The 115,343-nt window shown below is 51.1% G+C and carries 97 protein-coding genes, 2 pseudogenes and 1 riboswitch (1 of these 100 running past the window's edge); of the genes and pseudogenes, 7 read left to right on the top strand and 92 right to left on the bottom strand.

Annotated features, from left to right (window positions below; all coding sequences use genetic code 11):
* The 20 genes from ACTQ1N_RS02565 to ACTQ1N_RS02470 all read right to left on the bottom strand — a co-directional run.
* A protein-coding gene (locus ACTQ1N_RS02565; protein ID WP_441954315.1) for a carbohydrate kinase family protein crosses the window boundary here: on the bottom strand, nucleotides 1-961 show its 5' portion. The gene continues 167 nt to the left of window position 1, outside the view; the window shows 961 of its 1,128 coding nt (coding positions 1-961); the start codon lies at nucleotides 959-961; the stop codon falls past the left edge of the window.
* An 18-nt stretch (nucleotides 962-979) separates the two neighbouring features.
* A complete protein-coding gene (locus ACTQ1N_RS02560; protein ID WP_441954313.1) occupies nucleotides 980-1,936 on the bottom strand; it encodes an ABC transporter permease in 957 nt (318 codons plus the stop codon).
* A gap of 79 nt (nucleotides 1,937-2,015) precedes the next feature.
* A complete protein-coding gene (locus ACTQ1N_RS02555; RefSeq protein ID WP_441954489.1) occupies nucleotides 2,016-3,476 on the bottom strand; it encodes a sugar ABC transporter ATP-binding protein in 1,461 nt (486 codons plus the stop codon).
* Nucleotides 3,477-3,687: 211 nt separating this feature from the next.
* Complete coding sequence (locus ACTQ1N_RS02550) at nucleotides 3,688-4,713, bottom strand: sugar ABC transporter substrate-binding protein (protein WP_441954311.1); 1,026 nt, start codon at nucleotides 4,711-4,713, stop codon at nucleotides 3,688-3,690.
* A gap of 342 nt (nucleotides 4,714-5,055) precedes the next feature.
* The gene (locus ACTQ1N_RS02545; RefSeq protein ID WP_441954309.1) at nucleotides 5,056-5,634 is read right to left on the bottom strand and encodes a xanthine phosphoribosyltransferase; all 579 of its coding nucleotides are present in this window, start codon (nucleotides 5,632-5,634) and stop codon (nucleotides 5,056-5,058) included.
* Nucleotides 5,635-5,671: 37 nt separating this feature from the next.
* On the bottom strand, nucleotides 5,672-7,075 hold the full coding sequence (locus ACTQ1N_RS02540; RefSeq protein WP_441954307.1) for a hypothetical protein: 1,404 nt from the start codon (nucleotides 7,073-7,075) through the stop codon (nucleotides 5,672-5,674).
* A gap of 193 nt (nucleotides 7,076-7,268) precedes the next feature.
* On the bottom strand, nucleotides 7,269-10,823 hold the full coding sequence (gene mfd / locus ACTQ1N_RS02535; protein WP_441954305.1) for a transcription-repair coupling factor: 3,555 nt from the start codon (nucleotides 10,821-10,823) through the stop codon (nucleotides 7,269-7,271).
* A complete protein-coding gene (gene pth, locus ACTQ1N_RS02530; protein WP_441954303.1) occupies nucleotides 10,820-11,395 on the bottom strand; it encodes an aminoacyl-tRNA hydrolase in 576 nt (191 codons plus the stop codon). Before pth ends, mfd begins: the two co-directional genes overlap by 4 nt.
* 113 nt (nucleotides 11,396-11,508) lie before the next feature.
* Nucleotides 11,509-13,416 carry a UDP-N-acetylmuramoyl-tripeptide--D-alanyl-D-alanine ligase gene (locus ACTQ1N_RS02525; protein ID WP_441954301.1) on the bottom strand — a complete coding sequence of 636 codons (1,908 nt, stop codon included), beginning with the start codon at nucleotides 13,414-13,416 and terminating at the stop codon, nucleotides 11,509-11,511.
* Nucleotides 13,388-15,457: an alpha-glycosidase gene (locus ACTQ1N_RS02520; protein WP_441954487.1), complete on the bottom strand. Its 2,070-nt coding sequence runs from the start codon at nucleotides 15,455-15,457 to the stop codon at nucleotides 13,388-13,390. Before ACTQ1N_RS02520 ends, ACTQ1N_RS02525 begins: the two co-directional genes overlap by 29 nt.
* 219 nt (nucleotides 15,458-15,676) lie before the next feature.
* On the bottom strand, nucleotides 15,677-17,488 hold the full coding sequence (gene ftsH / locus ACTQ1N_RS02515; RefSeq protein WP_441954299.1) for an ATP-dependent zinc metalloprotease FtsH: 1,812 nt from the start codon (nucleotides 17,486-17,488) through the stop codon (nucleotides 15,677-15,679).
* Between the two features lie 102 nt (nucleotides 17,489-17,590).
* Nucleotides 17,591-18,121 (bottom strand): hypoxanthine phosphoribosyltransferase, encoded by a 531-nt coding sequence (gene hpt, locus ACTQ1N_RS02510; protein WP_441954297.1) that lies wholly within the window; start codon nucleotides 18,119-18,121, stop codon nucleotides 17,591-17,593.
* Nucleotides 18,090-19,631 (bottom strand): tRNA lysidine(34) synthetase TilS, encoded by a 1,542-nt coding sequence (gene tilS, locus ACTQ1N_RS02505; protein WP_441954295.1) that lies wholly within the window; start codon nucleotides 19,629-19,631, stop codon nucleotides 18,090-18,092. Before tilS ends, hpt begins: the two co-directional genes overlap by 32 nt.
* 126 nt (nucleotides 19,632-19,757) lie before the next feature.
* Entirely contained in the window at nucleotides 19,758-20,063 is a 306-nt protein-coding gene (locus tag ACTQ1N_RS02500) for an FtsB family cell division protein (RefSeq protein WP_441954293.1), read from the bottom strand.
* Between the two features lie 179 nt (nucleotides 20,064-20,242).
* Complete coding sequence (locus ACTQ1N_RS02495; RefSeq protein WP_154524428.1) at nucleotides 20,243-20,482, bottom strand: RNA-binding S4 domain-containing protein; 240 nt, start codon at nucleotides 20,480-20,482, stop codon at nucleotides 20,243-20,245.
* On the bottom strand, nucleotides 20,472-20,600 hold the full coding sequence (locus ACTQ1N_RS02490) for a hypothetical protein (RefSeq protein ID WP_441954291.1): 129 nt from the start codon (nucleotides 20,598-20,600) through the stop codon (nucleotides 20,472-20,474). Before ACTQ1N_RS02490 ends, ACTQ1N_RS02495 begins: the two co-directional genes overlap by 11 nt.
* Before the next feature lie 103 nt (nucleotides 20,601-20,703).
* On the bottom strand, nucleotides 20,704-21,024 hold the full coding sequence (locus tag ACTQ1N_RS02485; RefSeq protein ID WP_441954289.1) for an HU family DNA-binding protein: 321 nt from the start codon (nucleotides 21,022-21,024) through the stop codon (nucleotides 20,704-20,706).
* 177 nt (nucleotides 21,025-21,201) lie between these two features.
* Complete coding sequence (hisS, locus tag ACTQ1N_RS02480; RefSeq protein WP_441954287.1) at nucleotides 21,202-22,542, bottom strand: histidine--tRNA ligase; 1,341 nt, start codon at nucleotides 22,540-22,542, stop codon at nucleotides 21,202-21,204.
* A 200-nt stretch (nucleotides 22,543-22,742) separates the two neighbouring features.
* The gene (locus ACTQ1N_RS02475) at nucleotides 22,743-24,086 is read right to left on the bottom strand and encodes a CCA tRNA nucleotidyltransferase (protein WP_441954285.1); all 1,344 of its coding nucleotides are present in this window, start codon (nucleotides 24,084-24,086) and stop codon (nucleotides 22,743-22,745) included.
* A 38-nt stretch (nucleotides 24,087-24,124) separates the two neighbouring features.
* Entirely contained in the window at nucleotides 24,125-26,401 is a 2,277-nt protein-coding gene (locus ACTQ1N_RS02470; protein WP_441954283.1) for an alpha-galactosidase, read from the bottom strand.
* Nucleotides 26,402-26,799: 398 nt separating this feature from the next.
* Between ACTQ1N_RS02470 and ACTQ1N_RS02465 the strand changes: the two genes are divergently transcribed.
* Nucleotides 26,800-26,997, top strand: a complete 198-nt coding sequence (locus ACTQ1N_RS02465) for a cold-shock protein (protein ID WP_154524086.1) — start codon at nucleotides 26,800-26,802, stop codon at nucleotides 26,995-26,997.
* 153 nt (nucleotides 26,998-27,150) lie between these two features.
* Here ACTQ1N_RS02465 and hflX read toward each other — a convergent pair whose 3' ends face one another.
* From hflX to ACTQ1N_RS02410, 11 genes are all read right to left on the bottom strand, one after another.
* A complete protein-coding gene (gene hflX, locus ACTQ1N_RS02460) occupies nucleotides 27,151-28,401 on the bottom strand; it encodes a GTPase HflX (protein ID WP_441954281.1) in 1,251 nt (416 codons plus the stop codon).
* Nucleotides 28,382-28,525, bottom strand: a complete 144-nt coding sequence (locus ACTQ1N_RS02455) for a hypothetical protein (protein ID WP_441954279.1) — start codon at nucleotides 28,523-28,525, stop codon at nucleotides 28,382-28,384. The genes hflX and ACTQ1N_RS02455 overlap by 20 nt, the downstream gene beginning before the upstream one ends.
* Nucleotides 28,526-28,610: 85 nt before the next feature.
* Complete coding sequence (locus ACTQ1N_RS02450) at nucleotides 28,611-29,702, bottom strand: tetratricopeptide repeat protein (protein ID WP_441954277.1); 1,092 nt, start codon at nucleotides 29,700-29,702, stop codon at nucleotides 28,611-28,613.
* Between the two features lie 103 nt (nucleotides 29,703-29,805).
* Nucleotides 29,806-30,261 carry a YbaK/EbsC family protein gene (locus tag ACTQ1N_RS02445; RefSeq protein WP_441954275.1) on the bottom strand — a complete coding sequence of 152 codons (456 nt, stop codon included), beginning with the start codon at nucleotides 30,259-30,261 and terminating at the stop codon, nucleotides 29,806-29,808.
* 127 nt (nucleotides 30,262-30,388) lie between these two features.
* On the bottom strand, nucleotides 30,389-31,006 hold the full coding sequence (locus ACTQ1N_RS02440) for an ECF transporter S component (RefSeq protein ID WP_441954273.1): 618 nt from the start codon (nucleotides 31,004-31,006) through the stop codon (nucleotides 30,389-30,391).
* Nucleotides 31,007-31,116: 110 nt separating this feature from the next.
* Nucleotides 31,117-31,235: riboswitch (FMN riboswitch) on the bottom strand.
* A 112-nt stretch (nucleotides 31,236-31,347) separates the two neighbouring features.
* Nucleotides 31,348-32,577 (bottom strand): Ig-like domain-containing protein, encoded by a 1,230-nt coding sequence (locus ACTQ1N_RS02435; protein WP_441954271.1) that lies wholly within the window; start codon nucleotides 32,575-32,577, stop codon nucleotides 31,348-31,350.
* Nucleotides 32,578-32,698: 121 nt separating this feature from the next.
* The gene (locus ACTQ1N_RS02430; RefSeq protein WP_441954269.1) at nucleotides 32,699-33,592 is read right to left on the bottom strand and encodes an ABC transporter permease; all 894 of its coding nucleotides are present in this window, start codon (nucleotides 33,590-33,592) and stop codon (nucleotides 32,699-32,701) included.
* Nucleotides 33,593-33,772: 180 nt separating this feature from the next.
* On the bottom strand, nucleotides 33,773-35,302 hold the full coding sequence (locus ACTQ1N_RS02425; RefSeq protein ID WP_441954267.1) for a sugar ABC transporter ATP-binding protein: 1,530 nt from the start codon (nucleotides 35,300-35,302) through the stop codon (nucleotides 33,773-33,775).
* 87 nt (nucleotides 35,303-35,389) lie between these two features.
* Nucleotides 35,390-36,463, bottom strand: a complete 1,074-nt coding sequence (locus tag ACTQ1N_RS02420) for a substrate-binding domain-containing protein (RefSeq protein ID WP_441954265.1) — start codon at nucleotides 36,461-36,463, stop codon at nucleotides 35,390-35,392.
* Nucleotides 36,464-36,541: 78 nt separating this feature from the next.
* Nucleotides 36,542-37,456 (bottom strand): sugar phosphate isomerase/epimerase family protein, encoded by a 915-nt coding sequence (locus tag ACTQ1N_RS02415; RefSeq protein WP_441954263.1) that lies wholly within the window; start codon nucleotides 37,454-37,456, stop codon nucleotides 36,542-36,544.
* Between the two features lie 48 nt (nucleotides 37,457-37,504).
* Nucleotides 37,505-38,542, bottom strand: coding sequence for a Gfo/Idh/MocA family protein (locus ACTQ1N_RS02410; protein WP_441954261.1), 1,038 nt, complete (start codon nucleotides 38,540-38,542; stop codon nucleotides 37,505-37,507).
* 238 nt (nucleotides 38,543-38,780) lie between these two features.
* On the opposite strand from ACTQ1N_RS02410, the gene ACTQ1N_RS02405 reads away from it, so the two are divergent.
* Nucleotides 38,781-39,812 carry a LacI family DNA-binding transcriptional regulator gene (locus ACTQ1N_RS02405; RefSeq protein ID WP_441954259.1) on the top strand — a complete coding sequence of 344 codons (1,032 nt, stop codon included), beginning with the start codon at nucleotides 38,781-38,783 and terminating at the stop codon, nucleotides 39,810-39,812.
* A gap of 29 nt (nucleotides 39,813-39,841) precedes the next feature.
* Here the strand turns inward: ACTQ1N_RS02405 and ACTQ1N_RS02400 are convergent, their stop codons facing one another.
* The 18 genes from ACTQ1N_RS02400 to ACTQ1N_RS02315 all read right to left on the bottom strand — a co-directional run bounded on the left by ACTQ1N_RS02400 (nucleotide 39,842) and on the right by ACTQ1N_RS02315 (nucleotide 63,302).
* On the bottom strand, nucleotides 39,842-40,687 hold the full coding sequence (locus ACTQ1N_RS02400) for a TrmH family RNA methyltransferase (protein ID WP_441954485.1): 846 nt from the start codon (nucleotides 40,685-40,687) through the stop codon (nucleotides 39,842-39,844).
* A gap of 241 nt (nucleotides 40,688-40,928) precedes the next feature.
* A complete protein-coding gene (gene pfkA / locus ACTQ1N_RS02395) occupies nucleotides 40,929-41,903 on the bottom strand; it encodes a 6-phosphofructokinase (protein WP_441954257.1) in 975 nt (324 codons plus the stop codon).
* A gap of 137 nt (nucleotides 41,904-42,040) precedes the next feature.
* Entirely contained in the window at nucleotides 42,041-43,411 is a 1,371-nt protein-coding gene (locus tag ACTQ1N_RS02390) for a citrate/2-methylcitrate synthase (protein WP_321059622.1), read from the bottom strand.
* Between the two features lie 91 nt (nucleotides 43,412-43,502).
* On the bottom strand, nucleotides 43,503-44,144 hold the full coding sequence (locus ACTQ1N_RS02385) for an ArsR/SmtB family transcription factor (protein ID WP_441954254.1): 642 nt from the start codon (nucleotides 44,142-44,144) through the stop codon (nucleotides 43,503-43,505).
* Between the two features lie 178 nt (nucleotides 44,145-44,322).
* Nucleotides 44,323-44,982 carry an HAD family hydrolase gene (locus ACTQ1N_RS02380; RefSeq protein ID WP_441954252.1) on the bottom strand — a complete coding sequence of 220 codons (660 nt, stop codon included), beginning with the start codon at nucleotides 44,980-44,982 and terminating at the stop codon, nucleotides 44,323-44,325.
* Nucleotides 44,979-47,213, bottom strand: a complete 2,235-nt coding sequence (locus ACTQ1N_RS02375) for a L,D-transpeptidase family protein (protein WP_441954250.1) — start codon at nucleotides 47,211-47,213, stop codon at nucleotides 44,979-44,981. Before ACTQ1N_RS02375 ends, ACTQ1N_RS02380 begins: the two co-directional genes overlap by 4 nt.
* Nucleotides 47,214-47,482: 269 nt before the next feature.
* A complete protein-coding gene (locus ACTQ1N_RS02370) occupies nucleotides 47,483-48,916 on the bottom strand; it encodes a L,D-transpeptidase family protein (RefSeq protein WP_441954248.1) in 1,434 nt (477 codons plus the stop codon).
* 213 nt (nucleotides 48,917-49,129) lie between these two features.
* Complete coding sequence (locus ACTQ1N_RS02365) at nucleotides 49,130-50,767, bottom strand: hypothetical protein (RefSeq protein ID WP_441954246.1); 1,638 nt, start codon at nucleotides 50,765-50,767, stop codon at nucleotides 49,130-49,132.
* Between the two features lie 67 nt (nucleotides 50,768-50,834).
* Nucleotides 50,835-52,031 carry a toxic anion resistance protein gene (locus ACTQ1N_RS02360; protein ID WP_441954483.1) on the bottom strand — a complete coding sequence of 399 codons (1,197 nt, stop codon included), beginning with the start codon at nucleotides 52,029-52,031 and terminating at the stop codon, nucleotides 50,835-50,837.
* Nucleotides 52,032-52,285: 254 nt separating this feature from the next.
* Nucleotides 52,286-53,851 carry a 5-bromo-4-chloroindolyl phosphate hydrolysis family protein gene (locus tag ACTQ1N_RS02355; RefSeq protein WP_441954244.1) on the bottom strand — a complete coding sequence of 522 codons (1,566 nt, stop codon included), beginning with the start codon at nucleotides 53,849-53,851 and terminating at the stop codon, nucleotides 52,286-52,288.
* 231 nt (nucleotides 53,852-54,082) lie between these two features.
* Entirely contained in the window at nucleotides 54,083-54,808 is a 726-nt protein-coding gene (locus ACTQ1N_RS02350; protein ID WP_441954242.1) for an ABC transporter ATP-binding protein, read from the bottom strand.
* 145 nt (nucleotides 54,809-54,953) lie between these two features.
* Nucleotides 54,954-55,805 (bottom strand): ABC transporter ATP-binding protein, encoded by an 852-nt coding sequence (locus tag ACTQ1N_RS02345; protein ID WP_441954240.1) that lies wholly within the window; start codon nucleotides 55,803-55,805, stop codon nucleotides 54,954-54,956.
* A complete protein-coding gene (locus ACTQ1N_RS02340) occupies nucleotides 55,805-56,971 on the bottom strand; it encodes a branched-chain amino acid ABC transporter permease (RefSeq protein WP_441954238.1) in 1,167 nt (388 codons plus the stop codon). The genes ACTQ1N_RS02345 and ACTQ1N_RS02340 overlap by 1 nt, the downstream gene beginning before the upstream one ends.
* 13 nt (nucleotides 56,972-56,984) lie before the next feature.
* On the bottom strand, nucleotides 56,985-57,866 hold the full coding sequence (locus ACTQ1N_RS02335) for a branched-chain amino acid ABC transporter permease (protein WP_321049431.1): 882 nt from the start codon (nucleotides 57,864-57,866) through the stop codon (nucleotides 56,985-56,987).
* 113 nt (nucleotides 57,867-57,979) lie between these two features.
* Nucleotides 57,980-59,206: an ABC transporter substrate-binding protein gene (locus ACTQ1N_RS02330; protein WP_441954235.1), complete on the bottom strand. Its 1,227-nt coding sequence runs from the start codon at nucleotides 59,204-59,206 to the stop codon at nucleotides 57,980-57,982.
* 90 nt (nucleotides 59,207-59,296) lie between these two features.
* Nucleotides 59,297-59,455, bottom strand: coding sequence for a hypothetical protein (locus ACTQ1N_RS02325; protein ID WP_321049432.1), 159 nt, complete (start codon nucleotides 59,453-59,455; stop codon nucleotides 59,297-59,299).
* 156 nt (nucleotides 59,456-59,611) lie between these two features.
* The gene (locus ACTQ1N_RS02320) at nucleotides 59,612-61,657 is read right to left on the bottom strand and encodes an Ig-like domain-containing protein (protein WP_441954233.1); all 2,046 of its coding nucleotides are present in this window, start codon (nucleotides 61,655-61,657) and stop codon (nucleotides 59,612-59,614) included.
* A gap of 259 nt (nucleotides 61,658-61,916) precedes the next feature.
* Nucleotides 61,917-63,302 (bottom strand): CDP-glycerol glycerophosphotransferase family protein, encoded by a 1,386-nt coding sequence (locus ACTQ1N_RS02315; protein ID WP_441954231.1) that lies wholly within the window; start codon nucleotides 63,300-63,302, stop codon nucleotides 61,917-61,919.
* 265 nt (nucleotides 63,303-63,567) lie between these two features.
* Here ACTQ1N_RS02315 and ACTQ1N_RS02310 point away from each other — a divergent pair, with 265 nt between their 5' ends.
* A complete protein-coding gene (locus tag ACTQ1N_RS02310; protein ID WP_441954229.1) occupies nucleotides 63,568-64,875 on the top strand; it encodes a CDP-glycerol glycerophosphotransferase family protein in 1,308 nt (435 codons plus the stop codon).
* 55 nt (nucleotides 64,876-64,930) lie between these two features.
* On the top strand, nucleotides 64,931-66,226 hold the full coding sequence (locus ACTQ1N_RS02305) for a CDP-glycerol glycerophosphotransferase family protein (RefSeq protein ID WP_441954227.1): 1,296 nt from the start codon (nucleotides 64,931-64,933) through the stop codon (nucleotides 66,224-66,226).
* Between the two features lie 93 nt (nucleotides 66,227-66,319).
* Here ACTQ1N_RS02305 and glf (ACTQ1N_RS02300) read toward each other — a convergent pair whose 3' ends face one another.
* The 38 genes and pseudogenes from glf (ACTQ1N_RS02300) to ACTQ1N_RS02115 all read right to left on the bottom strand — a co-directional run bounded on the left by glf (ACTQ1N_RS02300) (nucleotide 66,320) and on the right by ACTQ1N_RS02115 (nucleotide 107,996).
* The gene (gene glf, locus ACTQ1N_RS02300) at nucleotides 66,320-67,522 is read right to left on the bottom strand and encodes a UDP-galactopyranose mutase (RefSeq protein ID WP_441954481.1); all 1,203 of its coding nucleotides are present in this window, start codon (nucleotides 67,520-67,522) and stop codon (nucleotides 66,320-66,322) included.
* A 264-nt stretch (nucleotides 67,523-67,786) separates the two neighbouring features.
* Nucleotides 67,787-68,302 (bottom strand): annotated as a pseudogene (locus ACTQ1N_RS02295) (ABC transporter ATP-binding protein); the annotation flags it as partial.
* Between the two features lie 94 nt (nucleotides 68,303-68,396).
* Entirely contained in the window at nucleotides 68,397-69,188 is a 792-nt protein-coding gene (locus ACTQ1N_RS02290; RefSeq protein WP_321049437.1) for an ABC transporter permease, read from the bottom strand.
* A 24-nt stretch (nucleotides 69,189-69,212) separates the two neighbouring features.
* Nucleotides 69,213-70,412, bottom strand: a complete 1,200-nt coding sequence (locus ACTQ1N_RS02285) for a hypothetical protein (protein WP_441954225.1) — start codon at nucleotides 70,410-70,412, stop codon at nucleotides 69,213-69,215.
* 62 nt (nucleotides 70,413-70,474) lie between these two features.
* Entirely contained in the window at nucleotides 70,475-71,557 is a 1,083-nt protein-coding gene (locus tag ACTQ1N_RS02280; protein ID WP_441954223.1) for an NAD-dependent epimerase/dehydratase family protein, read from the bottom strand.
* Nucleotides 71,558-71,566: 9 nt separating this feature from the next.
* Nucleotides 71,567-72,283 carry an IspD/TarI family cytidylyltransferase gene (locus tag ACTQ1N_RS02275; RefSeq protein WP_441954221.1) on the bottom strand — a complete coding sequence of 239 codons (717 nt, stop codon included), beginning with the start codon at nucleotides 72,281-72,283 and terminating at the stop codon, nucleotides 71,567-71,569.
* Nucleotides 72,284-72,379: 96 nt separating this feature from the next.
* A complete protein-coding gene (locus tag ACTQ1N_RS02270; RefSeq protein WP_441954219.1) occupies nucleotides 72,380-73,828 on the bottom strand; it encodes a CDP-glycerol glycerophosphotransferase family protein in 1,449 nt (482 codons plus the stop codon).
* A gap of 31 nt (nucleotides 73,829-73,859) precedes the next feature.
* Nucleotides 73,860-75,860, bottom strand: a complete 2,001-nt coding sequence (locus ACTQ1N_RS02265) for a hypothetical protein (protein WP_441954217.1) — start codon at nucleotides 75,858-75,860, stop codon at nucleotides 73,860-73,862.
* Nucleotides 75,850-76,734, bottom strand: a complete 885-nt coding sequence (gene rfbA, locus ACTQ1N_RS02260) for a glucose-1-phosphate thymidylyltransferase RfbA (RefSeq protein WP_441954215.1) — start codon at nucleotides 76,732-76,734, stop codon at nucleotides 75,850-75,852. Before rfbA ends, ACTQ1N_RS02265 begins: the two co-directional genes overlap by 11 nt.
* 49 nt (nucleotides 76,735-76,783) lie before the next feature.
* Nucleotides 76,784-77,236, bottom strand: a pseudogene (locus ACTQ1N_RS02255) (UDP-galactopyranose mutase); the annotation flags it as partial.
* Between the two features lie 22 nt (nucleotides 77,237-77,258).
* Nucleotides 77,259-78,221: an NAD-dependent epimerase/dehydratase family protein gene (locus ACTQ1N_RS02250; protein ID WP_441954213.1), complete on the bottom strand. Its 963-nt coding sequence runs from the start codon at nucleotides 78,219-78,221 to the stop codon at nucleotides 77,259-77,261.
* Between the two features lie 17 nt (nucleotides 78,222-78,238).
* A complete protein-coding gene (locus ACTQ1N_RS02245) occupies nucleotides 78,239-79,273 on the bottom strand; it encodes a PfkB family carbohydrate kinase (protein ID WP_441954479.1) in 1,035 nt (344 codons plus the stop codon).
* The gene (locus ACTQ1N_RS02240; protein WP_441954211.1) at nucleotides 79,267-80,055 is read right to left on the bottom strand and encodes an aldolase/citrate lyase family protein; all 789 of its coding nucleotides are present in this window, start codon (nucleotides 80,053-80,055) and stop codon (nucleotides 79,267-79,269) included. Before ACTQ1N_RS02240 ends, ACTQ1N_RS02245 begins: the two co-directional genes overlap by 7 nt.
* 14 nt (nucleotides 80,056-80,069) lie before the next feature.
* Nucleotides 80,070-81,929, bottom strand: coding sequence for a thiamine pyrophosphate-binding protein (locus ACTQ1N_RS02235; RefSeq protein WP_441954209.1), 1,860 nt, complete (start codon nucleotides 81,927-81,929; stop codon nucleotides 80,070-80,072).
* A gap of 48 nt (nucleotides 81,930-81,977) precedes the next feature.
* The gene (gene rfbH / locus ACTQ1N_RS02230; protein WP_441954207.1) at nucleotides 81,978-83,324 is read right to left on the bottom strand and encodes a lipopolysaccharide biosynthesis protein RfbH; all 1,347 of its coding nucleotides are present in this window, start codon (nucleotides 83,322-83,324) and stop codon (nucleotides 81,978-81,980) included.
* 17 nt (nucleotides 83,325-83,341) lie between these two features.
* A complete protein-coding gene (locus ACTQ1N_RS02225) occupies nucleotides 83,342-83,872 on the bottom strand; it encodes a GtrA family protein (RefSeq protein ID WP_441954205.1) in 531 nt (176 codons plus the stop codon).
* A 7-nt stretch (nucleotides 83,873-83,879) separates the two neighbouring features.
* Complete coding sequence (locus tag ACTQ1N_RS02220) at nucleotides 83,880-84,836, bottom strand: glycosyltransferase family 2 protein (RefSeq protein WP_441954203.1); 957 nt, start codon at nucleotides 84,834-84,836, stop codon at nucleotides 83,880-83,882.
* 6 nt (nucleotides 84,837-84,842) lie between these two features.
* On the bottom strand, nucleotides 84,843-85,928 hold the full coding sequence (gene rfbG / locus ACTQ1N_RS02215) for a CDP-glucose 4,6-dehydratase (RefSeq protein WP_441954201.1): 1,086 nt from the start codon (nucleotides 85,926-85,928) through the stop codon (nucleotides 84,843-84,845).
* A 4-nt stretch (nucleotides 85,929-85,932) separates the two neighbouring features.
* Nucleotides 85,933-86,709: a glucose-1-phosphate cytidylyltransferase gene (rfbF, locus tag ACTQ1N_RS02210; protein ID WP_441954199.1), complete on the bottom strand. Its 777-nt coding sequence runs from the start codon at nucleotides 86,707-86,709 to the stop codon at nucleotides 85,933-85,935.
* A gap of 30 nt (nucleotides 86,710-86,739) precedes the next feature.
* Nucleotides 86,740-88,317: a hypothetical protein gene (locus ACTQ1N_RS02205; RefSeq protein WP_441954198.1), complete on the bottom strand. Its 1,578-nt coding sequence runs from the start codon at nucleotides 88,315-88,317 to the stop codon at nucleotides 86,740-86,742.
* 19 nt (nucleotides 88,318-88,336) lie between these two features.
* Complete coding sequence (gene glf / locus ACTQ1N_RS02200) at nucleotides 88,337-89,491, bottom strand: UDP-galactopyranose mutase (RefSeq protein WP_441954477.1); 1,155 nt, start codon at nucleotides 89,489-89,491, stop codon at nucleotides 88,337-88,339.
* Nucleotides 89,492-89,772: 281 nt separating this feature from the next.
* Nucleotides 89,773-90,879 carry an acyltransferase family protein gene (locus ACTQ1N_RS02195; RefSeq protein ID WP_441954196.1) on the bottom strand — a complete coding sequence of 369 codons (1,107 nt, stop codon included), beginning with the start codon at nucleotides 90,877-90,879 and terminating at the stop codon, nucleotides 89,773-89,775.
* Between the two features lie 8 nt (nucleotides 90,880-90,887).
* Nucleotides 90,888-92,705 (bottom strand): hypothetical protein, encoded by a 1,818-nt coding sequence (locus ACTQ1N_RS02190; RefSeq protein ID WP_441954194.1) that lies wholly within the window; start codon nucleotides 92,703-92,705, stop codon nucleotides 90,888-90,890.
* Nucleotides 92,706-92,726: 21 nt separating this feature from the next.
* The gene (locus tag ACTQ1N_RS02185; protein ID WP_441954192.1) at nucleotides 92,727-94,043 is read right to left on the bottom strand and encodes an ABC transporter ATP-binding protein; all 1,317 of its coding nucleotides are present in this window, start codon (nucleotides 94,041-94,043) and stop codon (nucleotides 92,727-92,729) included.
* Entirely contained in the window at nucleotides 94,043-94,819 is a 777-nt protein-coding gene (locus ACTQ1N_RS02180) for an ABC transporter permease (RefSeq protein ID WP_441954190.1), read from the bottom strand. Before ACTQ1N_RS02180 ends, ACTQ1N_RS02185 begins: the two co-directional genes overlap by 1 nt.
* A 9-nt stretch (nucleotides 94,820-94,828) precedes the next feature.
* On the bottom strand, nucleotides 94,829-96,586 hold the full coding sequence (locus tag ACTQ1N_RS02175; RefSeq protein WP_441954188.1) for a glycosyltransferase: 1,758 nt from the start codon (nucleotides 96,584-96,586) through the stop codon (nucleotides 94,829-94,831).
* Nucleotides 96,583-97,503 (bottom strand): glycosyltransferase, encoded by a 921-nt coding sequence (locus ACTQ1N_RS02170; RefSeq protein ID WP_441954186.1) that lies wholly within the window; start codon nucleotides 97,501-97,503, stop codon nucleotides 96,583-96,585. The genes ACTQ1N_RS02175 and ACTQ1N_RS02170 overlap by 4 nt, the downstream gene beginning before the upstream one ends.
* 11 nt (nucleotides 97,504-97,514) lie before the next feature.
* Nucleotides 97,515-98,507: a glycosyltransferase family 8 protein gene (locus ACTQ1N_RS02165; protein WP_441954184.1), complete on the bottom strand. Its 993-nt coding sequence runs from the start codon at nucleotides 98,505-98,507 to the stop codon at nucleotides 97,515-97,517.
* 12 nt (nucleotides 98,508-98,519) lie between these two features.
* On the bottom strand, nucleotides 98,520-99,443 hold the full coding sequence (locus ACTQ1N_RS02160) for a glycosyltransferase (protein WP_441954182.1): 924 nt from the start codon (nucleotides 99,441-99,443) through the stop codon (nucleotides 98,520-98,522).
* Nucleotides 99,444-99,520: 77 nt separating this feature from the next.
* Nucleotides 99,521-100,318, bottom strand: a complete 798-nt coding sequence (locus ACTQ1N_RS02155) for a glycosyltransferase (protein ID WP_441954180.1) — start codon at nucleotides 100,316-100,318, stop codon at nucleotides 99,521-99,523.
* The gene (locus tag ACTQ1N_RS02150) at nucleotides 100,315-100,707 is read right to left on the bottom strand and encodes a DUF2304 domain-containing protein (protein WP_441954178.1); all 393 of its coding nucleotides are present in this window, start codon (nucleotides 100,705-100,707) and stop codon (nucleotides 100,315-100,317) included. Before ACTQ1N_RS02150 ends, ACTQ1N_RS02155 begins: the two co-directional genes overlap by 4 nt.
* An 84-nt stretch (nucleotides 100,708-100,791) precedes the next feature.
* Nucleotides 100,792-101,499 carry a glycosyltransferase family 2 protein gene (locus ACTQ1N_RS02145; RefSeq protein ID WP_441954176.1) on the bottom strand — a complete coding sequence of 236 codons (708 nt, stop codon included), beginning with the start codon at nucleotides 101,497-101,499 and terminating at the stop codon, nucleotides 100,792-100,794.
* Between the two features lie 73 nt (nucleotides 101,500-101,572).
* Nucleotides 101,573-102,724, bottom strand: coding sequence for a hypothetical protein (locus ACTQ1N_RS02140; protein WP_441954174.1), 1,152 nt, complete (start codon nucleotides 102,722-102,724; stop codon nucleotides 101,573-101,575).
* A gap of 308 nt (nucleotides 102,725-103,032) precedes the next feature.
* Nucleotides 103,033-103,854, bottom strand: a complete 822-nt coding sequence (locus ACTQ1N_RS02135; protein WP_441954172.1) for an AAA family ATPase — start codon at nucleotides 103,852-103,854, stop codon at nucleotides 103,033-103,035.
* Between the two features lie 179 nt (nucleotides 103,855-104,033).
* Nucleotides 104,034-104,378: a hypothetical protein gene (locus ACTQ1N_RS02130; protein ID WP_441954171.1), complete on the bottom strand. Its 345-nt coding sequence runs from the start codon at nucleotides 104,376-104,378 to the stop codon at nucleotides 104,034-104,036.
* Between the two features lie 139 nt (nucleotides 104,379-104,517).
* Nucleotides 104,518-104,961 (bottom strand): YhcH/YjgK/YiaL family protein, encoded by a 444-nt coding sequence (locus ACTQ1N_RS02125; protein WP_441954169.1) that lies wholly within the window; start codon nucleotides 104,959-104,961, stop codon nucleotides 104,518-104,520.
* Between the two features lie 827 nt (nucleotides 104,962-105,788).
* Nucleotides 105,789-106,820, bottom strand: a complete 1,032-nt coding sequence (gene iolG, locus ACTQ1N_RS02120; RefSeq protein ID WP_441954167.1) for an inositol 2-dehydrogenase — start codon at nucleotides 106,818-106,820, stop codon at nucleotides 105,789-105,791.
* A 267-nt stretch (nucleotides 106,821-107,087) separates the two neighbouring features.
* On the bottom strand, nucleotides 107,088-107,996 hold the full coding sequence (locus ACTQ1N_RS02115; RefSeq protein WP_441954165.1) for a D-2-hydroxyacid dehydrogenase: 909 nt from the start codon (nucleotides 107,994-107,996) through the stop codon (nucleotides 107,088-107,090).
* A 238-nt stretch (nucleotides 107,997-108,234) separates the two neighbouring features.
* On the opposite strand from ACTQ1N_RS02115, the gene ACTQ1N_RS02110 reads away from it, so the two are divergent.
* Both ACTQ1N_RS02110 and ACTQ1N_RS02105 read left to right on the top strand, forming a co-directional pair.
* Entirely contained in the window at nucleotides 108,235-108,864 is a 630-nt protein-coding gene (locus ACTQ1N_RS02110) for a DUF2200 family protein (RefSeq protein WP_441954163.1), read from the top strand.
* 97 nt (nucleotides 108,865-108,961) lie between these two features.
* Nucleotides 108,962-110,161 carry an MFS transporter gene (locus tag ACTQ1N_RS02105; RefSeq protein WP_441954161.1) on the top strand — a complete coding sequence of 400 codons (1,200 nt, stop codon included), beginning with the start codon at nucleotides 108,962-108,964 and terminating at the stop codon, nucleotides 110,159-110,161.
* Here ACTQ1N_RS02105 and ACTQ1N_RS02100 read toward each other — a convergent pair.
* From ACTQ1N_RS02100 to ACTQ1N_RS02085, 4 genes are all read right to left on the bottom strand, one after another.
* Nucleotides 110,145-111,542, bottom strand: a complete 1,398-nt coding sequence (locus ACTQ1N_RS02100; protein WP_441954159.1) for an alpha-amylase family glycosyl hydrolase — start codon at nucleotides 111,540-111,542, stop codon at nucleotides 110,145-110,147. The genes ACTQ1N_RS02105 and ACTQ1N_RS02100 overlap by 17 nt on opposite strands.
* Nucleotides 111,543-111,616: 74 nt before the next feature.
* Complete coding sequence (locus ACTQ1N_RS02095; RefSeq protein WP_441954157.1) at nucleotides 111,617-112,090, bottom strand: threonine/serine exporter family protein; 474 nt, start codon at nucleotides 112,088-112,090, stop codon at nucleotides 111,617-111,619.
* Nucleotides 112,091-112,153: 63 nt separating this feature from the next.
* Nucleotides 112,154-112,507 (bottom strand): hypothetical protein, encoded by a 354-nt coding sequence (locus tag ACTQ1N_RS02090; RefSeq protein WP_441954155.1) that lies wholly within the window; start codon nucleotides 112,505-112,507, stop codon nucleotides 112,154-112,156.
* Nucleotides 112,508-112,770: 263 nt separating this feature from the next.
* A complete protein-coding gene (locus ACTQ1N_RS02085; RefSeq protein ID WP_441954153.1) occupies nucleotides 112,771-113,559 on the bottom strand; it encodes a threonine/serine exporter family protein in 789 nt (262 codons plus the stop codon).
* Between the two features lie 320 nt (nucleotides 113,560-113,879).
* On the opposite strand from ACTQ1N_RS02085, the gene ACTQ1N_RS02080 reads away from it, so the two are divergent.
* Nucleotides 113,880-114,692 (top strand): tyrosine-protein phosphatase, encoded by an 813-nt coding sequence (locus ACTQ1N_RS02080; RefSeq protein WP_441954151.1) that lies wholly within the window; start codon nucleotides 113,880-113,882, stop codon nucleotides 114,690-114,692.
* A 29-nt stretch (nucleotides 114,693-114,721) separates the two neighbouring features.
* Here ACTQ1N_RS02080 and ACTQ1N_RS02075 read toward each other — a convergent pair whose 3' ends face one another.
* Nucleotides 114,722-115,228, bottom strand: coding sequence for a response regulator transcription factor (locus tag ACTQ1N_RS02075; RefSeq protein ID WP_441954149.1), 507 nt, complete (start codon nucleotides 115,226-115,228; stop codon nucleotides 114,722-114,724).
* Nucleotides 115,229-115,343: the final 115 nt, after the last annotated feature.

Raw genomic sequence — 115,343 nt, 5'->3', positions numbered from 1 at the left:
ACAAAAAGGCCGCAATCGCCGTATCTCCTGCACCCGTCCCGGATAAAATCTGATCCGGAACATAGCTGTCCTCGAAGATTGACAGTCCGCCCCAGCCTTCTCCCTGAAAATGAGGTGAGATCTGCTTCATCGCTTCTTCAGGTCCCGTCTTCAGGTACAACCCGGCTGCCCCGCATTTCAGAAGGACGGCTCTGCATCCCAGGTCGAGCGCCTTCTGTGCCAGCGGAATTACATCCCGGCCCAGTGAAAGATGCATACAGATATCATCCTGATACTGTTTTTGCCAGGAATTGTACTTATCCCGGTCGAGTATGAAGCAAAGCTCCTCGATGCTCGGGACAAAGAAGTCGACATATGGCAGAACATTCGCCAGGATCGTCTTCCAGTCCTGTGCACCGGCCTCGCTTGACGGATCGATGGCTGCCATATCAAGACTTGTAACCAGTCCGAGCGCCTTTACTTTCTTCAGCATCTCCACAGTCTGGCTGCCTTCGTTCAGATAGAACTGACGCATCAGGGTCGGATACCCGAAATGAAAATACTGCGCTTTTCCGATCTCATCATAGCTCAGCTCATCTGCCGTCAGTGTATCGTTCGCGCCGGCATCTGCCAGGAAGCACCGGTCACTGCCCGGGACCGCCAGAACAAGCGTATAGGAGGTCTCTGTATCCTTTGATACCAGAAAGTCCGGTCTTACGCCTTTTTGGTTGTATTCTTCGGTCAGAATCCGCCCGAACGCATCATCTCCGATCTTCGCAACAAGGCTGACGTCACTTCCAAGTTTGTGAAGCGCAAGGCCGGTATTGCTCACACAGCCTCCCGGGGCGGCTGTTGCCTTTCCGACCTGGATCAGCTTCCCCGGACGGATCATATCATGAAGTGTCATTCCGGAGGCAGCCCTGATCGACGGCGTGATGTCAAGTGACACATAGCCGGCTGTCACAATCTTCCTGTTCTCCATCTTTCCTGAGCCCCTCAATCACTTTTTGTTCTTGTTTCTGAGGAAGTCTACATAGACAGCGCCGAGGATGACAACACCCTTCACAACATACTGCCAGAACGAGTTGACATTCATCAGATTCAGACCATTGTTCAGAACACCGATGATCAGTGCACCAATGATTGTTCCGCCAATCTTTCCGGAACCACCGGCCATGGAGGTTCCGCCTACAACGGTTGCCGCGATCGCATCCATCTCCGCGCCGTCTCCTGCGGTCGGCTGACCAGAGTACATGCGGGATGCCAGGACAACGCCCGCGAGACCTGCCATCAGTCCGGAATAAGAATGTACAAGAAACTTCACCTTGCGGACGTTGATTCCGGAATACTCTGCTGCCTGCGCATTGCCGCCGACTGCATAGATATGACGTCCGAGCTTTGTCTTGTTCATGATGATTGCGGTGATGATCAGAATGGCAATCATGATGATGACGGGTGTCGGGAACGGACCGATATAACCGGCGCCGATGAACTTCCATGCGTCTGTCATGACACGGACCGGAGATCCGCCTGTATAAACATACGCAAGTCCACGGCAGATATTCATCGTTGCCAGGGTCACGATGAACGCCGGAATTGTTGTTGTAGAGACAACATAGCCGTTAAACATGCCGACACCAAGACCGATGGCAAGCGCGATAAGAATTGCCAGCGGAAGGGGCATGTTCAGGTGTACGACCATTCCCGCTTCCACGCAGCCTGCCAGGGCGATGATGGAACCGACTGACAGATCGATTCCGCCAAGGATGATGACCATCGTCATACCACAGGCAAGAAACATATTTGTGGATACCTGCCTCAACACGTTAAAGAAATTTCTTGTCGAGACAAATGATTTGCTTGTTGCAGGCAGAATTGCCAGCAGGATGCACAGGGCAACCAGAGCCGCCAGTATGCCCGCATTCTCATGGAAATAGGTTTTAATATTCTTGGACATGATTTAGGATCCTCCTTCATCACAGGTATTTGGGCTCCCCTGCAGGAAGCTGTAAGTTCGGCGCATCCAAAGACGCGTCTCACGAAGCTGCCAGTTTCATGATGGCTTCCTGACTGACCTCTGAATGATCCAGACAGCCTGTGACAACCCCTTCTGAAAATACGTATACACGATCACTCATATTGATAATCTCAGGAAGTTCTGATGAGATCATCAGAATGGTGAGTCCGTGTTTTGTCAGTTCGTTCATGATTGCATAGATTTCCGCCTTCGCACCTACATCGACTCCTCTGGTAGGCTCATCCAGAATCAGAATCTTCGGATTGGTCGCCAGCCATCTTGCAATCATAACCTTCTGTTGATTTCCGCCTGAAAGATTCCCGACCTTCTGCTCCTGCGAAGGCGTTTTGATAGAAAGCATATCAATATACTTCTGTGTAATCTCCTCTTCCTTCTTCTGATCGACATTCATTCCATGCATGAAAGTCTCCAGAACCTCAATCGTCGTATTGTAGGCGATATTCTGGACCATATACAGTCCATCGAGTTTCCGGTCCTCCGGCACAAGCGCAATCCCGTTCTTCATCGCATCGACCGGAGAACTGATCTTCACCTCTTTCCCATCGAGGTAAACCTTGCCGCTGCGGTGCTTTCCAAGTCCGAAAATCACCTTCATCGCCTCGCTTCTCCCGGCCCCGACAAGTCCGGCAAAGCCCAGGATTTCTCCCTTCCGCGCCTCAAACGTGACATCCTTCGCCATATCTCCGTCCGAGATATGCTCTGCTCTTAAAATCACATCTCCGCCCGTCTGGAAGTCTCTCGTATAATAGCTGGTCAGCGTACGTCCAACCATCATGGCAATCAGCTCGTCGTTTGAGGTTGTCTTTACTTCCTTTGTGCCAACCTTCGTGCCGTCCCGCATGACCGTGACTCTGTCACAGATCTGCTGCAGCTCACTCATCTTATGGGAAATGTAGATAATTCCAACCCCTCTTGATGTCAGGTCCCGGATGATGCCGAAGAGCTGCTCGACCTCATTGTCCGAGATGGAGGAAGTCGGTTCGTCCATGACAATGATCTTTGAATCTGTCGATACCGCTTTCACGATTTCAACCATCTGCTGCTGTGCGATGGTCAGATTCACCAGAAGATCGGAGGCGCTGACATGCATATGGTACTCGTCAAGAAGTGCCTGCGCCCTCTTCTCCATCTCCTTCCGGTTGACAAATTTCCCCTTCATGATCTCTCTTCCGAGGAATATGTTTTCCGCAACTGTCATGTAAGGAACAAGCACCAGTTCCTGATGGATGATGGCAATTCCGCTCTTCTCTGCATCCGGAACACTGTTGATTTCCTTCTTTTCTCCGTTAATGTAGATTTCTCCGCTGTCCGCATGATAGATGCCTCCAAGCACCTTAATCAAAGTGGACTTTCCGGCACCATTTTCACCGAGTAATGCATGTACCTCTCCAGCTTTTACCTCAAGGCTGACATCAGAGAGCGCCTTGACACCCGGGAATGTTTTTGTGATATGTTTCATCTGCAGCAGGATTTTCTCTTCAGCCAATTCCGCCACCTTCCTTTCTGTGTTCCCCGGACTGTCGCCGGAGAGCAGTCTTTACATTCTGACAGGATACCAGACCCAACAAGGCCCGCTGCCCAGCGGCAGCGGGTCTTGTCATCACCGCATGTTTACAGTACGATTCAGGATCCTGCCTTTCTGCAGCTGCCTGCTTTTCGGAATCCCGTCATTACTGCCATCCATCCGTGCCATAATCAGCAACGTTCTCAGGGCTGATCAGGAATGTATCAACCGGATATCTGAACTGAACTTCCTTGCCTGCCATGATGTCATACATGATCTCAACAGCCTTGTCAGCGATGGAAATCGGGGACTGAGCACCGGTAGCACGGAGCAGGGAACCTTTCTTGGACATCTCTGCCTTGAAATCAGGAGATCCGTCAACACCATAGATCAGAACCTTCTTGAGGCCTGCGCCCTCTGCAGATGCCAGTGCGCCAAGGGCCGTCGGGTCATTTCCGCCGAAGATTGCGACGACATCCGGATGAGCCTGAAGGAGGTCATCAGAGATCTTCTGTGATTCCTGCAGATTGCCCTTCGCATCCTGCTGTGCCACGATGTTGAATCCATGGCCGTCGATTGCATCGAGGAAGCCCTTCGTTCTGTCCGTGATGGAGTTCATCTCCGGGCAGTCAAGCACGATGATGTCGCCGCCATCCGGGCACTGCTTGACGAGATCATCGCCGCAGACCTTGCCGGCATTGTAGTTATCTGAGCCTGTGTAGGAAACAACATAATCCTTCATGTCGGCAACCTCGGTATCGAAGTTGACCATCGGGATCCCCGCTGCCTTCACTTCGTCCAGCGCCGGGACAATTCCTTCCGCCTCTGCCGGGTTGACGAAGTATCCGTCCGGCTTCTGGGAAATTGCGTCTTCCATCTGGGAAATCTGAAGCGTGACATCATTCGCCGGATCAGAAGTGATCAGGTTGTCACCGTTCTCCTTCAGCTTCTTCTCGATCTCCTTCTGGATCGTGACAAAGAACGGATTGGATCCATCCATGCAGGTATACGCAAATGTATAACCGCCATCCGGTCTGTCCTTCTTATACTGGGTTGTGTCGACCATGATCTTCGTCTGGTCTTCCTCAGTGTAAGCCTCCGTCGAAGCCTCTGTCTCTCCGGCCATCGCATATCCGCTCATCGAGAACAGCATGGTTGCGGCAAACACGCCTGCCCAGATCTTCTTGTTCATAGTAAATACCCTCCTTTATAAGATGTTGTGTTGAAGCGGCTTGTGTACATGTTCATACCACTCCTGTGTGCACAACTATACCACTCTCATATGAGCAAGTCAATGCATCTTTCAGTTTCTGTTGTACATTACGCCAACCATCATTCATATTCTTCCTGTATATTTGTTTATTTCGATTAATTCTATCAGGAAATAAATATTAATTTACTTTTATTGTACAAATATGTACAGATTCATCCAGTACAAATTCTGACGGTGACGACGGACGGTCGCCTTCACAAAAAAAGTCAGCCCCCAGGTTTTACCTGAAGGCTGACTCTTCACCGTTCAAATTCCTTATTCTCAATTCCGGAACGTGATCTCTCCGGTTTTATCGTCCATGCTCTCGATGATCGCCAGGGATTCCACGCGGATGCCCTGCTTCCGGATCAGCTCGCCGCCCTTCTGGAAGCCCTTCTCAATCGCGATTCCGACTCCCTCCACCGTCGCGCCGGCACTCCGGATGATATCGATCAGTCCAAGGCAGGCACACCCGTTGGCAAGGAAGTCATCGATGATCAGGATGTGGTCATCCGGACTGATGAACTTTTTTGCGACAATGACATCGTACGTCCTCTTGTGCGTGAAGGACTCAATCTTCGCTGTGTACATCTCACCGTCCAGATTCACGCTCTGAGACTTCTTGGCGAACACGACGGGTACGTGGAAGTGCTGCGCCGCGATGCAGGCGATTCCGATTCCCGATGCCTCAATTGTCAGAATCTTGGTGATCGGCGTATCCGCATAGAGACGCCTGAACTCCTCTCCCATCTTGTTGAACAGCTCCACGTCCATCTGGTGGTTCAGAAAGCTGTCCACCTTCAGGATATTCCCCGGTTTCACGACTCCGTCTTTTCTGATGCGTTCTTCCAGTAGTTTCATGCCTCGCCCCTCATGTCCATCGTCTGGTTTTGATTTCTCAGTTTCCCGCGGCTTCCGCTGCAGCTGTTTCCGTCTGGCCTGTCTCCGCTCCGGCTTCCTGAACCGCTCCGGCTTCCGTTCCGTAGCCTTCTGTTCCGGCTGACTCGGTACCCGCAGCAGCTGCCTCTGTTTCCGCCGAAGCCGGAGCCGTGTACGCGCGGTCGAAGGTCAGCTTTCCGAACGCATCACTGTCCGTCTCAAACTTCACGTCCTTCTCCCACTCCGTATACTGATCATCCACCGCTTTCTGCCTGCGCTCTTCGATGATCTGCTTCTTCTTTGCCTCGGTCGCGTCCTTGTCGAGCTTCTCGTTTACATAGAGGATGTAGTAGCTGTTGTTCGCCTCGACAAGATGATCGACCAGCGTATTGTCCTCCAGATCGTTCGTTGCCTTGATGATCTCGGACGCCGGATAGGAATCATCCTTTCCGAACGTCATCGAGGAAGCCGTGACACCTGCAGTCTTCTCCTTGGAGATCTCATCCACATACTCGGAGAACTCCCTGCCGGATTTTTTGATCTTCTCCAGCTCCTCCTCGGCCATCGCCTTGTACTTCCTGCGGGCTGCCTGCATCTCGGGGCTCTCGGTCTCCGTCTCGCTCTCTGTCAGCGCCTCGGTTGCTCCTGCTTCTGTCGAAGCCTCCGCAGCCTTCGCCTCCGTCTCAGATGCCGCTGACTTCGTCTTCTCGGACTTCTCCGTCTCGACTGCCGTCTCTGCCTCGGATGCGGTCGGCGTGACGGCGGAATCCGCCTCGGTTGTATTCTGGACATCCGCCTCTGTCCCGGCCTCGGAAAGTCCCTCCGATTCGCTCTCAGTCTCCGTCGTCGGTGTGTAACTGATGTAGGAAACCTTCCTCTGTGCGGCTTCCTCGTCGCTCACCTCCGTATCGGCTGTCTTGCCGACCTCGTCCTCGACCTTCTTCTGGATCGTCTTCATCTCAAGCGCCTTGATCACGACGTCCCTTGTCGCAGACATATCCTCCAGCGTCTTTTCGCTGTTTGCGGCGATGAACTTGTCCGCCGCGTCCGCGATGCTCTTCTCTTCCGCATCGCTCAGCGTGATCTTGTAATCCGCCGCGTGATCCTGCGCCACCAGAAGCCGTTCCATGGTCTTCTTGAACTCATCCTTGAAGGTTTCCCCGTAGGTCGAGCCCTGGCCGGTCAGATCCATGTCCCAGACATTCGCGCTTCCGTAATACTGGGCAAACATGTTGCCGTATGAGGTATCAAATGAAGCTTCCTGCAGTCTGAACAGGAAGGTGGCAACGTTGTTGTCGACCGCTTCCCCGTTATATGTGAACATCGCGGCTGCCTCTGCCTTCTTCCCGCAGCCGGTCAGCATCGATGCACCCAGACCGGCACAGAGCAGAAGCGCCAGTCCCTTTTTCCCCAATTTTTCCATGGCTCTGAATCCTCCAGATCTCTATCCCGCCGGCGGAAAACACATCCCATACACATGGAGGCTTCCCTTTCCCCGGGGTCCTCCACCCTCATCAGCCGGTGGTATTTAAACTTTGATAAGAACCTGTTAATTATACCGAATCCATATTCGGTCTGCAACCGTTTCGAAGGAGGAGGCGCGGCTGTCTCCCCGGTCACAGCGGCAGGTCGAGCATCCCGTCCTTCACTTCCGTCAGCATCCGGCCTGCAGCCTGAAGGACATCCTCCCGCTTCCCGTTTTTCTTTGCCAGCTGGCAGGCGAAATACGGTTTTTTGCCAACCACAAAGCGGAACCGTCCCCGGCTGTTTTTCAGAAAGCCGCCGACCTTGTCCGGACTGATCTTCGCCTTCTCATAGAAGACCAGATGGATCTCATCATCCTTCTGCGTCAGCTCCGTGATGCCCAGCGCGTGTGCCCGCGCCTTGAGCAGGGCAATTGCCAGAAGGCTCTGGACACTTTTCGGAGGCTCTCCGAACCGGTCCATCAGCTCGTCCAGCATGTCCTCATATTCATCCTGTGTGCTGATCGAGGCGATCCGCTTGTAGAGGTTCAGCTTCTGCACCTCGTTCGGCACATAGGCGGGCGGAATGAAGGCATCGACGTCGAGGTCAATGGATGTATCGAATTCTGTCGATTCGGTATTCTCTCCCTTCAGCGCCATGACCGACTCGTTCAGCAGCTTGCAGTAGAGGTCGTACCCGACCTCCGCCATGTGTCCGCTCTGCGCCTTGCCGAGCATGTTGCCGGCGCCCCGGATCTCCAGATCCCGCATCGCGATGCGGAAGCCGGATCCCAGCTCTGTGTACTCCCGGATAGCCGAGAGCCGCTTTTCAGCCGTTTCCTTCAGAAGCTTGTTCCTGCGGTACATCAGGAACGCATAGGCCGTCCGGTTCGACCGCCCGACTCTTCCGCGCAGCTGATAAAGCTGCGAAAGCCCCATGCGGTCCGCGTCGCAGATGATGATCGTGTTGACATTCGCGATGTCGAGTCCGGTCTCGATGATGGTCGTCGTGACCAGCACATCCACATCCCCGTTCACGAAGTCATACATGATGTCCTCGATCTGCTCCGCGTTCATGCGCCCGTGCGCGTAGGAGACACGCGCCGACGGCACCATATCCTGCACGCGTTTCGCCATATCGGATATTGTCGATACATGATTGTAAACCAGGTAAACCTGTCCCCCGCGCGCCATTTCCCTTGAGATTGCCTCGCGGATGGTCTCCTCGCTGTACTCCATGACAAATGTCTGAACCGGCAGTCTGTCCTGCGGCGCTTCCTCCAGCACGCTCATGTCGCGGATGCCGACCAGACTCATGTGCAGCGTACGCGGGATCGGCGTCGCCGTCAGCGTCAGGACATCGACATTCTTTTTCATTTCCTTGATCTTCTCTTTGTGCGTCACGCCGAAGCGCTGCTCCTCGTCGATGACGAGGAGACCAAGGCTGTGAAACTGCACATCCTTCGACAGAAGCCGGTGCGTCCCGATGACAATGTCGCACACGCCCTCCTTCAGATCCCGGATTGTCTGCGCCTGCTCAGACTTCGAGCGGAAGCGGCAGAGAAGCCCGACATTGACCGGATAATCCTTCATGCGCTGCGTGAAGGTATTGTAGTGCTGCTGCGCCAGGATGGTTGTCGGCACCAGGTAGGCAACCTGTTTTCCATCCTGCACGGCTTTGAATGCGGCACGGATCGCAATCTCCGTCTTGCCGTAACCGACGTCCCCGCAGACAAGCCGATCCATGATCTTGTCCGACTCCATGTCTTTCTTGGTGTCCGCAATCGCCTGCAGCTGATCCTGCGTCTCCTCATATGGAAACAGCTCCTCGAATTCATGCTGCCATTCGTTGTCCGGCGGAAATGAATGGCCCTTCTGATTCTGTCGGACCGCGTACAGGTCGACCAGCTCCTGCGCGACCTCCTCGACCGCTGCCTTCACACGTCCCTTGGTCCGGGTCCACTCCGTCCCGCCAAGCTTTGAGATCTTCGGCGCCTTGCTGTCCGCATCCGCATACTTCTGGATCATGTCGAGCTGCGTCGCCAGGACATAGAGGTTCGACCCGCCGGCGTACTCGATCTTCATGTAATCCTTCTGGACGCCGTCCACCGTAACCTTCTCGACACCCCGATAGACGCCGATGCCATGGTTCTCATGGACCACATAGTCGCCCGGATGAAGATCCGTGAACGACGCGATGGTCTTTCCCTGATACTTCTTTTTCCGCGCCGGCTTGCGGTTCTGAGTCCCGAAGATATCGCTCTCGGACAGGACGGCGAATTTCAGCATCGGGTACTCATATCCCCGGTGGGAGGCCCCCGCGGTGATCATGATCTCACCGCCCTTCAGCTCCCTGTCTGTGTCCTCCGAATAGAATGCCGGAATGTCCCGCCCGGTGATGTCCTGTGCCAGGCGCTTTCCCCTCGTTCTGGAAGCCGACAGCAGCACAACCCGCCAGCGGTTTTTGCGATAATGCTCCAGATCCTTGATCAGCATCGAAAAATCGCTGTTGTAGCTTCCGGTCCCGGCGGCGGAAATATCATATTTTTCACCATCCGGAAATCCATTTTTCCCACCTGTCGTGATGCTGAGTCCGCACAGATGGCGCTCAGAGAGGCGGCTGATGATCTGCTTGGGCGTAAACAGAATGTCTGCCTGCCCCGGCACCGCATACCCTTTTTCCATCCGGTGCGTGATGCTGTCCTGAAATTCCGCCTCCGTCTCCTTCGCGCTCTCCTCCGCCTTCGCCGGCTCATCGATGAAGACCGGCGTGTTTGCGGGGAAATAATCAAGCAGCGACACAGCATCCGGATAAAAGTAATCGCAGAACCCTTCCATGACCGTCGTGTCGCCGAAGTCCTCGAGGCGTTCCTTCGCCACGTTCAGGATTTCGGACACCCGGAAGGCCTCCTCGCTCATGTGCCGGTCACGGAACTTCTTTGAAACCTTTGCCGTCTCCTTTGAAAGCCGCAGAAGGCCCTCACGGGTAATCTCGTCCGTCGTCACGAACTCGGCCGCCGGATACACATAGACAGAGGCAATGTTGTCGATCGTCCGCTGCGACTGCGCGTCGAAGCTTCGGATTGAGTCGATCTCATCTCCCCACAGCTCGATCCGGACAGGATTCTCCTCCGTCAGCGGATAGATATCAAGAATGCCGCCCCTGACCGCATACTGTCCGGGCTGCTGCACCTCCTCGCATTTTTCATAGCCGATTCTTGACAGCTCCTGCTGCTCCTCTGTCAGGCTGATCTCGTCTCCCTCGCTGAAGGACCGGATCGCATCCACCCAGCGCTCCGCCGGCATGCAGTGGCTCATCAGCGCCGGAAGCGTGACGATCACCGTGAGTCCGTTTCCCCCGGAATCCTCAGACGACGAAGAAGCCAGGGCCTTCATGACCCTGACTCTCTCCGTTGTCAGCTGCATACTCTGAACATCCGCCTGGAAAAACAGGACATCCCTTGCCGGGTACAGCAGAACATGGCTGCTGAACAGCTGGTAATTCTCGTAGATCTCCCTCGCCCGCAGATCATTGGATGCGATGATCATCGAGACCGGATAGTCCTGCGACAGACATGCGATCAGATGGGTCTTCTGGGAATCAATGCAGCCGGAAACCAGATGCATGCCGGCTGTTTTTTTCAGATCGTCCCGAAGCCGCCGGAACTGCTCCAGCTCCAGCATCGGGGCGTAAAGTGCCTTCATCATATCGAAACCTTCCGGTTATACTCGCTCATCACCCTCTCCGCAGGCTCCGTCATCAGCGCCGCCGCCGCGCGCGATGCGCGCTCGAAGGCCTCTGTCATCGTCACCTGAACGGAGGAAGGAAAGCGTCCCAGCACATAGTCCGCCAGATCCCAGCCCTCCGGCTTGCCGCCTGTGCCGATCTTGATCCGCAGAAAATGATCATCTCCCAGCATCTGGATGATGTTCTTGATGCCGTTGTGCCCGCCGGCCGATCCCTTCTCCCGGATCCGGATGGTGCCCGGCTCAAGGCTGATGTCATCGTACAGCACAATCAGCTGGCTGGCCGGATCCGCCTTGTAAAAAGCCACCGCCTGCTGCACGGCCTCTCCAGAGAGGTTCATGAAGGTCTGCGGCTTCATCAGGAGCACCTTCTGACCCTCGATGAGCCCATTGCCGCAGAGCGCCTTGAATTTTCTGTCGCCGACCTCGATCCGGTACCGCTCCGCCAGGATGTCAATCACCTCGAACCCGCAGTTGTGACGGGTATGTTCATATTTTCCGCCCGGATTGCCGAGCCCTGCCACGATATACAAGTATGTCTCCTCTTCTTCCTTTCAAGCCCCAGACGATGTCCGCCGGCCTCTCCGATGGTCAGACGGCCCGTCAGGAGACGGCCCCTTTCAGAGATTCAGCCCCTTTCAGAGATTCAGCCCCTGGCGGACTTTGCCAGTGCCTCCACAATTCTGGAGAATCCCATAAAGTGGCTGGCCTTCACAAGCACCACATCGCCCTTCTTCACTTCCTCATCCTTCTTTTCAAGGAAACTGTCCACATCCGGGTACCAGACGGCCGAAAGCGCCGGCTTTTTCTTAAGCGCCTCCTCATAGAGCCCGCGTGAGAGCGCTCCGACCGCGATCAGGCGGTCACAGCAGCCGGCCGCATACGCGCCGACCTCTTCGTGGAGGGCGGCTTCATCCTCCCCCAGCTCCCCCATATCGCCAAGAATGGCGACGCGGCGGCCCTTCTCCGGCTTCCCGCCTGCGAGGACCGAAAGGGAGGATTTCATCGACACCGGATTGGCGTTGTAGCAGTCATCGATCACGGTGCTGTCTTCCGTCTTCAGGATGCGGAACCTGCCGGAGATCGTCTCCGCCGACTCGATTCCTTTCCGGATCTCCTCAAGGGACAGACCGCAGACCAGGCCGACCGCTGCGGCAGCAGCAGCATTCGAGACATTGTGAAGTCCCGGAACAGGGACCTTCACCTCGAAGCTGCCCTTCGGTGTCCGGATCGTGCAGTGTGTCCCCTCGAAGCCAAGCGGTCTGATATCGGCCGCGCAGACAAGGCCGGATGCCGGAAGATTTCCCGGATAGTCCATCTTCTCCCCGACACACAGGTCCCCGGCCCCTTCTGTGTCGGAAGAGACTCCAAACCAAAACGGCTTACTCCCGTTTACTTCCTGGATGGTGCGCAGCTTGTCATCATTTCCATTCAGGATGACATGTCCTGACGGCTTCATGTACCGGAACACTTCGGTCTTTGCCCGCATGATGCCGTCCCGGTCCCTCAGAAACTCCAGATGACAGGTTCCGATATTCGTGATCACCATCGTGTCCGGCCGGGCGATCTGAGCCAGCTGGTCCATGTCCCCGAAATGACTGACGCCCATCTCCAGCACGGCGATTTCATGCTCCTCCCGAAGATGGAAGACGGTGAGCGGAAGCCCCAGACCATTGTTGAAGTTGCCCTCCGTCTTCAATGTCCTGTAATGCGTCTGAAGCACAGAGGCAATCATTTCCTTGGTGCTTGTCTTGCCGACCGACCCGGTGATCCCCACGACCGGCGTGCCCAGGATTTTCAGATACTCTTCCGCAATCTTCCGGAGCGCTTCCTGCGTGTCCGTCACCTCGATCCAGAATCTCGGAATTGTCCCGTCCGGCGCGATGCCAAGGCCGCCTGCGGCGCTGTCCAGTCCTGCCGGCAGGCCCTCCCCGGACGCTGCAGCAGGATTTCCTGCTCCAGCAGGTGCCGCAGCTGTCTTTTCCACTCCCGCAATCGCTGCGGACGGATTCCCTGCTCCGGCAGACGCCGAAGCTGATGTCCCCGCTCCCGCTGGCGTGTTCCCCACTACGACATGCAGCAGACCGGTTTCCTCTTCCGGACTTCCCTGGATCGACTGCACAAACCGTTCCCGCCTGGCTTCCTTCGGATTCTCCTTCCATTCCGACATCTGCGAGACACCGGTTTCCGCAGTCTGGGCAGCCTGGACCGCCGCGTCGGAAATCAGCTCCTCCTTCGTCAGATCACGCTCGGAGAGCACACAGATCGCCCCCTGGTCAAAGACCTGCGCGATGAACCTGTGTCCATCCACCCGTTCGCCCTGGATGGCCCCGAAGAGCGAGCCCGGCCCTGCCTTCCGGCTGTCCGTCACGATATCCGACACCTCCCGCTGAAGCATCGCTCCGAACCCCCAGCGGGCACGCGGGCTTCCCTTCCACAGCGTTTCCCGCTCAAAGTTTGCAAAGATGCCCGCCTTTGTCAGGACAGACATATGGAGAACACCGCCCGTGACCTGTTCAATCCGTTCAATGGTAAGACCCTTCATGGTTCTCATAAACAAACACCTCCGCGCTCATCGGTGCCAGGGTCAGAGATAGTCTTCCTCTGCTGACCTCCAGCTCCTTCTCCTCGAGGCTGTAGCCCTCCTCGTCTGTCTGAAATACACGCCTGACGCTGCACTCCATCGCCGTCTCCGCCTGCCAGACGGGAAGCGACACAATCATATTCTCCGGGTGAATCGAGAAGATCACGATCACCGTCTCGCGGCTGTCAAACCGGGCGTAGGCGATGCAGTTCCGCTCCCCGTGCAGATAGCACAGCGACCCTGTCCGCAGTACCGGATGCGCCCTCCTCATCGCAATGACATCTCTTGTGTAGGCGATCATCTCCTGATTTTCATTTCCCCATGGATACGTTCTCCGGTTGTCCGGGTCTGTGAAGCCGCAGACGCCGGCCTCATCTCCATAGTAGATCGTCGGCGCCCCGGGCCAGGTCATCTGACAAAGGACCGCCTGCCGCATCACGCCGCAGCTGACGCCGTCAGAGGCGGCATCATAGTTGAAGCTGCCGACCCTCCCGACCTTGTGGTTCGTCCGGGTCAGAAAACGGGAATGGTCGTGGTTGGAGAGCTCGTTCATCGCCGTGAGCAGCGAAGGCTCCATCATATTGGAGGTGTGGTACCGCATCGCCCCGAAAAAGCTGTCGGCATTGCCGACCTGGTCGGGCAGGTATTCGTCCGAGTGCTTCTCCATCCCGGTGAAGAACCAGCTCACCGGTTCCATGAACGCGTCATAGTTCATGATGCTGTCCCACTGATCCCCGAGCAGCCAGTCCCACGCAGAGCCATAGTGCTCCGCCAGAATCAGCGCATCCGGATTGGCCTTCCGCACAGCCTGCCGGAACATCCTCCAGAAGTGGTGGTTGTACTCCACGGAATGTCCGAGATCCGCGGCCACATCAAGGCGCCATCCATCCGCGCAGTAAGGCGGGGAGACCCATTTCGCCGCAATCCTTAAAATCGCATCCACCAGCTCCGGCGACTCATCGTAGTTCAGCTTCGGAAGCGTGTCATGGTTCCACCAGCCCTCGTATGTGGCATTGTACGGCCAGGCATTCTCATTCTGAAAATGAAAGTACCGCCGGTACGGGCTGTCTGCGCTGATGTAAGCCCCCTTCTCCCATTCGCCGGAATGCTCATAGATCTGTTCCCGGTCAAGCCAGCGGTTGAAGGATCCGCAGTGGTTGAACACACCGTCCAGGATGACCTTCATGCCTCTGGCATGTACCTCGCGTACAAAATCCGCAAAGTACGCATCCGCCGCCTCCAGGTTTTCTTTCCTTGTCGTCCGGCAGATATAGCGCTCCGCATCCCGGTTCTCCGTGCGTCCGTCGGTCAGAAGCGCTCCTTCGTCCTTCACAAACCCGGTAAAATGCGGATCGATGTGCTCGTAATCCTGTGTATCATACTTGTGATTGGAGGGTGAGACAAACAGCGGGTTGAAATAGAGAACCTCTACCCCCAGACTCTGCAGATAATCCAGTTTCTGACGCACCCCTTCAAGATCGCCGCCATAGAAATTTCGGACATCCATGCTCTCCGGACGTCTGTTCCAGTCATCCACATGGCGGATATTCTGTCCGATGTACCGGTATTCGTCCGTAAGCGGGTCGTTTGCCGGACTTCCGTTGCAGAACCTGTCTGTGAAAATCTGGTACATCACCGCCCCCTTCGCCCAGGCAGGCGTATGAAAATTCGGACAGACCCTGAAGAAGAAATGCTCGTCCGGCGCTTCCGCCACGCCGGAGCGCAGCAGACAGCTCATCGTCCTTCCGCTCCAGATCTCAAAATAGTACAGAAGCATCTGGTCCGGCATTACAAAAGTGGTTTTATAATAATCAAATTCCCCCTTTGTTTTCTCCAGATGCATGCGCAATTTTTTTCCGCCGCTGACAAGCCAGACCTCGTCGACATTCGCCCTGGCCGTCCGGACTCTGACCGTCACCTCATCGCCGGCATCCGGCTCCATCGGAGTGACGTAATTCTCCGACAGGTCTGAAAACAATGCGTCTGTGTTCAGCACAGGCAGCATGTTCATCACATATTTCGCACACTTCAAAGACTCACTGTATGTTTTTCCCGTCACGCTGTTGTCTCTTCCCGGCAGCCTCAGGCAGCCGCCTAATCGTCGATCGCTGTCCGCTCTGGTAACGTTTCCGCTCCGTCACGCCCAAGAGAGGGCAGCGCACCCGGCACCGCCCTCTTCCCAGATCCTGTTTCTCCTCAATTCCGCCTTCCGCCCGCACACTGCACCAAGTCAGTCGAAGAGTGCTTCGAACTCTTCTCTGCTCAGCTTCTCCTTCTCCATCAGCAGCGCCGCGGAACGGTCCAGCACGTCCCTGTGCCCGGAGATGATTTCCTTTGCCTTTTCATAGGCAGCGTCAATCAGCTTCTGGACTTCCTCATCGATCAGAGAGGCGATCCGCTCGCTGTACTCTCTGGTATGTCCAAGATCTCTTCCGATAAAGATCTCATTGTCCTCCTGCTCGTAGTTGATCAGTCCCAGCTTCTCCGAGAAACCGTACTTTGTAACCATCGCACGGGCAGTCTGCGTTGCCTGACGGATATCCTCCGACGCACCTGTCGTCACGTCACCGATGACCAGTTCCTCCGCCGCGCGTCCTCCGAGACTGACCACGATCTCCTGGAACATCCGCCCCTTTGTCTCGTACATCTCGTCCTTCTCAGGAAGCGGCATCGTATATCCGGCGGCACCTCTCCCGGTCGGAATGATCGAAACCGTATGCACCGGTCCGACTCCCGGAAGCACATGGAACAGAATCGCGTGTCCGGATTCGTGATAGGCCGTGATCCGCCTGTCCTCCTCGGACATCACCCTGCTGTGCTTCTCCGCTCCGATGCCGATTCGGATAAAAGCCTGGTTGATATCCTTCTGGGAAATGTACATCCGGTCATCCTTCGCAGCCAGGATGGCGGACTCGTTCATCAGGTTCTCGAGATCCGCTCCCGTAAAGCCGACCGTTGTGCGGGCGACCGTCTTCAGATCCACATTGTCCGCCAGCGGCTTGTCCTTCGCATGAACCCGCAGAATCTCCTCCCTGCCGCGCACATCCGGTCTTCCGACCGTCACCTGGCGGTCAAAGCGGCCCGCGCGCAGCAGCGCCGGATCCAGGATATCCACCCGGTTTGTCGCTGCCATGACGATGATCCCCTCATTGGCAGAGAATCCGTCCATCTCCACAAGCAGCTGGTTGAGCGTCTGCTCCCGCTCATCATGCCCGCCGCCCATGCCGGTTCCCCTGCGGCGTCCGACTGCATCGATCTCGTCGATGAAGACGATGCAGGGCTGATTTTTCTTTGCTTCCGTAAACAGATCCCGGACGCGGGATGCGCCGACACCGACAAACATCTCCACAAAGTCCGACCCGGAAATGGAGAAGAAGGGAACCCCCGCCTCTCCTGCCACGGCTCTTGCCAGAAGCGTCTTGCCGGTCCCCGGAGGGCCGACAAGCAGGACGCCCTTGGGAATCCTCGCGCCGAGTTTCAGGAACTTCTGCGGTTCCCGGAGGAACTCCACGATCTCTCCCAGATCTTCCTTTTCCTCCTCCAGCCCGGCTACATCGGCAAATGTCGCCTTCTTTGCGTCCGGCATGAAGATCCTTGCACGGCTTTTCCCGAAGTTGGTCATCGTCGTGCCGGCGCCTCCGTTCTGGCGGCTGAGCATCATCAGGAAGAAGACCAGCATGATGGCCATCATCCCAATCGGATAGATATAGGAAAAGACAGTTCCCCGGCGGGACACATCGTCCGTCGTGATGGAGATATCATACTTCTCGAGCCTGGCCTTTGCGGCATTGACGTCCGTCACATTCACAGAGCGGACTTCATTCTTTGTCGTCGTCACAAGAAGCGAACCCGTCGGCACCTCCTCGTTCTGTACGATCTCCACATGGGAGACCTCCCCGTCCTCCAGCATCTGGGAGAGCTGCTGCTCCGTAATATCGCTCCGTCCATTGAAACGGTCACGGAAGGCAAAGATCAGAAAGATCAGCATCATTCCAACCAGTATGTAGATACCGATCCCGGCGTTTCTCGTATTCCTGTTCAAGTCCTGTAGCTCCTTTTTGTCTCCGATATCCGTCCTTTCAGACGGGTGCTCTCTTCAGATGCATCACTGCCCTCACGGCAGGCGGCAGATGCTTCCGGCCTTTCAGTCTTCCTCAAGGTGCATGACACCGATATACGGTAGATTGCGGTATCTCTGGTCATAGTCCAGCCCGTATCCGATGACGAACTCGTCCGGAATCTGGAAGCCCTGGTAGTCGACATAGACCTCGCATTCCCGTCTGTCCGGCTTGTCCAGCAGCGTGCAGAGCTTTATGGAAGCCGGCTTCCTGCTCTGAAGATTTTTCAGCAGATAGCTCAGCGTGTGCCCGGAATCAATGATGTCCTCCACAACGAGTACGTCTCTGTCCATGATCGAATCATCCAGATCCTTGATCAGTTTGACGACACCCGTTGACCTTGTCCCCGATCCGTAGCTGGAAACCGACATGAAATCCATCGTGACCGGAATTGTCAGTCTCTTCGCCAGCTCGCATACGAAGAAGACCGATCCCTTCAGGATGCCGATCAGATGAACCGTCTTTCCTGCATAATCGCGGCTGATTTCCTCCGCCAGCTGCGATATACGCTCCTCGACCTTGTCCTCAGGAATCAGTACACTGACATTCTCTTTCATCTTCTACCTCCTGGCCTTCCAAAATGCTGCATGACACCTTCACATATGCGCTGCCCGGCGTCACCTTCGCCCCTTCACTGATCCGCATCCCGGCCACCCACAGCACCTCACTCCCGATCGCAAGGAGCACAACCCGGTCCCGCAGCGATGCCGGAATCTTCTCATCTATCAGATAATCGGACAGCTTCTTTCTGCTTCCATCCTGCCGGACAACCAGCACATCCCCCGGCCTTCTCGTGCGGAAACAGAGCTTCTGCGACTCTTTTTGGGCTATTGTAGCATACGCAATCCATTTCGTGAACCGCTTCTTCGGGATACAGACCTCGCCTTTCCCCGCGCGGCCGCACTCAAGCAAAAAGCTGTACCCGCCGTAGCGGACCGTCTGCCTGCCCTGAAACGGGACCTCCACGCATCTTTCTCCCGGTGAGTCCTCCTGTGCGTACAGGGCGCCGGATGCCGGCAGCCCGGCCCCTGAAACTGCTTCCGTTCCTGACAGAAAATGGATCTGCCCATACGCCCGGACAGCCGTCAGTCCTCCGGGAAGGCTGACCGATTTTTCTCCTCCGCCGCTGGCAAGCCCCATCAATGCCTCCACATGGACGGCCCCGATGTCCTTCAGGCTTCCATGCTCTGATGCACGGCGGATACATTCCCTCAGCAGCCTGCGCCGGACGTAGGGCTCCTCCTTCTGCCAGGACGCCAGCAGGAGAACCGTCTGCCTGTCCGCCTGACGGAAAATACACCTTTCCGCCGCCCGTGCCGTCACCCGCTCCAGGTACGCCTCCGCCTCCGCCGCTTCCTCCGCCGCCTGCGCGATATGGAGCGGCGCCTGCGCATTCAACGTTATCATGTCCGGCAGGATGTCATGACGGATTTTGTTTCGCGTGACCGTTTTGTCCAGATTCGTCCGATCCGTCCGATATGACAGCCCGCGCGCCTTCAGATACTGCTCAATCTCCTCCCTGGATGTTTCCAGGAGCGGCCTCACCACCAGAGGCGACGCGGCCTTCCCGTCCCGGAGCGGGCGAACCGGCAGAATCCCCCGCAGCCCCCTCAGGCCGCTGCCCCGGATCAGATTCCAGAGCACCGTCTCCGCCTGGTCTCCCAGATGATGAGCAACCGCCACCCGCTGAGCCCCGCACTGCTCCGCTGTTTCCTCAAAAATCCTGTAGCGCTGAATCCGCGCCTCCTCTTCCTCTGTCCGTCCGCTTTGCTGTGCAAGCTCCGGCACTCGGATATGCCGCACGGTGAGCCTGACCCCCATATCCCCGCACAGCCGCTCCACATATGCGCAGTCCTGCAGGCTCTCCTCCCCGCGGATTCCGTGCTCGACATGAACCGCTTCAAGGCTGAAGGAAAACTCCGGCGCAAGTGCATGAAGAACCGCAAGCAGACAGACTGAGTCCGCACCGCCTGAAACCGCCGCAAGAATCCGCTGCCCCGGGCTGACCATGCTGCAGCGCTTCATCATCTTCCGGATTTTCTGTTCAAACCGAAATGCATCCGTCATGCTGTCCTTCCCCTCCGCCGTCATCTCATGCTCCGCACTCGATGGCACCGATGATGAACGGCCGCCTTCAAAAAAGGGCGCGCCGCCGGCTCCCGCCCGCAGTGCGCCCTTCAGACACAGGTTTCCTTACTTTTCCTCCCGGAAGATCGTCTCATCCGGGTAAACCAGTCCAAACTTTTCTCTGGCAGTCTTCTCCACGAACGAATCGGTCTTCGTATACTCCTTGTAAGACTCGATCTGTTTGCTCCTGCCCTCTTCCTCCGTGTACTGCTCCTCAAGAGATGCAATCTCATCCGCATAGGCGGCATTCCGCTGCTTCAGCACAACACAGCGGGACAGCAGCACGACCAGCAGAATTGAAACCACTACGATAATCAGTACCATGCCGCTCCGGTTCTTTTTCGCCCCGGCACGTGTCTTCCCTCTCGACATCTGTCCTCATCCCCTTATCAATCCGCCTCTCCCGCCTCCCCAGACAGGACCTGGCAAACCCGATTCTTCCCCTATGCGCATCAGGCGCATCAGCTAAATAATAGCTTTATCATAGCCTGAAATGGCCGATGTTTCAACACCAAATCTTCCCGATGACGGCCATGCTGCTCACAGGCTGCTCACAGATACCGGAACAGCTCCTGTGCATCCTCCTTCCGGACAGCATCCTGCACAGCCAGGACCTCCGCCTTCACGCTCCGGTTTCCGAAGCCAATCTCGATCACGTCCCCGACCTTCACCTCCGCGGATGCCTTCGCCGTTTTCCCGTTGATCATCACCCGGCCTGCGTCACAGGCCTCGTTGGCTACCGTCCTGCGCTTCACCAGCCTGCTCACCTTCAGATACTTGTCAAGCCTCATCGCTCATCCTCCTGACAGACTGGCGCCCGTCCAGCCTGATCCCCCTCTTTCCACCAGCCGGCTCCTGCCGGCCTCGTTCATCCTGTTTTCCTGTCAGCTCGTGAAAGGCCGCCGTCATCTTGTGCTCCACACTTGATGATGTGCGGCCTCCCTGACAAAAAGAGGACTCTGAGCAAGTCAGGGTCCTCTGTCTCGTCTATATTCTGTAAGACATCCCGCCGTCAGTTCAGGCTGTCCTTCAGTGCCTTTCCTGCCTTGAACTTCGGATTTCTGGAAGCCTTGATCTCCATCGTCTCGCCGGTCTGCGGATTGCGGCCCTCTCTTGCAGCTCTCTCGGACACCTCGAAGGTTCCGAAACCGATGATCTGAATCTTCTCGCCCTTCTTCAGCTCATCCCCGACAACCTCGATGAACGCATTCAGAGCCTTCTTGGCATCGTCCTTCTCCAGCTCAGCCTTCTCAGCGATTGCAGCGACCAATTCCTGCTTATTCATAATGTGGTACTCCTTTTTTCTAAATTGATGATCACATTGCTTCCCCACCCTTGTTCCGGCGGGAATCTCTAATACTTATATAACCCAGCCAGATGTTTGTCAAGGCTAGCGGTCTGCCGTCCCCCGCGGCGGCAGGCCTTCAGATTCCGCACGGGCATGCCGCAAACCCGCCCCGAGGCCGTCCTGCTTATGCACGGGCGGCTTCACGCATGGCTCACAGCTCCCTCAGAGCTCCGTGTCTGCGTAAACCTTCGTGACGGCCGTGTAGCCTGCCTTCTCAAGGGTGTCAATCTGAAACTTTGCGTTCTTCTTCAGCGGCTCGACCGTAACCGTCAGTCCCTTTCCGCGCTCCGCAGTCGCCTTCGCGAACACCTCCGGTACCCTCGACGCGGCGCTCTTCAAATCGACCAGGTAGGCCTTCTTTTCCGCCTCATCCGTGCTCTTCCAATTCAGATCCTTCAGAATCGTATAGATGCGCTCGAAGCCAATCGAGAATCCGCAGGCCGGCGCATCCTGTCCTGAAAACTTGCCGACCATCTTGTCGTAGCGGCCGCCCCCCGCGATGGAGAAGGAATAATTGTCGATTGTGATCTCGAAAATGGTTCCCGTGTAGTATCCCATCCCGCGGACCAGTGTCGGATCAAACTTCAGCGTGATGTCGCTGTCGATCATCCCGCCTGCCGCCTCCATGATGGACGAGAGGCTGCTTCCGACGCCCTCCTCGATCTTGTCGCCGCAGGTTTTCGCGATGAAATCCGCGATCAGAGCCGCCTGCTCCTTGCCGTCGGTCTGTCCGATCACCTTGTCCAGCTCATCGAAATACCCGATGTAACGGTCCGTCGCCGCCGCGTCGAAGCCCTCCTTCAGCAGCTCCTCCTTCACGCCATCCTTTCCGATCTTGTCCATCTTGTCAAGGATGATGAAGACCTCGTCACAAGAATCCGCCGGGAATCCGGCGTTCTCCGCCATCGCCTTCAGGATTCTGCGGTCGTTGATGTGGACGGTAAACCCGTGAACATTCACTTCCGAGAAAATGCGCGTCAGGGCCTTGCTTGTCGCGGCGATGAGTTCGATCTCCGCCATGCCGGAGCTGTCTCCAATGATGTCGATATCGCACTGAGTGAACTGGCGGAACCTGCCTTTCTGCGGCCGGTCTGCGCGGAACACGTTGCCGATCTGAAGCGCCTTGAAAGGAGTCGGCAGATCGTTCTTGTGGCAGGAATAGTAGCGGCTGAGCGGAACGGTCAGGTCATACCGCAGCGCAGAGTCCGCAAGCACTGTCCCATCCTCATTCGCATCTGTGCCGGCCTCTCCGCCCGCCCGGATTTTCCCAAGCGCACGCTGAAGCTCCGCCCCGCGCTTCAGAACCTTGAAGATCAGCTTCTCGTTCTCCCCGCCGTTTTTGCCCGTCAGGTTCTCGATGTGCTCCATCATGGGCGTCTCGATCTCATTGAATCCGAACTGCGCATATGTTCTGCGAATCGTTGACAGCACATGCTGACGAAGCTGCATATCAGAAGGAAGAAAATCCTGCATCCCCTTTACCGGGGTCTGAATAAATTTCATAAATAAATCCTTTCCTGTGATGGACCCGCCCCTACCGGCGGCAAGTCCCGGCCACTCTCTCAGACACTGGCCTAGTATAGTCAAAAACCACCCGTCCTGCAAGAATCCCGGCCGCCTTCAGGCAGCCCATGCCGCTTCCAGTCAGCAGGACGCCGGCAGCATACCAATGGGCACCGGGCAGTCCGTCTGCCCCGGCACACTCACAGCACCAGCAGCTTTGCACGTTCCATCAGATACGCCCGCGTGTTGAGCGACGGATCCTGCAGCACCTCATCGAACAGCTTCCCGAGGATCTCTCCGATCTGTGCGCCTCTCTGAAATCCCATCCCGATCAGGTCATTGCCGGTCAGCGCAAGCTCCCTCAGACTCAGGCAGTCGCCCCGGTCCACAACCCTGTGGTAGATCTCCTCCACCTTGTCCATATAGTCCAGCTTGTCCGCCTGCACCTCCGGGTTCTGCCCCCTGATATCGGACCGCTTCACCTGAAGGAAAACTGGAAACAGCCGCGGCGTCAGCTGAACAACAGCCCTCCTCACACCCTCCTCGGAGAGCGCCGGATAGAGGGAGTGGTTCCGGACCAGATGGACAATATCCCGCATGGACGCCTTGTCAAACTTCAGGCGGCGGAGCACCTTCTCCGCGATCTCCGCCCCCGGCGCCGCATGGCCATGGTAGTGGTAGACGCCCTTCTCATCGAGCCGCTGAACCGACGGCTTCCCGCAGTCGTGAAGGAGCATCGTCCAGCGCAGCGTCCGGTCCGGCGGTGCCGCCATCATCGTCCGGATCGTATGCTCGCCGACCGTCAGGCGATGATGGTGGTTATTCTGGACCGCCGCCATCTCCGCGTCGAACTCCGGCAGCACGACCGCCGTGATCCCGCACTCATAGGCCAGCCTCATTTCCTCCGGATGCGGGGAAGTGATCAGCTTCTCCAGCTCGGTCCGGATCCGCTCCGCGGATATGAACGAGAGCGAGGGGGCCATCTGTGTCGCAGCCTCCTTCGTCGCCGGATCGAGTCTGAATCCAAGCTTTGCGCAGAAGCGGACGGCTCTCAGCACCCGGAGCGCATCCTCATCGAACCGCTCCCTGGGGCTTCCGACACAGCGCACGACCTGATCCCGCAGATCCGCCAGGCCGCCGAACAGATCCACCAGCCCGTCCCGGTCATTGTAGGCCATCGCATTGACCGTGAAGTCCCTGCGCATGAGGTCTTCGCGCAGGTTCCGGGTGTAGGAAACGTTGTCCGGGTGGCGGTGATCCTCATATTTCCCGTCCAGCCTGTAGGTTGTGACCTCGAAGCTCTCCCCCTCATAGCGCACCGTCACCGTCCCGTGCTCGATCCCGGTATCGATGGTGCGCCGGAATACCTGCTTCACCTGCCCGGGGAGCGCATTTGTTGTGATATCCCAGTCATCCGGCGTCCTGCCGAGAATGCTGTCCCGCACGCAGCCGCCCACCGCATAAGCCTCAAACCCTGCCTGATGGAGGGCTGATAGAACCTTTTCTACCTTGTCCGGAATCCTGATCCTGATCTCTTCTGGCATTCCCGCTCCTGTCATTCTGCCTGTTTCTTCCTGCCGCGTCACTGTCTGGTGAAGTGCCACTGATATGCCAGGTACTCTCCGAAATGGAGTGGTACCGGCAGCCCTGCTTCCATGAGGGCTCCGCCTCCGTAGACGATTCCCCGCTTTCCGGCCGTATTCAGGCGCATCGAGCCGTTCTGCCCGCCTGGCGCACTGCCCGCTGCCTGATCTGCCGCCTCCGCAGCGTCCTCGCCGTTGTCATCCAGCAGGTAGAGCGCCTCCTCGTCCAGTCCCTGAAGCCTGACATAGTCCTGTGTCATATTGCCATGATTGTTCTGTGTGACGATGCTGACCAGAACCTCCGTTCCATCCTTTGACACAATCTCCCATGCCGCCGGGCCGCCCTTCAGCGGATCTGTCAGACGATAGTAATCTCCGCTGGAAATGAGCGGCGCATACCGTTTCTGCCTTGCCACATCTCTCCGGACCTCCGCCTTCTCCGCCTCGCTCATTTTCGCCGGATCCAGCTCATAGCCGAAGGTCCCGCTCATCGCGATCACCGTGCGGGTATAGAGCGGCGTGACACGGCCGTCCTGCTCATTCGGCGACACCGAGACATGGGCGCCCATCGAGCTGACCGGATACCCGAAGGAGGTTCCGTACTGAATGCGGAGCCTGTCGATCGGATCCGTGTTGTCAGAGCACCAGATCTGCGGCGTGTAGTACAGCATGCCGGCGTCAAACCTTCCGCCCCCGCCGCTGCAGCCCTCAATGAGCAGCTTCGGATACCGGGTGCAGAGCCGCTGCAGAAAATCATACAGACCGAGGATATAGTCATAGAGAACAGCGCCGGCCTCCCTGCCGGCCTGCGAGTAAACCTCCGCGATCGAACGGTTGTAATCCCACTTCACATAGTCGACCGGTCCCATGTCGATGATCCGGCAGACCTGGTCATAGATGGCATCCACCACTTCTCTGCGTGAGAAGTCCAGCACCAGCTGGTTGCGTGCCCGCACCGGCTTCCTTCCGGGAATCGCAAGCGCCCAGTCCGGGTGCGCCCGGAAAAGATCACTGTCCTCGCTGACCATCTCCGGCTCAAACCAGATCCCGAACAAAAGCCCCATGTCATGTATCTGTCCCACCAGCCGGTGGAGATCCCCGATCTTCCGCTCATTGACAAACCAGTCTCCAAGCCCGCTGTTGTCCGAATCGCGCTTCCCGAACCAGCCGTCATCCAGGACGAACAGGTCCAGATTCAGCTCCTTCGCCTCCCGGGCCAGATTCAGAATCTTCTCCGCGTCAAAGGTCAGGTAACAGCCCTCCCAGCTGTTGAGCAGCACCGGACGCACCCGGTCCCGCCAGTATCCGCGCACGACATGGCTGCGGATGCAGTCGTGAAGCTGCCTTGACAGGCCGGACAGACCTTCCCCGCTGAAGCTGAGAATGGCCTCCGGTACGGTAAATGATGCCCCGCTTTCAACCGGGTAGCGGAACATGTGGTCCGACAGGCCGATCTGCATCCGCGTCTGTCCGAACTGGTCAAGCCCTGCCATCCCCATGAAACCGCCGCTGTAGACCAGTTCCATCGCGTAGCAGGATCCTTCCGTCTCGGCGGCCTCGTGGTCAGCCAGGATCAGAAGCGGATTGTACTGGTGGGAGGAAGTTCCCCGCCGGCTGATGACAACCTGCTCTCCGTGGGACACCGGCACCCTCTGCGGGGTACGCTCCAAGGCATGTCTGCCATAGAAGGTCATGAGATCATAGTCCCCGCCGACAAAATCCAGGTTTGCCGAGAGCGCCCGGCTGAGATAAATCTTCTCATCCGAGTCATTGTATAGGACAGCCGCCCTCGTGATGATATTCAGCTCCGGCAGAACCCCATACAGAAGCTCGACCCTCAGCTTTGTCTCCGGGTCACGGAGCGTCACCACCAGTGTCTGGGCCCCGTCCGCCTCTGCGTCTGCATACACCGCCGGAAGCTTCGGAAGGCCATACTTTCCGTCCCTGATTTCATAGGAGTCGAAACGCAGATCGCATCCCGTCTTCCCGCTCTCCGTCTCAACCACCAGCGCGGGCGACCGGTAATCACCGGTTCCCTGCGACGGATACTCCTGCGGGAGTGTGTCCAGAGAATACGCGCGGTCATTGCCGACATCGTACGGATTGCCTGAGAATCCCCTGTCCGCATAGGTCAGCAGATAGTCCATCCTGCCAGCACTCTTTCTCCCGTAGTACAGGTGCAGAAGCCGGTCATGCCGGTCTGCCATCATCTGATAGGTACTGTCTTTTGTCTGAATCGTAAAGATCCTGTTTAATTCATCGTAGGAAATAGCCATCGTGGTGATTCCTCCCTGTTCTGAACGTCTGATGCCCTCATTATACACGAATATCCCGCCCGCGCGCGGCCCTGTCCACGGAAGAAACAGTTTCTTTCTCCGCCCGGCTGCCGGTGCATCCCCGGAAATGTGATATCTTTATGTCCTCCATTTTCTTGTGCATATTGCACAATCACTGCATACTAAATACATCATTTTCATGTCATATCGTATTAAGAAACCTGTCTTTTCAGCTTGACAGTGCCCATAGCCCGGGATATAATCAAGTTTGCAATTACGATTAACGGTATGAAAGATACAGCCCTCGTTGATAGATGAAGTTCATTGATTGTCAACCAAGCTAGTGTTTCTTAAATAACCGTTGTCAATCCTGTTCTTATTTTCAATGGAGGTTCATCATGAACGGAACTGTTAAGTGGTTCAACGCAGAAAAAGGCTATGGCTTCATCACTGGTGAGGATGGAAAGGACGTATTCGTTCACTTCTCCGCAATCCAGGGCGAAGGCTTCAAGACCCTCGATGAAGGCCAGAAGGTTACATATGATCTGGTTCAGGGCAACCGCGGCATGCAGGCTGCCAATGTTGTGAAGCAGTAATCAGAAGCTTTACAGGCGGTGAATCAGGGCGGCTCGCTTCGGCGCGCCGCCTTTTTTCTGCCTTTTCTGCCCGGCCTGACGTCCGCTTCCCGGCGGCAGCCGGCTGCGCCCGTCCCATCCCGCAGACATCCCCCGTCTGCGCCGGAAGCCATCTCAGATGCTGCCGTAGATTTTCTTCGGCACATAGGCCTTCACGTAGATTCCGTCCGGTTCGTATTTTGACTCCAGAATCTGCCCGTACGTCCGGATCAGCTGAACCTTCCCGCCGTCCTGATAGCCATACGTCCGCTCCACCAGGATGAGATCGCGCGTCAGGATATCCTGAAGGACGCGCTCGAATGTATCCAGGCCGGCGCCGGTCTTCGCTGAAATCCGGACAACCGCATCCGCGCGGCGGTCACCTGTCACATTTCCGGTCATTCCATCATCCAGGCAGTCTGTCTTGTTCAACAGCGTGATGACCGGTTTTCCCATCACGCCCAGCTGCCCCAGGGTGTCATAGACGGTCTCCATCTGGCTCTCCGCCTGCGGATTGGAGGCATCCACAACGTGAATGATCACGTCCGCATACTTTGCCTCCTCCAGTGTCGAGCCGAACGCCTCGACCAGATGATGAGGAAGCTTGCGGATAAACCCGACCGTGTCGGTCAGCAGGACTTTCTGCCCGCCGTCAAGCTCCAGCAGTCTGGTCACCGGGTCCAGCGTCGCGAACAGCTTGTTCTCCGCCAGAACCCCCGCGCCGGTCAGCGTATTCAGGAGGGTCGATTTCCCGGCATTCGTGTAGCCGACAATCGCCGCAACCGGTGCGGCTCCCTCTCCTCTGTGGCCGCGGAGCAGCTCCCTGTGCCGTCTGACATCCTCCAGTTCTCTTCTCAGCTGTGTGATCCGCCGCTGAATGAGCCGTCTGTCTGTCTCCAGCTTCTTTTCACCCGGTCCCCTGGTCCCGATGCCGCCTCCGAGTCTGGACAACTGCGTCCCGATCCCGGACAGCCTCGTCATGCGGTACTTCAGCTGCGCCATTTCCACCTGGATCTTTCCCTCGGAGCTGGTCGCCCGCTGCGCAAAAATATCCAGGATCAGAAGCGTCCGGTCCATCACTTTCAGGTCAAGCGCATCGCTCAGATTGCGCATCTGGGCTGGTGAAAGCTCATCATCCGCGATCACGCCGTTCGCGTCAAGCTCCTGCGCAAGCGCCTTCACTTCCTCCATCTTCCCCCGGCCGATATAGGTACCCGGCTCCGGATTCTCCAGGTTCTGGATCACCATGCCAAGCACTTCCGCACCAGCGGTGTCCGCAAGAGATGCCAGCTCCTCGAGGGAGTCCTGCTCGTCCACCTCGCTCTGCGAGGTGCGGACTCCGATCAGGATTACGCGGTCCCGCTGCTCACTGTCTTTCTCTGTCATCCGATCGTCCAAGCTGCTTCCTTTCCCGGCTGCCTGTGTCCTGTCCGTCTTTGGTCGTCTTCCCCGCCAGCCCGGACATGGCCACAGTCCTGCCTGCTTCATTCTCGATGTTTCGTCCTGCCATGAAGCGCCGCGTCAGTTCCTCGAGTTCAGGAAGGTCAGCTCCCGCTGCCCCTTCTCGATGTTTCGTCCTGCCATGAAGCGCCGCGTCAGTTCCTCGAGTTCAGGAAGGTCAGCTCCCGCTGCCCCTTCTCGTCTGTCGGATAGAGCTCCACATACTTCTGGCACTTATCCTTCGCTGTCAGAAAATCCAGACTCTTCTCGTAGGCCACAACCTCATTGAAATACAGATCCTGCTTCCCCTCATTTCCGGGAAGCGCAAGTCCCTGCGTAATGTACTGGAGCGCCGTCTGGACATCATCCTGTGCCAGGGCGCAGAGTGCCAGCCCGTTGTAGCTGTCCGTACTGGACGGATCAATCGACTGTATCTGCGTATAGATCGCCTTCGCGTTGTCATAGTCCTTCCGGGCAAGATAAATCTGTCCCATCAGAGACATCGCAGGGACATTCTTCTCCTTGATCGGCTCGGCCAGGACCTTGGCTGCCTCGTCATACTGTTCCAGATAGAAGTAGATCTGCCCAACCTGGTAGTACCCCTCGGCATCCGACGGCTCCGTTTCAAGCGCCGTCTGGAGATATTCGTCCCCCACTGCCGACAGATGATTGTCATTGTAGACTCTGTATATGTTCAGGTACAGACTGTAATTTGACGGGTCCAGGGAAACCGCATAGTCGAAGTTCGTCTTCGCCTTATCCTGCTCACCCTGGTAGAGATATGCCGCGCCTCTGTAGAAATAGGGCTCCTTCATCTTCTCATCCATGCCAATGAGCGATTCCGCCGTCTTGATAACCGCCGCATAATCCGCTCCGCGGTATTCGGCGGACTCCCGGTACAGAAGCAGATCCTTGACTGTGTCCGGCATCTTCTCATCCGTCGCGGCCAGCGCATTGTTGAATGCATCCACTGCTTCCTTATACTTTGCCTGCCCCATCAGCGCGATTCCGAGTCCGCGGTATGCCCGAACCGCGTCCTCCCCTTCCGTCACAGCCGTCTCGAAATCCTGCTGCGCCGACTGGAAATCCGCATCCTTCACGGCACGGTATCCCTTTTCCGTCTTCTGCGTAGAAATCCCGGCCGAACAGCCTGCCAGCAGTCCCCCTGCAAGCAGAATCATGCCTGCAGGCACCGCCACACGCCGTCTCACCGACTGCTTCCATCTGTGCATCTTTCCGTTCTCCATAACCCTCTTTCCCGATATGGTCCGGCACCCGCAGTCACCCGTCGCTTCCCAGATCCGGCTTTGCGCCAACCTCTTATCTCGGGTACCCGGTGCTTCCTCTCTCTCACTTCGTGACGTCGATCCACGCCTGGTACCCGGAGTACTGTTCAAGCTGACTGAGCGTGACCCGCACAGCACTGTTGCCGCTGCCGGCTGCCGGATAGACGACCTCATGGCGCCTGAGAGACGTATCCAGGTACACCGTGACGCCCTCCTTCACCGCAAACGGGCAGACCCCGCCCGGCGCATGCCCGATATATGCCTCCACCTGATCGTGTGGAATCATCATCGCTTTTTTATGAAAGTATTCCTTATATTTATGATTGTCAACGCGGGCCATCCCGGCCATCACAATCAGCACCGGTTTCCCGTCCACCAGAAATGACAGGGTCTTCGCGATTTGATCCGGTTCCGTCTGGAGCGCCTCCGCTGCCAGCTCAACCGTCGCCGAAGACTCCGGAAGTTCGATCACCTCGATGCCTGTTCCCCTGAAGTATTCCTTTACCTTCTCTACTGCCATAACGCTGAGCATCCTCTTTCTAACCGCCTGCCTTGTTAACAGGCGTCATTATCGCACATCTCCGGAAAGTTGGAAAGAGCCCCGGCTGGATACCGGGGCTCTATTCACATCCGCATGTGATGTCTTATTATCCTCTGTTTGTCCCGTGAATCAGCGGGGACAGCGGCTTATAAATCAGAAACGTCACCACAACGGACAGCATCGCCTTGACAAATGTGAACGGCATATTGAACGTGACAAGGCACTGAAGCAGGTCGCCATCCCGAATCGCCGGATTGATGACCTGATACATCTTGATGATGGCATCCATCGGCATGAAAGCCGTATAGAACGGATAGACGATGAAGTAGTTGATCGGAACGCTCAGCGCCGCCATGACGACTGCCCCTGTCAGCGCCCCTGCAATCGCACCTTTCTTGGACTTGCGGAAGCGATAGATCAGCCCCGCCGGAAGGACAAACGCCGCATTCAGCAGGAAGTTCGAAAGCTCCCCGACACCGCCCGATGAGGTGAAGAACAGATGCAGCAGATTCTTGACCGCAGCAATCGCGCCCCCGTAAACCGGTCCCATCGCAAACGATCCGATCAGTGACGGAAGGTCCGAAAGATCCAGCTTGATGAAGGATGGCATGAACGGCACGACAATCTCGATATACATCAGGACAGTCGCGATCGCGGACAGCATCGCCGTGACAGCGATGTACCTGGTACGTTTCTGCGTCTTTGTCATAGCACGTGGTTTCATTGTTGAACCTGCAGATGAGTCAGCCATAAAAAAAGCTCCTTTCCGTGTACTCTACACTCTGCAAGAGGTTCAGGTGTGAAAGAGATGGAAAGAAACTTCGATTCAGTTCGATATATCTTCTTCCATCCGGACTATACCGTCGGCCCCGGAATCGCACCGGGTCAACCGCTCTCGCGGGTAGCAGGCTTTCACTGCCGGTGGGGAATTGCACCCCGCCCTGAAGATCTCTTTACTTGATTGACAAGTTCAGTATAGGGCACAGGGGCCTGAGATGCAAGCCCCTTTCCATTTCCGATCAGAAACTTTTCAGCCGAAGGCACCGTACTCAGCCGTCTCTCCGATCACTTGTGATAGATGCAGATCCTTGCTCCGTCCGTCACCTGGCGCAGGATTTCGATCATATTCTGCTGGCTGACTGCCACGCAGCCTGCCGTATGGCCGGAATTGCCCTTGCAGTGCAGAAAAATCGCGGAACCCCTTCCCGGCGTATTCGTACTGTTATAGTCAAGGAACATGCCATACGCATAGCACTGTGTATAATCAATCAGATGCTCTCCTGCGCACTTGTGCGGATGTCTGCGGATATCAACCAGCCGATTGTACATATACCGGTCACCGCACCAGTACAGATACTGGTTCACCCGGACGTAAGGCATGGATGTCCCCGGATTCGCCTGGATTCCAAATCCAGAAGTCAGCCGGAACGTCCCGGTCGGCGTCCGCTTGTCTCCCTCTCTTACCTTATCGATCCCGTTCTTTCCGACCTCACCATCACAGGTCAGGATGCATTTCCATGTCCCCGACTCCTTCACATACAGCAGGACATCCGCTTTGCTTCCGCCGGTATACTGGACAAAAAGAAGCTGATTCACACCGCCGTCGTTCTGATACGTCTCCAGAAGCCGCACCCACCGGTCTTTCTGTTCCGATTGTGCAGCCTGTGTTTTTTGAGTGGTTTTTCCGGTCTGATATTCCACGCTCTGTGTCCCCTTTTTTCTCCTGACGCGAACCTTGCAGACAGCCCTGAGCTTTCCATAATAAGCCGTGACCTGTGCCGTCCCCGCTTTCTTTGCATGAATCCTGCCCGTGGATGAAACCGCTGCCACCTTCGGATTGCTGCTTTTCCACTTCAGTTTCCGGATGTTCGTCTCCACAGTCAGGCGCTGCTTCTGCCCGGCAGCCATGTCAATCCTGGATTCAGCCAGCTTCAATGTCTGTACTTTCACACGGCAGGACAGCACCTTTCCCCCGGGAAGCGCCGCCGTGATCCTTGCCCACCCGCCGGAAACACCCCGGACGACTCCCTTGCGGGAAACCCGCGCAATGTTCCCGTCGCTGCTCGCCCAGACAATCCTGCCGGCACGCACATTTCGCACCCGCAGCCGCAGCTTTTTTCCCTGCGGCACATATGCCGTCCGCTGACTGATCGAAGGCGCTGCAGCAGCAAGGACATTATTTTTCGTTCCCGTCCATGCAATCAGAAGAAGACACAGAAAAAACGCTCCCAGAAAGATTCCCTGAAAGCGTTTTTTCCCCTGATTCCGCCAGATTAAATTTCTTTTTCTCTCCATCCCTCCGAAGCTCCTTTTCATACCCAGACTTTCCAGCCCTGTTACAGCCCTGTCTCTGTAAAAAATTGTCTGTGTCGTATGAAATTGTATCACAGCAGAGGGTACATCCAAACAGTTTTCTTTACACACCCTTGTGCAGCTTTCTACGAAGCTGCGGACCGATAATCTGAATCAAAATGACAAGCAGAAGAATAATTCCCTTGATTGCGTCATTGATCAGAGAATCCATCTTCAGCGCAACAATAATCTTGTCGATGACTGTATAGCTCATCGCGCCGAAGAGAATTCCCAGGGTTCTGCCCTTTCCTCCGCTCATGCTGATACCTCCCAGCACAGCCGAAGCAATGGCATACATCTCGTAGCTCTTTCCCGTCGTAGCCGGATCAGACGATCCGTTCATTGCAATCCAGAGGAAGGAAGCGACTCCGACGAGAAGTCCACAGATGACGAATACCATGACCGTCATCAGATCCACATTGATGCCGGCCATCTCAGCCCCTTTGATATTGCTTCCAATGGCATAGATCTTCTTTCCGAATTTCGTACTCGTCGTGACATAAGTCAGCAGCACGACAATCAGAAGCATCACAATTCCTACAATCGGAACTGTCAGTGCTTTTCCATTTCCAAAATTATACAGTGTCTGATATGCCGGAAGTTTCGAATCCATCCGATAGACAGAGGAGCCTCCACCGATCAGATTCTTCGCCAGATGCTGGCAAAAATACTGGACAAAAGAGCGGTAGATCAGCATCGTTGCCAATGTAACGATGAAAGCCGGCATCCGGATGACACCCACCAAAAATCCATTCACCAGCCCGCAGAACGCACCGAATGCAAGAGAAAACAGCAGTGTCAGGAAGATATTCCCGGTAATGTTGAAAATAACAACCGAAAACCCGCTGACAAAGGCCAGCATAGAGCCGACCGAAAGGTCAATCTCGCCAATCAGACACACAAGCCCCATTCCGATTCCAATCGTTCCAATTACTGCAGAATGGCGGAATATATTCATAACCCCACTCCAGGTCAATCCGTGGGCCGTGATTGCATATACAGCAAATATTGCAAAAAACACCAGGACATAACTGTACTGTCCGAGTAATTTTGAAAAAGATTTTTTGCTCTTTGTCACCTTCAGCTCCTCCTCATTGATTCCGCATGACAATTTTCATCAATTTTCATTATGATCTGCTTATTGAGCATCTGTGTTTGCAAGTTCCGTTTCAATTACCGACGCTGCTTGTCCGGCATTTGTTGAATACATCATGACTTTATGCTCATCGATATCTTTATGGTCAAGTATACGGGCAATCCTGCCTTCGTAAAAAACCACGCATTGATCTGCAATTTTCTGCAGTTCCGGGATTTCAAGTGTATTGATCAGAATTGTCTTCCCCTCCCTGGCGAACTGCAGAATCAGCTTATAGATTTCAGCCTTTGCTCCGACATCGATTCCCTGAGTTGGGTTGTCAAACAAAAGGATATCTGAATTGGTGTTCAGCCATCGCGCAATAAAAATTTTCTGCTGATTTCCGCCCGATAGAGACAGGATTGAATCATCCGGGTCATTAGCACGAATATTCAAAAGTGTTCTATAATGCTCAAATTTCTTTTTCTCTAGTCTCTTGTGAATATGAAACTTCCTCGCCGATAATGTCTGCTCGGCAAGATACATATTCTCCAAAAGGGACATGCCGCCGATCACAGAATTTTCCTTACGGTTGGACGGCAGCATAGCTACCCCCGCCTGCATGGCCTTATGAATGGACGCCGGGGGAATCTTCCGTCCATCGACTTCCATGTACCCGCCTGTCGAAGCTGTCACTCCGAACATGCATTGCAAAAGCTCACTGCTTCCAGACCCCTGCAGCCCAGTCAGTCCCAGAATTTGACCTCTCCTTACACTTAGATTTACATGTTCAAACCCAGGGCCGGAAAAATCTCTCAGTTCCAGCACAGGCTCTCCAAGCGGCCGTTCCTCATACATATCGGCTGAAGACATTTTGGTTCCAACCATCATCTCTGTTACTCCAGCCGGCGTTACGGAGCTGATCGAACCGTCTTTTATAAAAGTGCCGTTTCGCATAACCGTATAACGATCCGCAATTTGAAAAATCTCCGGCATTTTATGAGAAATGAATATGAATGAAGTCCCATCCTTTTTCAGGTTCCGAATAATTGAAAACAGATGTGCAATCTCATCGTTATTCAAGGAGGTTGTCGGTTCATCAAGAATCAACAGCTTTGCCTTAAAAAACAATGCCTTTGAAATTTCCAGCAGCTGTTTTTCACTCGTCTTAAGGTGATCTACCATCTCTGTCGGATCGATTTCAACATCCAGCCGGTGGAACAGCTCCGCCGTTTTCCGGATCATCGCCCTTTTATCACAGCATCCTGCCTTGTTTACAATTTCCTTTCCGAGAAAGATATTTTCCCAGACAGTCATGTCATTGAAAAGGTTCAGTTCCTGGTGTACAAAGGCAATTCCCTTTTCCTCAGACTTCCGGACTGTCATATGCTCCAGTTTTTCGCCATCAAAATACACTTCACCGCTGTCAAGTGAATGCACTCCCGTCAGGACATTCATCAGCGTTGACTTTCCGGCACCATTCTCTCCAAGTAAGGCGTGGACCTCACCTTTTTCGACTGTTAACTGAACTTTTTTAAGGACCTGAATGCCATTGAAAGACTTACAAATATCCTTCATCGTCAGTAAATTCATGTTTCTCTCCTATCGAAACTTTCTTCCGCCAGAAGCCGGCCCGGAAGGGCTGTTCCTCCCGGGCCGGTCATATCCTATACTCGGTTATCAGAAAGATGGATAATCTGCTACATTATCCGCCGTGACATTTTCGCAGGCAATGACATGATCCTGTGTGACTTCCTTCCCATCCAGGTGATCAACCATATCCTGGATTGCTGTCTGGATCATTGCTGGGCTGTATGTGACAGAGCAAAGGCCGCTGAACTTCTTAGCGATATCCTGATAGCTGTTCCCTCTGAGAACTTCATAGTATTCATCAAGTCCGCCGCATCCTGTCATGGCTGGTCCATTGTCCAGGAATTTCTGTTTTGTTGCATCATCGATTCCACCACCATTCAGAGCTTCAAGAACTCCCATTGCAAGCTCATCATCCTCTGCATAAATCCACTTGATATCCGCATTCTTCGGATCCCCCATCAAAGACTCAAAGGAGGTCTTCGTATCAGAACGACTCCAGTTCATCGCACCGGAGTATGTGATGTTCTTCAAGTCATCATCAGTCCATTTCAGATCATCGTCTATTTTCTTTCCTTCGAATTCGGCATCCCCCTTCAGGTAATCTGTAAAGCCCTGATCACGGAGTGTCGTGACTGAGGATGTGTCTCCCTCATATACATAAACTGCATCACCCGGCTTCATTCCAAGTCCAGTGAAGTAAGATGCTGCTGCCACGCCAATTCCGGAATTATCACCCTTGACATTGGAAACCGCAGTGCTTGAAACAGCATCAATGATACGGTCAAATGCAACATATGGAATCCCTGCATCAACGATTTCCTGAATCGCCGACTGAACAGTATCATCCAACGGCTGAATGACAAAGGCAGCATTCTTCGTATCACCAGCAAGAATATCCTCAATCTGTGTGATCTGATCCGCTGCACTTGCTGCGGTAATCAGCTCCGCACTGTACGTTCCGGCATCATTGATTTCCTTAATCTTCTCCTTCGCAAATGTTGCCACGGAGCCAGTCCAGCCATGATCCTCTGTAGATGTCAGTACATAGATGTGAGCCCCTGCATTCGCGGAAGCCTCCGTCTCACCTGCAAACACCGCAGTGCCTGACGACAGAACCATTCCTGCTGAAAGAACACCCGCCAGAATTTTGTTTCCCTTCATGATACTTTCCTCCTTTTTGTGTGTATCCTGGTTTCTATTTTGATAAGATGCAGCGCACCTTATATTCTGAAACGTTTCTCAGATGACAAACTGATCCATATATCGCTTTGAAATTCTCAGGCTGTCCAGAATTCTTTCTCTGCTTCCTTCAAACGCCTTATCCTCAATCTCAATACATGCACACCCATCAAACCCCACATCGGTGAGTGCAGACACAAAACGTCCCCATTCAACATCCCCGTATCCAGGAAGCTTTGGAACCATAAAGTCCAACGGGTAGGCCATAATCCCGACTTCGTTCAACTTGTCTTTCCTGACTTTCAGGTCTTTAAAGTGTACCTGAAACAGCTTGTCATGGAATTCATAAATTGGCTTGATATAATCCATCATCTGCCAGACAAAATGGCTCGGGTCGTAATTTAGTCCAAAATTTTCATACGGAAGAATCTCAAATATTTTTCTCCACAAGCTTGGGGCTGTCATTAGATTCTGTCCGCCCGGCCACTGATCAGGTCCAAACAGCATCGGGCAGTTTTCTATTGCAATCCGTACACCTTTCTTTCTCGCATATTCAATAATCGGTGGCCAAATCTGCTTTACAAGCTCCAGGTTGTCCTCAACGTTTTTCGTTTGATCTCTGCCAATAAATGTTGTCACCATGTTTACGCCCATCTTTGCGCTGGCATCAATCACTTTATAGAGATGTGAAATATTTGCAGCCCGCTTTTCCTGATTCGGGTCCATGTTGTTCGGGTAAAACGCGAGTGCAGATATTTCGATTCCCCGCTCTGAAGCAACCTTCAGATAGTGAGATGCACTCTCATCACTCAGATTCTCCGCATCAATGTGAGACACCCCGGCATAACGGCGCTCCGCCTTACCTGCTGGCCACGCTGCCACTTCCACACACTGAAATCTCATTTCAGCGGCGGTATCCATCATTTCGTCGTATGTCCACCCGTCAAGAATGGAAGAAATAAAACCGATTTTCATCGCACAAAGTTCCCCTTTATTTCCCTGCTCATTACCCAGCAAAAGCGTTCAGTTAAGCGTTGCAATTTCTTTCCCTTCGTCAGCACTTTTCTGAGCCGCAAAGATTGCACGCATCGCGGATAATGCTTCCTCCGCTCCAACTTCAGGTTTCGTTCCATGTTCAATACAATCTACAAATGCATCCATCACACCTGTTTTCGTCTGATGGTCATTTGTCTGTATAGGCTCCATATCGAATGCTGCCTTTGTGCCATCCCTGTAATCGATCACTATGCTTGGCATGCCTTCGTAATAAATCTTCATCACACCTTTTGTACCGTATATTGTGGTAGAGTTATCCTCTTTTCCATAATATGTCCAACTTGCCGTCATTGTGCCTATCACACCATTTTCCATGGTATAGATGCAGATCACATTGTCATCGACGCCGATTTTGTTTCCCCCGGCATCGACTTTATCCAGCGTTGCCATCTTTGCGGAAACCTTCGCAACCTTTGATCCGACCAGATATCCGATAATATCTGTCTTGTGAATCCCAAGATCCGCCATTGCTCCAAAAACAGCCTTCTTCTTATCAAAGAACCATGTCGCTTTTCCCGGATCAATGCTCCATGTCTCCGGACCACTATGTCCGAAAATTGTCCGGAAAGTCAAAATTTTACCAATTTCGCCACTCTCCAGAAGATCCTTCGCTTTTCTGTGTGCCTTCGTGAATCTCTGGTTATGGTCGACCATCAGAATCTTCCCTGTTTCCTTCTGCGCTCTTGCCATCGATTCACAATCTTCTTCTGTCATCGCCATCGGTTTTTCACATAATACGTGTTTTCCCGCATGGAGGGCTGCAATTGAAATCTCAGCATGTGTACTATTCGCGGTACATACACTGACTGCATCAATTTCCGGATCCTGAAGCATCTCCTCATAAGAAGAATAAGCTTTTGCATGATATTGCTCCGCAAGCTTCTGTGCCCGCTGCTGATTCAGATCAAAAAAACCAGAAAGCTGCACATCCGGATTTTCGGAGTATTCTGGAATATGCCGTACCTGTGCAATTTTCCCGCATCCAATGATTCCGATCCTGACCATTCGTCTTCTCCCGATAATTACATGTATCTTCTTGACTTTTACATATATCTATGTAATTCTTACATCAGAACCATAATCGATTTTGTAAATTATTGCAATAACTTTTCACTAACTTAAACTATATTCGTCGTTTATACACAATAATGTCACTGTTAATCCAGTTAATTTAACAATATGCCTTACATTTATACATTAAATCTTACATTTTTTACATTGTAAAAGGGAGATGCTGGAAGCCATGAAACGAAAGAATGTCACAATTGAAGAAATTGCAAAAGCAGCAAACGTCTCAACAGCTACAATCTCAAGAATCATCAATAATAAAGGTAATGTCACAAAAGAAACGAGGAATCATGTGATCAACGTGATGAATCAGATGGAATATAAGCCGCACAACTTACATCCCCTGTCAGACCCCGAAAGCCGGATCATTCTGGTCTGTGTCCCAGATTTCCGGAATCCGTTTTATAACCAAGTCATCGATGGAATCCAGAAAGCCGCACACGAAGAAAAGTATAATGTTCTTCTATTGCAATCAAGTGATTATTATTCAAGAATTGAAGACTTTGCAGAAGTGTTCAAAGAACAGTCCATTGCAGGTATCATCATTCTGTCTTCTGTCCCCGAGTCTGACAGCGAGCTTTTGAATGACCTGAGCCTTCGCTGCCCCGTTGTGATGTGTTCAGAATACGCAGAAAATTACGGAGTATCATTCGTCAGCATCAATGATGTTTCGTCATCCGAGAAGGCTGTCAGTTATCTCATATCGACAGGGTGCAGAAAAATCGGGCTGCTGAACTCTCTTACCAAATTCAAGTATGCCCGCCATAGAGAAAAGGGATACCGTCAGGCACTCACCCAGTGCGGGCTGGACTGCAATGAAAACTGGATCGCCCATATCTCTTCTATCAGCTATGACGTTGCCTACTCCACTGCTATGCATATCCTACAGCTTCCAAACCGGCCGGATGCCCTCTTTTGCTGCTCCGATGTTTATGGAATCGCCGCCGTCAACGCAGCCAAAGTACTTGGCCTCCGCATTCCGGAAGATCTGTCCGTCATTGGATTTGATAATGTTGACATCGCCAGAATGAGCCATCCGGCGCTGACTACTATTGCCCAGCCCATGCTTCAGATGGGCTATCAGTCTTGCTCGCTCCTGATCGAAAAGATACAGTCTCCTGATACGCCTGACCGACAGATTATTCTCAACACCGAGCTAATAATCCGGAACTCCACAAAGCTCCCTGTTGAAAGAGTTGGACAATGATCCTATAATTTCAGGCCGTCCGGTTCTGTTCAGCCATCCCGCCTCCCTGCCCGTCTCTGCCTGCCTGCTTCATACATCAGAATCGCGGCCGCAACGGCCGCATTCAGAGATTCCACCTTCCCTGCCATGGGAATGCGAACCCGGACATCGGCCAGCTCTGAGATCCCGTCAGAAAGCCCCCGGCTTTCATTGCCGATCAGGAATGCAGTACCTCTCGTGTAGTCTTCCCCATCATATGTGTGTCTTCCCTGAAGATGAGCGGCACAGACTGTAACACCCGCCTGCTTCACCTTCCCGATCGTCCCTGAGAGGTCATCTGTGTAGAGAAATGGAACCCGGAAGATGCTCCCCATCGTCGATCTGGTGACCTTCGGGTTGTACAGATCCGCCGTCCCCCTGCTCATCAGAATTCCGGTTACACCGGCACCCTCCGCAGTGCGGATGATCGTCCCGAGATTGCCCGGGTCCTGAAGATTCTCCAGAACCAGAAGGAGCGGCTCTGTGCGCTGCCCGAACAGATCCGCGAGGCGGTAGTGCTGCTGGGAAACCACAGCCATCACTCCCTGGGGCGACTGCGTATCCGAAAGATTCCGGAAGATCTCATCTGATACTGTTTCGATAACCAATTCTTTCTTCCCGGAGATCACAGCCTTCAGCCTGTCTTGAGCCGCCATCGCGGCATCGACTGCCTTTCTGCCTGCTTCGCTTTTCAGAAAAGACTCCGATGCGTACACCTCCCGCAGCTGCGCGGCAGGAATCTCCCGGAACATCTTGATGCCTTCCACCAGAAAAACATCCTGAGCATTCCGCTCGGATGCCTTTTTCTTTAATGCGACCAGGTTTCTGACCTTCGCGTTGCTCTTGCTCGTAATCATCATTGATCTCCGCCGTTTTCTGCCCTTTCATTCCGGCTTTCTCTGCCGTTCCATCACCTGCCGCCTGCAGTCCGCACACCTGTCTGTCTTCGTAAAACGGCCCCGCTCCGGGATTGCCAGAGCGGGGCCGTCACAAAAACCTCCTCGTATCAAAAGTCAGCTGCCGTCAGCGCGGCATCCTCAGCCGCTCAGCACCTTCATGACACCTGCCATCTGCTCCGGCAGGCTCTTTTCTGCGTCTTCAGATGCTCAGCGCCTTCGCGACTCTGACCATGTAATCCGGCAGGCTCTTCTGCATCTTCAACGCTTCCGCAATATCGTAGTCGACCCAGTCTCCGCCCTTGAAGCCAACCACGCGGTTCGTCTTTCCCTCCGCAAGCAGATCGACCGCATACGAACCCATCATCGATGCATACACACGGTCGCGGCAGGTCGGGCTCCCGCCTCTCTGCATGTGCCCGAGAATCGTTGCCCTGGTCTCGACGCCGGTCGCCGCTTCAATTCGCCTTGCCATCGAGCTCGAATGTCCGATTCCCTCGGCATTGATGATGATATGGTGCTTCTTTCCACGCTTGCGCATCTCGATGATGTGGTTGATCAGCTTCTGCTCATCATAGTCGTAGGACTCCGGAAGCAGAATATCCTCCGCGCCATTCGCAATCCCGCACCACAGTGCGATATAACCCGCATTCCGGCCCATGACCTCGATGATCGAGCAGCGCTCATGCGAGGTTGAGGTATCACGAACCTTATCGATGGCCTCCATCGCCGTGTTAACGGCCGTATCGAAACCAATCGTATAGTCTGTGCAGGCAATATCGAGATCGATCGTTCCCGGAATTCCAACCGTGTTGATTCCGAGCTCCGCCAGCTTCCCGGCGCCCGCAAATGAACCGTCTCCGCCAATCACAACAAGGCCTTCAATGCCATGCTGCCTGCACACCTCCGCCGCCTTCTGCTGTCCCTCCGGCGTCCGGAATTCCTGCGAGCGTGCCGTATACAGAATCGTTCCGCCGCGGGAAATGATGTCCGACACATCACGTGCCGAAAGATCCACGATCTCTGCGTTCAGCAGTCCCTTATAGCCCTGATAGATGCCCTTTACATCCATTCCCTTGCCGATTGCCTCACGGACAACCGCACGGATCGCCGCATTCATGCCCGGCGCGTCCCCGCCGCTTGTCAGCACGCCGATTGTCTTGACCTTTGAAGCCATCTTCGCATCCTCCGTTCTCTCAACTGCCCGCCTTTATCTGCCGCACTCCCTCTGGTCTTTTCTTCTCTTCATCTTACCCGCATATGAGAAGCATGTAAAGCGTCCGCTCAACAGGAATTGATTCGGTCCGGCTGGTGTTAACTGCGGTCTTCCAGCTTGTGATAGGTTCTGTGATGCCCGACATACTTGTACGCCGGCCGGATAATCTTTCCGCCGGATGAAATCTCTTCCATTCTGTGCGCGCACCAGCCGGAGATTCTCGCCATCGCGAAGATCGGAGTGAAGAGCTGTCTCGGAATGCCAAGCATCGAATAAACAAAGCCGGAGTAAAAGTCCACATTGCAGCAGACCGGCTTTGACAGATGCCGTTTTTCTGTCAGCAGCTCCGCCGAGACCTTCTCGACCGTCTGGTAGAGATTGAACTCCTCCTCCAGCCCCTTTGCCTCAGACAGCTTTTTCGCCTTCTCCTTCAGAATCACCGCTCTCGGGTCAGAAAGCGTATAGATGGCATGTCCCATTCCATAGACAAGACCTGTGTGGTCGAATGCCTCCCCGTCGATGATCTGCTCCACGTATGCCCTGATTGCGCCTTCATCTTCCCAGTTGTTCACATGTTCCTTGATATCCTTGAACATGTTCTCGACCTTCAGGTTTGCGCCGCCGTGCTTGGGTCCCTTCAGAGAAGCCAGCGAAGCGGCCACCGCCGAATAGGTATCGGTCCCGGTCGATGAGACGACATGTGTGGTGAAGGTTGAGTTGTTTCCGCCGCCGTGCTCCGCGTGGATGACGAGGCACGCATCGAGAACTCTCGCTTCGAGTTCTGTATACTGGCCGTCATCGCGCAGCATTCTCAGGATGTTCTCAGCTGCGGAAAGCTCTTCATCCGGATACCGGATGATCAGGGACCGGTCGTTGTGGTAATGCTGGTACGCATGATAATTATAGACCGCAATCATCGGCATCACACCGATCAGCAGCATAGACTGCCTCAGGACGTTCGGAATAGTGATATCGTCCGGATCCGAATCGTAGGAATACAGCGTCAGAACGGAGCGCTGCATCCCGTTCATGATATTCGCACTCGGTGCTTTCATGATGACATCCCGGACAAACTTGCTCGGAAGTTCGCGGTACTGTCCCAGAAGATCGATGAAATCACGAAGCTGTTTCCGGTTCGGCAGCTCGCCGAACAGCAGCAGATAGGTGACCTCCTCAAAATTGAACCGGTGGTTCCGGAACCCCTCTACCAGATCCGTGATCTTGTAGCCCTGGTAGTACAGCTCGCCCTCGATCGGAACCGACTTCCCGTCAACATCCCGGTGTCCGTTCACGTCTGAGATCTCGGTCAGACCGGTCAACACACCCCGGCCATTCGCCTCGCGGAGTCCGCGTTTCACTCCGTACGTTGAATAAAGCGACGGATCAATCTGCCTGGACAGGCCGCCGCTCTGTCCTGCGAGCACCATCAGCCGGTCATCCCGGATTCTTCTCTCATCATCATTCAGCATGTCATACCGCCCTTCATTTTTAAGCTTTTCTAATACGGTACAGCATATTATTTTGAAGGTCAAGCCTCACAGCCCGAATATGTGCGGTGAATCACTTCTTTCCGGCCTTCTTTGACTTCTTCCCCTTCTTGCCTTTTTTCTTTCCCGACGGCTCATGTGAACCAGCCGCCTGTTCCCTCATCCCGGCGCCGGGTTCCACAGTTGATGCTGACCGCTCCTGTTCCCCGGCAGCCTGTTCCTCCGCCCCGGCACTGAACGCCGAAGCTGAAGCCGGCAGCTCTGCCCCACCGGCCTTTTCGATCCCGATCTCCGTCTTCCCGTGATCTGCCTCCCGAGCCTTATCAGCGGCCAGGCTTTTCTTTATTTCTTCCTGCACCTTCTCCTCTGCCAGCGTAATCCTTGCCCTCGCGGCGATATCAGACTTCTCCGCGTGCTCGGCTTCTTTCAGAAACACCTCCAGCCTCCCTGCAGCCTCCTGGAGGACCGGTCTGTTGACAGAATAGATTGTCCACTTTCCACTGCGTGTTGCTGTCACGACCCCATTGTCTGTCAGCACCTTCATATGATGGGATAAGGTCGACTGAACGATATCCATCGATTCAAGAATCTCTCCTGCGCTCAGTTCCTTCTTCGCCAGCAGCCTGAGAATCCTCAGTCTGTGTTCATCCCCAAGCGCCTTGAAAACCCCGTCATAGTCCTCTCTCTTCATGCTCCCACCAAAATCTCTCATCATCTGCTCCCCCGATTGATCAGATCTATATATGTCAACTTCTTCCGCCACTCCCATGGCAGAGAAGAATCCTGTCCCACTGTTTTCATGCCCTGTCAAAATTCAGACAACCGAAACCAATATTTTTAAAATTTCTCTTGACTTTTTCTTTCATATCTACTATTTTCGATATATAGATGATTCATATCCTTCTGAACAGATCAGCAAGATCCTGAACCGTCTCCGCAATATATGTTGCGCCTGCCTTCTCGAGCTCCCCCGGTTCGGCAAAGCCATAATAGACGCCGATGGAATCAAGGCCTGTTTCATTTGCCCCCTCGATATCAAATCGCCGGTCACCGATCATGACCACGGAGGCCTTGTCAGCCTGTGTCAGCTTCCCCCTTCTGAAAACCTCCCTGATGATGTCCGGCTTCGAACTGAGTTTCTCATCCATCGTTGCCCCGACGATCTCAGAAAAATACTGTCCTATCCCGAAGTGTTCGAGAATCTCCCGTACAAAGCGTTCAGGCTTCGAGGAGGCAACGGCAAGCTCTCGTCCTTCCTGCTGAAGCGCTTCCAGCAGTTTTCCGATGCCTTCATAGGGATGACATTCATACAGCCCCCTGCTGCTGTAACGCTCCCTGTACCAGTCAACCGCCTCCCGGGCCTTCTCCTCGCTCATTCCATAAAGATCCCGGAAAGAATCGAGCAGCGGCGGACCTACAAAGGCCCTCAGCCTGTGAAGATCCGGTTCCTCAATCCCCATCCTTGAGAGCGCGTACTGTGTACTCTTCGTAATCCCCTCTCCTGAATCGATGACTGTTCCATCCAAATCAAAAAGCGCATACCTGTATTTCATCTCTGCACCTCCGCTGACTGAGTGGACCTGCTCGTCTCGTCCTCACTATCTGCATCATCAGACACCGTTCCATATTGTGCCTCAATATAGGATGTGATCGTCCGGATATCCTGCATCCCGGTATTCTGGGAGACCGCCTCCTGTGAGTCATCCTTGTATACAACAACAGGCGTCCCGGCTCCGATTCCGTTGTAGATCAGTTTTACAGCGGCAAGAGGCGTATTAATGCAGCCATGTGAGCCTGCTCCATTGTAAACACTTCCGCCGAAGTAATAGCGCTTCTGCAGATCGTGGATCCCGACTCCACCATTGAAAGGCAGCCAGTAATCAACCGGTGTCGCGTACCCTTCCCCCTTCAGCGTCGCATTTCGGTACTTTCCCTTGAGCGACCAGACGCCTCCGGAAGGCGTCTCGTTATTCTTCTGAGGATTCCCCGTTACGACTGGTGTATCGACAACAAGTGATCCGTTCTTGTAGAACCACATATGCTGATTCGTGAGGTCAATCTCTACATAGGTCGTGCCGATATCATTCTTGTCCCGGCACAGCCCCGTTGTGAAATAGACAGGCTCCAGCGCCTCCTTTTTCTTTTCCTTCAGCGCCTCCTCCAGCTCCTGCGCGGTGGAATCCGCGTCCAGCGTCCATCCGTAATCCCCGCCCTCGAGCTCAACTGTCGTGCCAAGGCTTGTGCGGAAGGTCCGCTTTCTTCCAACCGTATCCGTGCGGTCGGCCAGCTTCACGACATAGGAGGCAACCTTGCTGTCATCGACGTAGTAGTTTCCATCCATATCCAGAGAAAGGAAGGTTTGCGCTGTCATCCTGGGATTGATCTGAACGCTCTGATCCCCCATCCCAAGTGTGACATTCGCACCCAGAACCTGATTCAGGGCTTTCACCTTCTCATTGAGGGCATCATCATCGGCATACACCTCCGGATTCTGGTACAGTCCCTCCTTTTCAAGATCGATGGATGTAGAACCATCGTTCAATGCGTGGATAATGGCTGCTTTCGTCTTGTCATAGTCCAGTCTGGTACCCATGACCTCCTTCGTGATGACAGCCCCATCCGCCGTATACTTCAGCTCTGCGTTCTTGGGCTCGATCACGCGGCTGCTGTCAAATAACGTCAGGTTTCTTATCGTCGAATCGACAAGTGATGAATTGTATTCTGTTCCAAGCTTTTCCTCATTCGGGACCAGGATTGTCTTCAGCAGCGCGACCGGCCAGACTACCGAGTACTGCTGCTTCATGGAACGGTCGATCATCCCATTGTCCCGGTACTTCATCCCGATCTCGTCAGCTGTAATCCGGTCGCCCGTTCCGCTGCTCGAGCTGCTGGAAGAACGTCCTTTGATCTGAAGCTGGTATCCCTCCACCTTCTTCTCAACCTGCCGCTTCACTTCCGCCACCGTAAGTCCCGAAGCCTTGATCCCGAAGAATTCCGTCGAAGGATAAAAGTGATCACTGAAATGAACGCCTGCCGCAATGTAACCGGCTGTCAGAAGGCCGACTCCGGACGCCACAAGAACCTTCCGAAGCGAAACAGGAGAAACCGTCTTCTGGCTTCTCTCCGCTTTCGCTGGCTGCCTTCTATCCGCAGCAGGCCCGGCCGGCCTGCTATTCCGGCTCTCTGCCGGTCTGATATTCCAGCTCTCTGCCGGTCTGACCTTCCGGCTCTCTGCCTGTCTGACCTTCCGGCTCTCTGCCCGCCTGATATTCCGGCTCTCAAGAAGCGGATTTGGCGCATTCAGATAAGGACGGGCCATCTTTACCGTACCAAATACAGAAGATGCCTCCTCCATGCGTCTCTCCAGATCACTGGCCGCTTTTCCGCCGGCAGCCGGTTCCGGCCGCCAGACCGGCCCGTTTGCTTTTCTCCTTTCTGACTCTGAGGCTGATGCAGCAGAATTTTCCTTAACGCCAAATAAGCGTCCGTGCATTCCGACTTCCAGCTTTGAAAAAGCTGCTGCCGGCGCACTGACGCCTTTGTCTCTTCCCTGTGTCTGTTCCGCTGCGTATACGTTCCTCTTCGCTGAATGGACGCTCTTCACACCAGCGGAAGACTTCTTCCGCGACTGCCTCGCTGAAGCTGCCTTCTCCTCTGCCAGAACCTTCTTCCACTCGCGATCGCTGACGTACAGAAGAGCATTGCCCTCTCTGCCGTAGCGGGAATAACGGCTTGATGACGGCCGATCTACCCTCGGATCTTCCGCCAGATTTCCCCTGTTCATCTGCTGCCCCTTATGACTGTTTCCACACGAAAACCGCCCTTACAGCCTCCGTGCGCTCCCCACATGCGCCTCTTGCCCAGGTCCCTCGATCAGGTAGACGGCGAAAATTTTCCCCACAGCCGCCTGCCGTACCATTCCCGATGGCTGCCTCAGACACCACCGTTCAGAAGTCCTGCGCAAACTACTTTTTATTATTATATCGAATTCACCTTCAAATTCAACGCCGTTTCCAAATTTTTATAAGGCTCCTGCCGCTCTTTCTGATACGATTACTTATACAGAATCACCGGCGTTCCGGTATCGATATTCTCATAGATCGTCGCTGCGACAGCCGGCGGCAGATTGACACAGCCATGCGATCCGTTGGTCTGGTAGATATTCCCGCCGAAGGCCGTTCTCCAGCTTGCATCGTGGAGTCCCTGCCCGTCATAGAACGGCATCCAGTACTGGACCGGTGTTCCATTGGTCTCATTGGACGGAATCAGTGTCGCCGGACTCTGCTTATAGGCGATCGGGAAGATTCCCGTCTGTGTCTCCTGCTTCTTCGACACATTGCCCGTCACGACACTGCTGTCCACAACCAGCTGCCCGTTCTTGTAGAACCACAGATGCTGCTGCGTGATATTGATCTCCACATACTCCAGAAGGTCGTTCGTTCCGTCTCTTCCGACGCCCTTGTACGAATAGACCGGCTCCCGCTCCACGGCTGTATTGCTCTGGATATCCGAGAGAAGCTGCTGGTATTCCCCATCCTCGTCGACCAGATAGCCATAATTATTCTCACTGTCCGTAAAGGTAATCTGCTGTCCGCCTGTCGTCGTGAAGGTCCGTGTGTAGTAGATCGTGTTGTACTTCGCAGCAAGGCTTGTTACATAAGCGCGGATCTTTTCCTCGCTCAGCATCCCCTGGCCGTTCTGGAAGAACACCCAGTCCTTGATGGTGTTCCAGTCCAGCACTTCCTTCTGCGTCCCGAAATCGTAGGTGATGACAGCCTGATCATAGGCATTGTATGTGTTCATCTGAAGGTTAAGCGTCTCGTCGGTCGACAGAACATCCGGCTTTTTGTATAGATCTGACGGAATCTCCACGCTCACATCGCCCGCCGGCTTCGCGGAAGTCACCAGCTTTTCGGCCTCCGTCTTCACCAGCTTCTGAATGTCACCGTCATCCAGCTGCGTTCCCTGAACCTCCGGCTTAATTGAGTACGTCTTTGTTCCCTCATCATAGACGAGCTCAGCATTCGCGTTTTCAACTCTGGGATCCTTCAGATTGGCTGCCGTAACCACAGAGCTGATCTTTCCCTCATCCGAAGAAAATGGAATATCCAGTGTGAACTCGTTGCCGTTCATGATACCGTCCAGCAGGATCGGGATGCTTGCCCGTTGCTTCTTCAGCGCATCCTGAAGCCCTGCGAGGAGCTTTGTCTGATCAACCGTATACCCAAGCTGGCTGAGTGTCCAGGTTCCCTCCTCTTTTCCGCCTTCCGTCAGCGTGATCTTCGGTGCCGAATAGGCATCCGTCAGTATGTGCAGGACATCCTCCGGTTTTCGTTCGGATACATCAAACCCGTTGATGGTTGTCTTGTCAAAATAGGTTGTCCGGTTCCACTCGCGGCTCAGATATGAGACCAGCACAGCGACGGCAACACCAAGCGCTCCAAGCAGCGCAAGCAATACGATTTTAACTGCCTTATTCCCCTTCAAAGTCCTTACCCCTTTATCATGTTCTTTTTCATGTACTGTACTTGTCTGATGGAACGATCATAGCATCATTGCGGGATGTCGTCACTTGATTTTCCTGTAAAATATTGTTTAAGAGTTTCTTAAGCCAGTAAAAGACAGAAAAAAGGCCCGCAGAGATCATCTCCCTGCAGGCCTTCAAACCATCTGTAAATTGACTGTCCGGCATCGCCGCACTCATGACGCCCTGAGAGCCGCTGCCCTCCTGACAACCCGGTGGTACTTCAGCAGCCAGATGCCCGAAACAAGGAAGTAGAGCGCTTTTGTTCCGCCTGCCGCAAGCCCCAGATAGTCATTGGGTGCCAGCGGAAGAAGCATCAGTGCGAAGAAAACAGCCAGGATAATCGAAAGGATCCCGACATAGGTCGGCACCCGCCCGATGTCGCTCCCGCTCCTGACGTTGACCTTCACGCACTTGAGTGTATACATCCACTGGATGTAGTACATGATCGTAAAGATTGCGATGAAGATCATGATAATCAGCATGATCAGCCCCTGAATGAAGCTGCTTGTGAACCGTGCGCTGGAAGCCCCGACCACCACGAAATACACCGATATGATCAGGCCGACTGCCAGAACCAGGCAGGCAACGACAAACTTCAGAACCATCATCACTCTGGCAAGCGTATACCCGCCAAGTCCGAACTTCGAACGATCCCGCTTCGTCTGAATAAACATGATCCACAGAGCAAGGGCAAACAGTACATTCGGAACTGCGAAGATCAGCAGAATCGACAGCTGGACACTCGTTCCAAGCTGCTGGATGATGCCGTTCACATTGACCGCCATCGACACAATCTGCTTTGCAAGCTCAGTGAGCAGCTGCGTCGCGAAGCCATTGCTGCTTCCAAGCACTCCCTCCAGGCTCGAATCCAGGTTGGAAAGATTGTAGTATGCGTTCGAAACCTTCGGATCCATCGAACCCGGGAGCGCGAGGTTGCAGAGATTCACAGCCACCATCACCGTGAAAAACAGCGTCATCAGGAAAAACAGAAAGCCTCTGACCATCTTTCTGGAACGGAACAGGATGGTTTTGCTCCCGACCGCCGTGTTCATCCTCGCCAGATCCGGGCGTCCCTGCGCCGCCTCCGGCCCCTGCCGGTAGCCGTATCCCGCACTGCCATACTGCTCTCTCGTGGGCGCCGCATACCGTCCCCCGCGTGCCTCGTACTGCTGGCGTGCGCCGTAGGTCTGCCCTCTTCCGACGCCGAAACCGTCCGCACCGCCCTCGGGCGCTCTCGGCGGAATTCGGCCTGCGGCTGTTCCCTCTGGCTGCTGCGCAAATGACGCTGCCGCCGCACCCACCGCTCCCTGGCGGTAGTCAACGGCTGCATTCTGGACAGGCTCTCCGGCCTGCGCGTCCAGACCGCTCTTTTCTTCCGCATCAGCGGACACAGCTTCCTCGTTCAGACCAGCCTCCGGCTGAACCCCATTCGATGATTCCTGTGTCTCACCGGATGGCTGCGAAGTCCCATCCGCTGTATTCTGCACGTTTTGACCGGACTGCGCCGCAAAACTCTGGAGCGCCTCCTCGTCCGACTGGTCTGTGCTGGACTGTTGCTTCTCCTCGGCCGCTTCTTCATTTTCAGGCTTTACGGAGTCCTGCTCCCGCGGGGCTGCCACGTCCTCAGGCATCCTCGATGCAGGTTCAAACCCGCTGGCATCCCTCCTGTCTCCGTCCACAGCCGGATCGCCGGAGAAGCCGGTCAGCCTCTGCTCCTCGCCGTCCGGACGGTCAGGAAGCTGATTGTGGCATCTGACGCACACTGTCGCGCTGTCGTCATTCTCCGTTCCGCAAAATACACATCTTTTCATGATGACTGATCTCCCCAAACCAACATAGTTCGATTTATTATAAGCCGCACAGGATGAAAGAGCAAGGTTATGATTGCCTGTTCACCTGTGTCTGGGAGACCTGAAGAAGCCTGTTTTTAAGCTCTGTCTCCATCTTCTGCATCTCCGCCTCGGCTGCCGCACGCTTCTGATGACCTTCCTCCTGGATCTTCACCACATCGTCCAACGTTGCAATCAGCTGCGCATTGGTCTGCCTGAGCGTCTCCATATCCACAACCCCCCGCTCGGAAGCCTTCGCCGTCTCAACGGACGCCGTATGGAGCTGCTGGGCATTCTTCTGCAGAAGCTGATTCGTCATATCCGTCACTTCCCGCTCGGCCTTCGCCGCCTGGTTCGAATGCTCTACACCCAGGGCGATCACCATCTGATTTTTCCAGAGCGGAATCGTGTTCACGATGGTCGACTGGATTTTTTCCGCCATCATCGTATCCGAATCCTGCACAAGCCGGATCTGAGGTCCTGTCTGAAGCGCGATCTGCCTGGTCAGCTCAAGATCGTACAGCTTCTTCTCAAAGCGGTTGCAGTAAGCTGCCAGATCCTTCGCCGCCTGCGCGTCCTGCGCATCCTGGCTCATTTTTGCCTTCTCCTCCAGTTTCAGGAGTTCTCCGCCCCGCACCTCGGCGAGCTTCTTCTTTCCGGCCGCGATGTACATCGTCAGCTCCTTGAAGTAGGAAAGGTTCAGCGCATACATCCGGTCGAGCGTCGCAACATCCTTCATCAGCTGAATCTGATGCTTCTCAAGTGCATCTGAGATGGCTTTTACGGAATCCTCCGTCTTATCGTACTTTGCCTGCAGCGCAGTCACCTTGTTCGCACTCTTCTTGAAGAAACGCAGGAAACCGTTCTCCTCCTTCGTCACATCGAAGCTCTGAAGCTCCGACACCAGTCCGGAGATCTGTTTTCCAACCTCCCCCATATCCTTGTTGCGGACATTTGCCAGGGCTGTATCCGAGAATTCGGACATCTTTTTCTGAGTACCCGCGCCGTACTGCATGATGGCTGCGCCATTCGTGATGTCGATTTTCTCCGCAAATGCATCGACCATCTTCTGTTCCTCCGGGCTGAGAATCACCTCTGTATCCCGGATGGCATCCGCCACATGTTCTCTGATGGCTGACCCTGCCGGCGCGCCCTCGGACGCCGCAGCCTTCGGTTCGGCCTGCGGCGCCTCCCGGACAGCTTCCGGCGCCTTTGACGCAGCCGCCATCAGCTCTTCCGCGGTCATCGCCGCGGGAACAGCTTCCGCAGGGCTTCCGTTCTGCCCGTCCGCTGCACTCTGCCCTGCCTCTGCCGAAGGGTCCGCCTCCGCCCCGCCGAACGTCAGCTCGATCTTCCGGGGCTGCTGCCCTTCCAGGCTGACCGCCCCGCTGCTTCTGTTTTCGTCCGTCATCCTTTGCTCCTCCCGATCCCGTTCTCTCGGATCACGTTCCCTGGTCCTGTCAGGTTTCCTCGGCCTCAGCCGCCGTTCGCACTTTGTCCTCAGACCTCTTTCTTCTTCCCGGATTCCAGCTGGTCCTGTGCCATTCCTGCCATTTCTCCGGCTGCGGCAGCCTGCAGCCCGGCCCCGGTCCCCCGGCTGCCGCTCTGGGCTGAAACCCGTCCTGCATCTCCGCCCGAAGGCGGCCTCTGACTCTGACGTTCCGCGGCCTGCGCCTGTCTCATCTGCTGGAATTCATCCTCGGTCAGGCCGTCCTGCCGGAGCATGGACTTCATGACCGACACATCTGTCCCGACGTCCCACGCCGTATGCTGGAAAAATGAATCAAACAGTTTCTCATACGCATCATTGATGGTGTCAAGCGAGGTTTCGATCTCGCGCTTCGCGCTCTCGATATTTTCCCCTTCCACATGCTGGGCGTCCAGTGCCGCATAGGTATCAATCAGCTTCTGTGTCGTCGGAAGATAGTAACTCATCAGCCTGTGGAGATCCGGAGCGCTCTCCGGGCTGTTCCCGACCTGTTCAAAGATTCCTGTCACGATCCGCTCAAGCCTGTCAAGCTTCGCTGAAATCTCCTCCCCCGGAATCTCCTCGTTCTTCTGGTGGATATGGCCGATGAACGCCTGCCCTTCATCCAGAATCTTCTGCGTCTCTGCATCGAGCTTTCTTCTGTGTTCCTGCTGCGCCTTCTTCTGCGCCTGCAGCTTCCCATATTCCGGCAGCGGCTCTCCGCCAAGCTCCGGTGCATCCGTCCGGTCTCCTGACATTTCTGCCGCCTTTTTCCCCGGTTCTTTCTTATCGCTCTTTGCTTTCCGCTTCTGCCTGTCTTCCTCGCGCCTCCTGTTCCTGTACGATTCCATGGTCTGACTGTACAGCCCATACGCCTCGCGGCTGAGAATCAACGTCGTCTCGCCCCGGTCCATATAAACCGGTCCGTTCAGAATCCCCTTCCGAAGGATTTCCTTCAACGACTTCCGGGTATCCTTTTTGCTCTTTCCAAGTGCCGACGCAATCTCCTCCACGGAAATCACATCCCGGCCCTTCCGGATCCGGAGGATCGTCTCAGCGTCATCGATGACATCCAGCTGTTTTACCGAAAGGTCTCTCAGCCAGTAGAACATACCGGTGATTGCGAGAAAAAAGAGACCGACACCGGCTGAGCGCGCGACAGTGAAGCACCCGATCGCAAGCAGCAGGTTGGGAATCATCCCGACTGTCCCGATGACTTTTCCCGCTGTCGCCCCGAAATTGTTCCGGATCCGGAGCCGGCTCTGGTCTGCCTCCGCTGCCGCCCTTCGGGAAGACTTTCGGGCCTGTTCTACCGCCTGCTCATAGGCCGTTCTATCAGACGCTCTCTTCCCTTGGGGCCTTGTCCCGGACTGCATGCCGCCTTCCAGAAGAGAGTCGTGCACAGCATCCACTGCCCGGTTCATCGCCCAGTTGATCTGCTCACTCAGTGACGAATAGTCCCCGCTTTTGATGGCACTGTCGACCAGCCCGCTGACATCCCTCCCTGCACGATAGGTCATATCCTTCCAGCCGGACCCATTCTGTCCGCTCCCGGCCTTCATCTGATCCTGCCCTGCCTGCTTTTCTTCCGTTCCCATTCAAGACGTTCCTCTATCTATGACTGATGTTGTAATCCAGCTTACAGATGAGCTTTATTATCGGTGATTTACAGGATAAAATCAACCATCCGCTGCCATCTCATGCTCCGCGCGAGATGATGTGCAGTCACCTTCACACAAAACGGCCGGCACAAAGTGCCAGCCGTTTCATCATGTTATGGCGATCCCGGGGCAGCTCCTGATGTGTTTCCCCGGCATCCTGCCCCACTGTTATTCCTTCGCCTTCCCGAGGTAAGCCTCGCGGACCTGCTCATTTTCCGCCAGCTCTCTGCCAGTGCCGGACAAAGTGATCCGCCCGGTCTCCATGACATAGCCATAGTCCGCCGTCTGAAGCGCCATATTCGCGTTCTGCTCGATCAGAAGGATCGTCGTCCCTTCCTTGTTGATCTCCCGGATAATCTCAAACACCTCCTGGACGATAATCGGCGCGAGCCCCAGTGACGGCTCATCCATCATGACCAGCTCCGGTTTGCTCATCAGGGCCCTCGCGATGGCAAGCATCTGCTGCTCGCCTCCCGAAAGCGTGCCGGCAGGCTGCCAGGAACGCTCTTTCAGCCTCGGAAACAGTGTATAGACGCGTTCCAGATCCTTGTCGATGCTGTCCTTGCGCATATAGGCACCCATCCGAAGATTCTCGGCGACTGTCAGATTCACAAAGACACGGCGTCCCTCCGGCACCATCGTGATTCCGCGCGTGACGATCGTCTCTGTCGGCAGTCTCAGAAGATCCTCTCCCTTGAAGGAAATGCTTCCCGCCGCCGGCTTCACAAGCCCGACAACGGAACGCAGCGTCGAGGACTTACCTGCACCGTTGGACCCAATCAGTGTGACAATCTTTCCCTTCGGAACACCGAAGCTGATTCCGCGCACAGCCTCGATTCCGCCATACCGGACGACCAGGTTGTTGATTTCCAGAAGATTCTCTGTCTTTTCCATGAAACCCCTGCTTTCCTTATTCTCAGGACGCTGCTGTCAGGCCTTTCCCCGGCTGCTGCATGCTACTTCCGGCTGTACCGGTCGGCTCTGACAGGTCAGCCCGCTCCGCACAGGCACCGGCTGCGCCTGCCGCGCAGACACCAGCTCAGTTGGTCTTCCCTGTCCCGAGGTATGCGTCGATGACGATCTGATTGTTCTGAATCTCCTCCGGCGTGCCCTGGGCAATCAGTTTCCCGAAGTTCAGCACATAGATCCGGTCCGATATGCTCATAATCAGATCCATATGATGCTCAATGACAAAGACACTCAGATGGAACGCCGCCTTGATCCGACAGATAAACTCTGCCAGGTCATCCGTCTCCTGCGGATTCATGCCGGCAGCCGGTTCATCCAGAAGAAGCAGACTTGGCTTTGTCGCCAGAGCCCGGGCAATCTCCAGGCGGCGCTGCTTGCCATACGGGAGCGAAGTCGCCAGGGCATCCGCCTCATCCTTCAGGCCGACCATTTCGATCAGCTCCATCGCAAGCTCACGGTTCGCCATCTCCTCCCTGCGGTTCAGTCCGAAAGTCGCCGAGAAGACATTCGCCTCCGACCGCATATGAGTCGCGATCAGAACATTCTCAAAAACCGTCATTGCCTTGAACAGACGTATGTTCTGGAAGGTTCTCGCAATCCCGAGCTTCGTGATGCGGTCAGGCGTCCTGACGATCGAGTTGGAGTAAAGCTCCGCATTTTCGCCGAGGTAATTCTTCCTCATCTTTCCCCGCGGGTGGTTTTCGATAATCGTGTCCCCCTGAAACTGCACCCGCCCATTCGTCGGCTGGTACACCCCGGTGATAACATTGAAAGCAGTCGTCTTGCCCGCCCCGTTCGGACCGATCAGCGCGACAATCTCTCCCTTGTCCACATCGAGCGACAGGTTGTTCACTGCTACGACACCGCCGAACTGCATCGTCACATTCTCCACATGGAGGACATTCTCTCTTGGCTCTGCCATCACTGTGCACCTCCTTGTGAAGCCTTCTTTTTACGCCTGAAGACAGAGAACAGATGATTCCATGAGAACTCTCTGTCTCCCATGATGCCGCGGCGCCAGAACAGCACAACCACCATCAGCACGATGCTGTAAATGACCATCCGGAAGCCCGGACGGAACAGCGGGATCGTGACACCGCCGACCGTGAGCGGCTCATCCAGGAAGCGCAGCCACTCCTGACCGCCGTTGATCAGGAACGCACCGATGATCGAACCTGTGATGGAGCCGATGCCGCCCAGAACGACGATCAGAAGAATGTTGTAGGTCATCGTGATCTGGAACGTCTTGGTGTCGATGGAACGCATGAATAGTGCCAGCATGCCGCCGGAAATTCCCATGAAGAACGAGGAAATCACGAAGGACAGCTCCTTGGTTCGAAACAGATTGATCCCCATCGCCTCCGCTGCCACCTCGTCATCCCGGACCGCCTTGAACGCACGCCCGTAGGAGGAATGGAGCAGCAGCATCATAATCGCAATGCAGACAGCTGCCAGAATCAGCGGCTGGAATATATTCGTAAATCCCGGGATGTTGTTCAGCCCGTAGGAACCGTTTGTAATCTGATCCATCATCGGCGCTGCCAGAACCGTGCGGATGATCTCCGCAAATCCCAGCGTGGCAATCGCCAGGTAATCGGACTTCAGACGCAGAACAGGGATTCCGATCAGCGCCGCGAACCCCGCGGAAATCAGCCCGCCGAGAATCATCGCGACCAGCACCGGCACATGCAGATTCTCAAGCCATGGAGCAATCCCATTCATATAATAGACGCTCGCCCTGGCCGAGAGCGGGATCGTCAGGACAGCCGTCGTGTAGGCCCCGATTGCCATGAAGCCTGCCGCTCCGAGCGAAAACAGGCCGGTAAAGCCCGTCACCAGGTTCATCGCAGCAGCCGCGACCGCATAGACAGCCGACCGTTCGATGATGGAAATCGCATAGGAATGGTCAGAAGCATTCTTCTGATAGAAGGCCATCAGCGCTGCCAGAAGCAAGCAGGCCGCAATCGTGAGCACAGCACTGCGTACATGGTGCGGATCTCTCCGCTTCTGATACACATGCCCACTGGAGCCGGGGACATACCCGCCGTTCATTTTCGAGGAAACAGCCTTTTCTTTCATCTTGCTCATCCCAGCCACCTCCTCAGACCTTGTCACTTGCTGCCTCACCGAACAGGCCGGTCGGGCGCACAAGCAGGATGATGATCAGAAGCACGAAGGTAAATGCATCTGAGAACGTCGAGTATCCGAATGCGACGATGAAGGTCTCGCTGATTCCGATGATGAAACCGCCGATGACAGCGCCCGGAATCGAGCCGATTCCTCCGAGAACCGCCGCGACGAAGCACTTCAGCCCCGGCAGCGCGCCGGAGTACGGATAGACCGTCATGCGGTCTGTGAAATACAAAAGTGCGCCGACTGCCGCAAGCAGAGAACCGATGAAGAAGGTAAAGGAGATCGTGGAATCCACCTTGATCCCCATCAGCCTTGATGCCTCCGTGTCCTTCGAGACCGCCCGCATCGCCATGCCGATCTTCGTATGGTTAATCAGCTGCAGAAGCGCGATCGTCAGCACCACCGTCAGAATCGGGGTCAGGATTGTGACCAGAGAGGTCGTAACCGGCCCGAACGTCAGAATCTTCTTCAGTCCCGGAATCTCCGGATAGGCCATTGGAATCGCCGTAAAGAGATAGGTTGCCAGGTTCTCCAGCAGATAGGACACACCGATGGCGGAGATCATGACCGACATGCGCGGCGCTTTTCTCAGCGGACGGTACGCCGCTTTCTCGATTCCCATGCCGAGCAGGATTGTGCCCGCGAATGCAACCGGGATCGCGATGAACCATGGCATCGAGGCAATCGCAAAGATCATAAAATAGCCCGACATCATGAACAGATCGCCATGCGCGAAGTTGATGAGGCGAAGGATTCCGTAAACCATCGTGTATCCGATCGCGATAAGTGCATACGCGCCGCCCAGCGAGACACCGGTCAGCAGCTGCTGCACGAATGTAGCAAGACTCATGGAAGTTGCCCCTTCCTGTGTATATGTTCTGACGCACAGCGCCGGTCCTGACAAGGTGGCCGGCGCTGTGATCTGAAACATTCGCTTCTGTAAATGGATGACCTTGACTCTGCTTACTCTGCTTCGGTTGCCGCCTCTGTGGAGGACTCTCCGCCGCCAACCGTGACAATCTTCAGGAACTGGAACTTTCCATCCTTCGCGATATCGATGTAAGCGGAATCCTTGTTCGCATCACCGGTCTCGTTGAAGGTGATGTGTCCGGTGACATAGTCGCCGTTGATCTTGGAGATCGCATCCTTCAGCGCTTCCCCGTCAATCGTATTCCCTGCTTCAATTGCGTCGCAGATAACGTTGTAGGTATCAAAGCACAGAGCGGAGTTTCCGACGATGGCATCATTGCCGCCGTTGTTCTCAATCCGCTTCTTGTCCGCGTTGAGCCATTCCTTGTAGCCCTTGACAAAATCGGTTGCAACCGGATTGGAGTCATCATTCTCATCGAAGAATGTCGATACAACCGTTCCCTCCGCATTCTCAGCGCCTGCGTTGTCGATGATTGTCTGGTTGTACCAGGTATCGCCTGCCATGATCGGTGCGTCGATGCCCATCTCACGTGCCTGCTTGATGATCAGCGGAGCCGTTGCGATGGAGGACGGTGCGAAGATGGCGTCTGCATTCGCTGCCTTGACCTGCGCCAGGATGGCCTTGAAATCAGACTGATTGGTCTGGAACTGCTGCTCGGTCGCGATGGTTCCGCCGAGCGTCTGGAACTGCTTTACAAAGAAGTTCGCAAGACCGGTCGAATAATCATCGCCGATCTGGTCGATGACCGCGACATTCTTGTATCCGCTGTCAAACGCGTACTGTGCCATGACCGAGCCCTGGAACGGATCGAGGAAGCACACACGGAAGTAATAATCGCAGCCTGAGGTGACCTGCGGATTCGTGCAGGAAGCACCGATTGCCGGAATCTTTGCGTCTGCAAATGTCGGTCCCGCTGCGATCGAGACGCCGGAGCCGTAGCTGCCGATCACGGCCACAACCTTGTCCGCCACCAGCTTCTGTGCCGCGGTCACGGCCTCTGTCTTATCGGACTTGTTGTCAACCTCGTCCAGCTCGACCTTGTACTCCTTTCCGTCGACCTTGACAGTCGGCCGGATCTCATTCGCGTAGCGCGCACCCTGAAGCTCCTGGAGGCCGCCGCCGCCATTCTCACCTGTCTGCGGCTCAAAGACACCGATCTTGATGGTGTCATCTGCTGCGAGCGCCGTCATGGACATGACCGGCATCGTCGCGGCTGCCATTGCCGCTGCACAGATTACGGAAATCATCTTCTTGTTCATAATCATCCCTCCTCTTTCCGAAGCCTTCGGTTTGTGCGTGTAGCGCGGACAATTGTCTTTATATCGGCTACATGTCACGAATTATATCACTCACAGCCCTTCAATGCAAGAAAGAAGGAAAACTTTTTCGGTCTTTCCCTGAAGTTCTGCAAATGTTTGTGCATCGAAAAAGGGGATGCAGACTTGATAAAGGTCTGCATCCCCTTTGATGTTGAGATAAGAATACGCCAACTGAACGGACTTGTCCATCCCTTTTTTCTGTTTTGGGTGTGATTTTTGCGATATTTTCCGGTTTCCCCTATATTTTTTATGCCTGTGTCCGCCATTATCCGGCTTCTCAAATTTTTCAGAAGCATGCAGCGGACCTCACACCGCCAGGACGGCAGGCAGCAAACCGCATGCGCCTCACCGCACGGTGACCGTCACCTGCCTGACGATGGAAGCGCTTTCCAGATTGATGGCACGAATCGTAATGGTTGCGGTTCCCTTCCGTTTCGCCATCAGTTTTCCGGTGGGGGATACGGTCACCACCTTCTTGTTGGAGCTCTTGTACCGAATCCGGCTTGTCGCATTCGCCGGTGTCAGCTTCGGATACAGCTGCCTGGTCCTGCCCTTCTTCAGCGTATATGCCGTGCGGACATGCCGGATCGCCGCCGCATCAACACCAGTGACCGTCACTGTCACCTTCACCGAAACCTTTCCGGATGTGACCGTGACCTTGCAGCGCCCCGGTGCTACGCCGCGGATCCTGCCGGTTCTGGAGACCGCTGCAATCTTCGTGCTGGAGCTCTTGTACGTCACCGGATTCTGGCTTGTCAGTGGAGAAAGCACCGGCGTCAGCCTGCTGCGCTCTCCCTTCTTGATCGTAACCGTCGACGGAAGGCCCATGATCGCCCTCGTCTTCACGATCCCCTTCTGAACCTTCACGAGCGCCGTGATCTGCAGCCCGCTGGCAGCCGTCGCCGTGATCGTGGCTCTTCCCTTCTTGCGTGCACGGATCGTGCAGGTTCCGTTGAACTTGCCGGAGACTGTGAAGATCTTCCGGTCCGAGGACTCCCACTTCTGGATAAAATCGCCGTTCGCCAGTGCCACACAGAACTTATCCGTGGCCTTCCCTGCCTGAACCGGCACGGACGTCATGTTCGCCGTGATCGTCGGTGTCAGCTTCGGGACCGACTCCGTCTCCTTGTACCCACAGACCGTGCAGACATGCTCCCGCTCGCCGGCATACCAGACCGTAGCTTCCTTCGTCACCTTCCAGTCGCCGTAGGTGTGGTTGACCGTGTCGATCGTAAAGGTCACAGTTCTCACGCCATAGACCGCATCCGGCGAGTACTTCGACCAAAGCCGGCAGGTCACTGTACAGGATGGATCGTCGATGCCCTTCAGAGTTGCTGTGGTCAGAACAGAATCCGCATTCGAGGAAATCTTCTTCGTGTCCCAGGAGTCATACTCATCGTCAGGATTCCAATCTGTTCCAAGCTCGTCGCCATACAGCTTCAGACTCCCCTTGATCTCCATCTTCGCCGTGCCGGAGTCTGCGACAGTTGCGACCTTCGGAGAGACATGAAGCGATGTGTCCTTCGTATCAATCTCAAGCGGGTCACGAACGATATAGACCAGTGTGTAATCCTTATTCCGATTTGCATCCGCCTCTCCGGCTACCGTGACTGTACAGAAGTAAGCATAGACACCTTCCTTCAGCGTCGTTTCTGCCGTGTCGGATACACTTCCTCCATCCTCCTTCGGCTGTGCTCCCGACAGCCGATCAATGATCTCCGTACTGGTATTGCTTGTCCAGGAAAAGGTTACTGAAGCATTCTTGCTCAGATTCGCGGCTTCCGCTCTCAGCGTCAGCTTCGTCCCATTCGCTGCTCCCCGATTTGCCCAGACAATCATTGCGTCTGACCGTCCGCCGTAGTTCGGGGTCTGTCCGTCAATCGACGCCGTCAGTTTGACTTCTCCCTGAACCTTTGCCGGCTCCTCTGCCAGCTTTTTCTCGTCCAGCTGCGCTGTCTCTGTCTGACCGGCCGCTGCCTGCTCAGCCTCGATCTGGTCCGAAGCTGGCTGCGCGGACTCTGTCTGACTCCCGGCTGCCTGCCCTGGTTCCATCTGACCTGAAACTGCCTGTCCGGACTCCGTCTGACCAGTCTCCGGCTGTCCGTTTCCCGATGCGGAAGATGCATCTGCGGCAGACTGTCCGTTTCCCGTGTCCGAACTGCTCTTCTCAGAATCTGAAGTCCCCTCTGTGGTCAGCGCCGGAGTCCCGGTTCCCGCCTTCTCAGCAGCCTCACCGCTTCCGTCAGCGGCACTCTCATTCCCGGAAACCGCCTGAGCCGCAACGCTTTCCTGTGCTGGCGCAGGTGCCTCGGCGGCTGTAGCCCATGTCCCCTGGCTGGCAGCCATCACAAGCGCCAGAAGAACCGCGGCGAACCTGTTTCTATTCCTCATACCCATTCCATCTCCTCTGAAAACCACCTGTACGATCCGGCTCATGGCTGCTGAAGCCCGTTTCATAGCAGCATATGCAATCCCTGTCTCCTATCCAGCTTCGGCTCCTCTGCCTGACCGTTTTTAACGCCCATACAGCTTATCATTGCAGGAAAGCAGATTCAAGGCCGGCTGTCTGCAATCTGGTTCCATCTTTTGTTCTTCTTTCATACAAACCGGCTGCTCCGGCCCTCATGCTCCTGTCTATTGGCCACATCCCCTATGCGCGTTTCTTCTTCTTTCTGACCGCATCCATCAGCCGGAGAATCCGATCGGTTGCATGTCCGTCGCAGCCGCCCATGAACCGGTACTTGAATTCCCTGACGCGCAGCCAGTCGAAGCCCGTCTCCATCCGGCGGATCTCCCGCGCCACATCATGTGTCGATTGGCAGACCGGCCCGGGCATCATCTCACGGACCGGATAGTAGAATCCCCTCTGCTTCTCATAGTCCTCAAGATCGAACGCAAAGAAAACCATCGGCTTCTCAAAAAGTGAATACTCAAACACAATCGACGAATAGTCTGTGATCAGCATGTCGGAGGCGATAATCAGGTCGTCAATCCTCAGATCCGAAACATCCATCGCAAACCCTTCGGCACCTTTTGGAATCACGGCCTTCTTCCTGACAAATGGATGCTGCCTGATCAGCAGCAGATAGCCATCTCCAAGCTCTTCCTTCAGACGAAGAATGTTCAGCTGGTCCGGCGAAACCGCATCCCGTACAGATCCTCTGTAGGTCGGCGCGTACAGAAGCAGTTTCTTTTTCTCAAACACACGCTCGCAGTCCCTCGGCATCGCGCCGCCCCTTTTTCCAAAGGATGCATTTGCACCGATCAGGCACGCAGGCGCCGGCTCATCCCGCAGCGATGGGTTTCTGTCCTCCAGCACTTGTCGGACACGCAGCGCTGCATTTCTCCGGACCTTGCTGTGGAAGTATAGGTCTGTCCGGCTCACCCCGATCGGCAGAATGTCCTGCACGCGGTCCTCCATATGGAAAGCCTCCGCATACGCCCAGACCACCTCTTCCGACGAAACGGTCACATAGGAAAAATTCTTGTGCACCGGGTACTTTTCCAGATCCGCCTCCGTCGTCCCGAATCCCTTCCCGACCGCACTGTAGCCGAACTTCTTGAAAGCCCCGCAGGCATGCCAGGTCTGGATAACCGTCGTCTCCGGACGAAGCGGAAGGCTGCTCAGAAAATAGGACGATTCATTGACAAAAACATACTCCGCCCGTGCGATCTTTGGGATCGCGGCAAGGCAGCGGAGCGTCACCGACGCCGGATTTTCCATCCCCTCGCGGATGCAGACCGTATCGAAGCTGTAAGATCCCTGCGTGCCTTCAGCCTTCTCCCCAGCCTTCGCTTCAGCCTTCCCTTCATTCTCACCGCTCTCACGGTTTCGTCTCTCCAGGGCGGCCCGGATCAGGCGGAAATTGTCGGTCAGCTCCTTCTCCCGAACCTCCAGAAACACGACATAGCCTGGCCTGACCGGGCTCTTTGCTGCCGCCAGATAGCGGGACGGATAGAGCTTCTTCAGGCTTGTATCCTTGTACGCCGACCGCACTGCGCTGTATGCTGATTGAATGGTGTTCTTTGTGCCCATACCGGCCAATTCCTTTCTGCTGCTATCCCCAGGCTCCCGGAATTCCTTCCTGTTTTCCGCCGCGGCTCCTGATCTTTTATTTTTATAAATCATAGCACACATCCCGCACAAAACGCATCGTCATACCGCAATTCATCTATTTGTGATATGATTGTATAAATTTGTTCAGGATTCTGTAAAGAATCGGTTCAGCAAACACCAGATCCGCCCGTCACAGGCGGACGATCCTATCATCTCTAAAAGGAATCGCCGAGGTACACACACCATGTCAGCATCAAACCGTTTCCACGACGCAGCCAGGAACATCTGGCACAAGTCAAGGGTCATCCGCCCGGTCTACTGGTTCTGTTATAAACATATCCGGTATGCCCTTCATCATAACCCGCTCGGAAAAATCTATTTCCAGCATCGAAAGGATGTCACATATGATCAATATTTCCCTTCCTTCTACAATGCGCACCGCGACGAACCGGTTGATGAAAGGAAAGTCATCTTCCTGGAACCCGTGCAGCCCAGGATTACAAACAACATGCGCCTGATCCGCGACCGGCTTGAGCGATCCGGGAAATACACCATCCATGAACACTATCTCCGGGCGAATTATGCCTACAGACGGCAGTGGAAGAAGAACTGCGCCGCATTTCTCTCGGATCTTGCAACCGCAAAGTATGTCTTCCTGCCGGAAGCCTCGCAGGTTCTTTCCTGCGTGGACATGCGGCCGGAAACGATCGTCGTACAGACCTGGCACGCCTGCGGCGCCTTCAAGCGGTTCGGCTTCAGCACAGCCGACCAACTGTTCGGAGCAGACCGGGAGGGGCAGCTCCGCCATCCATATAACCGAAACTATACATACGTCACTGTATCAAGCCCGGATGTCGTCTGGGCCTATGTGGAAGCCATGCAGCTCCAGGAGCATGAGGACATCGTCCGTCCGATCGGCGTCAGCCGGACCGATGTATTCTTCGACCAGGATCGTATCCGGAAGGCTTACCAGAAGGTCTATCAGAAATTCCCTGCTGCCAGAGGCAGGAAAATCATTCTCTACGCGCCAACCTTCCGCGGCCACACCAATGAGGCTGAAGCGCCTGACAAGCTGGATGTGCGTGCATTTCATAAAGCGCTTGGCGAAGACTACGTCATGATCATCAAGCACCATCAGCTCGTTCGGGAGCTCCCGAAACTGCCGGAAGACCTGACAGGCTCCTTTGTCTACGATGGCTCGCGGAGTCTGGACATCAACGACCTCCTGATGGTCAGCGATCTCTGTATCTCCGACTACTCTTCCCTGATCTTCGAATACTCTCTGATGGAACGTCCGATGCTCTTTTTCGCCTACGATCTGGAAGACTATTTTGACTGGAGAGGCTTTTACTATAATTACGATGAGATGACACCTGGCCCTGTCTGCAGAACCAACGAGGATATGATAGACTATATCCAGCATATCGACGAACGTTTTGACAGGCAGGCTGTCAAGGATTTCCGCTACCGTTTCATGCGCTCCTGCGATGGTCATTCGACAGACCGCATCATGAAACTCGTATTCGGCGATACCATGGCCGGGGAACGCTGAGGTCGGGCTCGTCAGAAATCCTATGAACCCCCATATATAGAAAGGGAATCTGACTATGATCAACCAGTACAACCGGGGAAGCAACCGTCTTTCACGCCTTTTCTTCCGCACCTGCCATGGCATCTACTGGCGCGTGACACAGATCCCGCCCCTGAAACAGATCAAAAGGTACTTCGGACTGAAGAGAAGCGACAGGCTGTACGGAGAGACCATTCCCGCCTGGTACCGTTCAGAGGCAGGAAAACCCGTCGATGATCAGAAGGTTCTGTTTGTCGAGAACCGAGCCGTCTCGCTGTCTGATAACTTCCGGCTGATCTATGAAGACGCAAAGCAGGCAGGATACACCGTCCACATCCATTATCTGCATGAATTCGATCCGGGCACAGACTCAATGAAGCCACTGGAGGCGTACACAAAGGACGCTGCCACGGCGAAGTACATCTTTCTGAACGATGCAGCCCTTGCCACCAGCAGCTTTCCGCTGCGGAAGGAGACGATGGTCATCCAGCTCTGGCACGGCTGCGGCGCTTTTAAGAAATGGGGTGCCAGTACGGCGAATAAAAAATTCGGGGCAAGTCAGAAGGAACGTAAAAAGCACTTTTTGAATTACTATAATAACCTCAGCCTTGTCACCGTCAGCAGCCCGGATGTCGCGTGGGCATACATCGAGGCCATGGATCTGCAAGAGCAGAAGGAGATCGTGATGCCAACCGGCGTCAGCCGGACAGATGTTTACTTTGACCCGGAATTCATTCAGAAAAATACAGAAAAGATCCACGCCGTCTTTCCGGCATCCATCGGGAAGAAGATTCTCCTTTTCGCCCCGACCTTCCGCGGAAGGGTTGCAGGGGCCTCCACTCCGGATTTTCAGACCTTTGACCTGCGCAGGCTGAAAAAGGAATTCGGGGATGAGTACGTCGTTGTCATCAAAAACCATCCCTATGTCGGTCCTATGACCACACCGAAGATTCCGGCAGATCTGGACGGAACCTTCGCGATGGACCTGACACACACCTGCACAATTGAGACGCTGCTGTGCGCGGCCGACCTGTGCATCACGGATTACTCTTCGCTGGTCTTCGAGTACTCCCTGCTTGACCGTCCTGTTCTGTTCTACGCCTACGATCTCGACGACTACAACGACTGGCGCGGCTTCTACTACAACTATAGCGAGCTGGCTCCGGGGCCAGTCTGCAAAACGATGGATGAACTGATGGACGCGATCCGTCAGTCAGAAACTGCCTTTGACAAAAAGAAACTGGCAGCTTTCCGCCACAAGTTCATGCGCGCCTGCGACGGTCACTCAACAGAGCGAATCGAGCAGCTTGTTTTCGGAAGATCCCTGCGCTGACTGCTCCTTCTACTCAGGTCGTTCAACCGCACATCAGGCGGCTTTTCCCACGCCGAAGATCATGCCGCCAGCCGCCCCGGGAGAGAAGGCATCCTACTTCTTCCCGACACTTCCGACCAGGATTCTGGTCTTCAGCTCCTTCTCCGCCGTCTCCCAGGCCTGGAGGATGATCTGGTCCATGTTGTAATATCTGTACGTCCCGAGGCGCCCGCCGAAGATGACATTCGGTTCCTTTTCGGCGAGCTTTCTGTACTGCTCATACAGCTTCGTATTGGCTTCGTCGTTGACCGGATAATAAGGCTCCATCCCCGGCTTCCACTCTGTCGAATATTCCCTGGAGATAATCGTCTTCGGGATGTCGTTTCCCTCCAGATCCTTGCCGAATTCAAACCACTTGTGCTCGATGATTCTCGTCCACGGAGCCTCGCTGCCCGTGTAATTCACGACCGCATTCCCCTGGTAATTCGGTATGTCCAGCTCCTCCGTCTCAAACCGGACGGTCCGGTACTGCAGATGCCCGAGGCTGTAATCAAAATACTCATCGATCGGCCCCGTATAGACGACCTTCCGGAACTTTCCCGCATACTTTTCTGCAAATGTCCGGTAATCGATTCCTGTCATTACTGGCACACCGGCCAGGAGCTTTTCGACCATCTGCGTATATCCGCCGACCGGGATGCCCTGGTAGCGGTCATTGAAGTAGTTGTTATCGTAGGTAAACCGAAGCGGCAGCCTCCGGATGATGAAGGCCGGAAGCTCCGTACACGGACGTCCCCACTGCTTCTGTGTGTATTCTCTGATCAGTTTTTCGTAGATATCCGTCCCGGCGAGAGAAATCGCCTGCTCTTCCAGATTCTGCGGGACAAATGCTTCTTCCGGCGCAAGTCCGCGCTCTTTCTTTTTCTGCGCGATATATCCCGCCTTCTGCTCTTCAATCCTGGCCTGCACCTGTTCCGGTGTATAAAGCCCCCACATCTTCGAGAAGGTGTTCATATTGAATGGCAGATTGTAAAGTTCATCCCTGTACCGGGCTACCGGAGAATTGATGTAGTGATTGAACTCCGCATACTGGTTCACATACTCCCAGACCTTCTTGTCAGACGTGTGGAAGATATGGGCTCCATATTCATGAACATCGATATTATCCCGGCGAGAGGTATAAATATTGCCGCCGATGTGGTTGCGCTTGTCAATCACAACCGCAGACTTGCCGGCCTTGCGGGCTTCATTTGCAAAGACAGAGCCATACAGGCCAGCGCCGACCACCAGATAATCGAAAACCTCTCCGGACTCGATCTCCTGCCGATCCTCGCGCTGTTTCTGCGCGTAAGAATAGACCTTCTCCTGATGTTCCAGATACGCATTGCAAACCGTCTCCGGATCCCCCTGCATCACGACATCGCCTTTATCCAGCCACAGGACATGATCACAGAGCCGTACAACCGACGGGATGTCATGGGACACATACAGCAGCGTCGTTCCGCCTGAAAGCATCTCCTGCATCCGGGCATTGCAGCGCCTTCTGAAATTCGCGTCCCCGACAGACAGCACCTCGTCGCAGATCAGGATCTCCGGGTTGACCATCGTGGCAACCGCGAAGCCCAGCCGCGCCTTCATGCCGGAGGAATAATTCTTGATCGGCGAGTCGAGGAAGCGCTGAAGCTCCGCAAACTCGACAATTTCATCGAAATGCTCCTCCATGAACTTTCTCGAGTGACCGAGAACCGCCCCGTTCAGAAAGATATTCTCCCGGGCTGTCAGCTCCTGGTCAAAACCGGCGCCGAGCTCGATCATCGGCGCAATCTTGCCCCGCACCTGGACAGAGCCCTTGTACGGCTTCAGGATTCCGGTAATCATCTTCAGCAGCGTACTCTTGCCGGATCCATTTGTCCCGATCAGCCCCCAGGACTCGCCCCTCTTCACATGAAGATCCACATCCTTCAGTGCCAGGAACTCCTGGAACGTCAGCTCATGCCGGATCTTCCGGATCGTGAATTCCTTCAGATTGTCGACCTTGACATTCCCCAGATTAAAGCGGATCGACGCATGATTCACATCGATGATATTTTCAGCCATAGAATCTCTCCATTTCTGCCAGTGTCCCCCCCGTTTCCGGCGGTTGACGACCGGCCCCGGCGGTTCTGCGCCCGATCTCCCGATTCGGTGTGATTCAGATATGAAGGATAAACTCATCCTTCTTTTTCTGGAAAACGTACAATCCCAGCGCCAGCGCCGCAAATGCCCACAGCCAGCCTCCGACGACCAGCCTCGGTCCCGGCATCCTTCCGGCAAGCGTAATATCCCTGAATGCAGCGATGTAATAGTACATCGGGTTGAAGCCCTTGATGATGACCTGAAGCAGATGCGGCAGATTTTCGATCGGGTAGAACAGCGGCGTCAGGTACATCCAGGCTGTGATAAACGCATGGTAGATATACTCTATGTCACGGAAAAATACCTCGAGCGCGGCAAGCAGGAATGTCAGCCCCAGACTGAAGATGTACACCTGTATGATAATGATGACCAGATACAGCATGGTCCAGTGGAAGGCTGACCGTGTTGCAAGCATCACGATGAAAAAGGCGCCCAGCGAGAAGACTGAATCAATCATCGTACTCGTCACCTTCGACAAGGTGAAGATATACTTCGGAATATAGGTCTTCTTCAGCAGCGACGCGTTGTTGGTCACAGACTTGAGTCCGTTCTGGGTTGCCATCCGCATGAATTCAAACAGAACACGCCCTGTCAGCAGATAGATCGGATAATTCTCGATGTTCTTCTTGAACATCGCCGAGAACACAACCGTCATGACAACCATAATCAGGAGCGGGTTCAGTACACTCCAGATATACCCAAGGACGCTGCGGCGGTACTTCAGCTTGATGTCACGCTTGACCAGCTCCACCAGCAGATCCCAGTACTTCCGGAACGTCCGGATCCGATTCTTCCACTTGCTGCCCATCTGCAGTTCTCCTCCGCTTCTGGCTTACTGTTTCTTGTCCTGGCTTTCCAGCACCTTGAGATCCACTTTGATCACCGGGCAGGCAGACAGATTCATATCCGTCACATCGTCGCCGTACATCATCACCGTCCCTGATTTGGACTGGTAGACGGCTGAAGACAGATCATGTCCGGGCGCTGCCAGCCACATGTCTACCGCCGGCTTCTCGAACACATCGGAATAGGTCTTCATGTCTTCCAGATCAAAGATCCGCACCTTATCGGTGAGTGGTTCGGAAGGCGCAGAGACCCCGTAAAAATCATTGCCGGACGGTGTATAGGTCATATCCACAAGCGCCGACTGCTCCAGCTCTGTAAACTCCCCCTGGAGCGCCCCGCCATTCAAAAACTCTCTGAGCGAGCTGTCCGCCCAGGAGACATCCTTCCGTACATTGTGGAACTGGACCGTTCTGAAGACACTGTCGGAGGACGGTGCCCTGCAGATCATCAGGAGCTTCTTATGACTTCTCCGGAGAACCAGCCAGTCCTGACCTGCATATGAAACGGTGTCACCCTTTTTCGCTGTCGGAAGGGTCTTGCGTTCCGCCGCCTCTCTCTTCCGCAGATACAGCTGCTTGTACTTCTCCGCCTGCTCCCTGCTGTCCAGCAGACTCCCCAGCTTTGAAAAACGGCTGTACGCCGACTGGTACTGGCCGCCAAGTCCCTCCAGCCTCGCCGCCATATAGTTCATGTAGCCGCCCTTGTAGCTTCTGGCAATCAGCACCACCAGTGCCACAATCACCAGAAGAACCGCAGCCCGCGTGATCTGGAACCTCCGGTTCAGCGCCTTCGCACGCTTCCGGGCATAAGCCTGCTTCTCATCGGCATCGCGATATCCCTGAAGGTTTGCGAACTCTCCCGCCACCTTGCCAAACTCATGTTCCTCTCTGGCTTCCGTCAGATGACGGCAGGCTCTCTGATAATCCGCCTCTTTCTTCTGTACCTTGGCCTCAGACAGCTGCTTTTTGCATGAATCATAGAGTGCTTCCGCCCCCGGATATCCCTTCACATCCGAAAGCAGTTCCTCCGCCGCCTCCAGGTTCTTCACCCGGTAAGCCGGGGACACAACCATCGGATCTACGCTCAGCTTCAGCCTTGCCCGCTGAACCAGTGCTTCATCCGACTCATATGTCCTGGCCTTGCGCTGTTTCGATTTCAGATAATCCCCGAAATTGATTTTCGCCATATACGTCCTGTTTCCCCGTATGATTTACCAGACAGAAGCCCGGTCTGTCTGCCCATGAGTCTTTACTGCACTTCCCTGAGGATCTCCACCGTATGCCGCAGCCCAGTCTCCATGTCAAACTGTGCGTTCCATCCCAGGCTTTCCAGCTTCCTGCTGTCAAGAAGCGCCTTCGTTGCCTTCGAATATCCGGCCGCTTCCAACTGATCCGGAATCTCAAAGACCACCTTCGTGCCTGCTTCCTTCGCAATGAGCGCTGCCAGATCCTTCAGGGTGATATCACAGCTGCGCGCCGCGATGTTGTAGGCTTCCCCGCAGTCTCCCAGAAGCAGAACGGTCAGAAGGCCGGAAACCGCATCACAGACATAGGTGTAGGAATAATTCTGGGTTCCCGCACTCTTGAGCACGATGTCTTCCCGCTCCACACCCTTCCGGATGAACTGGGAGATAGCCTTCGTGTCGCTCATCAGCATGGACGGTCCGAACGATCTGGTGAACCTCGGAACCACAACATCCAGCCCCTTCTGCCGGATATAAGCCTGGCAGAGCGCCTCGCCCGCCCGCTTGCTCTCCGGATAGCCAGCACGCATCGTATTGCAGTCGATGTAGCCGCAGTACTTCTCGTCAAACAGTTCTACGTCGCCCCGGTTTTCCCCATAGATTTCATTGGAGGAGGCAAAAGCAAACCGCCTTGCTCCTGCCTTCGCCGCAAAATCCAGAAGATTGTTCAAGCCGATGATATTCGTCACGACCGTCCCGATCGGATCCGTCGCGTATGCCACCGGATGCGTATTCGAAGCCGCGTGAAAGATATAGTCCACATGACTCAGCCCCGCTGCCCGAAGTGATTCCCTCAGATTCTCCACGTCATCAATATCACACTGGATAAACGTAAACAGCGGATCGCTCCAGTACTCCTCGAATCTGGACTTTCCTTTTTGTACATTTCTCCCCAGAGCGAAGAGATGGCAGCCCAGGCCATCCTCCCGGTTCTTCTTCATCAGCACATGGATCAGCGTACTCCCGATCATCCCGGTTGCACCCGAGATCATGAAGGATGCACCCCGGAGCTTCTCCCACGGGAGAGCCAGCGCCGCCACGCCGCTCAGATCCTGCTGAAACAGTTCACTCTCCAGAAGTCTCATCATCAAATACCCTTACTTCAGCCAGTTGTCCTTATCCATCTTCAGATACGCCTTGAACATCTCCAGATCGTCCTTCGTGGTCAGCTTGATGTTCTTGTCGGAACCCGCCGCAAAGTACAGCCGCTCTCCCAGTTCCACCATCATGGTGTTCGTATATGAGGACCCTTTGATCCCGATTCCCTCCGCGAATGCCTTGTGATATGCCCAGTCCAGCTTCCCGAACTTGTACGCCTGCGGTGTCTGTACCCGTCTCAGCGTCTCACGCGGGATATACTTAACCGTTGAGATCTCGTCATCCTTGACAAAAATCTGCTCGTTGTAGGGCATGGAGGTAACGCCATTTCCATACTTCCGGCACGTCTCAATCACATCCGAGAGCACGGAAGCATCCACCAGCGGACGGATGCCATCGTGGATGATGACAATATCATCCTCTCCGCACTTGTCTTCCAGCCCGTAGACACCGTTCCGGATCGATTCCTGCCCGGAATTCCCGCCCGGCACAATCCACTTCAGCTTGTCGATACCGAACTGCTTTGCATACGCCCAGACCACATCGTGCCATCCGTCGATGCAGACCAGCTCGATCGCATCGATCAGCGGATGCCGCTGGAATCCCTCCAGCGTATAGATCAGCACCGGCTTGTCATACACATTGATAAACTGCTTCGGAATATCCTGCCCCATGCGATGGCCGGAGCCACCCGCGATAATCAGCGCAACGTTCATATATTTCCTCATTTCATGAAAAACCGACACACTATCCATCACGAAAGTGTATACCACAGATGTCCACCATACCACAAAGTGAAAAATCGGGCAATGTTACACATCTGTGGCTCCGGAAGTCCCTCCGTCTCCCCCGAAGCAGTGCACCCTGATCTTCTCTGCAATACGTGCGGTCGCCTGTCCGTCGCAGGCAGCCAGGTACCGCTTCAGGAATGCATTCCTCTTCTTTGCCTGGTCCGCTATCCAGCCTGCTGCCTGTCCCCCGTCATCCGCTTTGCTCTCGCCGGTGCGCAATCCCGGACTGTCCTCTCCTGCGGCCCGCCTGACCGCATCGGCCAGCCTGTCGGCATCCTTCACAATCTCTCCCGGAATTTCATGGATATCCATGTAGGTTCCGCGCTGCGCCATGTAGGTATCCAGATCCGGAGTATACAGCACCAGACCGCCATGCAGCCCCACACTGCCATGCAGGCCCAGACTTCCATGCGGATCCTGCTGATTTTGAATCTGCGCCGCCAGCAGGTATTCATAGATCAGAGACGAGTAATCCGCGATCAGCACATCCACAACCGGATAAAGCTGCTCCGTTGGGATCGGGCAGTGATTCTTCACCGCCTTCCGCGCCTCCTTCATATGCGGATGCACCCGCGTCAGGACAAGATACTCCTTCCCGAGCTGCCTCTGAAGCTTCTCCGTGTCCAGATCCAGAAGCCCCGGCTGCCCCGCGTTCCCGCGAAATGTCGGCGCCCAGAGCACAACTTTCCGGCGTTTTCTCAGGCTGCCTGACCCCTTGGCACTTCCGGTACCTGTCTCCCTGACACTTCCGGCGCCTGCCTGCCTGCCGCTTCCGGCACCTGCATCACTGCCATCTCCGGCTCCTTCCTCTCTGCCGTCTCCGGCGCCTGTCTCCTCGTAGACATCCGGGTACAGTTCCCGGAACGCTTCCATACACCTGTATCTCCACTTCCTCGAAAAGTACAGATCCGTCCGGCTGACACCAAGCGCCTGCACCTCCCCATGTGTCCGGTGCATCGCGGATGAAAATGGCTCCACCGCCGCCTCCGCGCTGACGGTAACCAGGCTCAGGTTCCGGTATACATCTCCATGATACCCCTCCGGAATATCATCCTTCGCGTCATACCCGAATTTCTTATAGCATCCGCAGGCATGCCACAGCTGAACAACCATCGTTTCCCGCTTCTTCCGGCAGGACGCGACCGGCAGGAAATTGTCGCAGACAACGACCACCGAAGCTCTGACGTACAGCTTCATGAACCGCGTCGAATATTCCATGACCTCCGCCTTCGATGCCCGGCCAAAATCCAGGTACATCTCTGCGATATGATAAGCCGGCTGAACACGGCTCTGCTTCAGTCTCCGGTAAAGCAGCTCCATCGCCTCCGGCCTGCCGTCATGGTGGGCATCCGCAAAGACAATCAGATTCTGCTCCACCCTGCAGCAGCGGTGAAGGTCATACACCGCCGGCAGATACACATTCTGAGAAAACATCTTGGCCTGCTGCTTCAGTTGAAATTCTACTCCCACAGAAATTTCCCCTCTTTTTTTATTATAATTGTTATGAATCTTCCTGTAAGGAATCAATCCATTTCAAGCCTGTTACATTCCCACGTTCGTCACGAATACACAGGTATAAGCCCTCTGTCACTTCATTTTTTCTGTCTTCGCCCTCGACATCCAAAACATGAGGCAGTTCTTCCTCCAAATAATCATCTACACCATAAATCCAGACATAACGGTAATCACCCTGTGTCAGTATTCCCGGAAACGCTTCAATCCGTATATCTGTCTGAGACAGTAGTCTCAGACTGCCATTCTCATTGAACTTCCACGGCTCCTTGATATAATTGCTGAGCATATTTTCCCGGTAATACAACGGCACACACATTGGGAATTCATTCATTTTCTCAAGAGAATAATTTTGAACGAGCTGATATACCTTCTCATCGTCCGGCACGATCTTTTCGATCTCAGCCAGCTCCATCTTAACTGTTTTTATGGTGCGGTAACCACTTGTCTCCCAGAAATGATAGTGTGAAACATCACTGATGAATTTGCCATTCACACTGCACACCAGCACTGCACATATCCCCATTCGGACGATGATTGGACTTTCCGTCATCTTTTCATAAAAAAGTCCATACACCGCAGCCATCAAGATAAAAAACTCATACAGTATAATAACAGAGAAATACCGATGCACCGCTGCGTTCTTCACACTCTCTTCGTAAGAAAATGTCGAAACATACACTATGTATAGCGCACCTATATATAAAATAAATGTAATCAGTACAAAAAGGCCCAGTCCTCTGTACTGCCTGCGTTCTTTATCTTTCCTTGTATATGAAAGTGCAAACAGGATTCCTGCAAATATTAGAACAGTCGGGAGCGCTCTCACATGCAGCCTTGCACGAGAGTTCAGTGTCTTGCTGAAAAGATTCATGAAAAGCATACGAAGCGTCAGCTTCGCCTTTTCCCCCTGTACCCAGAGAGCCTCCTGTATACCTCCTCCTGACAACGGGATAAAGGTCTTCCCGGCACTTAATAAAACAACGATAGCGACTGCCAGTACGGACAATCCGCCAGCCAGAATCCATTTTCTGTTTCGCCGAATCCAGTTTCTGGTCTCCTGTCTGCCATAGTAAAATACAAGGTCAGCAACCACATACATAAGGTCAAATCCCGCGAGAAGTACGCCAATCCCCTGCTTGATTACAATCGTCATAAAGAACCCCGAAAGCAACAGCAGCAGCGAATTTCTTCTTCTGTGCGGATACCGTTCTCGAATCGTCTGCGACACCCAGATACAAATCGCCGCTGCCCACGCCGCAACCGGAAGATCCACGTATAAGCTTTTATACGCATGCAAGTAGAATGTATATAATCCAATATAGACCGTAAAAGCATAGACAAATGCTGGCTTCAATTTCCGCCATCCTACCCTGCAGAGCGGCAGCAGCAAGGCAACCGCATTCAGAAAAAAGGAGGATACATACATGTGCCCTTCATTATACCCGGCAAGCATCTGAAAGTATAAATGGAAGACACTGGTAAACATCGGCATCGATGTTGTCCCGATGAAGTCCTGTGCCTGCGGAAGATGTCCCCTCTCCAGCATATACTTCACTGCCGCTGCCCACTGATGAAAGTCATCTATTTTTTGCACAAAATCATTGTGGAAAAGGAACATCGACCCAGTAAACAAAAGCGTCAGAAAAAGCAGCTCAACCGAAAGAAAAGGGAGCTGTACCGATCTGACTCGCGCTGGCTCATGACAATCCAAGTCACTTCGATTTACCTTGCTGTTATAACATGGCATTCTAAGCTGCTTCCATTGCTGCAGGAAGAATATCAGCCATCCCGTACACCCGACTGCTATGCACACAAAAACAGCTGCCGGGAAGTTTTTCAGCAGCCCGCCAGCATACATGATCAGCGTCACAAGAACGGTTCCGAGGAGCATTCCCTCCCCGGAACTGACCGTTAATAAAGAATAAAAGCCGGCAGCCATACCGACAATCATCAGATACTGCGTCAGAATTATCAGCTCACTCTGCATCTTCCTGCTCCGCGGCAATCCCGAACAGGTATTGTCCGTACTGTGTCTTTTCAAGAGCCCTGGCCTGTTCCAAAAGATTGTCGATCGTAATCCAGCGCTTCTTCAGCGCCACTTCCTCAATACAGCCAATCATCTTCCCGCTTCTCTGTGCCTTCCGGATCTCTCCGGCCGCATCGTAAAGACTGTCTGCCGTCCCGGCATCAAACCAGGAGTACTCGTCACCAAGCGTCACAACGTTCAGCTCGCCCTGCTTAAGATAAGCATTATTAACAGAAGTGATCTCCAGTTCTCCTCTGGCAGACGGCTTCACCTGTCTGGCAATCTCTACAACCCTGTTATCGTAAAAGTACAGTCCTGGAACGATATAGTTGGACTTCGGATGCTTCGGTTTCTCCTCAATCGACATCGCCTTCCCATCCTGGTCAAACTCTACAACACCAAATGCCCTCGGATCCGGCACATAGTACCCAAAGATGGATGCTCCTTTCCCATTGTCCAGCCGTGCTGCCGCCTTCAGCTTCCGGTTGAACACTGGTCCGTAAAAAATATTGTCTCCCAGTGCCAGACATACGGAATCATCCCCGATAAAGTCCGCTCCGATCAGAAATGCATCCGCAATGCCGCGCTGAACCTTCTGCTCCTTATATTCAATACGGAGTCCCAGATGAGAACCATCCCCAAGAAGATCTATAAAAGGCTGGCTGTCATCCGGAGGAACAATCACCAGAATATCCCGGATTCCTGCCTGCATTAAAACCGATAGCGGGTAATAAATCATCGGCTTATCATATACCGGCAGCAGCGGCTTGCAGATCGGAAGTGTAATCGGATACAGCCGGGTTCCCTTGCCGGCAGCCAGAATAATACCTTTCATGCTTCATCCTCCATTCCTGATTCCCCAGTCAGATCATCCCGCCGAATACTCACTCAGCAAGCACTTTCCTGCTGAACTGCAGTGACGATGCAATAACTTTATCCATATCATAATACCGGTACTCGCCAAGCCTTCCGCCAAACAACACCTTGCTTTCCCCGTCAGCTAATTCCCGGTACCGTTTATAAAGTGCTTCATTCTTCTTATCATTGACCGGATAGTACGGCTCGTCGCCCGGCTTCCACTCAGAAGAGTACTCGCGAGAGATTACTGTCTTCGGAAGGTCATTCCCCTCCGAATCCTTTCCAAACTCAAACCACTTATGTTCAATGATTCTTGTCCAAGGGGTCTCCCTGTCCGTGTAATTAACCGCTGCATTTCCCTGGAAATTCGGAGTATGAAGAAGTTCCGTCTCAAAGCGAACGCTTCGGTATTCCAACGTTCCAAGACGATAGTCATAATATGCATCAATCGGTCCTGTGAAGACCACTTTACTCAAAAGACCTCACTTTTATGGAATGAGTTTAATATGCATTATCACTCTTTGTTAAATCTTCAAGAATCTTTTCTATCCCGTTTTTAAATCGGACTTTCGGTGTCCATCCGGTATCATTGCTTAAGCTCTTGGTATCCGCCACCAGATACTTTACTTGTTTATCTGAATAGGGAATTTCGCCAAATCCAAATATGCCATTCGCATGAAATATCTCTCCAATCGTATTGATATATTTCTTTAATGGCATTCCATTTCCACTCCCGAGGGGGTATATTGCACCACTTCTCCCATGTTCAGCTGCCAATCGAAATGCTCGAGCTGCGTCACCTGAATATAGATAATCCCAGATCTGTTCTCCCGCTGTAAGTGATACATGCTCTTTTCTTCTCAGCTTTTGTATTACAGTACTGACAAGTGTCTTTTCGCTGTCCCCGGGTCCATATATACTCAGAATTCTCATCCAGATGTGATCAATCCCATACTTCTGGCATTCAACTCTGCTCATCTCCCCGGCACAGAGCTTTGCCATTCCATATCCATTGTCTGGAAAACAAGGAGTTTCTGGCTTCAATGGTGTATCATGCCTTCCGTACTCCGCTTGGCTCCCTGCTCCAAGGAACACCTTGCACCCGAGATCATTCGCTATGCGTACTGCCTCGATTGTCTTCCCAATATTGGCTATCTGAGCGTCCATATCATTTCTGCCTGAACCTATGGTATTCGTCCATGCGAAATGGAAAAATGCATCAACTTGGTTAATATGTGCATCCTCAGCATGTAAAATAGATGGCAATCTATTCAATTCTGATATATCCAACTCTATCAGATGTACGCGCTTATCAGTTTTAATGTTTTTTATCCGACTACTACCTGGTCTGCATACTGCATATACTTCGACATTGTTATTTGCTAATTCTGCGCACAGTGCACTTCCTAGCGCTCCAGTCGGACCGGTGATAACTGCACTAAGAATTTCCCTATCCACTTCCATCCACATTCCTTTATTACTTACCTCTGAACTCGACCTGTCCCATCTCCGTTCATCAGATTCTCAACATCGGCCACCTCAACACGGTTAAAATCTCCCATAATACTGTGTTTCAAACAGGAAGCTGCAGTTGCAAATTCCAAAGCCTCCTGCTTGTCCCTATAATGGTTTAATCCATAAAGAAGTCCGCCTGCAAAGCTATCCCCGCCACCTACACGATCGTATATATTCCGAATCTCATATTTTTTTGAGGTATAAAAATGGTCTCTGTCATTCAAGCATGCAGACCAATCGTTCCAATCTGCACTGTGGCTCTCACGTAAAGTTATTGCAACCAGCTTCATTCCAGGATAACGTGCCAAAACCTTGTCCCCTAGAACTTTATAGATGTTGTTATCAAGCCTTTCCGTAATCTCATCAATATCTGATGATGTAATCCCTAATGATTTTTGAATATCCTCTTCATTCGCTATTGCAACATCTACGTATTCTGCAAGCTCGCTCATAACATCAGAAGCACTCTTCCCATAATTCCAGAGCTTCTTTCTAAAATTCAGATCACAAGAAACAGTAATTCCCCTCTGTTTTGCTTGTTTGACACTCTGCATGGAAAGTTGCCGTGCGTTTTCTGAAATAGCCGGAGTAATCCCACTAATATGAAACCAGCTGATACCGTCAAATACTAAATCCCAGTTCACACTTTCCGGGTTTACTTCAGCTATCGAAGAATGAGTTCTGTCATAAATCACTTTTGAGGGAAGCTGATTCCTCCCTGAAGCCAGATAATATATCCCCATCCTTCCTCTACCGCGTATGATCCTACTAGTATCAACCCCGAAACCCTTCAGCTGTCTTAAGCATGCATCTGCAATTGGATTTTCTGGAAGAACAGTGAAAAACCGCACATCTTCTCCATAGTTTGCAAGTGACACTGCAACATTGGCCTCGCCTCCGCCAAAAGTTGCTTCAAAGCATGGCGACTGAAGAAACCTCTCAAACCCCGGCGTCTTTAGTCTCAGCATGACTTCCCCGATCGTTAAGAATCTCATTACAATAACCTCTGTTTAAGGCTATCTATTCTTGCAAGATCTTCGGTAGCCATTGTGTTGTAATATTCTCTCTTAAACTGAAGATAAGCGAGCTCGAATCTTAAAGCCGCCTCGATGGAAGATTTGATTTCTCCCGCATCATTCTTTACAGAAATGACAACTTTTCTTGTTTCAAAACGGTCAATTTGATCACTCAATTTTTGAATAAATGGAATTGAATCTACACTGATGTTACCACCAAAATTCGTTACAAGGCGATGAGTTTTTGATTCTTCCACCAACTTTTTTGTTGCATTAAAAACAGGTTCTGACTCAATATCTTTTCGTTCAATCCCTAACGACGCGGAAAGATCACTTCGCCCGACTGTTACTCCTGTAAGGAACCCATCTCCCTCATTCATGATCTCCTTATAATTTGCTAGGCAGGTTTTGGTTTCAGCATTTATAATCCACTCCACACGTTTAAGCTGATCTCCATAAACCTTTTTTGCTGCATTTTTGAACTTTGACATGGCAAATGGAGTTTCAATCATAGGCGCCATGATACCAGTAGCATCGAGAAGCTTACACTGATCCAAATCATGAACCGCCTCGCAGCCACCAATTTTGATGATAAATCCAAGATCCGCCTGATAAACAAACTCACGCAGCATGATCAACTCGTCTTTTCTTGATCCTTCTGCTTCAAATTCCGCCTTAATGGCTACCACGCCATGATTCTCTTTTAAGTCCCTCAGTGATTTTAGAATCTCATCATGATAAAAACCCCTTGCAGTCTGTGCTGCCATACTCAAATACCTCCTCACTCTTTCCTTTCATCAACCATTGGTACGATCATTATCTTCTCCAACTCTTCTCTAGGGAGAAACGGAGCCAAATCTTCAAGTGGCGGTGAGACAAGAGTTCCATCGGAAAGCCTCTTCGTACTACTCTTCGGCTCCCATCGTTGCTCTGTATCTGTAAAGATTTGACAGAACAATGGGCTTTCTGCCGCAAGACACTCGTCTACAACTTTCTCCATCTGTGCGTTGCTGTGTGCCTCATAATACGGGTATCCAAATGCTCTTGCAATCTTCTCAAAATCTGGGAACGAAAGATCTCCGGATTCTGGGCCTATACCTACCTTAGTATGTCCCGAAAACAAATTACTTTGCGTGATACGAATTGAATGATATCCACTATTGTTAATTAGGAATATCTTGATCGGAAGGTTATTGGTGATGATTGTTTGAAGTTCCTGAAGATTCATCATTATACTCCCATCACCCTCAAGACATATCGTCATTCTCCTATGCCCACCAATACATGTACCAATTGCAGCAGGAAGCCCATATCCCATAGAGGCAATCGCACTATTGTTATCAAAACGACTGCCCTTCTTTATTACATATTCCTGACTGCCAACAACACAACATGCTCCATTCGATACAGCAGTCAGGCTGTTCTCCGGTAACATAGATGATAAATATTTGATGAATGCATATACATTGGCAGTCTTACCATTTTCCTTCCACTGCCTTTCCTGAATCACAGGAAAATTTTTCTTCCAACTCTGACAGGTCCGAATCCACTCTTCATCATGACTTACTGGCGCGTGCTCTCCTATGGTTTGATCAAGCTTGCTAAGGAAATCTTTCGCATCCGCCCAGATAGGCATCTCAACATGGAGGGTTGGTTTCTTCAGCTCGGCTCTGTCGATGTCAACCATAATAACTTCAGCCTCTCTTGCCCAAGTTTTATAGTTGTATCCGACTTGACGGATTGAAATACGCGTTCCAACCGCAAGAATAAGATCTGCGTTCTGTATAGCCCAGTTGCCAGGCCGATCACCCATATTGCCCGCACGTCCAGTGTAAAGCGGATCATCATCCTCTACAAGGTCAATTGCGTTCCAATATGTAACAATTGGAATGTTCAGTTTTTTCGCTACTTCTCTGAATACTTTGTAGGCACCCGAAAGACGTATCCCATAGCCAGCGTGAAAAACAGGCCGCTTTGCGTTTCTTACTTTTTCAATGACTGCATCAATTGTCTCCTGACTGACCGGAAGAGGAAGAAGTGCATCATCCTTTTTCTGATCTGCTGTACCAACATATCCTCTCAACCCATCAGTCTCAATATATGTACCCTGAAAATTCACCGGTATATCGATCCATACTGGCCCTGGGCGCCCAGTCGTCGCAAGATGCCATGCACGCTCCAAATGATAACGGATAGTCAACGGATCCTCGATCATAACCGCATACTTTGTCATTGGCGCTACAGACTTCGTAATATCATATTCCTGGTCTCCCACCGCTCGTAGCGGTAAACCGCCTGTAAACTGTTCACAGTAGCGCGCAGTAGTCGAGTACTTTACTTGGCCTGAAATAACAAACATCGGAATGGAATCAAGCCATCCACATACAACACCAGTTATCGCATTCGTCCCACCAGGTCCTGTTGTTACACAAACTGCTGCTATTTTATTTTCAAGCCTTGCATATGCCTCCGCTGCCATAGCACAAGCCTGCTCATGATGATTATATGTGACGTGAAGTCCCTGCTTATGTCCCAGAGCGTCATTTAGATACATCGCCCCGCCCCCAACAACGGAAAAAGCATCTACTACACCGTGATCAACCAGGAAGTCTGCCACATAATCAGCTAATCTAATTTTCACGATTTCACCCCTTGCTATTTATCGATCTATTTCATAAAAATACAATTCTTAACCGCCCTGAACTGCATCGCGTATTACTTTTGCCATATAGTCGATCATATCGTCCGTCATTCCCGGATATACCCCAACCCAAAACGTCTCGTTCATAATCTGATTTGTTACATTCAGCCCTCCTGAGACCCTATAAGCATTTGTCCCTCTGATCTGATCAAAACACGGATGCTTGATCAAATTTCCTGAGAAAAGAAGCCTTGTCTGTATATTATGCGCCTCTACATATTTTGTTATATCATTCCTCGAAAACTTCTTATTCGGTCTGATAGTAATCAAAAACCCAAACCACGATGGATTTGAATGCAGCGCTGCCTCTGGCAGAATAACCTGATCAGAGATCGGCTCTAATGCTTTATGTAAACGTTCCCAGTTATGTCTTCTTCTTTCAATGAACGAAGGGAACTTCTTCAACTGTTCAACACCAATTGATGCCTGCAGGTCTGTTACCTTCAGATTGTATCCAAAATGACTATATGTGTACTTATGATCGTAACCTTTGGGGAGTTCGCCATATTGGCCATCGAACCTGTGCCCACAAAAATTATCCTGACCAGATGGGCAGATGCAATCACGTCCCCAATCTCGATATGATAAAATAAGACGGTGCAGCAATGGGTTGTTCGTATAAACTGCACCGCCCTCTCCCATCGTCATATGATGTGGCGGGTAGAATGAGCTGGTTCCAATGTCCCCCCAGGTTCCAGTGTATCTTGTCTCACCATTTATCGTATACTGTGAGCCTAATGCATCACAATTGTCTTCAACGAGCCAAAGGTTATGCTTATCACAAAATTCCTTTACCGTCTTGAGATCAAACGGATTCCCAAGTGTATGAGCAATCATGACAGCCTTGGTCTTATCGCTCAAGGCCCCTTCAAGTTTTGTGGTATCAATATTATACTGAGGAATTGTAACATCTACAAAAACAGGAACTGCTCCATACTGAAGGATCGGCGTTACTGTTGTAGGGAACCCGCAGGCAACGGTAATGACTTCATCACCACGCTTGATCTGACGATCACCAAGTTCCGGAGCCGTCAGAACGCTGAATGCAATCAGATTCGCTGAAGATCCAGAGTTTACAAGGTGCACATACTTGACCCCGATCCACTTTGCAAAGTTCTTTTCAAACTGCTCTGCAAATCTGCCAGTTGTTAGCCAAAAATCCAGGGTTGCATCAGTAAGACTCTGCATTTCATGTTCATCAAACACACGTGATGCATAGGATATCCGATCTCCTGGTTTAAATGGTTCCTTTTTTTCCTTAAAGTCATGATAGTATGCGGCAACCATTTCCTTGATCTGCTCTCGAGCCTCTTGCTCGTTCTTCCATGTCGACATATCTTTACCATCCTTCCTTAGCTTCGAAATGCCCAATATTTGTTGATCAGAAAATTAACAGGGACGCTGATCACCAGGTTGATGATCGGTCCAAAAAACTCTGAGATATGAAGTACACTTACCCACATATACAGCAAAACACTGCTCAGAAACAGCCCTGTAAATGAATAAGAAATATATGTCTTAATCAGAGCCTTCCATATCGACCTTTTTTTACCATCCTCTACTGTAAAAACCACGCGATTATTCCAGTAAAAAGACCACGCAACGCTGATAACAAATGCGATAATCTGCGCGACCAGGTAATCGTATTTTTTCAGCCATCCTGATTTACGAAACAACAGCAAGCTAACCACGTATAGAACATAAGAAAGAATAGTGTTCGTTACTCCGACTAGACCAAACTTTACAAATTGCATGAAAGCATCAAACTGCTCTTTCTTTAATTCTCTGTGAACAATCCGAAACAGCCCATTCAGAATCACATAAATAATATAAGAGAATATGCCCCATATTCTTTGTTTTAGCTCCTGCTTTTTTTCTGTCATATTTTACTCACTTTATCGTATTCTGATGGTCAAAATTAAGACGTTCTTCTTCTATCACAAGAGGACGACCCAGAATTCTTTGATTGATACTCAGAATATATTCCCCCATAATTCCCAGGAAAAAGAGCATCACGGAACCAATAAAAAACATGCCGATCAACAACGGAGCCATTCCGGCATTAAAACGATTCCAGAAAACAAGCTTTAATACAAGGAACACAATCGCCAACACAATGCACACGACAGAAGATCCAAACCCCAGAAAAGTAGCCAGTCTGAGCCCACCCTTTGTATATGTCGTAAAACTTAACATCGCTGCGTCATATAGTGACGCGAAATTGTTATGCGTCTTTCCCGCTCTTCTCTTCTCCTGTGTATACGGGATAAATTTGATCTTATATCCAAGTTCCGCAACAATCCCCCTAAGGAAAGGTGTTGAATCCTTCAATTCTCGCATGATCTGAATAAATGATTTATCGTATAGGCCAAACCCCGTAAACTGTTCAATCTGATTTACTTGAGACATTTTTTTGATCAGCTTATAGTAGCAGGACCGTAAAAAGTATAGCATTTTACTTTCTTTGCTCTGCTTTTTCTGCATTACCACAAGCTTATAGCCTTTTTCCCATTCCCGAACCATCTCTGGAATCAAATCAATCGGATCCTGAAAATCACAACATAAAAGGATGGTACAGTCTCCGCTTGTCTGCATCATCCCATAATATGGGGAATTGAACTGCCCAAAATTTTTTGCATTAAATATTGCCTTGATTCGTTTATCTCTTCCACAAATCTCACGCAATAACGTTCTGGTCTTGTCCTGCGAATCATTATCTATGAAAACGATTTCATACTGGTATTCCGGCAACTTCTCTCTAAACAGATTTGTCAACGCCTCACTTATAGGAATAACGTTTTCCTGTTCATTGAAGCAGGGAATCAGAATACTGATCGTCTTTTTCATGATGCTTTAACTCCTATACAGACATGCCTGGTGGAGAAAGTCCTCAATCTGCTGATCCATGCACTCGCATACATCACCATGATTGACCCAGCACTTGCTCCATTCAACTGTTCGCTTTACTGCTTCTTCCAAGTTCCAGCACGGTTTCCAGCCAAATGTTGCTTTCAGCTTTGAACAATCCAATTTCAGAAAGTTTGCTTCATGTGGGCCGCCATCATATTGGTTGACCCATTTCAATCCCTCTCCCCATTGCTTTACAAATATATCAACCAGACCACCTGTCTGATAGCAATCACTTTCATCCGGTCCAACATTGTACCATCCTGAGAACCTAGTATCTTCGTATTGTTTTGCTGCAATCATCAGGTAGACAAAAAGTGGTTCCAGTACATGTTGATAAGGTCTGGTAGAATATGGATTCCGAACGACTATATCCCTGCCCGCTATCGCCGCCCTCACGCAGTCAGGGATAATCCTGTCTTTTGCAAAATCACCGCCACCAATCACATTACCGGCTCTTGCTGTTGATATTGCAACATTCATCCCACCATCTGAGCGTGTAAAAAATGATTTCGTGTAGGAATGCGTCACAAGTTCTGAACAGGACTTGGAATTTGAATAGGGGTCAAATCCATCCAGCTCTTCATTCTCTCGATATCCCCACGGCCACTCTTTATTCAGATAAACCTTATCAGTCGTCACATTCAGGAAGGATCTAACACATGATGACTGACGAATACACTCCAGAATGTTTACCGTTCCCATAACATTGGTCTCATAGGTTCGCGCCGGCTCCTGATAGCTTAGTCTCACCAAAGGCTGCGCCGCAAGATGAAGGACGATCTCTGGCTGCGCCTCATCAAACGCCTTCTTCAATGACCGATAATCCCTAATGTCTCCAATGATTGAGTGTATACAATCTGAAATATGTGCAATCTCAAATAGGGAAGGCTCTGTTGGCGGTTCCAGGGCGAATCCGGTTACGGTCGCTCCAGCATTACTCAGTATTTTACAAAGCCAAGATCCCTTAAAGCCTGTGTGACCAGTGATAAATACTTTCTTGCCTTTAAAAAAGCTCAAATCATATACCATCCTATCAACCCCAGACTTTCCATGGTGCCTTCCCGGACTCCCATAAACTTTCGAGATAGTCCATCTCCCTTTTCGTATCCATACATTGCCAGAACCCCTTATGATAATAGCTCATCAACTCGCCATCCTTGGCAAGCTGGTTCATTGGCTGTTTCTCTAGCACGGTATCATCACCACTTAAATACTTGAAAATTGTACGATTACATACCATATACCCCCCATTGATCAGCGCTGAATCCTGTCCCTCCTTTTCTCTAAATGAGAGCACCTGGTTGTTGGCACCAATTTCCAGTATACCCTTCTGCTGGGCTAGGCTTACCGCTGTCAATGTAACCCCCTTCCCATGATGACGGTGAAAATCGTAAAGCTTTCTGATATCTACGTCAGAAACCGCATCTCCATATGTCAGAAAAAAGGTATCTCCATCTATATATTTTTCGATTCGCTTTACACGTCCACCAGTCATCGTATTCAGACCAGTGTCCACGATGGTCACTTTCCATGGTTCAGAAACATTGTTATGAACGATCATCTTATTCCCAGCTGAAAAGTCGAATGTTACATCACTTGTATGGAGGTAATAATCTGCGAACCACTCCTTTATCATATGTTGTTTATATCCTGCACAGATGATAAACTCGTTGAAACCATAATGAGAATACTCTTTCATTATATGCCAAAGTATCGGCTTCTCTCCGATTTCAATCATTGGCTTAGGTTTCAGATGGCTTTCTTCACTGATGCGCGTTCCCAACCCGCCTGCGAGAATAACCACTTTCATATACGCCCCTCCTCTCCCTAAGATAATTTATTATTTCGCAAGATACTTGTAAAAGAAAGTCCCTGATGGTTCCTTTACCAAAAAATTCTCGTACCCATCCTCTGGTTGCTTATCTTCCAAAGTATAGATATGGTCATCATTAATAGGGAATTGTCTCTTTTCAATAATAGAATCTACCTTTCCCATAATATCTTTTACAGGTCCCAACACCATTAAAACTAATAACACACCTAAAATCACATTACGGGCATTCGGTAGGGAAACGCTCACGATATTTTTTATATATTCTATCGTCATTATCATAAGAATAAATAAGGCTGGTAAGGGAAAATTCATGCAAAAATCGCGCCCACCTCTTTTCCCAAATTCTACCAATGGCGCCATCGTCATACAAAGCAAGCACAAATAATACAATGGCTTTTTTTTGTATTGAGGAAATATAAGAATGCAGAGCATCCCAAACTCTAGTAACCAAAACTCTATTGTTGCTAAAACACGAGGAAGATCGAATTGCGATAATGGCATCAGCATCAATCCCCCACCAGTTCCTGCTTGGGTTGTTTGATTAGTCAAAAAATAAAGAGCAAATATTGGCAATATTGTCACACAGGAAATAATATTGGGAACAGAGAATAGTCGTTTTAACTGTGCCCCCACACTTCTATTATTCTTCCGCAAAAACACATAACTTACTTTTATCACATACAGCCCTATCATCAATGTCACCAAGCCCAAAAATGGAAGCGGTGCATACGGTAATAAGCACAACCCAATAAGACCATAATACTGCTCATTATCCTTATTATCCAAAAACAGTAGAGTGCTGATCCAGACCGGAGTCCCCTGGTTATAAACATTAGCTAAGATATCGTTATTGTTACGAAAATGATAATTAAAAGAATATCCATTCCACAAAAAATCTAAAAATCCCTCTCCTGAAGACAATCCATAATTGGACCATCCTCTAACCATCATCTGTGAAATTGCAGCGCCGACAGTACACAAGCCCGCCCATCCAAATAGCAATATAGCCGCTATCCATAGTGTTCCTCTTTTATTAATCTTACATAGTTTAACAATAAATAGAAAAGCTAACTCTACTCCAAAATAGGTCCATAAAAGAAGAGCGATTCTGGCCGACAGCCAGCCAAATATTTTTCCGACAACCGAAGGCACTATCCAATACATCAAGTAATATACTAATGAATTTCCTGTTTTTTTATAGATAACCGGCCAAGGATTCTGAACTATATCCCGAAATATTGCCGTCCGCCATGGACTATCATATTCCCCCACAAAAAAATTTCCTACCCCTGTCGTCCAAACCCATATAAGCAAGCATACTGAAATCAAAGCAAAACTTCGTATAGGTACACAAACATAGCCATTATCTTTTGCGTATCTGTCACGAATAAAATAAAACACTCCAATTAAAAGTATTAAAGATGATGGTATACCAATATATGCTTTCAACCAAGAGATCAAAAAGATAATAATTGGCAGAACCATATATGCAATTCCCATTACAGCCAAAGTAGCATATTTAATTCTGATGCACTTTTTCTCTGTTTCAATAGCCGTGTTAATTTTGTTATCCATATTCTTCACAAGTAATCTCCCAACATCCTTAGCATAATTTATTCTTACAAAACTCTAATGCCGATCCGATCACTTTATCCATGTCATAGTACTTATACTCACCTAAGCGCCCCCCAAACAACACTTGTTGCTCTTCTTTAGCCAATGTTCGGTACGCTTCATAAAGTTTCCCATTTTTCTCATCATTTACCGGGTAATATGGCTCGTCCCCCGGTTTCCACTCAGAGCTAAATTCTCGGCTGATTACTGTCTTTGACAGATCATTTCCGTTTTCATCTTTTCCAAACTCAAACCACTTATGTTCAATGATTCTTGTCCAGGGGGTCTCCCTGTCCGTGTAATTAACCGCTGCATTTCCCTGGAAATTCGGAGTATCAAGAAGCTCCGTCTCAAAGCGAACGCTTCGGTATTCCAACGTTCCAAGACGATAATCATAATATGCATCAATCGGCCCCGTGAAGACTACTTTCTCCGCAATCTGATTCCAGTGTTCTCTGTCCTTCAGATAGTCCTCATTCACCCGGACCTCAATGCCCTCCAGCATCCTTTCGACCATCCGGGTGTATCCGCCCACCGGGATTCCCTGGTACAGTGCGTTGAAATAATTGTTATCAAACGTCAGACGCACCGGCAGCCGGCGGATGATGAATGCAGGAAGCTCCGTACATGGTCTCCCCCACTGCTTTTCCGTATAGCCCTTGATCAGCTTCTCATAGATATCTGTCCCGATCAGAGAAATCGCCTGTTCCTCGAGGTTTTGAGGCTCGAATGGTGCATCTGCAGACAATCCCCTTTCCTGCTGTTTCCTGGCTATATAATCCTTCTTCTGCTCTTCAATCTTTGCGGTTGCTTCCTGTGGTGTCACAACGCCCCACATCTTGTTGAACGTATACATGTTAAAAGGAAGCGAATACAGTTCCCCATGATAATTTGCTACAGGCGAGTTCGTAAATCGGTTGAAAACAGCAAACCGATTCACATAGTCCCATACTTCCTTGTCATTCGTATGAAAAATATGTGCACCATAACGATGAACATGGATTCCCTCCACATCTTCCGTGTAGACATTTCCCGCAATATTCGGCCGCTTGTCAATCACAATCACTGACTTTCCCGCTGCTTTCGCCTCGTGCGCAAAAGTAGCACCGAACAGACCTGAACCTACTATTAGATAATCATACATAACCATTTTCTTCCCTCTCTATACCCATGCCTATACATTGTCTGATTTTCCTTGATAATGAACAACCTCCCCTTTATCGTAAAAGAGATTATTAATTATCGTTACTGATCGAAAATAGAACATTGCCACTCTATTATTATAAATCTCGTATTTTTCGTTTCTTATCTAAGAAGAATTAGAATCCTGTTAAAGTTACCAGATAATGAAATATCCATCTCAAATCATTAAGGTCTCGCATAGATACGACTATTGAATAATACTTATTCAAATTGAGACAGTCATCATACTTCTTTCTCGCATTCTAACTTTTTACACGCTATACAAGGAAATATTTTTGCACTGATAATTGATACTACAAGGGTCGCTCCATAGTAACATATCAGCTTATAGACAGTTGGAAGCAAATTAAAAGAAGGAATTGTTGATAGAGCTGTTCCTACGACCCAGTGCCACATATAAATTGGTAAACTTAATGCCGATATTTTAGAAATACCTTTTCCTTCCTTTATACAAAATGAAACACCACTAAACACGATTACTAAATGAATAACAATAATAATCAATGTATCCTCAAGCATATCATAATTTTTGTACGTAACTATTACAGGAAGCAAGAATGTAACAATCTCTATTATCGAGAATATTATCCTTTCCTTTGCTCTCCCCCTCTCCCTTTTTCTTAACTCTTCACTAGTATAATATACAAAAGTTCCTATCATGAGGTCCACAAACCCTCGAAGCAAATCATTTGGATACGTTCTGTCTGCATTGACTCCATATTTTCCATAATAAATAATGGGGATTATTATAGAAAGTATCCGAAGGAACGATTCGGATTTCATCTGTATCAGCAGACAGAAAACAGGAAATACAATGATCATTGCCGACAAATACCATAGTGGCGCTACATCCGGAAACACATCATATGCTCTGGCAGAGTTTAGTAGCAAAATATCTACCGGAAGTTTTTTATACAAACTAACAATTTCATGCAGACCAAACTGTCCTGGATTGGTAATAGCATTGTGGATCGCATATACTGTCAACTGAACAAATGTCACACAGCAAACATAAGGAAATAGGCGAAAATACTTTTTTCTTGTGTATGATACTGCACAAATTGATGCCCTTTCCAGAGTAGTATCAGATCTATCTTTTTGAGAAAAATGCTGTGTTGTAAAGTAACCACTAATTATGAAAAATACCTCCACATAAATCCATGCTGTAGCAAACGGATAATCTTTTTGGCCGATATGCCCAATCCCTATAATAAACAAATGGGTTGCCATTATTAAAAAGCAAGCAAATAGTTTTATTAAATCAACCTTATAATTGTGATTCATATGTCTGCTACTCCAAGTACAGCACTCAATATTGGCATTTTCCATATCCATCTTCATTCCAATTTCAAATATTTCTTCCAAAACTCTTCACTGATCATGTATTGGTACGCTTCTATATACAATTTTTCCAAAGCCGGATGCTGCTTTTCGTATAATTTCATATCTTTCTTCTGACGCTTAATAAGTTCTTTAAACTTACGTCGATCCATCTCCCTCATATGGCCAGTTCTATTAATGTGATCAACTACTAGCAATTTCTTATGAAAACCATTTTTATCTGGCTTATGATCCCAATCCTGGCGAAGTACACTGGGCTCTTCATCGAGCTTCTTATCACTCATCCACCTCTGGCCATTCCAAGTTAAATAATACTTTACTTTCTTGAAAAAGCTCATCTGTCTTTCTGGCTCAAATAGTTCATCAAGATACATACTGATTCCCTTAATAGAAGAAAGGGGTTCCATTTTCTCAGAATACTTTTTATTTCTTTGGAGTATTTCTGTTCCATGATCTTCCTCAATGAATGAGGGGCCTTTCATATAATCTTCTAGTGCCAGAAGAAGAACCTCCCATCCACCATAATCGAACGTCAATGCCGTTCGCATACATTCTTGTTTCCATCTGCCATAAACATCCACATCTGGAATCTTCTGTCCTGCATCCTTCACAATCAGCATGTTACGGAATTCCTGATAATAATTAGTATGAACACTAAATTTCCCAGCAAAACCCATGTGCCATACGCAGATGCCTGACATCGTAATAATGTGCGGATTACACCTTAATCCATATTCAACATCATCTCCACGAATAAACAACGGAAGAGATAAGCCTCTCTCTTTTATCGTTTTTGCCGGAATACAACAATACCACCATCCACAATACATATGTTTGTGATAAGGGAACTCTCTATTTGACTGAAGTACGTCTGACAACCAGGTCGCCGTATAGATCGGCTTTGCATGGAAGAAATCTTTATTGGGCTTTACCAGTCCTATGTCCTCATGCATAACCCACATTGCATCCAATTCAAGCATCGTTCCGCTGATAAACGATTGCCTGTATTCTTCTTTCAAGACTGTGAGCAATGTATATGTTCTTCGAATACTCTCTGGCAACACCATGACATCGTCATCCATCAGCAGTACATTTGTTATCTCAGGAACCATATGGATAGATTCCAACATACCTCTTGAAAAGCCGCCTGAGCCTCCGACATTGTCATTGTAGAAAAGTCTGATATGTGGGGATTCAATTTCATCCTTTTTCAAAGTCCTGCCATTATCTACTACATTTACAAAAAGGTGATTACGAATGTCATCATCTCCCTCTAGCAACTCAGATCGGATTTTATCAATATTACGTTTGATAAAATCCTCCTTTTTAAAAGTTGTGGTTGCAATAGCAAGATTCACAGACCGGGTTTGTTCGCTCTCAAAATCACAGAAATAATACCCGCCAAAGAACTCACACTCTCCCTCTGATATGAATTCAAATGTGATAAATTCATCCTGAATTTCCGGAAAGCTCAGCACGACTTCTCCTGGCTCCTGCAAATCAAAAGTCTGGCTATGATATTCTGTTCTGACTGCCTGAATGGGTTCAAGAGAATATCCTGTCAGTTTTACTGTAAACTTTCCCCTTGCTTTTAGACACAGAGAAACCTGATTCAGCCCAGTATACAGATGCCACTTTCTGTACGATAGTCCATTCAGATACGATGCAAAATCCACAACCATCTTATCGGGAATCAGTAACCTTTTATTCTCCTTGACGAGTCGTGGTCCCCTGTAGAAAAGCTGCCAATTAGCAACCGCATTGTCTTCTTCCGGAAACACGATTTTTTGCAGTACAATTCTTTTCGTTGACATTTGTTTCTCCAATCCATAAATTTACTTTTCACCGGCAAACATCCAGGTATTCTCCATAGCTGCTATCTGAGTGCCCAAACTAACTGGAGTGCCCACTGTAAACTCAATCATGTGTGATAAGCAGTCATATGCTTCTTCATCTCCATGAGCAATAACTGCATCCAGGATGTACTTTCCTTCTGAGAGCCTGATCTCCTTTATCTCAAACCTTCCCTTCCTTAAGTCCCCCTTTTTCAAAATGATCGACGATTGCTTTGTCGTAAAATGGCTACAGAATCTTCCATCACTATGAAAAATATTAAAGACAATATTCAGATCCGGGTCGACTAAATTTTCACTCCATTCAGAGAAACTAAAGTCCACAATCAGACTTTCCCCATAATGAAAACGCTGGCACTTTTCTCCATTCCCATTCAACATAGCTATATGTTGAAAGCGAAACTTCATATTGCCACTTCTTCTTGAATAAATGCCATATTGAGTACTGATTTGTGATATCGGGAACTGAATATTGGGATCTTCCTGCACATCAAGGCCTTGCTCACGCAGTTCTTCTCTATGCCTTTCTCTCGCTATATCATCCATGGCTGCCAGGTACTTTGCACATACATCTTCGGCATCTCCCTGAGCGCATATTCTTCCTTTATCGAGCCAAATCACACTATCACATATGCTTTTTATTTGATCCATGGAATGTGATACAATGACGATAGTCACCCCATGTTTTTTGATATCTTCTAGTTTTTCAAAGCATTTTTTTTGGAAATTAGCATCGCCTACAGCAAGTATCTCATCAACCAGAAGTATATCTGCATCCACATTTATAGCAATTGAGAATGCAAGTCTCATATACATGCCCGATGAATACGTCCGTACAGGGTTATCAATAAACGATTCAAGCTCTGAGAACCGTATTATATCATCTAGTCTATTATCGATTTCTCTCTTGTGTAGACCAAATATTGATGCATTAATATAGATATTTTCTCTCCCCGTCATATCAGGATGAAAACCAGCACCTAATTCTATGAGGCTGGATATCCTTCCATGCATCACGATTTCACCACTATCCGGATATAAAATCTTATTGAGGAGTTTTAATGTTGTACTTTTTCCGCACCCGTTATGCCCGATCAGGCCTAGTGCCTGCCCTCGTTTTACAGTAAAACTGATTCGATCCAGAACCCTGTGCTTCTTGAAGGCATTTCTCTTCCGAAAGAGAACCCGATCCTTAAAAGTATGACTTTTATCTCTGTAAACTCTAAAGTCCTTGGTCACATCTCGAACTTCAATTGAGATGTTATCATCCGTTATTCCATGTCCTGCTTCTTGTACCATTACAGTTCCTCAACAAATCTTCTGTTCAGCTTTTTAAAGATAAAATAACCCGCTACTAACACACACATTGCTTCTGCAAATGGTATCAAAATGTCTCGTAACGATGGGAACACGTGATAATAAAATATATAATGATAACAGCTAATTACCGATGTCATCGGATTGATAAAAAGGAGACGGCGCATTAACGGGTCCTGTATCCCATCAATTGCATACATAATGGGGGTTCCCCAGATCCAGGCCATCAATATTACATTTACCACATATTCCAAATCCCTCAAATACACTGTAACTGAGGATACGATTAAACTAAATCCCAGACACATTATATACTCAATAATAATAACGACAGGAAGGACGATCAACTGAACGCTAAATCCGACTCCTGATATAACAAGAAAAACGGCCATTACGATAAACGACAACAACATATTAACCAGTTTTGCTGTCACTTCCGATATTACAAGAACTTCTCTTGGAAAGTATATTTTTTTGACCATCTCGGCATTATACACAATGGCACCCGTTCCCTGCGCAAGTGAGTCTGAGAAAAAAGTCCATGTCAAAATTCCACTCATAAGGTAAATATAATAATTAGGCATGTTATTCTGAAATATATGAGTGAATACGAGATTGTAAATTAAAATCTGAAACATTGGACTTAGGAATGACCATAAAAAGCCTAACACAGATTTCTCGTACTTTCCTCGGAGTTCTCTTTTTACCAGGCTTCCAACCATGTCTCTGTATTCGTATATTTCTTTCAGGTGCCTCATCTGTTTCCCTTACTCCCCTTCTTCAATGTGCAGATACTTTCTCCAGTATTCCGTACTTTCAAGTCTTTTCTCCTCTTTACGATATGCGGCACATGTTTTCTGATAATACTTGTGAAGCAATTTTCTGATTTTAAAATAGCACGCAATGTTATGAAACATTCCGCAATAGCTTTTCCTTGTCAGTATGAATGTCTTCGCATATGGATCTACAAAGTATGCATATTTTTCCCTATAAATTTCACTCATGTCCGGCTGTGTAAATGAATAACATGCTACGTCCTTCTTGCATCTTCGCGCAGGAAAAATCCACCCGTTCAGCGTCAGTAAATATTTTTTTCGGCTGATTCGACGCTCTACAGGTATCTTATTCCGTCGCTCCTCAGCATATTTTAAAATCACATCTCTTAATCCATTCCTATTGTCTATTGTATCAATTGGTTTCATTTTGATACAATTTTCTCTTACCCAGCTATTTTTCTCGACAGGGTCGATCCCCATGAATCCGTCTGGACAAAGAAGGAAATCCTTTACCGCTTGCAGAACCAGATCCCCCGTATTATACAGATAACGAAATACTCCAACCAAAATGGTATTAAAACAAAGCTTCCTTGCATCTTTTGCTGACCAATCGCTCAAACGAAGAACGTTCGTCACTAACATATTTCTTGTCTCATAGTATAACATCGCCTGAGAATAACGCTCATTGAAACCACCATGCCAGATACAAATCCCATTCATCAGTATAACTTCTAACTCATTACGAATACCATATTCCACATCGTCAACATGGATAAAGAATGGAAGTGGAAGATTATCTGGTCGCGCTACAGAAAGTGGGTAACAAGCATACCACCACCCTGCATAGTCAGAGCAATGGATATTCTCATTTTTCAGGACTTCCTCCCTGCTTCTGAGATCTATCCCATGTCCCAAACCGCTCCAGCAAACCTTGTTGTACAAAGCCCCTGATTCATTCTGCAGGTACCCTGTCTCAATATCAAGCATTGCCCCACCGACCACAGATTTTTGATACCCATCTTTAAGAAAGGAGAGCAAAGCATATGTACGTATAAAAGCATCCGGCTCAATCACTGCATCATCATCCAAAAAAATGACGTGCGTATACCCTCTCTCTTTGGCATCCTTCTGAATTTCCATAAGGCCTCTTGTAAAACCGCCACTTCCACCTGCATTGATATTAGGAAAAAGATGTACCCCTTTTCCACAGAACTCACATGATTGCAATGTTTGTCCATTGTCAATCAAGTACAAATCCAACTTACTATATAGCGGTGAAGCCTCATTCTCCAGGATAGTACGTTTTAGGACCTCGATGTTTTTCTTGACATAAGCCTCTCTTCTATAGGTGCAAATATTGGCAGCCAGATGAACATCCTTTTTCGGTGACCGATCCGTAGTATATATTCCCGCTATAAAAGCAGCATCGTCAGTCAACGGCTCCCATCCAAACCAGAAGGCGAAGTGTTCTGACAACGCAGGAAGGCGGAGCACCACAGATTCAACCCCGGCAGCGATTTCAATCTGATTTTCTATACCCTTCTCTGAATAGAGCGTAACCTTTCCCGCACCACGGACAGATATCGCCAGGCTGACTTCATCAATCTCTGTATACTGCCGCCACTTCAAAGCTGAAAATATATTGAAATAGCCATCAAATATCACCTGCTTTTCGGTCTGGTGGCAATACAGTTCTTCACAATTGCAGATGGATTCAGATGGATGAAGAATATTCTGTAATATCATCATATCTTTTTCTTATTTTCTGAGCTGTACTTTTCGTTAATCCCGAGCCTGCATTTTAAAGCATCCTTAATCGAATCCGAAAACAGTTCTGCCTCATAGAGATTCTTCTTCCGCTCATGGCAATTCACTAAGGCTTTGATTCTCCGCAATAGAACGATCAGACTGACTTCTATCAAAAAGGATAAAAATTCTCCATATCTGCGATGTCTCATTAAACAATCCAGGTGGTTTCTCGTCCCATAATAGTATTTCCAGTCAACCGGCGCAACGGAAAGAGGTTCTCTGGGATCCCCATGCTGCAGGTATGCATCTGTTATTACAACAATTGGTGTTTTTGCCGCAACACGCATACTGTACTCTGTATCATCAAACCAAATAAAATACTCTTTTAATGGATATCCGACCTCCTGAATTAACTTTCTTGAAAACAACGCCCCACAGAAACTCACGTAGCTGCAAAGGAATTCTTTTTCCTGATATCGCTTTACTGGAATATTTTTATTTCTTTTATCCCTACGATGATCCGTGTCTATCTGCTGTCCATGTCTGACCGTACAAGCATAGGCAACCGCCTTATGTTGTGCACGTAATGGGTTTAGTTTCTCACAGCATGACTCATCTAATACAGCATCGTCATCAATAACTAAAATCCATCCGCTTCGCGTATATTTGAGAGCTTCCTGAATTCCATCATGGAACCCCCCGGCACCACCAACATTCTGTTTTTCTCTCAGTAATCTGATGCGTGGTTCTACAGATGCCTTCTCTTTCAAATATTCCCAAGATCCGTCTGTGCTGGCATTATCAACCACAATTACATGCTCTGCTGGCATCGTCTGGTTCAATGCATGTTCCAGTGAAAGCTTCAAAAAAGAAAGTCTATTATATGTAACCAATACAATTGAATAGGAGTACACCATCACCACAAACCTTATGCTGCTTTCCCGAACCACTGATAGAAGTGAATCCCAATCAGGTTCGTAATGATTGTTCTGGCAAGCGGAAAAAACTTTGTGCAGACATTCATATGATGATAAATCCTCATATATCTTTCTTTTCCCCGGATGTCAGGCTGTTTTCGCCAAAATGAATGCTTTTTATAGTCAAGAAAAAGGTTCCTGTAATAATTAGAGTTTCCATGAACCCATGGACGCTCGTCTCCCATATAGTGAACAATAACCGGACATTTTAACATTAATGAAACCTCCTGGGGACGTAATCCTTCAAAATATGCCGGTTGTATCATTCTAAGATACCAGAGTGGAAACCACGGATGATTACCTGATACATTATACTTCATTGGCAGTTTCATGACTCTTCCTTTACAGCAGGCATTAATAACATCCTGATCATTATATAGAAGTGATTTCCTGTGTTTGCTGTAGAAGGAGACAAAGCAATCCAGTAGTTGCTCTTTCCTCCACGCCTTCAGATTGACCAGAAGAACTCCTGCATTATAATAGGTCTCACACTTTTTGAAACCGATCGACTTCTTTTTTGTCCGAGGTGGCATATAAAGTTCTGGAACCGCTGCGATCAATTTGTCGCCCATTACGAAGGAGAGCTGCTCTAATTCTGCGATGGAACCATTCACAACTGTATCACAATCCATGTAAAGAACAGAGTCTATAGAAGTATCAATTAAGTCACCCAAAAGCAACCGGGCAAATACAATTGAATTGAACCCATGTGCATCCAGTGGAATTGGGAAACAGTTTTCCACGCGATTCATTGGAATAAATTGTATTGATCTTTTATAGTAATCTGCAATTTTTTTTAGATAGCGTATGTTATCTTCCTGAATTCCCGCATCCAGAACAATCAAATTCAGTTCCATCAGTTTTTGATTGTTCTTCAACAAAGACATCATGGATATTCCCAACTGCATCGCATACCCATTATCTGTGGAATATACAACATTCATAACCGGTATTCCTCACCTGCCTGTCATAAACAGTAACCTGAGCACAAAATCCCCAGCCAGTGACGGTCTCAATCGGAATGGATAAAACACACGAATAATATATGCCATCACAGACTTTTTACGATAGCTCAGCAGCAACCATTCACGCCGATCTTTTGCAGGCATCTCCGTTCCGCAGACATGTACAAAATATGCAGCCATTCTGCACAAATTCACATACTCATCACCTAATATTTCTTTATACCAAAGCGTTCGGATCATCGCAATCCGACCACTTCCAGTAGGAGTTGCCGTCCCCTCATGCCTTCGATATTTTGCCAGAATATGGGGATCATGCAGGATTTTTCCTGCGTAGAACGCATTCCATACTGTCCAAAGGTCATGAGAAATGTTCTTTCCTGGCAGTCGCTGACGAAGCAGTCTTTGTCGCATGTTGTCATTGATTACCATGGAAAATCCCTGAATGTAGCTATAAAATATCAGCTTTCTTCCCGGCATGTGATTATAATCAGGGTACAGATTTCTTCCAATATTTTTCAGATCTGCTGTACACAATTCATAATCATGTGCGTACAATAACGGAATATCCTCATTTTCCTTTGCAAGTTCACGAACAGCGCAGTCTAGTTTCTCTGGTGCCCAGATGTCATCTTGATCGCAAAAAGCGTAATAGTCTGCCGGCTCTGCTTTATAGAGAAGATACCAAAAACAATCAGGGTATCCGAGCCTTTTTCCACCATATGAAATAATCTTCAGTCTTTCATCTCCGATCTTCCTCTGATATTCTCTTAAAATTTCCAGAGACTCATCTTCAGATCCGTCATCTCTGACAGTGATGTGAACGTTCTTGTATGTTTGACATAGCAGACTATCCAATTGCTGTCTAAGATACTTCTCTCCATTCCATACAGCAAGAAGAATATTCACACGTTTCATAGCCATCCCTTTATATCAAAATCTGAATCGAGCAGGGTACTGCTGACCCTATCACCGTATCAGAGTGAAAGCATCCACTATATATCATTCGACCTCTCGGCACACTGATAGAAGTGTTCAATCGACTTTGCCACCCATCTCGGCCAGAACTTCTGATACATATATAGATCTTCATTTCGCCTCTGATCACCCTTCAAAAGTTCCGATGTCGTTGAGCCTTTATGTATCCGATGTAGCATCAGTGGAGCCGACACATATGCAAACTCACCTTTTTGTCTTGAAATCTTCTCCCACGCCTGCCAGTCGATGTTGCTCTTCATGTTGTTTTCAAATATAGGAAGAGCCACATGATCCTTCACAACTGTGACAGAAGGGCAGCAAATCGCTGAACCCATGGACAAAATTCTTCTTCTTAACCAGATACGCTTCCAATTCACTTTCAGCTTCAGTGGACTGAGCATCAGCCGTTTCACTCGAAGAAGCCTGTTATTCCTTACAATTTCTCCCTCTCTCAGCTCATCGTAATCTGTAAACAATATCAACGGATGATCACACTGATTTACTGTCTTAATGATCGCCTCAGTATAGTGTTTTCCATATATATCATCCTGATGGGCAATTGTAACCAATAATGTTTCTGCTGTATGAATTGCAAAATTCCAGTCATCTGCTATCCCACTGCTAAACTTGTTGATTATTAAGGGAAGTCCATATCGGTTTGCAACTTTTTGAATATATGCGTTCGGGGTTGAAGTAACTAGCTTAACATCAGACTTGACAGTTTGACTCAGGACAGATCGAATACAGGCTTCCAGGTAAGGGCTTTCCTGATACGCACATATGATAAAGGAATGATCTGTGTTATGATATCTCATAAATCCGAATCCTTCTTCATTGTTGTAATCTGCTCTTCTTCCTCTTCACTCACTCTTTCATCCGCATGGGAGCGCAATGCCACTTCAGCAGACAATATCGTAACCTTATCCTCAAGCTGAGATGTAATAATAGAAAGCGTAAATACTTTCTCAAGAAGCAGAAATATAATAATCAGAAAGATGAGGTTAGCAGGAGATTGCATGTGAAATATTCCTGTAAGCCAGTATGTGACTTCAGGAAAGATTCCCATGATCAGAAGAATTACAGCGAAGCAGACCCAGAATATCGCGTCTTCCATCTTTACCTTGCACTTGCGGATCTTTAAGAGGATCCACCATGCTGAGAATATTGCAGCCATCAGTAATATCACTCGTAGTTCTGCCGACATTGCCTGCCTCCTATATCACAAAACATATACAAGTAAGTTACAACGACAGATTTGTAGACTCACAGATTCGCTGTCTAAAATAATTTATATTTCGTTCTTCTTTCGTACCCACTGGAATAGAAAAATAGAAAACATCATCTGAAGCATATACCGTGCAGAAGCCAGCGGACTTTTATAAATACTGGTTCCGGCAGTCCGATCATGCATTTGTACCTGAATTTCTTCAATATGAAATCCGCAGTTTAAAAGATATGCAAGTGTGTCTGGCTCCGGACTGTAATGAATGTCATACCCAAACCGCTTGATCATCCGTTTGTTGAACAGTCTCATTCCACTTGTGACATCCTGAATTTTCTTACCTGTTGTTATATGAATTGCACTACTGATAATCCTGCTTCCCAGCATTCTGAGGCCGCCCGGTTTTTTTTCGGTCTTGAACCGCGATCCGATTACGATATCACAACCCGTCTTTTCCATCTGATCAGCCATTGAAGCAATATACTTCGGGTCATGCTGCCCATCACCATCTATCTGCACAACATAGTCGTACCCATAATAGTTCGCATATCGCATTCCAGCTTTGATTGCGCCTGACAATCCTACGTTAACAGGGAGATCAAGGAAATTATAGCCCCGACGTGCACAAATCTTTCTGGTATCGTCAGATGATCCATCATTGATGATAACATAATCATACTGTGAATAGTTCTGGGTCAGGTCATCTACGACGTGTTCGATATTCTCCGCTTCATTATAAGCCGGTATAATAATTAAGATCCGCTCTTCGACCATCCTACATTAATTCCTGATTGATTTCATCTCAAAATCCGATTATTATAAACTTTTGGCAAGTTTAACACAAGTCCTAATAAATAGCAAAAAACTTTTTCTTTGATCCTATTTTTAATAATAGGCTTTTTATCTGATCTATCACTTTCTGAAACAGAACTGAGAGTGTGATACCTACTACAACATAAATAATCAAAGTATAATTTAACCCTTTTGGCGTATAGTACCACCAAATATTGGTTCTATAGTTAACCCAATCAAAATCAGAAAATCCAACATATATCCTACTAAGTAATGCATAAAGAGTCTTTACTATCATGAAACCAAGGAATTGATTCATCATGATCGAGTATGTATTATCTGCAATAACATTTATCCACTTGCTTTTTCCTATCACCGGCTCAAGTATAGTTGCTATTCGCATCCAGAGGGCTATTCCGAGGAAACCGTTGATAATTGGCATTATTGGTCCCTCTGTAAAATTATTGCACCAGCTCGGTGTATAAACAGGCATCTTGCCATAATAATAAACAATGATAAGCTTAATTATAAATATAACAGCAAAATACCAAATGCTTGGTACTTTATGGTCATATTTTTCTAAGACTTGGTGATAGAATATGCCAAGGCCCCAAAACGGGACAAAATAAAGCATTCTTACTAAGACTAGCCACCAGCCTGACAAATAATTTAGGCAAGCCAGCTGATTTCCAATCAAACCAAGTATAATGCTTGTGGTAAAAAAAACTGTTGTAGATATCTCCTTACTTGTATTAATTTTATGGATTAACTTTTGAATCAGGATATTATATACTTCTACCATAAAAAGCGGAACAATAAACCATCCGCCCATATTGTAAATAAACTGATGACCATTTTTTATAGGGGCGATAACAAGATTTGTAAAGTTTATCTCGCCACCCATTTCGAATCCGTTGCGTCTAAGAACTTGAACAATAATTCCATACGCTAAATTATAAACATATAGTGGCACCAACAAAGTTTTTACTTTTTTTAATATGTATTTTCCTATATGTCTTTCTGATGAGTTCTTATAAAAATATCCGGATGCAAAAACAAATATCGATAAATGCACGCCACCATACGGGAACCAATCACTTAATATTGATATACCACCACCATTTGTATGCCCACAACATACCATAATCATGGCAACCGCATACAAAATTTTAAATCTATAATCTATTTCCTTTTTTAAAGGCTCCATTGTATTCTGTTATTCCTATTAATCTTACGCACCAGACGAACTTGCTCCGAATTTCCTCTCTAATTTCTCAGCCCGCACTCCCCTGCAGCTTACTTTCATCCATGGTGCTCTACTATCCGTCCACTGTGCAAGCGCTCGATTCTGATACCTTCGCAATCACCTTCTCAGGTGTTTCTTCGCAGACTCCAGACATATGGACATCCTTCGGACAGAGGATCAGGAAACCTCCCGGTTCCAGAAGACTTCGTTCCGATCGTTGATATATCAGTCCCCGCATATCATATTTTCCCTCCAGCCTGCTTCCATCCTCATTTCTGTGCATCCTCCTGAAATGCTCTGACCTCCTGAATCGTTTCAGCGAGTACACGGTTGAATGTCGGCACTTCAAATCCATATGGAGTTCGGTTCAATTTCTCAAGGACTGTTCTGCCTGATCCCCCGATCCCGAACTGATACATCTCAATATCATCAGCATCAAGCAGATCTTCTTCCTGGTAACCATACTCCTGCATCAGTCTCTTACGATCCTTGTTTGCAGAAAGCTTTAACATATTGTTGATCTGCTGAAGAATCGCTTCACTGTGTGTAGTGATCCATACGGGTATTCCCGCATTGCTGATGTTTATAATCAGTCTGGCCATTTTCATCTGAAGCCCCGGATGAAGATGAGCCTCTGGCTCCTCAATGATCAAAGAATTGAATTTGATGTTGCTCTTGAATAGCAGAAGCAATGGCGAAACTTCTGTTACAATCGAAGACGCTATGTGTAGTGGCAGCGGATCAGTGGAACCGTTTGGGGTATACCGTATGATAGGAAGTCCATCCTTCCTGACAGATACCTTTCCTGACGTCAAATTTGTTTCTATAAAATCAGCAATTTTCCGCTTATTATCCGGAATGGAATGCGCCCGGTCAAACATCGTAATCAGCTGCAGGAAGTCAATGTATGGCAGTGTCAGAGAGGATGTATGCTCACCTGCATCGAGGTTGTACGCAGTCTGAAGAGACTGGCTGACAAGCTGTGGGTATGTGAGCATAAAACCGGTTCTCGATGCCGGGAGATAGACCGGTTCCCCGATTCGTCTGCCACGGAAAATCGGTGTAAACAGCGGCTCTGCAATTCCACCCATCAGAATATTCCAACAGATATACGCATTCATCCGGAGAAGCTCTTCTCTCTGCACGCCAGACTTTTCACCTGGATGAGGGAATCGGATACTCGTCTGCCCGAATGAATAGCGCACTGAATCTTGTGACCATAATATACTCAGCTGTTTCGCCCGCTTATAATCGCTGATGCTGATGCTCCCTATATGTATGTCAGCATTGAAAATCCGCCGGACAAGATCCTTCCGGTTCGCCATGAGGATGGAATTAAACCATTCAACATACATTGCGAACTCTTCCTGGCCAAGCTGTGTTTCTTCACCAATATGGCTGCGCAGCCAACTTTCACATCGCTTGTATGTTTTACTTTCCGGTGGTGTCTTTGGAAAACAGTCCTTCCAAGAATCAATATCCCCCATATCAAGCTTAATAAATAACATTTCCCGGAATTATTATCCCCCACAAAGCAGATAAGAGACGCAATCCTTACGGAAGCTTTTTCGATTTTTCCGAAGTCTTCTACATTCAGCGTCCACCTTTCATTCATGGCTCTCTCCTATCCTTTCACCCCCTGCAAGAACGTAATCTCAAAAACCGGAATGTTGAATGTTGATTTCATACAGCCTTATATGCGGATTATAACATTTGACACTGATTGCAGCTATGTGGAAAGCAGATGTCATTATTTAATATGAACACGGCACCTTCACAACCGCCTTCTGCACCTTCTCAGGCGTTCCTTCGCAGACTCCTGGCATGTGGGCATCCTTCGGGTAGAGGATCAGAAAGTCCCCCGGTTCTAACAGATATTTTTCTCCGTTGTTGTTTCCTTCGTACAGCTCGATATCTCCGCTCTCACCGTACCTGCGGATGCATGTCCCCGCTCTCATGGCCTCCAGTGACTCTACGGAGATGATCTCATGCCCTGAGATGATATACTGAATGTCGATGTATTCCCTGTGGGCTTCAAAGGTGCCTTCAGGCTTCGGCTTCGGCGTGTAGGTCTGGATATTGGCAAATACCCCATCCGGAAGGTCATAATGACCATCCTGGCAGTCTTTTGGGTTTATACTGCTCAGAAAACGGTATGCCGCCTCCGACACTTTTCTCACTTCATTCAGATCGTTCATAATTCCTCCGTTTTTGGCTGTCCTTCCATTATCTTAACTTATCCTTCGCTGAATAAAAAATTGTGATTCTTGGGATTGCACCATACCAGCTCTGCAGATACCCCTTGCGATACAGTTTTTATAATCGGACTGATGTACACAAACCTTCTGGTACCTTCTGACTTCATCCGGAACGGAAGTGAGTAGCTCTTTATCTGATGAGATATTTCTTAGTAACCGGAAACATCTTGATGTAATGCAGTCCGTGATGATTGCCTGCTCGCGTTGACGATCTCGTAGGGAGCGCAAAATACTGGTCTTTCGGTGTGTGGGCAGAGATATTGGATCGCAACGGAACAGCAAAAGACCTGTTCACGCCCTTATATTTTAAGCGAATGATAAGAACGCATGGGCGTGCTGTCTTCTTGAGAACCTCTGGGTCTTTTTGAAATTCCTTCAGCAGCGTCTGGTTAATCGTAACAATCTTCATAACACTACCAACCCTTAAAAAATGGAAGCCTGCCAACAGGCAGGCTTCCTTACACGTAAACGATATTCTACGCCGAAGCGCCCCGTCGTTTGCGGAGGCTAAACATACACGTTCATAATATTCTAGCCGTTATGACCGGCGAGCTATTAACTCATTCATAATATAGCACAGGAAGTAACAAGACACCAGCACATTTTTCTCTTTCCATAAACAATATCCGGGAGTATGAAGCTTCCCTGTACGACCAGGAGCAACCATCACGTCTTCCAGCAGGGTTGACGGTTGTCATACTCAAAACATGTACTTAATAAGAAGCATCGGTCCGGCACTCATACACCGCTGAGCGTACATGAACCTTTCAGTCAGAGGTGACATCTGGGTCATCCAGACGGACCGGTCTTCCCGTCTCAAGTGATTTTTTGGCAGCTTTCGCGATCAGAACAGCCTTCAGGCCATCCATTCCTCCAACCAGAACCGGTGCATCGCTCAGGCAGGCTTTCACGAAGGCTCTCTCTTCTTCCACAAACGCGTCATTGTAGCGTTCCAGGAAAAACCAGGTTGGCTTTGCGCCCAGTGTTCCGGAAGCTGTAGCCAGCCGGGCTTCGTCTTCCAGCTGATTTTCATCTCTCACGCAGCCCTTCTCCCCGTGTACCTCGACACGCTGGTCATAGCCATAGGGTGCCTGGCGGCAGTTGTCGATCACTCCAAGTGCGCCGTTTTCAAACCGGAGCGTCACGATCGCCGTATCCACATCCCCGTAATCTGCAAAATGAGAATCCACCAGGCATCCGCCTGCCGCATATACTTCTGTCACTTCGCTTCCGGACAGATAGCGGACCATATCAAAATCGTGGATCATCATGTCCATGAAGATGCCGCCAGACTTTTCAACATAGGACATCGGCGGTGCCTCCGGATCACGTGAACACACCTTCACCACATATACTTTTCCAATTTTTCCGGATGCGGCTGCATCACGGACAGCTTTGTGGCTTTTGTCAAAGCGGCGCACAAAGCCAACCTGCAGCTTCACCCCAGCCTCCTCAACTGCCCGAAGTGCCCTGTTGATATCCGACACTTTCACAGCAATCGGCTTTTCACAGAATATATCTTTTCCAGCTTTCGCTGCCCGTACAATGAAGTCTGCATGCGTATCTGTGGATGAGCAGATAAACACCGCGTCGATGTCCGGATCCCTGAATATATCCTCCGGATCTCTGCTGCAGTGGGCAATTCCGACACTCTCTGCCCATCGCTCCTTATCCTCATTCAGATACGGGTCTGCCGCACAGACAATTTCTGCACCTTTCACCAGACTCTGAATATTACTTCCGTGAAGTTTTCCGATTCTGCCCATCCCGATCAGGCCAATCCGAAGCACCCCATCCATGACGCTTTCCCCCCTTCAGGCTGTCTTATCACTTATGTATCGTTCCACAGTCTCTGCGATACACTTTATCTTGTATCTCAGTATATCTAAAAATATAAGTCCCCGGTATGATAAAATCCAAAAGAAGGACCTGCGTCTTTGCTTTCAGACGCAGGCCTTCCGTTTTTCTTGGATTTCATCTCCGGGACAGTGTTCTCAAAACGACACTTTGCAATTTTATCACACATCTGTCCGTGCCGACATTCCCGGTTATGACAGCGCTCACAGTCATCCGAACTTTTCTGTCACAAGCTTCACAATTTCCTCCCCGATTCTTCTCTGGGCTTCCTTCGTAGAGGCACCGATGTGCGGGGTCATGCAGACCTTCGGGTGGTGCAGAAGGCGCTCGTCCTTGCAGGGTTCTTCCGGATAGACGTCAATCCCGGCACCTGCCAGTTTTCCGGAGTCGAGTGCGTCGCACAGTGCGGCAGAGTCCACCAGCGCACCGCGGGCGGTATTGATCAGGTATGCGCCGTCTTTCATCTTACTGATGGCTCCCGCGTCGATGACAGGAGGTGCCCCCTTGACTGCCGGCATGTGGAGCGAGACATAGTCCGATTCAGCCAGCAGCTCGTCCTTTGTCTTCCACGGATACAGGACATGGATATGCGGGCCGGAACGGTTCGTGTAAATGACATTCATCCCGAGTGCCTCGGCGCGCTTTGCGACTTCCATCCCGATCCTGCCAAGCCCGACGAGCCCAAGTGTCTTGCCGCTCAGCTCCACGCCCTTGTACGCTTTCTTCTCCCACTTTCCCTCGCGCATGGTAACATTCGCGATATACAGGAAACGGGAAACTGCCAGCATGTGAGCAATCGCCAGTTCCGCAACAGCAGCGCTCGATGCGTTCGGGGTATTCGTAACGGTCAGTCCCTTGCCACGGGCATAATCGACATCGATGTTGTCCATGCCGACACCGCCGCGGATAATCATCTTCAGCCGGCCTGCCGCCACTGCCTGGTCGATGACCGGCTCACGTACCTTTGTTGCGGAGCGGACGAGTAGCACATCGACATCCGCGAGTGCCTTCCCCAGCTCATCCGGCTCATAGTGCTGCTGCAGAACCTCGTATCCGCGTTCCTCCAGCTTGCGGACTGCAGAGGCATCCAGCCCGTCTGCTGCCAGTATTCTTACCATCGAATCACCCTCCTTTTTTCCGTTCACCGTTCAGCCGTCTCCTTCTGCCAAGGCCACGCCTTACCAGATTTTCCGTTTTTTCCTGCTTCCACTATAGCAGATCGATCATGTATAAACAACTATTTTTCTGGAAGGCAGGAAGGTACAATTGCGAAACAGGGATATAATATCGTAATATGATCGTACGACTGAATGAGACAGAAAGCAGAGACAGAGATGCCTCCACGGAGATCCAGACATGACGAATGAAAAAGTGTTTTCCATGAAATTCTCTTCGATCTACCCGCTGCTGGTCAGCAAGGCTGCCCGCAAGGGACGGTCCCGGGAGGAGGTCGACCAGGTCATCTGCTGGCTGACCGGCTATACTCCGGAACGCCTGCGTGAGCTTGCGGCGTCCGACACTGACTATCGCACATTTTTCCAAGAGGCTCCACATATGGCGGAGAAGGCCTCCGAAATTACAGGGAAGGTCTGCGGTGTGACAGTTGAAACCATCGAGGACCCGCTGATGAAGAAAATCCGCCAGCTTGACAAGCTGATCGATGAGCTGGCGAAGGGAAAGACGCTGTACCAGATCTTCCGGACCGACCCTGCGGATTATCCGGTATTTGCGTTCGATGCGCCGCTGATTCAAAACGGCAGCATGGATGCCGGCTACGTGGAAGTGCCGTTTGATGTGCAGAAAGCCTTTGGAAAAGGGAAGGTTCCTGTCCATGCGACATTTGACAAGGAACCCTATGACGGACAGGTCGTCCGGATGGGTACGCCCTGCCACATCATCGGTGTCCGGAAGGAAATCCGGCAGAAGATCGGAAAAACATTTGGTCAGACCGTACACGTGACCTTGAAGGAACGGCCGGCCGGATGATCCTCCTGGCGCCGGCTTTCCAATGATCCTGATAATAATCCTGATGATCTTTATCTCTGATTGATCTTTATTTCTGATAGAAAGACTGAATACGACAATGAACACAAAAAGAAAATACAGGAGAACGCTGCTTGCGTGCTATCTCGGTTTTATCACACAGGCGATCTGCTCGAATTTTGTCCCGCTTCTCTATGTGACCTTCAGCCGGTCCTACGGGATCACGCTCTCAAAACTGGCGCTCATTTCGACCTGCTTCTTCTCCACGCAGCTGGTCACAGATGCCATCTGCGCAAAGGTTACAGACCGCATGGGCTACCGCGCCGCTGCAGTCGCGGCAGAAATCACTTCCGGGCTCGGCCTGCTCTGTCTGGCATTTGTACCGGCTCTGATGCCGGATCCCTTTATCGGGATCCTGGTCTGTGTCGTCATCTATGCAGTCGGAAGCGGCCTGACGGAGGTGATCGGGAGTCCGATCGTGGAGGCATGCCCGTTTGAGAATAAGGCTTCTGTCATGAGTCTCCTGCATTCCTTCTACTGCTGGGGTTCGGTAGGCGTCATTCTGGGCTCCACCCTCTTCTTTGCCCTGTTTGGAATCCGGAACTGGCGTATCCTGGCCGTCATCTGGTCTGTCGTTCCGCTCTTGAATGTCTTCAACTTCGCGGTCTGCCCGCTTGAAAAGCTGGTGGAGGACGGAGAGGGCATGTCCATGGGAGAGCTGCTGAAGACAAAGCTGTTCTGGATCTTTATCGTGCTGATGGTCTGCGCCGGCTCCTCCGAGCTTGCGATGGCGCAGTGGGCATCTGCATTTGCAGAATCAGCCCTGCATGTCTCAAAGTCGGTCGGAGACCTCGCCGGTCCCTGCGGCTTCGCCGCACTGATGGGGCTCAGCCGCGTCCTCTATGGCAAGTTCGGGGAGAAAGTCAACCTGACAACTTTCATGACAGCTTCCGGCATCCTGTGCCTGATCTGCTATCTCGCAGCCGGTCTGTCGAAGAATCCGGTTCTGGGTCTGATCGGCTGCGCAGTCAGCGGCTTCTCGGTCGGAATCATGTGGCCGGGCTCGATCAGCATCTCGTCGCGGATTCTCCCGAGGGGCGGCACCGCCCTTTTCGCGCTGCTCGCGCTTGGCGGAGACCTGGGCGGTTCCCTCGGTCCTTCCATCATCGGCAATGTCTCTCAGCGCGCAGGCGACAACCTGCAGATGGGTGTCCTTTCAGGCATTGGCTTCCCGATTGTTCTGGTGATCTGCGTGCTGGGTGTGCGCCGCAGGTACATGGCGGTCAGCAGAAGAAAATGACTGGTTCGCCGGTCAGCCGGATCGTATGTTCAAAAACATCCACCTTTCTGCCGCTGATCAGATCCGTATACGTACCGTCCGGCAGGTCGGCCTGAACGGCTCTGGCACTGCCAGACGTACTGAACAGGCCCACGATTCGATTGCTGCCGGTTCCGGCCGTGGCAGCTTCGCTCGCTCCGGCTTCTTCCGTACTTCCTCCTGCCGGGGTTCCATCGCCCCGTCTCTCTCTGACCGCGAAGATCACATCGCCGGCCACCTCCTCCGCCGCGAAGGAGGAATCCGCAAACAGATCCTGCTGCCTGATCGTGCGAAGCTTCCGCATCAGCGAAGACAGATCCTTTCCCGTCTCAAAATCGACCGGGTCCCGGTCAAACAGTGTCGGGTGATGTGTCACCTCAAACTCCTGTCCGGCGTAGACCATGACCGTTCCCTTCTCAAAATACTGCCACGCCGTCCAGTTTCTTAGGGCGCGTTCATCCGGCACTAGCTCTGCCGCCCGCGGACGGTCATGATTCTCGAGGCATCTGAGCTTGACATAGTTCTCCGGGAGGATCCCCTCCTGCAGATTGACACGGTTCAGGTATTCCTTCAAAAGTCCTGCTCGTTCACCCGGAACCCTCACCGCACTGCCCGGCAAGAACATGCAGCCGGTCTGAGCGGCCTTCTGCCAGTAGTAGGTGTCATAGTCATAGCAGATGTCAAATGCCTGGTACAGCTCACTGTCGGAGGAGGTCGGAACACCGGCCTTCCGGTTTGCGATCACCATCTCCGGCTCGACCGCCTCCGCCAGCCAGATACAGCCCGGGCGGACCTGCTCCACTTCCCGGCGGGCACGCTTCCAGAATGCCAGAGGCACCATCGGTGCCACATCGCAGCGGAAGCCATCCACATACTTCGCCCACATCTTCAGCGTCTCGACCTGGTAATCCCAGAGTGCCTCCGAGCTGTCATAGTCCAGATCGACAACGTCCCACCAGTATCCGATTCGATTTCCGAGAGAACCATCCGCCTTGTGGAAGAACCACTCCGGGTGCGACTTTGCCAGAACCGAGTCCGGTGATGTGTGGTTATAGACCACATCCAGCATCACCTTCAGTCCCTTCCGGTGCGCGGCTTCGGTCAGCTCCACAAAATCCTGCATCGTCCCGATCTCCGGATCGACCGCGCGATAGTCCGAGATGGCGTACGGCGATCCCATTGATCCCTTCCGGTGCAGAACGCCGGACGGCTGAACCGGAAGCAGATAGATCATATCGACGCCGAGATCCCTGATTCGGTCGAGATCCCTCTCTACGTCTTTCAGCTTCCCGCTTCTGTAATTTCTCGTAAAAATCTGGTAGATCACCTGCTGTCTCAGCGACTTGTCTGTATCCTTCGCCATATTTTCCTCCGATCTGTTTTCCCGTAGGCACATCTGTGTGCCCGGCTTTACTGCATGGATATTCATCCGGGACATCAGCTCTGCCCCCTGCTGCCTTGCCGGCGCCTTTTGTCCGAAACCCGCTCCTTCATGATGAAGACAGCCGCTACAAAGCTTGTTCCCATGGCGACAAATACCATCGTCAGAACCGTCGCGATGCCCCACTTCCATGCGGCACGCATCTCCCCGGTCACAAGGCTGTTCATCGTCTGGTAAAGCGCGTTCCCGGGGATCAGCGGAATGACTGCCGATATCAGGAACACCGTTGCCGGCTGCCTGAGCCTTCTTGCCCAAAGCTCGCTCCACAGTCCGCAGAATACCGCCCCAAGAAATGAGGCAATCATATATCCTTTCCCAGCGTGGATGACTGCCAGATACACCAGCCACGCCAGCGCACCGCCCAGAGATGCCGGGAGCAGACTCTTTCTGCCGATATGAAACAGGATCGCAAAGCCCATGGACCCTGTAAATGCCATGAGGAGCTGCACAAGTTCAGTGACAGTCAGCATGCCGAACCCTCCGAAAGCAATCAATAAAAACTGCCCGGGCAGTCTTCTCCGTGTGTTCTGCGTTTATTTCAGCAAGTCCGCCTCATGGTCGAGAAGTTTTCCGCCTGCCGTACAAGCCGGGCAGATGCAGTATTTCTCACCGTGGCTCTTTGCCGCCGTTGCAGCCTCCGTCATCTTCGCGGCTCCGTCCGCTCCGAAGACCTGTTTTCCTTCCTCAGATCCTGCGAATGCGATCAGGTCGTCGATGGATGTGACGTCTTCCTTCATCTCTCTGATCAGAGACTCGGCCGCAGCTCTCTCTCCGGATGTTCCGACAGCCTTCAGGTATGCTTCACCCTCTGCCTTCAGCTCCGGGCAGCAGGACGATGCCACGATCATCTTTTCCACTTCTGACTTGATTTCCTGTTTTGTCATCATGAACCTCCTGTCTTACACATACTAACATACCACAGGATTCCTCTTTCGGAATTCCATGCGTTCCTCCGTTTTCGGGATTTGACCGACCGCAAACCGATAACACCATCTTCCCGTATTTTCGAGTCTGCAGTCATCCTGATTATATCACTGATCTAGCCCGCATTCATCAAGCCAAAGCATGTAGACAGCTGCATCAAAGCAGCCACGCCCGCAGCTTCAGCAAAGCAGCCATGCCCGCAGCAGCCATGCCCGCAGCTGTCACCTCATGCCGTCATATGAATCGCAAGCATGAATCCGGCTGCAAGAGCAAGCGCCCAGGTGAAGCTTTCGATCAGCCTGATCTCGCCTGATATGGTGTTGCCGACCATCATTTCCCGGACGGCATTGATCATCGTGATACCAGGGTTCAACAGCATGATGTCACCGATCATAATCATTGGCCTGCTGAAATACGGGACAACCCGGCAGACAGCTCCGATCCCCAGTCCGACGATGGCCGAAACAACCATCGTGTACAGAATCCGGTTGGTGGAGTACTTCCCAAGCGTGCACTGGAGCAGGACGATCAGCAGCGAAAAGAGTGCCGCTGCAAGTCCATCCGGCACCCTCCCGCCAAAGAAAATGGAAAAGCTGAAGGCACCGAGGGCATTGCCGAGAATCAGAATCCACACAGGATTTGTTCTCTGCCTGATCCGGTCAATCTCCCTCTCGAGCGCCGATACTGTCATCGGCGAGCTGCAGCAGCGTCTCGACAGATCATTGAGTCTGTCCAGCCTTTCGAAGTCAATGTTGTCATTGTCCCCGACGCGCCTCGTCTGGGTCACTGTCGCGCCGTCCGGAAACCGGAGCGTCACAGCAATACTGAAAACGATGACGTACACATCGGGTGTCGCGCCGTATGCGCGCCCCAGGCGGCAGAGCGTGTCCTCCACCCGGTTGATTTCCGCCCCGGACTGAAGCATCAGCTCCCCGATATCCAGAAGACGCTCCAGAAGACGCTCCTTGTTTATAGAATCAGAATCCCTGTTCTGTGAATGATTGTTCTCTGTCATATTTCTATACGATGTCTGTCACTGCCTGCCAGGTTCAAGCCAGGCAGTATTTTCTTCCGGCAGCCCCGATTTCTCGCAGCATGGCTGCTCTTTCAATACAGCTGTTCTCCCAAGGCGGCTGCTTTTTCAGCACGACTGCTTTTTCAGCACGGCTGCTCTATCGGCATGGCCACACCTTCGGCATGGAAACCACCTCCTGCACTATACCAAAATTTGCTTCTCAGTGCGATGGAATTTTCTGTGCCATGCTCTATAATATTTTTGTGTTTTTGTATGAAAACGATGGAATGATAAGGATTCAGATGACGATGAGATCAGGAATGTCAGAATTGCCAGTTCGATCAGACTTGCAGCATACACCAGGGCAGAATTACTTCCCAGTCAGGGACGAGATCAATTTCAGGGATCTGGGCGGATACCGTTCCTCCGATGGACGGATGATCCGCCAGGGCTGCTTTTACAGAAGCGGCGGTCTCTACAAGATGAACGATTCAGAACTTGCCTTCCTGAAATCACTCCATATCCGCACGCTGCTTGATCTGCGGACGAAGGCGGAGGCTGCCAAAAAGCCGGATCCTGTTCTGCCAGGCGTTACAGTCCTGCAGCACAGCGGTGTTGTGTCCGCCGGAGGCGAGGAGATTGATTTTTCACCGGCGGGAATGAAGCTACTTGGGGAAGCCGGTCTCACTCAGATTGAAAATATGCACCAGTATTACCGGATGATGCCGTTTCACAACGAGGCTCTTCACATCCTGATGAAGGAAGTGATCTGCGGGAATGTCCCTGTCCTGTTTCACTGCGCAACCGGAAAGGACCGCACAGGCGTCGCTGCGATGATTCTCCTGCTGCTGCTTGGCGTACCGGAGCAGACTGTCCTTCAGGATTACCTGCTCAGCAATTTCTATCGCCGCGATGTCATCCGGCGGCACATGGAAGAAGACCAGACGGTCATCCGGCAGCACCCGGAACGGGAAGCTCTTCTGCAGCTGCAGCATGGCGTTTCCCCGAAGATCGGCCGGGAAATCCTGGAGAACATCCGAATGACCTGCGGCGGATATGAGGAATACTTTGAACAGGAGTACGGACTGGGGCAGGCAGAGATTGAGAAACTGCGAAACAGGTATCTGGTATGACCGATGTCGGATCCTGCCAGTGTCAGAACTTACCGATTGAGTGAATCTATATATTCCGACGGTGTCATCCCCATCACCTCATGGAAAACTTTGTTGAAATACTTTCTATCTGTAAAACCAGTTTCGTAAGCCACATCTTTTAGAGTTGTCGTGCCCTTCTTCAGCAGAATGAGGGCACGGCCGATCCGGTAACTCTTGATAAACTTTGAAAATGTCTGACCGATATCTCTTGCAAAAAGATAGCTCAAATATTCAGGTGTAATATTCAGCTGTTCCGCGATATGCTGTTGATTAAGATTGCACTTGTATCCACTCTCGATAATATCCAGTGTGCTCTTCACCAACGGATGTGCTTCCGGAAACTGCCCTCGCAGACGTTCTGTTGAATTTTCTCGTGCTCCTGTTCCATTCGTCTCAATCTTCAATAGAACTTTTTTCAATTCATCCTTCATAGGTGGTTTCAGAATATAGTCATCGCACCCAAGCTGCATGGCTGCACGCGCATATTCAAACTCGGCATAGGCACTCACAAGCACAAAATGTTATCCCGCATTTTATCTGGTCCTAAACCATACCACATTCAATCAAATTAAAAAGAGGCACAGCATAAATTATTCTGATGGATTTTACATCGGATTGCTTTATGCCGTG

The sequence above is a fragment of the Porcincola sp. LCP21S3_C12 genome, from assembly GCF_052118625.1.
In the GTDB taxonomy this organism is placed as follows: domain Bacteria; phylum Bacillota; class Clostridia; order Lachnospirales; family Lachnospiraceae; genus Porcincola.
This window is presented reverse-complemented; position numbering and strand designations above follow the sequence as displayed.

Coding starts and splice junctions, on each gene's coding strand:
- ACTQ1N_RS02560 (WP_441954313.1), bottom strand. CDS start 1,936: ATGTCCAAGAATATTAAAACCTATTTCCATGAGAATGCGGGCATACTG.
- ACTQ1N_RS02555 (WP_441954489.1), bottom strand. CDS start 3,476: ATGAAACATATCACAAAAACATTCCCGGGTGTCAAGGCGCTCTCTGAT.
- ACTQ1N_RS02550 (WP_441954311.1), bottom strand. CDS start 4,713: ATGAACAAGAAGATCTGGGCAGGCGTGTTTGCCGCAACCATGCTGTTC.
- ACTQ1N_RS02545 (WP_441954309.1), bottom strand. CDS start 5,634: ATGAAACTACTGGAAGAACGCATCAGAAAAGACGGAGTCGTGAAACCG.
- ACTQ1N_RS02540 (WP_441954307.1), bottom strand. CDS start 7,075: ATGGAAAAATTGGGGAAAAAGGGACTGGCGCTTCTGCTCTGTGCCGGT.
- mfd (WP_441954305.1), bottom strand. CDS start 10,823: ATGATGAAGGCACTTTACGCCCCGATGCTGGAGCTGGAGCAGTTCCGG.
- ACTQ1N_RS02525 (WP_441954301.1), bottom strand. CDS start 13,416: ATGAGAACCATGAAGGGTCTTACCATTGAACGGATTGAACAGGTCACG.
- ACTQ1N_RS02520 (WP_441954487.1), bottom strand. CDS start 15,457: ATGAACATGCTGCCTGTGCTGAACACAGACGCATTGTTTTCAGACCTG.
- hpt (WP_441954297.1), bottom strand. CDS start 18,121: ATGAAAGAGAATGTCAGTGTACTGATTCCTGAGGACAAGGTCGAGGAG.
- tilS (WP_441954295.1), bottom strand. CDS start 19,631: ATGACGGATGCATTTCGGTTTGAACAGAAAATCCGGAAGATGATGAAG.
- ACTQ1N_RS02500 (WP_441954293.1), bottom strand. CDS start 20,063: ATGTCGAGAGGGAAGACACGTGCCGGGGCGAAAAAGAACCGGAGCGGC.
- ACTQ1N_RS02495 (WP_154524428.1), bottom strand. CDS start 20,482: ATGAGGCTTGACAAGTATCTGAAGGTGAGCAGGCTGGTGAAGCGCAGG.
- ACTQ1N_RS02490 (WP_441954291.1), bottom strand. CDS start 20,600: ATGACGGCGGCCTTTCACGAGCTGACAGGAAAACAGGATGAACGAGGC.
- hisS (WP_441954287.1), bottom strand. CDS start 22,542: ATGAAATTTATTCAGACCCCGGTAAAGGGGATGCAGGATTTTCTTCCT.
- ACTQ1N_RS02475 (WP_441954285.1), bottom strand. CDS start 24,086: ATGCCAGAAGAGATCAGGATCAGGATTCCGGACAAGGTAGAAAAGGTT.
- ACTQ1N_RS02470 (WP_441954283.1), bottom strand. CDS start 26,401: ATGGCTATTTCCTACGATGAATTAAACAGGATCTTTACGATTCAGACA.
- ACTQ1N_RS02465 (WP_154524086.1), top strand. CDS start 26,800: ATGAACGGAACTGTTAAGTGGTTCAACGCAGAAAAAGGCTATGGCTTC.
- hflX (WP_441954281.1), bottom strand. CDS start 28,401: ATGACAGAGAAAGACAGTGAGCAGCGGGACCGCGTAATCCTGATCGGA.
- ACTQ1N_RS02455 (WP_441954279.1), bottom strand. CDS start 28,525: ATGGCAGGACGAAACATCGAGAATGAAGCAGGCAGGACTGTGGCCATG.
- ACTQ1N_RS02450 (WP_441954277.1), bottom strand. CDS start 29,702: ATGGAGAACGGAAAGATGCACAGATGGAAGCAGTCGGTGAGACGGCGT.
- ACTQ1N_RS02445 (WP_441954275.1), bottom strand. CDS start 30,261: ATGGCAGTAGAGAAGGTAAAGGAATACTTCAGGGGAACAGGCATCGAG.
- ACTQ1N_RS02440 (WP_441954273.1), bottom strand. CDS start 31,006: ATGAAACCACGTGCTATGACAAAGACGCAGAAACGTACCAGGTACATC.
- ACTQ1N_RS02435 (WP_441954271.1), bottom strand. CDS start 32,577: ATGGAGAGAAAAAGAAATTTAATCTGGCGGAATCAGGGGAAAAAACGC.
- ACTQ1N_RS02430 (WP_441954269.1), bottom strand. CDS start 33,592: ATGAATATATTCCGCCATTCTGCAGTAATTGGAACGATTGGAATCGGA.
- ACTQ1N_RS02425 (WP_441954267.1), bottom strand. CDS start 35,302: ATGAATTTACTGACGATGAAGGATATTTGTAAGTCTTTCAATGGCATT.
- ACTQ1N_RS02420 (WP_441954265.1), bottom strand. CDS start 36,463: ATGAAGGGAAACAAAATTCTGGCGGGTGTTCTTTCAGCAGGAATGGTT.
- ACTQ1N_RS02415 (WP_441954263.1), bottom strand. CDS start 37,456: ATGAAAATCGGTTTTATTTCTTCCATTCTTGACGGGTGGACATACGAC.
- ACTQ1N_RS02410 (WP_441954261.1), bottom strand. CDS start 38,542: ATGGTCAGGATCGGAATCATTGGATGCGGGAAAATTGCACAGGTACGG.
- ACTQ1N_RS02405 (WP_441954259.1), top strand. CDS start 38,781: ATGAAACGAAAGAATGTCACAATTGAAGAAATTGCAAAAGCAGCAAAC.
- ACTQ1N_RS02400 (WP_441954485.1), bottom strand. CDS start 40,687: ATGATTACGAGCAAGAGCAACGCGAAGGTCAGAAACCTGGTCGCATTA.
- pfkA (WP_441954257.1), bottom strand. CDS start 41,903: ATGGCTTCAAAGGTCAAGACAATCGGCGTGCTGACAAGCGGCGGGGAC.
- ACTQ1N_RS02390 (WP_321059622.1), bottom strand. CDS start 43,411: ATGCTGAATGATGATGAGAGAAGAATCCGGGATGACCGGCTGATGGTG.
- ACTQ1N_RS02385 (WP_441954254.1), bottom strand. CDS start 44,144: ATGATGAGAGATTTTGGTGGGAGCATGAAGAGAGAGGACTATGACGGG.
- ACTQ1N_RS02380 (WP_441954252.1), bottom strand. CDS start 44,982: ATGAAATACAGGTATGCGCTTTTTGATTTGGATGGAACAGTCATCGAT.
- ACTQ1N_RS02375 (WP_441954250.1), bottom strand. CDS start 47,213: ATGAACAGGGGAAATCTGGCGGAAGATCCGAGGGTAGATCGGCCGTCA.
- ACTQ1N_RS02365 (WP_441954246.1), bottom strand. CDS start 50,767: ATGAAAAGATGTGTATTTTGCGGAACGGAGAATGACGACAGCGCGACA.
- ACTQ1N_RS02360 (WP_441954483.1), bottom strand. CDS start 52,031: ATGACCGCGGAAGAGCTGATGGCGGCTGCGTCAAAGGCGCCGGAAGCT.
- ACTQ1N_RS02355 (WP_441954244.1), bottom strand. CDS start 53,851: ATGGGAACGGAAGAAAAGCAGGCAGGGCAGGATCAGATGAAGGCCGGG.
- ACTQ1N_RS02350 (WP_441954242.1), bottom strand. CDS start 54,808: ATGGAAAAGACAGAGAATCTTCTGGAAATCAACAACCTGGTCGTCCGG.
- ACTQ1N_RS02345 (WP_441954240.1), bottom strand. CDS start 55,805: ATGGCAGAGCCAAGAGAGAATGTCCTCCATGTGGAGAATGTGACGATG.
- ACTQ1N_RS02340 (WP_441954238.1), bottom strand. CDS start 56,971: ATGAGCAAGATGAAAGAAAAGGCTGTTTCCTCGAAAATGAACGGCGGG.
- ACTQ1N_RS02335 (WP_321049431.1), bottom strand. CDS start 57,866: ATGAGTCTTGCTACATTCGTGCAGCAGCTGCTGACCGGTGTCTCGCTG.
- ACTQ1N_RS02330 (WP_441954235.1), bottom strand. CDS start 59,206: ATGAACAAGAAGATGATTTCCGTAATCTGTGCAGCGGCAATGGCAGCC.
- ACTQ1N_RS02325 (WP_321049432.1), bottom strand. CDS start 59,455: ATGGACAAGTCCGTTCAGTTGGCGTATTCTTATCTCAACATCAAAGGG.
- ACTQ1N_RS02320 (WP_441954233.1), bottom strand. CDS start 61,657: ATGAGGAATAGAAACAGGTTCGCCGCGGTTCTTCTGGCGCTTGTGATG.
- ACTQ1N_RS02315 (WP_441954231.1), bottom strand. CDS start 63,302: ATGGGCACAAAGAACACCATTCAATCAGCATACAGCGCAGTGCGGTCG.
- ACTQ1N_RS02310 (WP_441954229.1), top strand. CDS start 63,568: ATGTCAGCATCAAACCGTTTCCACGACGCAGCCAGGAACATCTGGCAC.
- ACTQ1N_RS02305 (WP_441954227.1), top strand. CDS start 64,931: ATGATCAACCAGTACAACCGGGGAAGCAACCGTCTTTCACGCCTTTTC.
- ACTQ1N_RS02290 (WP_321049437.1), bottom strand. CDS start 69,188: ATGGGCAGCAAGTGGAAGAATCGGATCCGGACGTTCCGGAAGTACTGG.
- ACTQ1N_RS02285 (WP_441954225.1), bottom strand. CDS start 70,412: ATGGCGAAAATCAATTTCGGGGATTATCTGAAATCGAAACAGCGCAAG.
- ACTQ1N_RS02280 (WP_441954223.1), bottom strand. CDS start 71,557: ATGATGAGACTTCTGGAGAGTGAACTGTTTCAGCAGGATCTGAGCGGC.
- ACTQ1N_RS02275 (WP_441954221.1), bottom strand. CDS start 72,283: ATGAACGTTGCGCTGATTATCGCGGGTGGCTCCGGCCATCGCATGGGG.
- ACTQ1N_RS02265 (WP_441954217.1), bottom strand. CDS start 75,860: ATGCAGAGTGAGCTGATAATTCTGACGCAGTATCTGATGATTGTCGGT.
- rfbA (WP_441954215.1), bottom strand. CDS start 76,734: ATGAAAGGTATTATTCTGGCTGCCGGCAAGGGAACCCGGCTGTATCCG.
- ACTQ1N_RS02250 (WP_441954213.1), bottom strand. CDS start 78,221: ATGGAAGTGGATAGGGAAATTCTTAGTGCAGTTATCACCGGTCCGACT.
- ACTQ1N_RS02240 (WP_441954211.1), bottom strand. CDS start 80,055: ATGGCAGCACAGACTGCAAGGGGTTTTTATCATGATGAGATTCTAAAA.
- rfbH (WP_441954207.1), bottom strand. CDS start 83,324: ATGTCGACATGGAAGAACGAGCAAGAGGCTCGAGAGCAGATCAAGGAA.
- ACTQ1N_RS02225 (WP_441954205.1), bottom strand. CDS start 83,872: ATGACAGAAAAAAAGCAGGAGCTAAAACAAAGAATATGGGGCATATTC.
- ACTQ1N_RS02220 (WP_441954203.1), bottom strand. CDS start 84,836: ATGAAAAAGACGATCAGTATTCTGATTCCCTGCTTCAATGAACAGGAA.
- rfbG (WP_441954201.1), bottom strand. CDS start 85,928: ATGGTATATGATTTGAGCTTTTTTAAAGGCAAGAAAGTATTTATCACT.
- rfbF (WP_441954199.1), bottom strand. CDS start 86,709: ATGAAAGTGGTTATTCTCGCAGGCGGGTTGGGAACGCGCATCAGTGAA.
- glf (WP_441954477.1), bottom strand. CDS start 89,491: ATGTATGATTATCTAATAGTAGGTTCAGGTCTGTTCGGTGCTACTTTT.
- ACTQ1N_RS02195 (WP_441954196.1), bottom strand. CDS start 90,879: ATGGAAAATGCCAATATTGAGTGCTGTACTTGGAGTAGCAGACATATG.
- ACTQ1N_RS02190 (WP_441954194.1), bottom strand. CDS start 92,705: ATGTCAACGAAAAGAATTGTACTGCAAAAAATCGTGTTTCCGGAAGAA.
- ACTQ1N_RS02185 (WP_441954192.1), bottom strand. CDS start 94,043: ATGGTACAAGAAGCAGGACATGGAATAACGGATGATAACATCTCAATT.
- ACTQ1N_RS02180 (WP_441954190.1), bottom strand. CDS start 94,819: ATGAGGCACCTGAAAGAAATATACGAATACAGAGACATGGTTGGAAGC.
- ACTQ1N_RS02175 (WP_441954188.1), bottom strand. CDS start 96,586: ATGATGATATTACAGAATATTCTTCATCCATCTGAATCCATCTGCAAT.
- ACTQ1N_RS02170 (WP_441954186.1), bottom strand. CDS start 97,503: ATGGTGTACTCCTATTCAATTGTATTGGTTACATATAATAGACTTTCT.
- ACTQ1N_RS02165 (WP_441954184.1), bottom strand. CDS start 98,507: ATGAATGTTGTATATTCCACAGATAATGGGTATGCGATGCAGTTGGGA.
- ACTQ1N_RS02160 (WP_441954182.1), bottom strand. CDS start 99,443: ATGAAACGTGTGAATATTCTTCTTGCTGTATGGAATGGAGAGAAGTAT.
- ACTQ1N_RS02155 (WP_441954180.1), bottom strand. CDS start 100,318: ATGAGATATCATAACACAGATCATTCCTTTATCATATGTGCGTATCAG.
- ACTQ1N_RS02150 (WP_441954178.1), bottom strand. CDS start 100,707: ATGTCGGCAGAACTACGAGTGATATTACTGATGGCTGCAATATTCTCA.
- ACTQ1N_RS02145 (WP_441954176.1), bottom strand. CDS start 101,499: ATGGTCGAAGAGCGGATCTTAATTATTATACCGGCTTATAATGAAGCG.
- ACTQ1N_RS02140 (WP_441954174.1), bottom strand. CDS start 102,724: ATGGAGCCTTTAAAAAAGGAAATAGATTATAGATTTAAAATTTTGTAT.
- ACTQ1N_RS02135 (WP_441954172.1), bottom strand. CDS start 103,854: ATGGGTGGAATTGCAGAGCCGCTGTTTACACCGATTTTCCGTGGCAGA.
- ACTQ1N_RS02130 (WP_441954171.1), bottom strand. CDS start 104,378: ATGAATGAAAGGTGGACGCTGAATGTAGAAGACTTCGGAAAAATCGAA.
- ACTQ1N_RS02125 (WP_441954169.1), bottom strand. CDS start 104,961: ATGAACGATCTGAATGAAGTGAGAAAAGTGTCGGAGGCGGCATACCGT.
- iolG (WP_441954167.1), bottom strand. CDS start 106,820: ATGGATGGGGTGCTTCGGATTGGCCTGATCGGGATGGGCAGAATCGGA.
- ACTQ1N_RS02115 (WP_441954165.1), bottom strand. CDS start 107,996: ATGGTAAGAATACTGGCAGCAGACGGGCTGGATGCCTCTGCAGTCCGC.
- ACTQ1N_RS02110 (WP_441954163.1), top strand. CDS start 108,235: ATGACGAATGAAAAAGTGTTTTCCATGAAATTCTCTTCGATCTACCCG.
- ACTQ1N_RS02105 (WP_441954161.1), top strand. CDS start 108,962: ATGAACACAAAAAGAAAATACAGGAGAACGCTGCTTGCGTGCTATCTC.
- ACTQ1N_RS02100 (WP_441954159.1), bottom strand. CDS start 111,542: ATGGCGAAGGATACAGACAAGTCGCTGAGACAGCAGGTGATCTACCAG.
- ACTQ1N_RS02095 (WP_441954157.1), bottom strand. CDS start 112,090: ATGCTGACTGTCACTGAACTTGTGCAGCTCCTCATGGCATTTACAGGG.
- ACTQ1N_RS02090 (WP_441954155.1), bottom strand. CDS start 112,507: ATGATGACAAAACAGGAAATCAAGTCAGAAGTGGAAAAGATGATCGTG.
- ACTQ1N_RS02085 (WP_441954153.1), bottom strand. CDS start 113,559: ATGACAGAGAACAATCATTCACAGAACAGGGATTCTGATTCTATAAAC.
- ACTQ1N_RS02080 (WP_441954151.1), top strand. CDS start 113,880: ATGTCAGAATTGCCAGTTCGATCAGACTTGCAGCATACACCAGGGCAG.